The sequence below is a fragment of the Nocardia sp. NPDC058666 genome, from assembly GCF_042714895.1.
In the GTDB taxonomy this organism is placed as follows: Bacteria; Actinomycetota; Actinomycetes; order Mycobacteriales; family Mycobacteriaceae; genus Nocardia.
Window position 1 is genome coordinate 823592 of sequence record NZ_JBHXRY010000001.1, and the last position, 112780, is coordinate 936371.

The window sequence follows — 112780 nt, forward strand, 5'->3', positions numbered from 1 at the left end:
GGCCTCGGTGGGGTACTCGAGATAGCCCTCGACTGTCGACGTGGACGGCGGCGACATGGTCGGCGGCAACCACAGCAACAGACGCGGGTCGATGGCGAACCGGCTCATCACTTCCAGTGCGGCAGCGGAGTTTTCGGCGTCGACGATCACCGTGCCGTGGTCGGTGCGGATGTGCCTGCGCCCGGTGACATCGGCGAGGTCCAGGGTTTCGTTGTCGCGGGCGGATTCGGCGAGCAGTGGCTTGATCGGTTCGTAGTACACCTGTGCGGCCGGAACCGCGATGAACGTCTTCTCCGGGTACCGCATCGCTGTGAGCTCACCGCCGAACACCGCGCCGGTGTCCAGGCACACGGTGTTGTTGATCCACTCGATCTTCGGCGTCGGCACGTGGCCGTAGACGACCGTCGCCGCACCGCGGTAGTCGCGCGCCCACGGGTAACGCACCGGCAGACCGTATTCGTCTGTCTCACCGGTGGATTCGCCGTAGAGGCAGAAGTCGCGGACCCGCCCGGACGCTCGACCGTGGTACTCCTGCTTGAGTCCGGCGTGCGCGACGACGAGTCGTCCGTCATCCAATCGCAAGTGGCTGACCAGCTTGTCGATCCACTGCAGGGCGGCAGCGACGAATTCCGGTGTCTCACTGTCCAATTGCTCGAGCGTCTCGGCCAAACCGTGCGACACCGTGACGTTCTTGCCGCGCAACTTCCGCAGCAGCTTCTGCTCGTGATTGCCCGGCACACACAAAGCATTGCCACTGCCGGTCATCCCCATCACCAACCGCAGCACGCCCGGCGAATCGGGTCCACGGTCGACGAGATCGCCGACGAACACCGCCTGACGACCTTCCGGGTGCGTGGCATCGACGGGCCGACCCTGCTCGTCGCGAACCAGCGTCCAGCCGAGTTCGCCCAGCAGCGTTTCCAGCTCGGCTCGACAGCCGTGCACGTCGCCGATGATGTCGAACGGGCCGGCGAGTTCGCGACGGTCGTTCCAGGCCTTCTCGTAGGTGATCGTCACGTCGGACGGATCGCTGACGACGTGCACCTTCCGAAAGCCTTCACGGCTGAGTTCGCGCAGCGATCGCCGCAGGTCCTGACTCTGCCGCTTGAGAACATTGCGCCCGAACGTGCGGTCGGTGCGGCCCTGAGTTCGTTCCCACGCAACAGCTTCGGGCGTATCGATGACGATCGCGACCGGCAGCACATCGAAAGACCGTGCCAGCGCGACCAATTCGGCGCGAGCGTGCTTCTGCACATTGGTGGCGTCGACAACGACCCGTCGCCCGGCGCGCAGCCGGATCCCGGCGATGTGACCGAGCGCGTCGAAGGCGTCCTTGGTCGCGGATTGGTCGTTCTCGTCGTCGGCTACCAGGCCACGGAAGGCGTCGGACGACAGCACCTCGGTGGGCTTGAAGTGCTCGGCGGCGAAGGTGGATTTGCCGGAGCCGGAGATGCCGATCAGAGCGATGAGTGACAGTTCGGGGAGGTCGATGTTCATCTACGCGGCCTTCCTGAAGAGTGCGAGCTGAGTGGGGGAGCCGGACTGCGGATCGTGGTCGCCTACCGGGCGGATTTCGACTGTGTAGCCGAAGGTTTCGGCCACGCGAGCACACCACGCGGCGAATTCCGCACGGCTCCACTCGAATCGGTGATCGTCGTGGCGGTGGCCGTGCAGGGTCTCGTAGTTGACGTTGTATTCCACGTTCGGCGTCGTCACGATCGCCGAACCCGGTGCGGCATGGCCGAATACGGCGCGTTCGAGCGCGGGCAGTCGGGACTCGTCGACGTGTTCGATCACCTCCATGAGCACCGCCGCGTCGAAGCCTTGCAGGCGGTTGTCGTGGTAGGTCAGCGCCGACTGGATGAGCTTGATCCTGGCGCGCTGCCGGTCCGACATCCGGTCGAACTTCAAGCGGCGCTCCGCCATCGACAGCGCGGCGCTGGACACATCGGCACCGACGATCTCGGTGAACCTCGCCTCGGCTTGCAGTGCGAGCAGCAAAGCGCCTGGGCCGCAACCGAGATCGAGCACGCGGGTGGCACCGGTCTCGGCCAAAGCGGCCAGCACGGCTTCCTTGCGCAGCTTCACCAGCGGCTGCTTCCGCTCGGCCGTTTCGACGCGTTCGACTGCGTCACCGGGGATTTCGGCATCATCGATCACTTCATCGCGGGATCGCAACTGTTCCAGCGCCGACAGCGTCAACGTCCGCCGCCCGGCCAGATACCGTCGCGCGATCATCTCGCGGTCGGGGTGCGCACCGAGCCACCCCTCGCCCGCGCGCAACAGCTTGGCGACCTCGTCGGCGTCCACCCAGTAGTGCTTGGCGTCATCGAGCACCGGCAGCAGGACATACAGGTGGTTGAGGGCTTCGGCCAGCCGCATCGTCCCGGTCAGGCGCAGGTGCGTGTACGGCGAGGGGCCCCACTCCGGGAACTCCGGATCCAGCAGCACCGATGTGGTCGATACCGTCCAGCCCAGCGGCGCGAACAGTCGCTCGACTATCTCCGTGCCACCTCGACACGGCACCGCGGGGACCTCGATCTCCAACGGAATCGCCGTGTCCGCCAGCTCGGCGCGGTCGCGACTGGTCCCGTTCAACGCCGACCGGAACACCTTCCCCAACGCCACCGACAGCAGACTCGACGCCACATACGGCCGATCGTTCACATAGCGCCCCAGCGCAGACCCGTTGTGCCCCTTGGCCGGTCGCGCCAACTCCACCGGATCGACTTCCAGCAGCAGCGCGACCGTGCACCGGTCGACATCGGCCTGTGGATAGAACACATGGGCCGTGCCGCCGGTGGTCGTGAACGACTGCACGCGATCGGGATGCTTGACCACGAGGTATCCGAGGTCGGTCGCCGGCGTGTGAGTCGTCGTGATTGTCAGGAGCACGTACCGATCCTGTCACGCCCCGCCAGCGATTTTCGCCCGGCGGCGACTCAGACGAAGCTGAACGTCGGCGGGATGACGATGATCACGCCCGCGGCCCACACGCCGTAAACCGGCAGGTAGTCGGTCTGCCAGCGTTCCAGATCGGCGAAGCCTTTCTTGCCGCGAAGGAATCCGAAGCTCAGGTGCGCCGACCACGCCAGGTTCACCAGCAACACCACGTTGAGCCCGAGGGCGACCACCTTGTTCGGGGTGGAGCCGAATTCGGCGATGCGGGTGAGCATGGCGGCCAGCATGAGCACGTCCACGGCCAGGGCAGTGACCACCAGCACCAGTTGCAGGCGGTCGAACGCGTCCGGTGGGGCCAGTGGGTCGCGGGCGGAGATCGTGTAGAGGAGCAGGCCGAGGACCAGAACGAGGATCAGGTCCATCATGATCAGCAGGTCGCGGTCGATGTTGGTCAGGCTGCGGGGCATCGTGAACGCGGCGAGTAGTGCGAACAGCATGACGGTGGTGAGCGGGGTGAAGACTCGGGTGAGCACCGGTGCGATGTTCTCCACGACGTTCTGTTTGGCCTCGACCAGCCAGGCGGCGACGATCACCGCACCGGCCACACCGAAGGGCATTATCCAGTCCTCGATGACCGGTTCGATGTCGAAATCGAGGGTCCCGAACGCGCCGATCGTCAACCCGAGCAGCACGCCACCGCCGAGTGCGAGCAGGGTCAGGTAGACGAACCATTCGCCGGTGAACCGGATGAAGTCCATGCGGCGTCGCGAGGACCGCCAGTCGCCGCCCGCGTAGGCCAGACCGACCACTAACCACAGTGCGATCGGTGCGTGGATCCCGGCGATGATCTCGGTCGCGCCTTCAGGCTCGAACGGGTAGAGGTTCAGGATCAGCGCGGCAAGCACGAACGGCACGACCAGCACGGCGGCCACCCGTGCGGAAACCTGCCTTTTCCACGCGAAATATCCTGCAAGGAAAGGCAACACGAGCAAGCTGATGTTGAGACCGAACGCTGCCCCTTCGAGCCAGGTGAACCCTGCCTTCAACGAGAGCGCCGCACCGGCGGCAAGCCCGAGCACAACCAATAGTTCCCGGTTGCCCGCACTGTTCTCGGACTCCTCGGGAACGAGAACGAGCTGCTTCCACAGTCTTTCGGAATGCTCCCGCGCGAACTCCCGCGAGATCGCATCCATACTGCCCATCCGTTTGACCGCGACGAGAAACGCCTCGTCGCCGGACAGTCCCGCATCCTCCAGCGTCGAAATCCGTTCGCGCAGATGGTCTTCCATCTCGTCCACATCGGCAACCGAGATCGCGCGATGCCGCTGGACATACCCACGCCACTGGTCGATGAGCACCTGCAACTCCATCACGCCCATCCTTTCGCCGCGAACGGCTGTGTTCCGCCGCGCCAGACCTGCTCCAATGCCTCGCCGACCACGCGCCACTGCGCCTGTCGTTCGGCGAGCGCGGCCAGGCCCGAATCGGTGATCAAGTAGTGCTTGCGCCGACGTCCACCCTCGGACACCCGCCAGGTCGAGGACACGTGCCCCTGCCGTTCCAGCCGGTGCAGCAGGGGATAGAGCATCCCGTCGGTCCACTGCATTTTCCCGTGTGACAGCTGGTTGACCTGCTCGAGGATGGCGTACCCGTACGACTCGCCGTCGGCCAGAATCCCGAGCACCAGCGGCGTCGCCGAGGCCGCCACCAGGTCTTTGTCTATGCGCATCGCACTCCTATACGTAGAACGTCTAGGTCATAACCTAGCACCTCTAGGTATCAGGGTGATGATGTCGCACCCTAGGGTGAGGATTTCGTTCAATGGCCTAACGGCCGTACCCGGCGCCTCGATGAAACCTGCATACACCGCGCAACCGCGGGTAGGGACACAGGAGGAACCATGAAGAACGCAGTTCGGATGAGCGCGCTGATCGCCGTTGCCGTGGCCATGGTCACCGGCTGCACCGACGGAACCGGTTCGGGCACAGGCACTTCGACGCCTCGCTCGACCGCTGCGTCGTCGGCGAAGCCGGCACCGGGCACCGGAGTTCCCGCACCGGGCACCGAAGTTCCGGCGGCCACCCCCGCGCCGCAGCCCGAGGAGACCACTGCTCCGGAGATCGAAACACCCCCGGCCACAGCGGATCCCACAGTTGCCCCCGTGCCCGAGACCACCACGTCGGCACCCGCTCCCGCGAACAACATCAGCGGGCCGGGTCGCTGCATCGACACCGGCTCGACCGGCGTACAGAACGCGCTGGCGAGCCTGGGCGGTGGCTGGGTCGCCGGTCAGGCCTCGGCCAACGAGCCGGGCATGTGCGGCGAGCTGCTGTGGGTGCGCGCCATCGGCGGAAACTCCGCGGGCGCCCCGATTCACGTGCTGTTCTTCCACGACGGAAAGTACTTGGGCACAGGAACTTCCGAGCCTTACGCGTTCACCACAGTGGTCGGTTCGAACCTCACGTCCGCGACCGTGCAATACCGCTGGCTCGCCGGTGACGAGCCCTTCGCGGCACCTCAGGGTGGTCCCGTCTCGATCACGTACTCGTGGAACGGTTCGAACGTGGTGATGGGCGGTTCGCTGCCGTCGGAAGTGACCCAGCCGCACCGCTGATCCCGCACTCAGCGAATCGCCCACTCATGTTGCATGAGCGGGCGATTCGCATGCTGTGGGGAGTTACCGGGCGCCTGCGGAGTCGTCGACTTCAGGCTTGTGGGTGCAGCACCAAGACCGTGATCTCGCCGGGCGCGAACACTCGCAACTGCGGACCCCAGAAGCCGGTGCCGCGGCTGGTGTAGAGCTGGGTGTTGTTCTCGTGGCGGCTCAAGCCCGCGACCACCGGTTGGTCGAGTCGGACGAGGTAGTGGAACGGCCAGATCTGGCCGCCGTGGGTGTGGCCCGAGATCTGCAGGGCAACGCCTGCGGCGGCGCTGTCGCGGATCTGTTTGGGCTGGTGGGCGAGCAGAACCACCGGCACGTCGGCGGGGGTATCGCGCAAGGCGGCGGGCAGATCGGGGCCGTGGCCGGGCAGGCTGGTGCCGGTCGGGTCGTCGATTCCGGCGATCACCAGTCGGTCGCCGTCGCGGGTGAGCACGCTGTGTTGGTTGTGCAGTGGCTGCCAACCCAGCGACGCCATGTAGTCGATCCAGCCCTGCGCGTCACCGAAATACTCGTGGTTGCCGGTGATGTAGAACCGGCCCAGCGGTGCTTCGACTTTGCCGAGCGGGTCGACCTGTGTCTGGCGTTTCGCGACCGAACCGTCGGCGAGATCGCCTGCGTGACAAGCGATATCGGGACGCTGCGCGTTGACCACCTCGACGACCCGCTCCGACCAGCGTCGCCGATTCAACGCCGCGTAATGGGTGTCGGTGACGACCACGACGCGCAACCCGTCCAACCCCTGCGCCAGCCCGCGGATCGCGACATCGACCGTGCGCACCCGCGGCACCCGACGCGCTTCGTACACACCCCACCCGACCAGCACCGTCGACGTGACCAGCACCCCGACCGCCACGACCCGCGCACCGTCGACCCCGACCACCGCCAACACACCCCGCGCGAACAGCCCGATCACCGACCACGAGAACACCACCCACAGCACGCCGAGCAGCGTGTCGCCGACGATCACCGCCGGGTCGGACTGCGCGGGCCCGTGCCCGAAGAACATCGCCACGGGCAGGCACAACGCGCCCGCCACGCAGATCGCCGTCCCGATCCAGAACAGTAGGCCGGTGCCGTCAGTGGGCGCGGAGACCAGCGTCCACCAGGGCAGGCCGAACAGCAGCGCTGGGACCAGAAGGAACATCATCAGGCGTACGGCGAGCTTCACGGCGGTCCCGTTCTGGGCAGGGCGGCCGGGCGCGGCCACTGATCGACTTCCCAGGGTAGCGGCGGAACCTGCGGGCCTGCGTCGATGGTGGGCGGTAGGCGTGAAGAAGACTGTGTCACTGCACAATTCGATGCACCCGCAAGATCTGTAGCCCGCTATGCTGCCCGGTAGGGCCCTGTTCGTATTGCGGCGGGTCGAGTGGGGACGCGGCATGGCCGCACAAAGCGAAAGGTTCGACCGATCATGCGTGGCGTAATTGTGGGAGGGGCGCAACGGCGCCGACACGGATCCGGCCTGTTGCGGCTGGTCATGACGGGCGCGGTGGTGGCAGTGCTGCCGTTCGGTGCGGCCCCCGCGGCCGCCGACGCCGACCCGTCCGCGATCGATTTCCGGGTCGACACCTCGATGGGCGAGATCAACACCAGGATCATCCGCGCGGCCGACGGCAACACCGACCGGGTGGTCTACCTGCTCGACGGCGAACGCGCCGAGGACGACCTCAACGGCTGGGAAAAGCACACCGACATCCCCGCGAAAATGGCGAAATTCAACATCAACGTGGTGATGCCGGTCGGCGGCCAATCCAGTTTCTACGCCGACTGGGACCAGCCCAGTAGCTTCAACGGCGTCAACCCCGACGGCTCGATGCTGCCCAGCGCGGATTCCGGCTCGGCCATCGGCGGCTGGGAGGACACCCAGGGCAAAACCACCCTCTACCAGTGGGAAACCTTCATCACCGAGACCCTGCCCGACGCCATGAAGTCCCGTCTCGGGTTCAGCTCGACCCGCAACGGCGTGGTCGGCCTGTCCAGCGGCGGCAGCGCGGCAATGCTGATGGCGGCCTACCACCCCGACCAGTTCACCTACGCCGGATCCCTGTCGGGCTACCTGCACATGTCGATGCCCGGCATGCGCGAGGCACTCGCCGGCGCGATGATCGCCAGCGGCGGATACAACATCGAAGCGATGGCCCCCGCGGGCAGCGAAAAATGGCAGCGCATGGACCCCTACGGCTTCGTCGAAAAACTGATCGCCAACAACACCCGCCTCTACATCTCCGCCGGCAGCGCCAAGCCCGCCGACCAAGACCTGACCTCGATCGACGCGATCACCCAGGGCATGCCCCTCGAGGCCATCGCCCTGGCCAACACCCGCTCATTCGAAAAGCGTGTCACCGCACTGGGTTACGGCAACGTCAGCTACGACTTCCCGTCGATCGGCATCCACAACTGGGGCACCTGGGAACAGGTAGCCATCCGCCTGATGCCGGACATGGCCCGCAACATCGGCAAGCCGCTGCCCGCCGGTGCAACGCCTCCCGGCGGTGGCGCCCCGCCCGCCGGTGGGCCTCCGGGAGATGGCCCCCCTGCCGGTGGCGAGCCGCCGAAATAATCTGCGCCACAAACGATCCGCCACTGTCCTGTTGGGCCGGGGCGGATATGCGCTGACGAAGGCATGCTTACCGGCCGTAGCTTCCAACGTGAGTCCCCGACATGGAACGTCCATGCCGAGTCCAGGTTGTCTTTTGCGTTCGTCCGGGCCCTACCTCACGCATCCTTGTGGCAGACCGCTTCGAGCATCACGCCGTCGTATCCGATCCAGAAAGTGGCATAGTAGGGCGGCGGGTACTGTGGAAATTCCTTTGGCGCGTGGATGATTTCGTCACCACGCGAGAGCGCCCAGGCGTGCGCCTTGTCGATGTCGGCGCGGGTGCGCACCATGAACGCGAGGTGTTGCAGCCCGACGCAGCCAGGCGCGTAACCGGGTTCGGATGCCGGATAGAAGAACACGTATGTTCCGATCTTCCCACCCGCTGGCCGGTACGCGAACTGCGTGCTGTCGGCCAGTAAGGGCTCGTACTCGAGCAGTGGCATGAGTTCGTCGTAATACACGCGGGCCGCAACGAGATCGGTGACGTTGACGCCGAGGTGTCCGAGGGCCATCTCAGAAAACCTACTGATCGGCTGCCGTCGAGCCAAGACCCCGTCCGAAACCGTCGCACTGTAATGCCGTCACCCGCGCGTTCGGGAGTGTCAGCAATCGCGATTTCAGGGCATCGACCGGCTTCCGGATCGCGCGGGAATTGGTACGCTGCCGCAGCCACTTCAACGAGTGGCTTCGACAGTGAGAGCGAACTTTCAGCATGAACAAATCGGTTATTGCGCGTGCGTGCGTTGGTGTCGCCGCAGTCGCGTCGGTGGGGGTGGCCACCATCGTGACGGCTGCGAATGCGTCTGCACAGCTGAGTATTTCGGCGTCGCCGAGCTACTGCATCGGTAGCACCTACGCGATCACGCTGCCCGCCGCCGACGCGGCGGCCTTGATCGCGGGCTACCCCAACGCCGATGCGATCGTGTTCTCCGCGAAGCCGACCGCGGGCGGCTACACCCATCATGTCGGCGAGGCGGCCTACGTCGCAGGTCAGGACGTGACCGCTCAGTGGACCCCCATGTCGGCGCAGACCTGGAATATTTACGCACGTCCGGCCGGCGCCCCCGCCGATGCCGGCAGCCAGGGGCCCATGCCGGTCGTCGTTGTTGAAAGCGCTCCCGCGGGGTCGAGCTGCACCCCGACCACCGGCGGCAACCCTCCGCCCGCTAACTCGGGTAGCGCCGGCTTGTAGTCCTGCCAACGGGAGCACCCCCTGCTGTCATGGCCGCAACCGACTGGCGCAGAACCGCATCGAGTCGTTCGCTTGCGCTGTGGGCGCCATATCCTGTCCCATCGTCATTCCCAAGTGACTGCGCGCACGACCCGACCCGCTCGGTAGGGATCAGCGATCCAGATCAGCTCTGTCCAGGGGCCACCTCGCGTGGAATCCGGTGAATCCATCATGGCTCCATCGCATGGTCGAGTAGTATTATTCGAACGAATCGAAACTGATTGCGAAGCGTTCGATTGGCTGAGGAGGTGTCATGACCACGCAACCGCTGGAAGAGCGCACATTCCTGCCCGATGACGGTGGACTGCTGGCCCCCGTGATGAGCTTTCTCGAAGCGCACGAGCGGCGTTGGGGTGCCGCCGCGAAGCCGAGTTACGCGTTGGTCGGAACCGATGAGGGTGACCGAATCGAGCTACCGGCCGATGTTCATCAAGCGTTGAAGCAGGTCGTCGCGGCACTGCTCGCAGGTCGGGCGGTCACTATCGCACCGCACAGCATGACCTTGACGTCTCAGCAGGCAGCCGACCTGCTCGGGGTGAGTCGGCCGACGGTGAAGCGGCTCATCGAGAAGAACGAACTGCCTGCCGAGCGTATCGGCACCCGCCACCGCCTGAAGTTGGATGACGTTCTGGACTACCGCGAGGCCCGTCGTCGTCGTCAGTACGACGCACTAGCGGAAACTGCGGTGGATGTCTCGATCGAGGAAGATCCCGCCGACGTGGACCGCCACTTGCGCGAGGCGCGACGACTGGCCGCAGAACGGTACCGGGGTAAGCGCAATAGCTGAGGGGGATCGGTGTTCGCGGTACTGCTCGACACGTGTGTTCTCTGGCCCAGCCTGCAACGCGACTTTTTGCTGTCGCTCGCGGTCGAAGGCTTGTACCGGCCGCTGTGGTCGGAGCGGATCCTGTTGGAGTTGGAGATGAGTGAACAGGCCAAGCTCGTCGGGCGGGGTGACGATGAACTATCGGCGGCCTCGCGCGCCCGCAGGTTGATCAATGTTCTCGAATCGAGGTTCGACGACGCTCTGGTCATGAACTGGGAGCCCTACGAGGGATCATTCGGGCTTCCCGACCTGAATGACGAGCATGTCGTGGCCGCAGCTGTCGTCGGTGGTGCTGGTGCGATCGTGACCGACAACCTGCGCGATTTTCCCAAAGACCTTCTGCCGGATGGACTTTGTGTGCGGTCGGCGGCGCAATTCGCCGCGGACACGGTTGCGGTATCACCGGAAACCGCCTTGATGGCGCTGCAGACAATGCTTCGTCGATACCGAAACCCCTTTGTCACAGCGGATGAGGCGCTGAAGATTCTCGCATCGCGGTATCGGATGGATGAAGCTGTCGAGCTCCTGAGCGCAGTTCGCTGACCGCTGTTGGGCCGGAGTGGGCTATCGAGTGGGCTGCGGCGCTGGTCCGGCCGACCCCCGGTTAGAGACAATCGGGGTCGGCCGACTACCGGCCGGTGCTCGGTGTGAGGGGCGTCAGTTGGTCTTGATCGGGCTTTCGTTCGTTAGGCCCCAGCGGGTTTCGGTGTGAAGGGCGATTTCCGCCGGGGGAGCGGTGATGGTGCGGGTCAGGCGTTGGAGTTCGCCCCAGTCTCGGGTCCAGTCGTTGGACAGGTAGGTGGGGATGGTGTGGGATCGGGTGAGCATGGTGGTCCAGCCGAGGGGGCCGCCGCCGGTGGCGTTCTGCCAGGTTTCGGACACCTGGGCGTTGAGTTTGTCGGGTTGGATTCGCCAGATGGGGAGCTCGGCTACGCCGTTGCGGTGGTTGAGGGGGCGTTGGCAGGGGAAGGCGTGTCCTACATGCCAATCCGCGAGGATCGGGTCGGAGTTGCCTACTACGGTGTTCAGGGGTGACAGTTTCGGTAGGCGGGGTGGGGTTATCGCGAGCCATTGCATGGGGTCGGGGTCGCTTGCGTCGGCGATGAGCCGAACTGCCGTGGTGCCTGCGGGGATTCGGTCGAGTCCGATTGGCAGGTTTCGCCAGCCTGGGGCTCCGCCGACCATCGGCGGTGTCAATTCGCCTAGGACGGTAGAGGTTCCGTCCTCGGAGGGACGAGCGAACTCCACCCGTAGCCGCTGGCCGGGTAGGCGTGAGCCGTCGGGGGCGGTCGACTCTATCCGTCCGGCCACAGTCAAGATCAGCACCCGATGCGCTGGATTGCGCTGTGCGGCAGCGAGATCCATTCGGTACCACTGGGTGGTGAGCTGGGTGCGCTGCGGCTCGCCGCTCGAATGGCTTCCGAGGACCGGTGTTCGCTCGGGGGCGAGACCGAATGGCAACGCCACGGTGCTTCCGTTCACGCCGGCGACTGCGGGTCCGGGCGAGTCGGGTCCTCCCGGTGGACCCCCGTTCGGGCCGGTCGGTGGTGCCCCGTTGGAACCAATTGGTGTGGAGCCGTTCGCGCCGGCCGTCGAGATGCCTCCGGCTGGGGGCGGGCCGCCGGGTGCGCCTCCGCCGGGGCCTGAGCTGCCAGGTCCGCCTCCGCGCGGGTCTGAGCCGCCGGGTCCGCCAGGTGCTGGCCCTGAACCTGAAGGTGGCGCGGAGGATTGGCCGGGTCCGGGATCGGGAGCGAGGCTTCCGACACCATTCGGGGTGAAGCCGGTGTTCTCGTCCGCCAACCCTTCGGCGACGGGTCCGCTGACCGGGGTGAGCAGCGAGTCCGCAGTGTTGGTCTCGACGAGAACGTCATCAGCCATGGCGCACTTGTCGCCGGCGAGCGCGCGCAGATTTGACAGGCCAACTGAGTAAGCCGGGTACTGCGAAATAGCCGCGGAGGCAAGGGAACCCACCTCGAACAACACCATGGCTGCTGCAGCGACGGTGAGTGGCGCGACCGCAGGCGTCCGGCGATTTCGCCGACTGCCGCCTCGACTGGCAACAGCGCCCTTGCGACCACGATCTATAACGCGGCCGCTGTCAGCACCTGTACCCGCGGCCCGGTCGGCACTCTGTGCGCCCTTGCCGTGGGAATGGTCGCCGTCGCCGTCGCCGTCGCCGTCGCCGTTGGCAGTGGCGGTGGCGGTGGCGGTGACTAACGGCGAACGGTAGTACTGGCACAACGCAGCGACGAGGGCTACGCCTGTTGCGGCGAGGAAGAAGGTCGATACTTCGACGCCGCCGATCGAGGGAGCGCGGTCGGGCCAGGGGACTCCGTAACCCGAGACGTACCACCAGCCGTTGGATCCGGTGAAGCTCACGGCGAGCACGAACAGTACGGCGGCAGCGAACAGGGTTCGGAGGTAGTTGGGGGTTCGGATCAGAGCCACGGCGGTGATCGCGGCGAGGGCGGCGGCCAGGCCTGCGTAGACGCCGAAGTGGTGGGTCCATTTGGTGGGGGTGAACATCATCAGCAGCAGCGCCATGAACACGACGGCGAGAATGCGGGTGACCGGGCCACGGGCGGTTGCGGGGATGCGGCGCAGGGTTGCGACGATGCCCACGGCCAGGCACAGCAGCATGGCGAGAATGCCGAAGCGGCGGGCCAGGGATCCGTCGGGGTTGACCGAGAGCAAGGAATCCCAGCGGGTGCGTTCTTCGAACCAGGACATGTCGGGGCCGACGAGTTGGCGCACGCGGGTGGCTTCGAGGACGGTCGAGAGGGTTTGGTCGGCGAAGACGACGACCAGCACGAGGGTGCCCGCTGCGAGCATGGGGGCCACGAGTGCGGCGTACCGCAGGAACGTGGGTTTGCCGCCCGAAGCGGGTGTGGCGCGGGCGATGATGGTGCGTAGTACCGGTCGTGAACCGGCCAATAGTGCTGCCACGCAGATCAATCCGGTCGGACCGGCCGCGAGGGAGAACGCGGCGATCAGTACCGCGACGGCGGCAGGGAGTAAGCGTCGGGTGGCGATCGCTCGTTCCATCGAGCACCAGGTGAGCAGTACTCCCACGGCGATCAACGGTTCGGGGCGCAGGCCGTTGTTGTAGGGCAGCCAGATCGACAGGAACACCAATGCGGCGGTCCAGCGCGCCACCGTCGATCCAGAACCTAGGCGCGGCAACACTTCCCGACTGATCACCAGCCAGCACACGAACCCGGCGAGCAGCGCGGGCAATCGCATCCACAGCCCGATCTCGCTGACGCGGGTCATCTGCGCGAGCACCTCATACGGCCACCCGAAAGGTGCCTCGGCGACCTGGAACCAGCGGTAGTAATTGGCGGTGTAGCCCGCTTCTTTCGAAGCGCGCGCCATCGTGAGGATGTAGCCGTCGTCAGAACTGTTGGCGCCCACCACATGCCAGACCGTCAACGTTCCCGCGACCACCGCGTCGAGGCCGGTGAACCGCCACCAGCGTGCGGGCAGCACGCGACGCGAACGACGTCCATCGCGAGTGTCGTTGCGGTGCAAGCAGATCATCGCGAGCAGCGCGCACAGCACCGCCCCGATGATCGCTGCCAGCTTCCATCCACTCGGACTCGATGAGAACCGCGTATCGATCTCGGCGTGTAACCGAGCATCCCCTATCCGCCCGCGATCCAACTCGGTATAGACCCCGACCACCTGCGGCCGCACGTCAGCGTTCACCGTTGTCTTCATCGGCGACCCGTCTGGCCGCTTCAAACCGGTGAGTTCCGCGGTCGTGCTCGACGCAGTCGAAACCACCGTCAAAGCACCGCATGCCGCCACAAGACCAGGCATCGCTGCGCCCGATTCGTCGGGCCTGCCTCTCGGTGCAGTCGGCGGGTTGGTGGTGGACGGCGGCGCACCCATGGCTCCACTAGGGGGAGCGGCGCCGGTGGGCGGAGCGCTCCCGGGAGGAGGCGACCCCGGCGGTGGCCCGCCGCCTGGCGTACCGGAGGCAGGCGCGGCACCGCCAGGAGGTGCACTCCCGGCCGGAGGACCACCGTGCGGCGGCGCGCTTCCCTCCCCGGGTGCGGGGCCGGCACTCGGTGGTGGGCCAGATCCTGCGGGCTGACCCTCAGCGCCGGAACCGGGGACTTGCGAAGGACCCCCTGCGATATCCGCGATAGGCGCACTCAACAACAGCTTGTCCCGCAACACAACCGACAACGTCCGCCCAACCCCGGGCCGATCCTCGATCCGCGCGACCAACCCCTTCGACCCGGCTCGCGGCGCCTGCGCGGGAACCGTGGAAAGCACTGTCCCACCCGACAAATCGAGCAACGCCGTGCACGGAATGCTCACATCGAGCGACAACGGCACATAACCCACCAGCGGCGCGCTCAGCTGCATCGACTGCGGCTGCGGCCAATCCAGGCTCGCGCGTTGCTGCTGCACCGGCAGCAACGGAGTCGCCACCGCCAGCACCACACCCAGCGCCCCCGCCGCGATCCCGATTTTCTGCACTCGGCCGATGCCGGAAGAATCTCCACCCACGAAGGACGATGCTAGCCATGGTGAGTGGATCAGTGTGGACGGCGTAGCTCGGTGACGGCGATGCGCGCGGCTTCACCGATGGCGGCGTCGACCGCAGGCAGCATCGGATCGGCGCGGGCGGCGCGCGTGAAAACCGCTACAGCGACCGGTGTTTCGCCAGGAAACTCGATTACGGCGACCTCGTTGCGGATCACGCCGATGGTGCCGGTCTTTCCCGCGACGATGACTCCGCGATGCGGAAACGCGGACGCGATGCGGTGCAACCAGACCTGCTTGCTCATTACCGAACGCGCGAATTCGGTACTGGCGGCGGACAATACGTCGCCGGACCACAACGTCGACAGGAAGCGGGTCATCTCTTCGGGGGTGGTCGCGCTGGCGTAGGAAGGGTCGTAGGCGGAGACCGTCCACGCTTCGTCGTTGTCGGCCAGAGTCGCGAAAGCTTCTGCGGTGCTGTGGGTATCGGTATCGAGGACCAGGCTGCGGTACTGGTCCACGGTCCCGCCGAGGATACGAGTGTCGGCGAGGCCGAGTTCATCGATGAGGTCGCTCACCGCGGCGAGACCGACCTCGCCCAGAAGTACGTCGGCGGCGGCATTGTCGGACACCGTCATCATCGAAGTCGCCAGGTCGCGGCGGCTGATCTCTACCGGATCATGCAGTGCGGCAAGGCCAGTCGGGCCGGGCGTGCAGTCGGCGGGGTCGATGGTGAGCCGTTCGGCAGGGTCGATCCGCCCCCGGTCGACCTGTCGTAGGAACGTCACGAACAGCACGAGCTTGTACACCGACGCGAACACCACCCGGTCGCGCCCACCGACCGAAACCTCGTCGGGTGAGCCGTCGCAGCGCCGTGCGTGCAACCAGCCGACGCAGCCCGCGTCCGCGAACACCGCACGAATTCGAGTCGCCGCAGCATCGAGCCGATCGCCTGTGAGGGAAAGGCTTTGACCTGTGTCGAACTGGTCCGAACGCCGACCATCCGAACGGCTCATCGCAACCGCTCCCGATACAGCACCCGATCCAGTACATCGGCCTGATCAGCGGCATCCGCGCGCCGAATCACCCTCACCCGCACCGCAATCGACTGCGGCGCCAACGTCAACCACGCCACTCCCGGTGTCGGCGTGGGAGGTGCGGCGGTCACCCCGAAGCTGGTACCCGCGGCGACAGCGGCCAGCACCGCCCGATCGTCGGCGGCGGCCAGCGGCGGTGCGTCCAGTCCGCGTTCGCGCAGCAGGTCGACAATGCTGTCGAAGGCGGGCGGGTTGGCTGCGCGTGGCGGATGCGCGAAGTTCAGCCCGGCGAGCATCGGAAACGTCGGCCGCTCGGCGGTGGTGGTGCGGTGCTCGGCAGGCACCACCAGCCAGCGCGGCAACTTCAACACCGGCCCGGCCTCGACGCCGTCCACCAGCGCCGGATGCTCGATCACCGCCACATCGCACACCCCCGACCGCACCTGCGCGACCAGATCGACGGTCGTGCCCAGCGTGGTCGCCACATTCCCACCCGCGGCACGCAGGCCCGTCACACACGCGGCGACCAAACGGTCGGGCAGCGCACTGGTCGCCGCGAACCGCACGGTGCCGCTGAGCTGCGCGATCCGCTGTGACTCGGCGAGCAGCCGGTCGGCGTCGTCGACGAGCAATCGGGCGCGCGGCAGCAGATGCCTGCCCTCGGTGGTGAGCAACGCGCCCTGATTGGTGCGGCGGATCAATTCGACGTCGAGGTGCTGTTCGAGGCGGCGCAAACCCTGCGACAGGGGTGGTTGGGTCATGTCCAGCGCCGCTGCCGCCTTCCCGAAATGGCCCTCGTCCGCGACAGCGACGAAGAACCGGAGGTGGCGGATCAGATCCATCAAGCCATTGAACCAGCGCGCTTGCCGCGACTTGGTCGAACGGCCATGACGAGCAGGTAGTGCGCGACGTTCGGAAGAGATTTAGCGGTGTCTACCTGCGGTGATATCGAGTTCGACTCGTCCAGGGCACTGTCCGATATTGGCATGGAAGCGGCCGATGATGATGTTGTGCACCGGTGACTACCTCCGCACTGAAGCGACCCCTTTTGCGAACTCGGTTGGCTGCCGTCGCCCTGGCGGCATCGGCGGTGACTTTCACCGCCTGCGCGAGCAGTGAGGTCGAGCATGCCCCCAGCGTGTCACCGTCTGTACCAACAGAATTCGCGGCTTTGGAAGCGAAATATGGTGCCCGACTGGGGCTGTCGGTGGTCGATACCGGCAGCGGCGCGAGGGTGAACTATCGCGAAAACGAACGCTTCGCAATGGGTTCGACCTTCAAGGGTTTGGCGTGTGGCGCTCTGCTGCAGGCACATCCGTTGTCCACCGGCTACTTCGACCAGGTCATCCACTACACGTCCGCCGACATCGTGGTGAATTCTCCCGAGACCGAGAAGCACGTCGACACCGGCATGACCGTGTCCGCGATCTGTCACGCGGCAATCACCGTCTCCGACAACACCGCTGGAAACATTGTCCTTCGAATGCTGGGTGGCCCAGCAGGATTCACCGCATTCCTACGCACACTCGGCGACACCGTCACGCGCCTGGACCGCTGGGAACCCGAACTCAACGCCGCCATTCCCGGCGACGAACGCGACACCACCACCGCCGCCGCCCTGGCCGCCGACTACCGCGCTCTGGTCCTCGGCACCGCCCTCGCCGACCCTGAACGCGCCCAGCTCGCCGACTGGCTCCTGGCCTCGACCACCGGCGCGAAACGCATCAAAGCAGGCCTGCCCGCCGACTGGAAAGTAGGCGACAAGACCGGCAGCCCGTCCTACGGCTCAGCCCTCGACGTCGCCGTCGCATGGCCGCCCGGCCGCCCACCCCTGGTGCTCGCGGTGCTCACCACCAAGCCCGACCGCGACGCCGCACCGTCCAACGAGCTCGTAGCGGAGGTAACGAAGATCGCCGTCGGGCAGATATGAACCCAGTCACCTCTTGTCACCCGTTGCGCCGTCTCGGCCCCACTGACCAGGAGATATCCATCATGACGCGAACCCACACCGCGACCGCACGCAAAGCCCTCGGCGCCACGGCGATCATCGCCGGCCTCGCCGCAGTGGTCGCCCCGCCCGCGACCGCCTCCGTCACCACCATCTCGATCGCCCCCTCGGCCACCTTCGGCCTACACCCCTACGGCACCGGCTGCTCCTACACCGTCAACGTCACCGTGGACGACAACACGAAAACGGTCTACTTCTACGAAGAAGGCCAGGGCCCCAGCGGCTTCTCCGAAGCAGTCCCCGTCAACGGCGTAGCCAGCACCACCTGGGTCCCCTCCCGCACCGACATCACCTACATCTACGCCTTCCAACCGGGAGCCACGTCCCAGACCCGCTTTCCCGTCAGCGTCGGCACCGGCATAGACACCGGCTCCGCCTGCATCGCCTTCTGAACCAACCCCGACGTACACGCCAGATCATCTAGGCTGACTCGCACAGACATTCGAGTGGTGGGAGTTGGCATGACTGTGGAACTGATGAATCCGGACGGGCTGCCCAAGCCGGAGGTATACCGACAGCTCTCGATCGCGACCGGTTCGCGGCTGGTCTTCCTCGCCGGGCAGGTCGCGCGTGATGCCGACGGAAACCCGGTTGGCGCAGATGATTTCGCGGCGCAGGTCGAGCAGGCTTACCTCAATGTCGGTACCGCGCTCGCGGCCGTCGGGGGTTCGTTCGACGATGTCGCGAAGCTGACGATCTACGTCGTGGACTGGGGTCCGGAGAAGTTCCCGCTGCTCGGTGAGGGTGTGGCGCGGGCGGCGGCGAAGTTGGGGGTGGATCCGGTCAAGCCGATCACGTTGATCGGGGTTGCCGCGCTGGGGGAGCCGGATCTGCTCGTCGAGGTCGAGGCGACAGCTGTGCTCGACTGAGGATTATGCACTCCGGACATCAGCACCTCGGCTGCCGCCGAGCGGTAATGGCTTGGCGCCAAGCCGAATTCGCATTGCTATCACGGGCGGGCATTGTCCTGGCCTGTTGCGCACTGCTGGCTAGCTGCGCCGAGCAGACTGCGCCTGAGTCACTCGCCGGCGGAGCGGCGATTCCGGCGGGGGTGACATTCGCCGCGGAAGTGGCGGTTACTGACGCCGCGGCGAAGGTCACGTGGCGTTTGGACAATCGCAATGATCGAGAAGTGCTTGTGCCGATTCGGATCGAGCGCATGGGATCCATACCGCCTGGGGAAGCGTACGTGGTCCCGGCAGGTGACTATGTGGAACTCGCGCAACGCTTCTTCGAATGGCCCGCCGATGTCGGGGAGTTGTACGTGTCGCCGTCAGTCGATGTACTCCGGGTACGTCCGGGCACGACAGAGTCACGAACTATTGACGTGCCTCGCCCGTTCCTTCTCAACCACCCGTTCTACGTCGGTAGCGAGCCGAAGCTGCCGAGACGGCCCGCGGGTGTGGTGTTCTGTCTCGGGGTAATCGCGGAGCCGTACCCGCCGCCGTTGGCACTGCGCTCATACGACGGTAGGGAATTGGGGAGCCATGGGTCGGCAGTCTTCGCGCTTCAGCATCGCTTCTGCGCGGACCCGATAGCGATCGATTGAAGGGAGTCTTCTACAGCTAACCTGTTCTCATCCTGATCGATCGGAACCCCTTGCGCCTTCGTTGGATTGTCGCGCCTATCGCTGCCGCGTCCGCGCTGGCTCTGGTGGCGTTCGGTGTTCGCGATACCGAGACCGAGTGGTCCAGTGCGTGGGCGACGTCGGTGCAGTATCCGATTTATCAGAACTGGTCGGCGATGGGGTTCTCGGATCAGACTGTGCGGCAGGTGATTCGGTTGTCGCAGGAGGGTTCGCAGGTTCGGGTTCGGTTGTCCAATCGCTATGGCGAGTACCCGCTGCCGGTGAAGGCGGCTACGGTTGCGCGCAGTGTTGGGGGCGCGGCTGTGGCTCCGGAGTCGGTGCGGCCGTTGATGGTTGGTGGAAACTCCGACTTTGTTGTCGCGCCCGGGGGAGAAGTTGTCAGCGATGCGGTGGAAACGGTGGGGGCGTCGATGGCGGTGACGTTGTATCTGGCCCAGCCCACCGGTCCGGCCACGCAGCACGGGCAGGCGATGACCACCACCTACCGGGCCGCGGGGGATCACAGTACGGACCCGGCGGCGGTGGCGTTCACCGAGAGTTCTCAGTCCTGGTACTACCTGTCGGGCGTCGATACAGTGCGGCCGAAAGACTCTAAAATCACTGTGGCATTCGGTGATTCGCTCACCGATGGTTATCGCTCCACCGTGAACGCGGATCAGCGTTACCCCGATCAGCTGGCTGCGGTCGGTCACCACGGGCCGGTGGTCAACGCCGGGATCAGTGGCAACAAACTGCTGACCGACTCGAATGTGTTGGGCGACAACGCCATCGCCCGGTTCCGGCGCGATGCGCTCGATCAGCCGGGAGTCGGCACCGTCGTGGTGCTGATCGGTATCAACGACATCGGTCTATCCGGTAGCGCGGGCCCGGACGGTATCGTCTATCCGCTCGTTTCCACCGATCAGCTCATCAACGGATACCGCGACCTGATCACCCAGGCGCGCAACAGGGGCGTGCGCATCGTCGGCGCGACCATCCCGCCGTTCGCCGGGTCGACGTATTACGCGGTGGAGAAGGAGCGAATGCGCACCGACGTGAATACGTGGATACGCGAGTCGGGTGCCTTCGACGAGGTGGTCGACGTCGACCGCGCGCTGGCCCAACCCGGTGATCGCGCGCACCTGGCGGCGCAGTTCGACTCCGGTGATCACTTGCACCCCAACGACTCCGGCTACCGGACGATCGCCGCCACCATCGCGCCGGCTCTGCACAGCTGACCAGCGCCGATACTGACCCGTAACCCAACAGCCGGTGAACCCTGGTCTGCCGAGTGGCAGCCGGGGCGGGGCCTCGATATGCTCGACCCGATTCCGAAACAGGCTGCCTTGCTGCGTGTTTGATGACCACCTATGGCCGGGGGCTTGTGAGTACTGCGGACGTACTGCCGATGACACAGACGGTTTCTGCACCGGAGAAGTCCGGTGGCAGTGCCGGATCCGTGGTGCTGGGGGCCGCGGTCGCGGTGGTGGCGATCGCCGCGGTGACCGCGCTGTTCGCACCGTCGAACATCGGCATCCCGATCCTGACCGCCGCCGTGACCGCGGCGCTGATCGGGGCCCCGGCGATCGCGTTCGCGCTGCGCCAACGCGCACAGGCGCGCGCGAACCTGGCCGCCGCGCAGCGAGCCGAACAGCAACTGACCGCCGCGACCGCCGAAGCCGCCGCGCGGTTGACGCAGGCCGAGGAGCACACGGCCGGATATGCCTGGGAGGCACAGGAAAACGCGCGTCGCGGTGCCGCCGCCCTTGCCGCGTTCTCCGGTGCCGCCGGCCGCATCCAGGCGATGACCACCTCCATGCTGGCGGAGTTGCGCGAGATGGAGCACCGTCACGCCGACCCGCGCGTGCTCACCGACCTGCTGCACATCGACCACCGCACCGCTCAGGCCGGCCGCCTCGCCGACAGTATCGCGGTGCTCAGTGGCGCTCGCACCGGGCGCCGCTGGGCCAAACCCATTGCGATGGAGTCGATTCTGCGCGGCGCGATGGGTCGTGTGGCCGGATACCAGCGCGTGCGTTTGCGAGCGATCGCCGACATCGGTATCGCCGGGCACGCCGCCGAGGGCGTGATGCATACCCTGGCCGAACTGCTGGACAACGCCTGCAACTTCTCCCCACCCACCACCGAGGTGCACGTCTACGCCGCGGAAGTGCCTGCGGGAGTGGTGATCACGATCGAGGACAGCGGTCTGATCATGAGCGATTCCGCGTTGCGTCGTGCCGAAGCCGCGGTCACCGGGCGTGATCACAAGGGCAAGGGCGCCGACCTGGCGACGCTGTCGGGCACCCGCCTCGGGCTGGCCGTGGTCGGGCACCTGGCGCGCAAACACGAACTCACCGTGTCGTATCGACCCTCGGCCATCGGTGGCACCGCCGTGGTGGTCGTGGTCCCGCGCGAACTCACCGCACGCGCGGAACGTCGCAGCCGCAACACCGCGCCGCGCGTCGCCGAGCCTGCGACATTGAGTCAGTTCGACAACCCGATTCCGCGTCAAAGTGCTACTGGCACAATGTCACTGGGCGATACCGGCCCGATCAACATCATCGATCCGGCCGATCAACACACACCATCCAACGGCACACTGCCGAAGCGCCGCAGAGGCGACACCCTGGCCCAAGTCCACCCCGAAGGAATCACCACCACACCTGCCACTCCTGCCCCACCGGCCAAGCCCACCGCACTGGGCGCCTTCCAGCGTTCCGCGCCGGGCCGCACCGCTTCCGACCCACTGGAGGACCGATGACCACCACCGCCCCGGCCGACCTCGGCTGGCTGCTCGAGAAACTGCTCGCCCGCACCCCACGCGCCAAACATGCGCTGCTGCTGTCGGGTGACGGGTTGAAGATCTGCCACACCCCCGAACTCGATGTCGATCGCGCCGACCAGCTCGCCGCGATCGCCGCCGGGTTCCAGAGTCTGGCGCACGGGGCCTCCGTCGAGTTCGGTGACGGGCGTGGCGGAGTTCGCCAGTCGATGACCGAGTTCTACGGCGGCATTTTATTCGTGGTCGAGGCGGGGCGCGGCGCGCATTTAGCGGTGATCGCCGCCGAGGACGCCGACGCGGGCCTGGTCGGGCACACGATGCACGAGCTGGTCGAACAGCTCGGCGAGCACATGGCCGCGCAGCCCCGACGGGGTGTGACCGATTGACCAGGGCGGCACGCGACGACGATCCCGACCGCTTCTACACCTTGACCGGCGGTCGAGCGCCCGCCACCGACGACTTCGACCTGGTCACGCTGGTGGTCGCGGAGTCGGGGCCCAGCGCCGGGATGTCCTCGGAGCAGGCCGCGATCCTGGACATGTGCGCGGCGCCGACCGCGGTGGTGGAGATCGCCGCCGAGCTGCGGCTGCCCGTCGGCGTGGCCACCGTGCTGCTGTCGGATCTGCTCGCCGAAGGCAAGATCACGATCCGACCCCCGTTGTCGGCGGCGATGTCGCTGGACCTTTCCACCCTCGAGAAGGTGCTCGTTGGACTTCGCAAGCTCTGAGAACGTGCCGACGCGGGCGCGAGCACCGCTGCACAGCACGGCGAAACACGGGCTGAAAATCGTGGTCATCGGCGGATTCGGTGTCGGCAAAACGACATTGGTGCGTTCGGTGAGCGAGATCCGGCCCTTGGACACCGAGGCCACCATGACCGACGTGAGCGCGGCCGTGGACGACACCACCGGCGTGCCCGGCAAGTCGACCACCACGGTCGCCTTCGACTTCGGACGCATCACCCTCGACGAAGAGCACGTGCTCTATTTGTTCGGAGCGCCTGGGCAGCAACGGTTCTGGTTCCTATGGGACCGGCTGTTCACCGGTGCGTTGGGCGCGATCGTGCTGGTCGACCAACGTCGGATCAGCGATTCCTGGTACGCGATCGACCGGCTCGAACACCAGAAGACGCCGTTTGTGGTGGCCTGCAACGACTTCGGCGAGACACATGCTCCAGACGAGGTGCGCGAAGCGCTGGACCTGGATCCCGCGGTGCCGCTGGTGATGTGTGACGCGCGCTCGCGCGAATCGAGCAAGCAGGTGCTGATCAGCCTGATCGAGTACCTGTATTCCGCTGTCCCCCAGGGAGAACCCGTCACATGAGCACACCGACCGGCTGCCCGATCACCGGCGCGGTGCCGTTGAGCGGTCCTGAATTCCACATCGAACCGCACGAGGTCTACCGGCGGATGCGCCGCGATCACGGGCCCGTCGTCGAGGTGGATCTGGGCGGATTCCCGGCGTGGCTGATCATCGGCTATCGCGAACTGCACCAGGTGACCAGCGATCCGCTGCTGTTCCCGCGCGATGTGTCGCTGTGGAATCAGTGGGGCAACGTGCCCGCGGACTGGCCGTTGCTGCCGATGGTCGGGCAGCCCATGCCCTCGATCTACTTCACCGCGGGTGCCGAACATCGCAGGCACCTGGCGATGGTCGAACCCGCCCTGGACGCGGTCGACCACTTCGAATTGCGCCGCGCCTGTGAGGAAATCGCGGACCGGCTGGTCGACGGGTTCTGCGGTCGCGGCACCGCCGACCTCATCGCGGAATTCGCCATGAAGCTGCCCGTGCTGGCGCTGGCCCGCATTCTCGGCCTGCCCGACACCGATGCCGACGACCTCGCCCTGGTGATCAAGATGCTCGCCGACGGCGGCGCCGACGCCCAAGCCGGACACGCCCGCTTCGCCGAACACATGGCGCGACTGGTCGCGACCAAGAAGGCCCGTCCCGCAGGGGATTTGGTGTCGCTGATGTTGGCCGACCCGGAGCCGTTCACCGACGAGGAATACATGATGGACCTGATGGCGATCACCGCCGCGGGTCACCTGCCCACCGCCGACTGGCTGGGCATCTCGATGCGCCTGATGCTCACCGACGACCGATTCGCGAACTCGCTGGGCGGCGGCCGACGCAGCGTCGGCGAGGCCATGAGCGAAGTCCTCTGGGAAGAGGGCCCCACCTCGATTCTGGCTGGACGCTGGGCCGCGCGTGATACGCGCCTGGGGGACAAGACAATTCGCGCCGGAGACATGCTGTTGCTCGGTTTGGCCGCGGCGAACCTCGATCCCCATGTGCGACAGTCGTTTTCCGAGGGCGGATCCGTGCCCACAGGCAACAACGCACACTTCGCCTTCAGTTACGGCGAATACCGCTGCCCTTTCCCCGCCCAGCAGATCGCGGAGATCATCGCCAGGACCGGCATCGAGGTGCTGCTGGACCGGCTGCCCGACATGGACCTGGCAGTGCCCGCCGACCAGCTCACCCGGCGACCCTCAGCTTTTCTTCGTGGCATGACCGCACTGCCCGTTCGTTTCACACCAGTTCGACCCGTCGGAGGTTTTTCGTGAGTTCCACCTGTCCCTTTGCCATCGATCCCATGGTCGGTGACCTCAACGGGGAGACCGCCCGACTTCGCGAGCTCGGCCCGATCACCAAGATCGACCTGCTCGGCGTGCCCGCCTGGACCGTCACCGATCACGCGATCGCACGCCAGCTGACCACCGACTCCCGGCTGGTCAAGGACATCAACGCCTGGAAGCTGTACACCGACGGCGTGGTGACCACCCAGTGGCCGCTGATCGGCATGGTGCTGGTCGACCGGTCGATGTTCAGCGTCGACGGGGCCGAGCACCGCAGGCTGCGCCTGAAGACCGCGCAGGCGCTGGCCCCGCGCCGACTCGAGGAACTGCGTCCGGTAATCGAGCAGCTCACCGCCGACTTACTCGACGACCTAGAGGCCGCGGGCGCCGACGGTGCGCCGGTCGACCTCAAGGAGATCTTCGCCTACCCGCTGCCGATGCGCGTGGTCGGTGACCTGATGGGCGTCGCGCGCGAAGACCACGCGCAGCTGCTGGACTGGTACAAGAAGTTCTTCTCGGTGATGACCCCGCAGGACGAGCGGCTGGCGATCATCGGCGGCCTGGACGTGTACTTCACCGACCTGGTCCGGGCGAAGATCGCGAACCCGGGCGACGACCTGACCTCGGCGTTCATCACCGCCGACGAGGGTGGTGAGCCGCTCACCGAGGAAGAGGCGATCGGCAACATCAAGGCACTGGTCGCCGCCGGGCACGAGACCACCGTCAGCCTGATCATCAACACCGTGCGCGCGCTGCTGGGTCACCCCGAGCAGTTGGCGAAAGTCCTTGCGGGCGAGGTGGAATGGAAGCAGGTCATCGAGGAGTCGCTGCGCTTCGATGGTCCGGTATCGCACCTGCTGATGCGGTTCGCCGCCGAGGACATCCAGGTCGGTGACACCCTGATCGCGAAGGGTGACGGGGTGGTGATGTCGTATCGGGCCGTCGGCCGCGACACTGCCGTGCACGGGGACACCGCCGACGAGTTCGACGTGAACCGGTCAACTGCCAACCGGCACTTGGCATTCGGCTATGGCCCGCACATCTGCCCCGGCGCGGCACTGTCGCGTCTGGAAGCCGCGATCGCGCTGCCCGCGCTGTTCGCACGCTTCCCGGATCTGCGACTTGCGGTGCCCGACAGTGAGATCGGCAACCTGCCGGTGCTCACGCAGAACGATCTGGCCGCGTTGCCGATCATCTTGAAGTGATCGATTGTCGCGCCCGGCGAACTGTCGCCGGGCGCGACGTGTTGCCTACAGGCCCAGATCGCGGCCGATCAGTTCCTTCATGATCTCGTTGGAACCCGCCCAGATCTTGGTGACCCTGGCATCCATCCACGCACGCGCGACACGGTATTCGCGCATGTAGCCGTAGCCGCCGTGCAGCTGCACGCACGCGTCGAGCACATCGTTCTGCACCTGCGCCGACCACCACTTCGCCTTCGCGGCGTCGACAGCGGACAGCTCACCGTCAGCGTGCGCGGCGATGCCCTGATCGACGAACGCCTGTGTCACTTCGATTTTGGTGACCAATTCGGCGAAAAGGAACTTGTTGTACTGGAAGCTGCCGATCTGCTGACCGAAAGCCTTGCGCTCCTTGGCATACTGCAGCGTCTCGTCCAGAATCGCCGCGGCGTGCGCGAGATTGGAGACCGCGGCACCGATGCGTTCCTGCGGCAGGCGCTCCATCATCGCGATGAAGCCGCGGTCGACCTCGCCGATCCGGTTGGCGTCGGGCACGCGCACATTGTCGAAAAACAGTTCGGCGGTGTCGGATTCGGGCTGGCCGACCTTGTCGAGCTTGCGCCCGCGAGTGAAGCCGTCCATCCCGTTCTCGATCGCGAACAGGGTGATGCCCTTGGCCTTCTTCTCCGGGCTGGTGCGCGCGGCCACGATCACCAGGTCGGCGTTGAAACCGTTGGTGATGAACGTCTTCGAGCCGTTGACGATCCAGTCGTCACCGTCGCGCACGGCGGTGGTCTTCAGCGCGGCCAGGTCCGAACCACCCGAAGGTTCGGTCATGCCGATGGCGGTGATGATCTCGCCGGTGCAGAACTTCGGCAGCCAGCGCTGCTTCTGTTCCTGGGTGGTCAGCTCCACCAGGTATGGCGCGCACACGTCGTAGTGGATGCCGAACGAAGATGCCACCGCCGCACCGGATTTGGACAGCTCCTCGGCGAACACCGCGTTGAACCGGTAGTCGCCGGCGTCGCTGCCACCGAACTCCTCCGGCACACCGAGGCCGAGGTAGCCCAGTTCGCCTGCCGCAAGCCAGGTTTCGCGATCGATGGCCCGCTGCTCGGTGAACCGTTCGGCGTTGGGCTCGATCGAACGCTTGACGAACTCGGCAACCGACGCGCGAAACGCATCGTGATCCTCGGTGAACAGCGAACGCTTCATGATGTCCTCATCGTTGGCTAACGGCTTGTCGCCACCATGATTCCTACACTGTACGAATCCCGCAACCACGGGCAACGGATTGTGCTCCGAACACAAAAAACTCCCCGGTCACAATGACCGAGGAGTTCTCGCTGTAGCCCCGACGGGATTCGAACCCGCGCTACCGCCTTGAGAGGGCGGCGTCCTAGGCCGCTAGACGACGGGGCCAGAACAACAGCTCACCAGGGTGAACCGCGCGGACCTACCATAGTCGACGACCGGGCGTTCGACCAAAACGGCTGGTCGGCCGACCGGCCCCGTGCTACCCGGCGATGACGGAGGGTTCTTCCGGGGAACGGGTAGCCGCCGCTTCCAGGGCGGCGCGGATGACCGGGGCGCCGTGCTCGACGAACTCGGCGATCGGTGCGGCGAGCGCTGCGGGCAGGACGTCGGTGTGCCAGACGAACCGGGTTCTGCCGTCGGCGGTGGCCACGGCCTGCATCGAGGCGTTGTGGTGGGAGGGGTGCAGGTCGCCACCGACCGCGCAGTAGGCGACGCGTTTGGTGGTCGGGTCGAGGTCGACCAGGCGTTCGGCCACCACGGTGCCGTTGGCGAAAGTGACTGTGCGGGTGTCGCTGTCGACCCGGGTGTCGGTGACGAAACCGGGGGCCAGGCGTTCGTGCACCGCGCCGAAGTCCTTCAACACGTCCCATACCTGATCCGGTGTGGCATCGACGAGGAATTCTTTGTGCACGGATGCCATGGTTGTCTCCTTTTTTTGGGGTCCTGCTCCCAGCATCCCCGCCCCGATGGTCCCGGTCTTGAACATTTTTGCGGCCGACTTGTCACACCCTGGGCGTACGGTCGATTCATGTTGTGCGCAGTGCCGATCGCCGCCCGACCGGACTTCACCGTGACCGCGGTGAACTGCCACGCCGACCACACCCGCTGGTCGGCGCCGCAGGCACGCCACGACCACCGGATCGTGCTCGTGCGGCGCGGCCGGTTCCGGCGGCAAGCCGACGGGGTGGCGGCCGACCTGGATCCCACCGTCGGATATGTGGGCGTGCCCGGCGAGGAAGAACGCTTCGCGCATCCCGCGGGCGGCGATATCTGCACCTCGATCAGCGTCTCGCCTGAGTTCTGGGAGGGTTCCGCGGTCGCGCGCGCACTGTACGTCGACGCCCGTGTCGCGTTGGCGCACCATCGGCTGCTCGAAGCCGGCACCCGCGGTGACATCGACTACGCGGTGACCGAGGAACTGCTCGGACTCGTCGCAGCGGCCACCCGGCAGCCGATGCCGAGTCGCCGTCGCGACGACGAAGCGACCGTCACCGCAGCTAGACAGGCCATTCTCGCCGGTGCACCGGAAGCCGCGGGGCTACGGTCGCTGGCCGGACTGCTCGACGTCTCGCCGTATCGACTGAGCCGGGTGTTCTCCCAGCACATGGGCGTCTCACTCACCCGCTACCGCAACCGAGTCCGCGTCGGCCACGCCATGAACCGACTCACCGACGGCGAAACCAGCCTCGCAGTGCTCGCCGCAGACCTCGGCTTCGCCGACCAAGCCCACCTGACCCGCACGATCGGCGAGCACCTCGGCCACACCCCCACCACCCTGCGCCGATTACTCAGCGGGCAAGTGGACCCGGCGATCCAGGAAAGGGTGGGCCGATGACCGGCACAGTGTCTTGTGGTCGGCACCGGTGCGTCCCATAATTGGCTGGTCGGTGCACCTATCCTCGCGAGAGAGTGGCCATGACAGCAGCATCTCGACGGGTCAGGATCAGGACCGGGGTGGTCGATCCGAGCCTGCATTGCCGGTTCGTGCCCGATTTCACCCAACGCAACACGCGGTTTCTCGCCGCGACGACCGGCGCCGATTCGCTGTGGACCATCGACCATCTGATCGGTTTGTGGCCTTCGTCGTTGTGGAAGACGGCCCACACCGGCGGAGCCAGGGTCGTGCCGCACTCGGATGCGTACTACGACCCATGGACCCTGCTCGGGTACGCCGCCGCGCGCAACCGGTTCAGCAGGCTGCGGCTCGGCGTCGGTGTCACCGACGCGGGTCGGCGAAATCCTGCTGTCACCGCGCAGGCCGCCGCGACCCTGCACCTGCTCAGCGGCGGTCGAGCGATTCTCGGGATCGGGCCGGGGGAGCGCGAGAACAACGAGCCCTACGGCGTCGACTGGCAGCGGCCCGTCGCTCGCTTCGAAGAAGCCGTGGCGACGATCCGGGCGCTGTGGGAATCCAACGGCGAAGCCATCTCTCGCGATTCGGAGTTCTTTCCGCTGCGCGACGCGGTCTTCGCGCTGCCACCGCACCGCGGCACCCGCCCCGAACTCTGGATGGGCGCACACGGGCCACGAATGCTGCGCGCCGCGGGCCGATACGCCGACGCCTGGCTGCCCGCTTTCCCGAGCAGCCCGGCCGAATACCGTGACAAGCTGGCGGTGATCCGGTCCGCGGCCTCCGATGCCGGTCGCGACCCCGCATCGGTCCAGGCGGCAGGCTGGATGTTCGTCATCACGGCCCGCTCGGCGGCGATCGTCGAGGAGATCCTGCACTCACCACTGTGTCGCGTCTTCGCGCTCAGTGCATCGGCGCAAGCCTGGGCCCGACACGGTGTCGACCATCCACTGGGGCCCACGTTCACCGGCGCGCAGGACATCCTCCCGCAGACCATCGATGAACCCACCGCACTGGCCTACGCCGAGCTGGTCCCCGACTCGCTGTTGCGCGACTGGCTGGTCGTCGGCACACCCGACGAGGTCCTCGACCAGATCGCCGAACGCCGCGACCACGGCCTGACCTACGCGGTGATGGCCGATCTCGCGATCCTCCACCCGAGCCTGCGCACCGGTATGCGCGCGTCGACCTCCTTCGCGAAAGTTTTGCGTGGTGTCCGACGACTGTGAAAGGAGGTTGAGACTGCTGGCGAAAGAAGTGGCCGAGGTCGGCGCGGCCGAAGAGATCCGGGCCTTCTACGGCGATGGCCGAGTGCCGCTGCCTGAAGGTGTTGTCGAGCCCAGCGAATCCGAGCTGGCGGCAGTGGATGATATGCAGTGGTGAGCGAGGATGGGGCGATGTCCGGCAAAGAGTTGCGGGGTGGGGTGGAGATGAGCAATCTCGATCAGCTGCTGTTCGACGGGGCCGACGCGACCAAGCGGGACCTGGTCGACTACCTCGAGTTCGTGGGGGAGCGCCTAGTTCGGGTGTTGCGGGGGCGGGCGTTGTCGGTGGTGCGGGTGCGGCCGGGACAGGAGCCGTTCATGCAGAAGAACCTGCCGAAATACACGCCGGAGTGGGTGCCGCGGGCGACGGTGTGGGCGGAGAGTTCGCATCGGGAGGTCACCTACGCGCTGGGTGATGATGTGCGGACGTTGCTGTGGTTCGGGAATCAGCGGGCGGTGGAGTACCACCCGTTGCTGTTGCCGGTCGATCACAGTGCGGGGCCAACGCATCTGGTGTTGGATCTGGACCCGTCGCCGGGGCAGACCTTTCGTGATGCCGCCGCGGGAGCGCATTTGATTCGGCGGGCGTTGGAGGCCGATGGGCTGGCTGGTGCGGTGAAAACCAGTGGGGCCAAGGGGTTACACGTGTTCGTGCCGATCCAGCCGGGTGTCGCTATCGAAGATGCTGCGGCCGCTACGCGTGCCATCGCCGCACGGGCCGAGCGCATCGACCCCGCTGTCGGAACCACCGCGTTCATTCGCGAGGACCGGGAGGGGAAGGTGTTCCTCGACTCGACGCGAGCAGGTGGTGCCACGGTGATCGCGGCCTACAGTCCGCGCATCCGTCCGGGGGTTCCGGTGTCATTTCCGTTGTGTTGGAACGACATCGACTCGGTGACGCCCGCCGACTTCACCCTGCGCACCGCGCCTGAACTGCTCGGCGACTCCGACCCCTGGGCAGCGGAAATGCCGGAACCGCAAGCACTTCCAGCCGATCTGATCGCCGAAGGGCACACGATTCCCATCGCCCGCGTCCAGGCTATGCACGAGGGCAAACGCCGCGCCCGAGCCCGCCGCACCGAATCCTGAAGACCTCCGCTACGAAGTTATCCGCTGACACAGCAACGGGCACCGTCGAATTCGACAGTGCCCGTTTGCTATTCAGTATGTTCAGCTACCCAGCGAGGCCACGCCCGCCTGAGCGAACTTCTCGTCCAGGTCGCCGCTCGGGGCACCCGCGACACCGATGCCCGCGATCGGGGCATTGTTGGACTTCACCGGTGCACCGCCACCGAGGAACAGGGTGCCGTCGATGTCGGCCAGGTGGGGGGCGGACTCGAGGCGCTTGGCCAGTTCGGTGGTGGGGGCGTTCCAGGACACGGCGGTGAAGGCCTTCTGCTGGGCGGCGTCGTAGGACTGCGGGCCCGCGCCGTCGCCGCGCAGGGTGACGATGACATTGCCGTTGCGGTCGACCACGGCCACGCTCACGCGCTGGTTCTCCTTGGCGGCGGCGTCGAGGGCGGTCTGGGCGGCCTTGGTGGCGGCGGCGATCGACAGGTGGGTGGACTGGTTCAGGTTGGCGTCGGCGGCGTTGGCGACCACGGGGGTGCGGGTCGAGGCGTCCTGGTCCTGCGCCTGGACGGTGACGACACCGAAGATGCCCGCGCCCACGACCGCGGCGGTGGCGCCGGCGACGATGAGACGGTTGCGGGTGCTGAACTTGGTCGACATTGCTGCTCCTGCGGTGTTCTCGGCCGACCGGCGGTGTGCCGTGGCCTGTTGATATCCATCCTGTTCGCGGCGCGGCTCTACCGAATCGTCGTAGTGGCTGCATTTCCACGGCCGGATCGGTCGACACCGGGGTCAACCGATCGGATGACCCGCTGGGGGCGACGTCCAGGGAGAATCGGTGTTTGCCCACGCCCAGTCGCTTTCTCGGCGGCCTCGACCGAGGCAGGATCGAGGTCGACAGGGCGAACCCGCGGCGCTGGCCGCTGACGACACAGGTGGATGACATGACCCAGTTGCACGGCGCCCAGCGCGACGACACGCGACTGCTCGCCGTCATCGTGCACAGCGCGTTCTATGTCCTGCTGGCCGCCTCGCTGTTGCGATTCCTGTTGCGCCACAGCGAAAGTCCGCGCACACCGTGGGTGATCGGCCTCGCGGTGGCCCTGGCTGTCCTCTACGCACTGAGCGAGCTGCGACATTCGAGTCGACTGCTGTGGTTCGTTCTGTTGGTCGTCGCGTGGGCGGTGCTGGTGGTGCTCGCGCCGAGTTTCGCCTGGTGCGCGGTGCCGCTGGTGTACACGGGGCTGCGCATTCTGTCCGAGCGGGTCGCGGTGTCGCTGGTGGTGGTGCTCACCGGGTTGGTGGTGGTCACGCAGGTGCGCCTGGCGGGTTGGGCGGACCCGAATCTGCTGTTGGCGCCGATCGCGGTCGCCGCGGTGACGACGGCGTTGTTCGTCGGGATGCGGCGGCAGGCGCAACGGCAGGCCGACCTGATCGACGACCTCGTGCGGACCAGGCAGGAACTGGCGGCCACCGAACGCCGGGAGGGCACGCTGGCCGAACGCGAACGCCTCGCGCGGGAAATCCACGACACCCTCGCACAGGGCCTGTCCAGCCAACGCATGTTGCTGCAAGCCGCCGACCTGGTGTGGGACACCGATCCCGAACTCGCGCACGCCCACCTTCGTACCGCCGCCGAGATCGCCGAACGTGACCTCACCGAGGCTCGCCGCTTCGTGCACGACCTGGCCCCCGCCGACCTCGCCGCGGGCGGATCACTGCCCGCGGCCCTGGCCGCCGTCGCCGCACGCGAGACCACCGACACGCTGACCGTGCGCTGCCATATAGAAGGCACGCCGGGCCCGTTGCCCCAGCGGATGGAAGCGACCCTGCTGCGCATCGCCCAGGGCGCACTGGCCAATATCCGCGAACACGCTGACGCGAGCACTGCCACGATCACCCTGACCTGCCTCGACGACCAGATCGTGCTCGACATCGCCGACGACGGGCGCGGCTTCGACCCCGAGGATCTGGCCCTCCCGGCCGAACATCGTGGACACGGGCTGCCCGCGATCCGCGCGCGAGTACGTCAACTAGGCGGAACGTGCACCATCGAAAGCGCGCCGGGCGACGGCACAGTGCTCTCGGCGGCGATTCCGTTGGGGACAGCCGTCCAGTGAGACAGGTGCCCGCACGATCAGAACCCCAGCACGGTCCCGGTGCAGTGCCTACTGCCGCGTGGACCGGGCAACATCGCGGGGTCGGCGCACTACCATCGGATGGCGTGACCACCACCGTGCGCTTGCTGATCTGCGACGATCACGCGGTCGTGCGCGCCGGTCTGCACGCGTTGTTGTCCAGCGCTCCCGATATCGAAGTCATCGGGCAGGCCGCCGACGGTCCCGCCGCGGTCGCGCTGGCCGCGAGCTTGCACCCCGATGTGGTCCTGATGGACCTGCAACTGGGCGGCGACATGGACGGCATCGAGGCGACCCGCCGCATCACCGCTCAGACCCCCGCACCCCACGTGCTGGTCCTGACCACCTACGACACCGACGCCGACATCACCCGCGCGATCGAGGCGGGTGCCACCGGCTACCTGCTCAAGGCCGAGCGACCCGAAGAGCTGTTCGCCGCCATCCACGCCGCCGCCAGCGGTCACACCACGCTGTCGGCGCCGGTCGCCGCGCGCGTGATGGCCCGGATGCGCAACCCCGGCCCCACGCTGACCGCCCGCGAACGCGACATCCTCGGCCAGCTCGCCCAGGGTCTGGGCAACCGGGAGATCGCCCGCGCGCTACATATCAGCGAGGCCACGGTGAAAACCCATCTGGGCCGCATCTACGACAAGCTCGGCGTCGACACGCGCGCCGCGGCCGTCGCGGTGGCGACCGAGCGGCGTCTGCTCGCCTGAGCGTGCGTGACCGGGCCGCGACTAAGCGGGCGTAAGGGTCGCGGCGCCGAAGGACACGCTGAACCGTTCACACCAGATGCTGACCGACTTCACCGTCGACAGGTCGGTCCCGGCGGGCAGCTCATAGTTCTGATTCCCCTCGTTGCCCTTCAACGACCCGAGGTCCACGTGATCACCGTCGTCGAAGTTGTGCCAGTCGTCGGCGATCACCGGCTGATCGGACAACCACACGTGCAGCGCGGGCCCGTCGGAGGTGCGCAGGTCGAGGATGCGCAGCACGATTGTGCCCTCTGACGTGCGCTGCAGCTGCGCGGTGCCCGACGTGCCGTGCTCGTGCGACACGAATGTCCCCTGCGCGATCACCGGCGGCGGCGCACCGCCGACCGCGGTGATCGGCGCCTCGTTCACGGTCACGGTGGTGAACAACCGCCAAGGCTGGAACAGGTATAGGCCCACCGCGAGGGCGGCGACCAGGCCGACTGCGAGGACGGTGAACAGGGTCCGGCGAACGCTCATGACGCCTCCTTTTCACCATCATCCCCCGACGCGGCAGGCACAGGGTGCCCGAATTGCCGGGCCGGAAACGTGACCGGCGTCACTAATTCTGCGTGAGCCCAGTCACATTAGGGCCCTTTAAAAACAGGTATGTCATTACGGATTTGTCACGGACGACCAGCGGTGAACACTGTTCCTTTGGACAATATCCGCTACAAAGGCCCTCGTGATCGGTACGTGATCTCAGCGCACATTCCGGCTACATTCGATCACGGCTTGAACAACAAATCCGAGCCGAATTGAATCGCAGAACACCGGAAAGCTTGCCCCGCGATTCGAGGATCCCCGACATTACCTGAGGGGCAGGGACGCGGTAGTTTCCATCACCGAGCCGGTGGGCGCAGGAAGGAATTCAACCTATGTCTTTCAATCGCAAATTCACCACTCGTGCACTCGGACTTGCCGCTGTTGCCGGCGCGATGATCGCCGTTCCGGCCGGTCTGACCACCGCAACCGCCTCGGCGAACAACTGGGATGCCGTGGCGCAGTGCGAGAGCACAGGCAACTGGAACATCAACACCGGAAACGGCTACTACGGCGGCCTGCAGTTCTCGCAGAGCACCTGGGAAGCCTACGGCGGCACCGGCACGGCCGACAACGCCAGCCGTGAAGAGCAGATCCGCGTGGCCGAGAACGTGCTGGCCAGCCAGGGCCCCGGCGCGTGGCCCGTGTGCAGCGCCTACCTGTAAGCAGCGCGCACACGTAAGACTTTCCTTGTCGGGAAACGAACTACCCGCTATTCGATGCACACGTCGAATAGCGGGTTTTTTCGTTGTCGGTGCTGTCGAGTCGATAAACCGTCAAAGACGCGGCGAGCATGCGGGAATCAGTGGGATCGGCCGGGTCCAGGCCGGTGAGTTCGGCAATGCGGCGCAGTCGATACGTAAATGTATTGGGGTGCACGTGAATCAGCCGCGACGCGGTTTTGCGGTCGGCGCCGTGGACCAGATGCGCTTCCAACGCGTCGATCAGATGCGGGCTGCCCAGTAGTGGAATAACCCGCTGCGCCAGTCGTTCTCGGGCGGGACCAGGCCGGGTGAGTTGATATTCCAGCAGCAGGTCGTCGAGTCGGTAGCAGCCGCCGGGCTTGCCGCGAAGTCGCGCCAGTTCGGTCAGTTCGGTCGCGTCTTTTGCCGCGGCCGGAATCGCGTCGCGGCTGATGCCGGAGAATTCCGCGAGATAGACCGTGACGCCGAATTGCGCGCTCAATCGATCGGCGAGCGCGTCGAACTTCGCCGCGTCCAGGACGTCGGTGTCGGAACTGTTGCCCAGCAGCGCGATACCGCGCGCACCGTCGAAGGTGGCCGGGGTGGTGGTGCCGGTGAGCTGATCCAGTGCCCGCTGCAGCACGCGGATGCGACGCCGAGTCACCAGGTTCGCGGCGGTGCCGGTGCGCGCGGGTTCGCTGAGATGGATCGCCAGCACCGTGTACTGGTCGGCCAGGATCGTGTCCGCGCGCGCGGCCAGTTCCTCGGCGGGCAGCCCGCGCACCAGCGCCGAGCACAGTTCGCGCCGGGCCTCGCGTTCGGCATGGTAGATCGACTGTTCGACCTCGGTGTAGGTCTCGACCACGGTCATGTTGATGTGGCGCAGCAGGTCGAGCAGTCGGCCGAAGACCCGGGTGAACTCCGCCATTTCCGTGGGCAGCGTGACCGCGGCCGCTTCGGACAGCACCGCCTGCGCCGAGCCGTGGATGGCGCTGATCAGCATCGGCAGCGGGAGCCGGTCCTCGGCGTGCCGCTCCGCGACCGGTGCGACGAACGCGGTGACCTCCGCGCGGGTGAACTCCCGGTCGGCGGCGATCGCCTCGAGCACGGCGCGCCCGCACGCGTAGATGGTGGGCAGTACTTCCGCGGTGAAGTGGCCGTCGGGCAGTTCGGCGGGCGTGGTGGCGCCCAGGCCGTCGACGAGCATGCGCTCGGAGATCTGGGGCCAGCGCGTGAGCAGACGAGCGGTCAGAGCGGGGACTGTGGAAACGGGGTATTCGGCGAGCATGACCCGATTGTGTCCGACGACAGAGCGCAGGGGGGCGATGCGGTCGAAAATGAACAGAACTTGGCTCCCGCGACAATCCCGTCCGGACTTTCTCGGTCCGCAGTGCAGTGACATCACTGTGGCGTGGGTCATAGATTCGCAGAGCGCGTTCGAGCTACCTGTTCGTCGACGCGGATCTACGGAAGTGAAACCCAATGATTGCAACGACGCATCCTCTTCGCCGCGCGCTGTGCGGCATCGGCATCGCCGCGGGCCTGACCGCCGCCTCGGCGTTCGGCCCGGCCGCCGCCGCGCCCACCCTGGAACCCACGATCGGCTCGCTGGCCCAGTACCTGGACGCGGGCATGGTCGCCGCCGCAGACGGCCGCACTCCCACCGCCATCGCCGACATCGGCAGCGGTTCCGGTTCGGCTTCGGGCAGCAGTTCGGGTTCGGCGGGCAGCCGCGCCTCCGACGCGGTGGGCGAGGGCCCCGAAATGTCTTCGTACCTAGCCGCTTTCGCCTACGGCCTGCTCAATCCCGATGCCGCGCCGCCCGGCGCCAACCGCTGGGATTGCAAGCCCACCGCACAGAACCCGCGCCCGGTGATCCTGCTGCACGGCACCTGGCTCAACGCCTACGACACCTTCTCCTACCTGTCACCGCGGCTGGCCGCCGCCGGGCACTGCGTGTTCACCCTGAACTTCGGCAAATCCGGGCTGCTCGAGGCCGGCGGTCTCGGCGCGGTGCTGCCGGGGCGCTACGGGGTGGGTCCGATGGCCGACTCCTCGCGTCAGGTCGCCGCGTTCATCGAGCGGGTGCGGGCGGCGACGGGCGCGGACCAGGTCGACCTCGTCGGACATTCGCAGGGCGGCACGATCGCCAACCACTATCTGAAGTTCGAAGGCGGCCAGGGCAAGGTCGGCAAGGTGGTCAGTTTCGGCGGCACCCACCACGGCACCTCGCTGCTGGGCATCGCCACCCTCGGCCGCATGATCAACAACGCCGGCATCGACATTCTCGGCTTCTACCGGCCGATCATCGGCGCGTCCAATGTCGAACAGGCCGTCGGCTCGCCGTTCTACGCCACGCTCAACGCCAACGGTGACACCGTGCCCGGCGTGGATTACACCGTGGTCGGCTCCCGGTACGACGAGGTGATGAACCCCCTCGAGCTGGGCTTCCTGCGGGCGGGTCCGGGCGCGACGGTCGACAACGTCACCCTCCAAAATGGTTGCGAGCAAGACGTTTCCGATCATCTGACGATGATGTACTCGCCGCGCGCCGCCTCGATCGCACTGCGAGCGCTGGACTCGACCGGCAACCACGCGTTGGCGTGCACGTTCAACCCCTGGTTCTTCGGTGGCGGCGGCAGCTTGTGACCGTTGTAGCCCCCGACGTCGTCTGGAGCGACGCACCGCTGCTACCGCCGCACGACCCGTTCTACGCCACCCCGCCCGGCATCGACCTGCTCGCGCCGGGCGCGGTGGTGCGGTCGCGGCCGGTGGAGGTGGCGTTGTTCGGGGTGGTGCGGCAGCGGATCTCGGCGTGGCAATTGCTGTATCGCACCTGCGATCTCGATGGTGTGCCGGAAGTCGCGGTGACCACGGTGCTGTTGCCGTGGGGTTCCAGTGCGCGGTCCCGGCCGCTGGTGTCGTTCCAGTGCGCGATCGATGCTGTTGCGCCGCAGTGTTTTCCGTCGTATGCCCTGCGGCGGGGTGCGCAGACCATCGGTTCCATCGCGCCGTTGGAACTGCCGATCATTGCCATGGCGTTGGCGCAGGGGTGGGCGGTGTCGGTGCCCGATCACGAGGGAATCGGTGGTCGGTTCGGTGCGGCTCGGGAGCCCGGATACCGTGCGCTGGACGGGATTCGGGCCGCGCAACAGTTCACGGAGGTGGGCACTGCTGTTGCCCTGTGGGGATATTCGGGCGGTGGCCTGGCAACTGCGTGGGCCGCTGAGCTTGCCGCGGACTACGCACCGGAGCTGAATATCGTTGGCGCAGCGATGGGGTCACCGGTCGGTGACCCCGCCGCCGCGTTCGTGCGCCTCAACGGCGGCTGGTTCGCAGGCTTCCCTGCGGCCTTCGTGGCCGGGCTCCGACAGGCCTACCCCGAACTCGGGGCGATGCTCGATGATCGCCTCGACGCGCGATACCGCGACCTGCTCCGTGAAGCCGAACAGCGCAGCACCTTCGCGCTGCTGCTGCGCTTTGCCCGCCGCGACATCGGCGCGCATCTGCCTGCCGGAATGGGGGAGTTGCTCGCCGAACCCGTCCTGCGCCGCATCCTCGCCGACATCGAGCCGGGCACCCGCGCACCCGCCGCGCCGCTGCTCGTCGTCCAAGGCGTGCACGACGAGGTGATCGCCGTCGCCGACATCGACGCCCACGTGCGGCGCTACCAACAGGCCGGGGCGACGGTGCGCTACCTGCGCGTGCGCCGAGGCGCGCATCTTCCCCTCGAATTCCTCATCGTCCCAGCCGTTCTCGACTGGCTGTCCGACAGATTCGCGGGGCTGCCCGCACCCACCGGCACGTGCACCGTCGCGTCGGTGGCCCGTTCGCCGCGCGCCCTGCGCACGCACTTCGCCTTCCTGCGACTGGCGGTGCGGATGCTGGTCGGCCAACCGATCAGCGGGCCGCGCGAGGATCCCTGAGATACGCGTCGACGCGCCGCCGCAAGTCGTGCACCGCCAACTCCAACGCGGCCACCAACTCGTCGACGGTCACCCCGCCGGCGGAGTCCACCGTCGGCCGGTACGCGCACAGATCGCCACGCCCCGCCTCGATCAACATCTGCTGCGCGGACCGCTCGAACCGATCGATCGCCGCGCGATGATGGCGGGCACGGGTGTCCTCGTCGAGCCGGTGACGGGCGATGGCCGCGATCAACGACTGCCGCCGCCGATCCGCTTCGAGAATCTCGTTGTCGCGGTGGGTGACCGCCGCCGCGAGCTCGTCCGCGGCGGCCGACTCGACCCGCGCGCCCGCGGCAGCCACCCTGGCACGGTGCGTGGACTCCCCATCGGCGAGCAACAACCGTGCCTGCGCTTCGAAACACTGTGCGGCCGTGCGCAGCCCGGCGCGAGCATGTGCGCTCACCTGGAACACCATCGCCGCCGCGACAGTGAGCCGAACCGCATCGTCCCCCGAAGGTGCCATCCCCGTGTCCCCCAACCACCGGCCGCATTCGCCACCGTCACGATACAGATGCGTCGCGCCCCCGCACCGGTTCGCGCGAACCGCTCGACCCCGCAACGGCATCAGTAGTGGGAAGAGGTTCTCCACGGCCCAGCGCCGCTCGAGTACTTCTGCCCGGGGCAGTGACGGCCGCGTCGCGCACCCAGTGGAGCCGCAGGGGGGTTCCACTGCGGTCCGCGCCGCGCCCTCCCCGGGCACTGCCGAATCCGGCTGCCGAACAAACACTTTCGGCAGCCGGATTCTGTTCAACTCAACCCGGCGACGATGGCATCGCGCACCGGATCACCGACCGGCCGACTCTTCGCGACCCGACGCCAGGCATTGCGCCCCGCGGTAAGTGAACACCGCACTGCCTCGGTGACCGCGCACGCGTGGGTGCTGCCCAGTGTTGCGCTCGGCAGCAGCGAGATCTCGAGATCCTCCGACATCGACAGTGCCCGGCTCACGATCTGGCCCGTGAGCGCGCCGTCGTCCTCGGTGTACAGCACCACGAGCAGTTCGGTGCCCGCACCCGCCGCGACCCGCACGATGTCGCCCGCCACCGCGTGAGTACCGAACGAGCGCACCGAGATCCGCGTCTGCTGCGCACCGGCGGGGGTTCGAGTGAACTCGATCCCCAACTCCGAGTCGGTGCGCTGCTGCACCGCGCGGGTGGCGGTTTCGCCTTCCGACGACGCGGCCAACGGTTGCACGGTCCAGCCGGGCACCCGCATCACCCGGCGACGCGCACCGAGGTCGGTCACCGTGCCGCGCAACAGTCTTTCCGCGATCCGCGCGCCCACGCGGGCTGCTTCGGCATCGACCGGCGAGTCGGCCTCGGCGAACGCGATCAGCACCTCCACGTCCACGGGCAGGCCAAGACGATCCGGCGCCATCACGATCCCTCCTCGTCGCGGCCATCGAGCTGAGCGAGCACGGCAGCACGGAGCAATTTCGCACCGGCCGCGCGTAATCGCTTCACCTTCTCCTGGCTGAACTGCAGGTCACGGGCCACTTCGCCCGTGGTCTGCACATCGGTGTAGCTCCCGTCGGGCGCGATCACGAACGTCGCGCGCAGCACCGCCGCGGTCTCCTCGTGCGCGATCGAGGCCAACGCGTCGCGCAGGATGGCCCGGTCGGCGAGCCGGTTCTCCGCGTCACCGCAGGTGGGGTCCTCTAACACCAGCACGGCCGATTCGTAGTCGACCCGATGGCCGGGATGGCGCTTCTCCGCCGTGCGACTGCGCCGAGCCTGCAGCACCTGCCACTGAAGTTTCTTGAGCACCAACGCTTTCCAGTGCCGGATGTGTTCAGTGGGCAGCGTCGCGGTGAGCTCGACCATCGTGTCCTGCGCGATGTCTTCGAAATCGCAGCGCATATCCGGATCGAGTCGATCCAGCACATACCGCGCCTTGGCCGCCGCGTAGCTGGACATGGTCACCAGATCGGCGCCGAAGATGTGGACGACCACCGCCGGGCGCAGGTGTTGCGGCACCTGACCCCACGGGGCACCCAGCCACTGGTCCAAGGGATCGGAACTCAACAGGTACCCCCACTCGACCGTCGATGGGCAAACCATGGCTCGCGCTATGGACGCCGTCGATCCTACCCGCGCGGGTAGGGCCGACATGAGACCGTGTCGCATCGCGAGCCTCCTCTGCGGTCGATGGGCTCCTACCTAGATGCGGTTGTCGGCCCTAGTGGTTCGTCACTTCGCACACTCGCACAACTGGCGAACCGGAACCGTCTGGCAGCGCGTCATTGTCGGCAGATCCCTTCCGGGACCGAAACGGCACAAGGAGGCCATCGTGAAATGTAGGCAGTCGTGGTGCGACAAACCCCTGCTCACCTGCCGTCGCTGCAACGGCAGCGGGGGCGTGACCAGCACCTGTTCCGGGTGCGGGGGCAACGGCATGGTGTGCCCGGTCCACGGGAAGAGCGGCGCGTGAACTAGCTGGGGCAGGCCGGGGACGAGACCATGAACGAGAACGCGATCTGGCAGTACCAGGCCTTCTCGACCTTCCACTTCCCGTCCTCGGCAACGAAATTCACGATGACCGGCTGCGGCGGGATGTTGTTGATCGTGACGATGCCGTCGGCGAGCATGCCGGGTGCGGCGGCACGGGTGCCGGTGATGGTGATCGCGATGGTGGCGCCACCCTGGCGCGGGGCGTCGGCGACCCGATTGGGCAGTTCCGGGTCGGCGGCCAGGCCCTGGATGTACTCGAGTTTCTCGGCGTTGGACACCGTTGTGTCGAGCAGTCGCGCCATCAGCGCGCCGATCTCCTCGGCGCCGGCCAACGGCGGTGGGGCGGAAATCTGTTGTGCCACAACCTTTGTCGGCTCGGGCGCGGAGTCGGCGGTGGAACAGCCCGTCGAGAGGGCGATCGCGGACAGCAGTGCCGTCGCGATCAGGCTGCGTGCGGCGGTGTGGCGTCTGGACAACGGGCTCCCCCGGGCGATCGGTGATGTGTTGGAATTCAACCCTATCGGGGCATGCCCGGAAGGGTCGGGTGATGCCCGGTGGTGATCGGGGAAGATGTGATGGGCGAATCGACTGGCAACGCGGTGCCCGCGGAGGACGCCGTGCTGACTGGTGGCGCCGTGCTGACCGATGACGCCGTGCTGATCGAGTTGACCGGTGCGTCGCAACGGTGGCTGGCGCTGTGTCGAGCAGCCGTCGCCACCGGGCCCGATGCCACGCACCGCCTGCTCGAACACCGGCGAGAGACCGGGGTCCTGGCCCGGCAGTCGCTCGCACGGTGGAAGAACCTCACGGCTGACGACGATCCGCTCGAGGAAGAAGCCGAAGATCCCGACGCCCAGGGCCGCCGGATCACCGCTGACCTGTCCGCCGCCCGCGCGATGGCTGTGCTGGCGCAGGCGCTGACCGGGTCGGTCCCCACCGCGCAGGCGTGCGAGGTCTTCCTCGACCACGCCGAACGCGCCGGTCTGACATCAGTGGGCACCCAACTACTGCCCGCCGGCATCGCGATCACCAGCGAAAACGCCCCGCTGGGCGATATCGTGCGCCACCTGCTCGGTCAAGGCGGTCGCGCGGCCCGCGGTTACGGCATCGTGGCCGCGCTGGAACTGGCCGGACGCCGCCTCCCGGTGGTGCGCAGCAGCCGCATCAGCGTGCTGTTCGCCAGCTTCGGCGGTAGCGGGGAAGTGGGCGTACTGCGTCTGGACCAGGTCCGCGGTGGACCCAGCGGCCTGCATCCCGACCCGGCCCGCATGGGCTTCCTACAAGCCGATCGTGAGTTCACCGACAGCATCGAAAGAGCCTGGCGGATCAGCAGATTGGCGGGCACCGACGCGTGCGTGCTGTGGTCGGTCACCACGCACGGCAGCACACCGGCCAACGACATCAGCGGCGCGTCGATGGGTGCGGCGATCGCGGTCGCCCTCGACGACCTGGCGCCGCGACACCCGGTGCTGCGCAAGCTTCGACCACGGCGCCTTGACCCCGAATGTGCTGTGACAGCGGGACTTTCCGGTGCCAACCTGACGGCTGTCGGCGGCTACTCGGGCAAACTGACTGCGGCACAGCGGTCCTCGTTGCGCGTAGTGGTCGCTTCGGAGGCGTATCAGGAAGCCGCCGACGAGGCCCCACAGAACTACGCCGACCGAATCTCCGCCGCCCGCACGGTGACCGAGGCGATCGCCAGAACTCGAACCCGGGCCAACCTCGCGCTGTGGATGGTCTCCGTCGCGGCCGGGCTCGCCGTATTGCTCGCGGTGGTCTCGGTAACCAACCTCGTCCAACTCCGCATCGAAAATGCCGCTGCGCGAGCGGAATCGAACTCGCGACTGTTCGCAGGCGTCGCCCGCGGCGGTGGCAGTCTCAATCCCGGACTGTCCCAACAGATCGCCCTGGCCGCCTACCGCACCGCCCCGACCGAAGAGGCGCGGTCGGCACTGTTGGAGAACACCGCGACCAACGCCCCGATCCGAATCAGCCCGGGCGTAGTCCACGGCCGCGGCGTGGTTTTCGACCCCGACGCACCCCGCATCGCCACCACCGCGCAGGGCGAGATGATCGCGATCGGCGAAGCTGACGGCAGCGTGGAACTGGTGCGATCCACCGATACGGGCGTGCACCGGTGGCCGCGGTTCGCCACCGGCAGCGGTCACATCAGAGGGATCGCGATCAGCGCGAACAGCGAATTGCTCGCCGTGGCAGGCGATTTCGGGTCGGCGCTGTGGAACATCGCCGACCCCGGAGCACCACATCAGGTGGCGCCGCTGTCGTTGGGCGGCCGGTTGCCCACCTCGGTCGCGCTGAGTCCCGATCTCGAGTTCGTCGCCATCGGCACCCAGAGCGCGACGATTTCCACCTGGCGCCTCGGCGACGACCCCGCCCACCCGGTCGCGTTGCCGTCGCTGTCGATATCGGGACAGCGCGCGGAGGTCGCACTCAGCGATCGCACCCTGGTCGCGGCGGTGCCGTCGCTGTTCGGCGGCACCTGGACCACGACGGTGCGCGCCTGGAACACCGCGACGCTGCACCGCGATCAGCACCCGGTATTCGACCGTCGCGTCGAACGGCCCGGCGGCGCGGAGGCCAGATCGGTCGAATTCACCAGCGACGGCACGGTATTGGCCGTCGGGCTCAATCCAGGCGAAGTCGCGCGCTGGAAAGTAGGCCCCACCACCTTCGACCCGCTGCCTGCCGTGACGCGCGGCGCCAACGAATACATCGACGTATCGCTGACCACCGACGGTCGATCCGCCGCGATCGTCGGCGGCGACACCAAGGCACGCATCCGCGACCTGACCACCGGCGAAGAACTAGTCACTTTCCCGATCGACATGGTCGCCAGGGCACGCTTCCTACGCGGCGGAAAGTCATTGGTGACAACAAGTTTCGACCACTCGGTGCACGTGTTCGAACTGCCGGGGCCGGTCGTGTCGACCAGTTCGCTGACCCTGTTCCGTCTCCCGCTCGACCAGCCCGCGCTGCCCCACACTCTGTTCCCGCAGCTGCGGATGCTGGCCAGGGCGCCGTGGGCCCCGGATCGGACCCAGTTGGACGGCGACCCCGCCGGCCTGCTCGACGTCGTCGCGATCTCCCCGGATGGAACCCGCGCCGTCACCAGAACCGAAACCATCATCCAGGTATGGGACCTCACGGCGAATCCACGGCCGCTCGGCAACGCGATCAGTGCCAGCGGCGTCGACATCCGTGCCGTCACCTTCAGCCCCGACGGCGCCCTCGCCATCGGCCGCAGCATGACCGAAACCGTCGAAATCTGGGATGTCGCGACAGCACCCACGATGCGCACGAGTATCCGTTTCGGGCGCGGCTACCCGACCTCCCTGGCCTACAGCCCCGACGGCGGGCTGCTCGCTGTCGGGAGCCACCGCACCGGCAACGTGAGCGTGTTCTCCACCGCGCCGTCGGCGGCACCGATCGCGCAACTGTCGGGCCTGCACACCCCCGGTCAAACCATGTCGCTGGCGCTGAGTTCGCGCAACACGCTCGCCGTCGGCACGCTGACCGGCGCCTTCGTCTACGAGATCGGCACGCCCGATCTTCGGCAACTCGCGGTTCCCGCCGGAGGCAACGGTTCGGCGGGTTCGGTCGCGTTCGACCCCACGGGCACGCGCCTGGCCATCGACGACATCGTCAGCGGCACCATCGCGCTGTGGGACTACACCGACCCCACCCACCCCACCGTGTACGCCACCATCGGGCGCGGCCATCGCCACCGTCAGCCGATCATGCTGGCCTTCGCCGCGGGCGGCACCCTGCTCACCGAATCCGCCGCCGACGGCACCCTGCGCCGGTGGCGCACCGATGCCGCCGCCGAGGCCGACCGGATCTGCGCCAGCGGCACCACCCCGATCACCCGTGAGGAATGGGCGAAGGCCCTGCCCGGCCACCCCTATGTGAATACCTGCTAGCGAGATTTCGCCATTGTGTGTGACAGTCTGTAGCGGTGCCCCTATTTCCTAGGGCAATGGAAACGGGGCCTTATCAGATGTGTTAATCAGAATTCAACGAAGTTCTCAGTTTTATTTAAGTGGCATTGGGTATCGCGCGAGAACCCCAGGTGGGGATAGCATTGTGTCCGAACTGTTATCAGCGTCACTAAACTGCGAAAACAGTAACTCGCCGCGATTGGGCGTCGATATGCCCTTCGTAAGCCAGCCCCGGCTGGACCTGAAGCGAGAAACAGAGGACTTACTATGATCCCCGTTATCATCGACACCGGTAGTGCCGCTCTGAACGGCCTCTTCGACACCCTCGGCGCCGCACTGCACGGCCTGGTCGACACTCTGTGGACCGGCTCCTTCGGCGGCTGATCCAGCCCCATAGGTCGATGAAACGACCTGGTCCGCGTCAGTGCGTGACCGATGCGAGGGCCCCGCACCTGATGGTGTGGGGCCTTCCGTCGTCAGTGGGTGTGCGGCTCGTGCTTCGCGACGTGTTTCGGGCTGTGGCCGTCCCCGCAGGGGTGTGAGTCGCGCTTGCCGATGTCGAGCAGTTTCGGGCTGGCGTGGTCGACCTGCAGGGTGACGTGCTCGATGTGGTGGTCGTGGTCGAGCATGTGCGCGATGTCCTCCCGGACCGCGTGGCAGTCGTAGGAGGGTTCGACCAGCACGTGCGCCGACAGCGCGGGGGAGCCCGACGTGATCTCCCAGATGTGCAGGTCGTGCACCTCGGTGACGCCGTCGCGCGCGGCCATATCGCGGCCGATCTGCGCGGGGTCAAGGTGCTCGGGGGCGGCCTCGAGGAAGATCCGGCTCGAGGCTTTGATCAGCCCGATGCCCGCCTTGATCATCAACGCGACCACGATCAGCGTGGCCACGACGTCGGCCTGCACCCAGCCGGTCAGGATGATGATCAGACCCGCGACGGCGGTGGCGATGAACGCGAACAGGTCGTTGAGGATGTGCTGGTACGCGCCCTCGACGTTGAGGCTGGTGCGATCCGCGCGGCTGATCATCCAGGTGGCGAGCACGTTCACCACGACGCCGACCAGCGCGGTGATCAGCACCAGCCACCCGTGCACCTCCGGCGGCTCGAACAGCCTGCGAATCGCCTCGTATCCCAGCCACAACGCCAGCAGCAGCAACGTCAGGCCGTTGGCCTGCGCGGACAGGATCTCCGCGCGTTTCCAGCCGAACGTCATCCGTCCGGCGGCGGGCCGCGCCGCGAGCCGGATCGCCCACAGCGCCAGCGCGATCGAAGCGGCATCGGTGGTCATGTGCGCGGCATCGGACAGCAATGCCAGCGAATCGGCGATGATGCCGACGATCACCTCACCGATCAAGAACGTGACGATCACCGCCAGCGCCCCGGCCAGCCAGCGCCGATCGCTGTCGGCCGACACCCCGTGGTCGTGCCCGTGCCCTGCACCCATGTGCGTGCCCCTCTCCGTACGATTACCGCAATCGTATGCATACATCGCTATGTATGCAATTCGTTCTTGGTCGGTCGTGATCGGCGCTGGTCACCGGTGGTGGCAGTGTCGGACTCCAGCATAGGGAGCGAAGGCGTCAGGGGCGCCAGCCGGAGGTGGCCAGCCACGTCGGCAGATCCTGCAGGCCGGGGTGCTGGACGCGCAGGGCAGTGAGGTCCAGTGCCTCGTCGGGGCGCTCGTTGAAGAAGGTGAACATCTTGGCGACCTGCGCGTCGAAGGCGCGCACCGCCTCGATCGGTACCTGGAAACTGCGCGCGGGCCGCTCGGCCGCGAGACCGAATGTCCGCGCGATCTGCGGCGGGGTGAGTCGGTCGCCGGCGATGGACACGGTGCGGCCCAGGTATTCCTCGGGGTGGGTCAGAGCCAGCGCCGCGAACGCGCCGATATCGCGCACCGAGATCAACGACAGCGGAATATCTTCGCGCACAGCCAAATTCAGTACCAACGTGCCCGAGTCGTCGAGCACCGGGCGGTTGAAGGACGCGAAATTGTCCATGAAGAACACCGGCCGCAGGATGGTGGCGGGGACCTGCTGTGCGGTGAGGTAGGCCTCGAGATGTTCCTTGGCCGCGTAGTACTCTACGCCCGAGTTCTGGCCCGCGCCGCGCAAAGAGCTGTAGACCAGGTGCTCGATGCCGCTGTCGCGGGCCAGGTCGATCACCGTTTCGCCGCGGCGCTGTTCGGCGGCGATGCCGGCCTTGGTGATATTGACGCCCTCCATCATGGTCAGCATCAGGAACACGCTGCGGCTGCCGTCCATGGCGGCCTTGATACTGGCTTCGTCGTCGAGATCGCCGACCACCAGCTCCGCGCCCTGTGCCTGCAGCGCTTTCGCGGCAGCGGACTCCGGGTTGCGCACGAAAGCCCTTACCTGCTGGCCCTTTTCGAGCAGTGCCCGGGTTGTCGCGCGCCCTTGCTGACCTGTCGCACCGATGACCAGAACGGGTCCGTTGTTGTTACTCATCGTCGTACTCCCTTGTCGTGGATGACCTTTCGTGATCACCTCGTAAATACGACGGTAAAGCGATGCGGCGCGCTGGTCCTGGCACCGATACTGCTACCCAGAACATTGCTGTTCGTGACAGACGAACGGAGCATCATGAGCGAGAATCGCCGCGCGGAACTGGCCGCCTTCCTGCGCGCGCACCGCGCCAGACTTCGCCCCGCCGACGTCGGCCTGCCCGACGACCTCGAACCCGGCCGCCGCCGCACCCCCGGCCTGCGCCGCGAGGAGGTCGCCGAGCTGGCTGGGGTGAGCCTGACCTGGTACACCTGGCTTGAGCAGGGCCGCAAGATCAGCACGAGTTCGCAGGTAATCAACGCTCTCGCAAGGGCTTTGCGCCTCGACGAACCCCAACACCGACACCTGCGCCGACTCGCCGACCTCGCCGAACCCAAACCCGTGGCCATGCCCGCGAGCGGCACCGACCGGCTGCAACGACTGGTCGACGCGCTGTCGCCCTCGCCGGCAGTAATCCACGACGCGCGGTTGGACTTCGTCGTATGGAATCGCGCGTACGCGCTCGTGCGCACCGACCCGGCGCACCTGCCGCCCGGACAACGAAACCTGCTGTGGTGGATGCTGACCGACACCACCAATCGTGCGGCGATGCGCGACTGGGAACGCGCCGCCCGCGCCATTCTGGGGCAACTGCGCGGCATCGTCGGCAGTCGACCCGACGATGCCCGCCTGGCAGGCCTGGTCGCCGCGCTGTCGGTGCACAGTGCCGAGTTCCGCAGCTGGTGGGCCGACTACGAAATCGCCGAATTCCGGCCGACCACAGTGAGTCTCACGCATCCGTCAGCCGGTGAGATCGACCTCGAGCTGTTCCAACTGCGCCTGGTCGAGGACCCCGACCTGCTGCTGATCGTGCAACGCCCGGCTACCGATAACGACCTGCGCCGAGTGTGCGCGCTAGTCGATCACTGCTGATCAGGCCAATTTTCCGCCACGACCACCCGGTCCGCGTCGTACTTCTCGGCAACCACGCCACTGGGGTAGGTCGGCCAGAACGACACCGCGCCGGTCGCCTTGTCGATCACATACACCGAACCACCGATCGGCACCGGTCGATCCGCCGGCGCGTGCAACGGCGCAACCTCGAAAACTGTGAAACCACTGTCGAATTCGACGATCTCCCGGTCGTGTCCCGGCGATTCGGCAGGCAGATGTTGCGCCGCGACGCGGATGGCCTCGGCTCGGTCGACCGGGGTCTGCGCGTCGGTCGGATATGCATGGATGTCCACGCACTGATCGTGCCCGGTTTCGCCGGAAAAATGGGCGGGCCCGAGAAATGGACGGGCCCGGCGTCCCTGCTCCCCCCTCCTGGAGCAGGCCCGCCGGGCCTCGCTGTACCTACTGTCCGGTACGGGCCCAGCAGGATCCTGAACAGACGCTTAAGGCCGTCGTTATCCGGCCGGCGGGAGGACTCACCTCGGTTACTTCGAGATTTGCCAGAAGTTGCCTGATCCGGGCCCTGATCGCCCATTCGGTCATCCGATCAGCGGTTTCGGATACTTCCATCCAGTTACATTTCGGTAACTGTGCTTGCCCTGTGGTTATCAACGTTGCAAGAGTGAACTACTGGGTTTGGTGTTACCAGGTGTTACCAATGGGAAGGGAGGGGTGCTCCGTCCCCGGAGCGCCGACCGAACATGCAACCAAACATCATCAAGGCCGGAATCTGCTCGACCGTGTCCGCCGCGGTGGTGGTGTCGCTGTCGGGGTTGGTCCCCATGACCGCCAACGCCGCGCCGGAGCCGGCGGCCGGCACGCAGCTCGCAGGCAAAACGATCTTCCTCGACCCCGGTCACCAGGGGACCGCGCACACCGAGGACCTCAGCCGTCAGGTCGACAACGGTCGCGGCGGCACCAAGGACTGCCAGACCACCGGGATGACCTCGCTGAACGGCATCCCCGAGCACACCGTCAACTGGGACGTCAGCCAGCTGGTGAAGGCCTCGCTGCAGGCACTGGGTGCGCAGGTGGTGCTCAGCCGCGCCGACGACACCGGGTGGGGCGGTTGCGTCGACGATCGCGCCCGCGCCGCCAACCAGTCCGGTGCCGACGTGGCGGTGAGCATCCACGCCGACAGCGCGGGCCCCGACCAGCACGGATTCCACATGATCGTGCCCGAGCTGCCGATCCCCGACGCGATCGCCGACAAGGCGCAGTCCGGCGGTGGTCGACTCGCGTCCAGCGCTGTGCGCGACGCCTACCTGGCCGCGGGTTTCTCGCCCGCCAACTACGCGGGTGTCAAGGCGGGTCTGCAGACTCGCGGAGATGTCGCCGGTCCCGCGCTGACGCAGGTGCCGATGGTGTTCGTGGAGATGGGCAACGGTGCCAATGTCGATGACGCGGCTCGGCTGGAATCGCGCGAAGGGCAGCTCGAGCACGCGGTGGCCATTGCGACCGGTGTTGTCGGGTTCCTGCTGAACAAGCCGATTCCGGCGTTGGCCGGTGCACCTGCTCGGGTGCCGGTGGCGACGACGACGCAGGTGCCGAAGCGGGCGCCCGCGGGGGAATCGACGCAGGCTCCGGGTGGGAATCAGAACGGCGCCGCCGAGGAGCCCAGTGCGCCGCCCGCCGAGGATCCGTCCGTGCCCACGGAAGGGTCCACGACGCCACCGATCGACGCGCAGACCCCGCCTCCGCCGAACGGGAACTTGCCGTCCGAGGAAGCGTCCCCGCCCAACGCGCCCGTGGTGCCCGCGCAGATCCCCGCGCGTGCCCCGATCGCCGATCCGGTTCCGGTCGCCCCTGTGCGCACCGCGGCTCCCGGCGATCCGCCCCGTGCGGCGGCCCCGCAGGCACCGTCCGAACCGTCCGCGCCCACCCCGAAGAAGCGCGGAACCACTCCGAAAACCCAGTCGCCCTCCGAGGATTCCGAGTTCGATCTGAGCACCCTCGGCGCCCCGGTCACAGCCGTGATGACGTTGCTGATGCCACTCGCTGAGGCGTTGGGCATGGACGAATCGACCATTCCCGGTCAGCTGATCAACCTGGTCTACACGCTGGTAGGGATGGTTTTCGGCCCTAGCTGATAGTTCTGTCCGATCACACTGCCCACTCCTGATTCGGGAGTGGGCAGTGTGCGTTCGGCGTGCGGGTCGGTGGCCTGGTCGACTTCGGTCGCGCGCGAAGGTGGCAGCATGGTCCGGGTGATTCCTGTGGTGATCGTGGCGGGGTTTCTCGGCTCGGGGAAGACAACCCTGCTCAACTACCTGTTGCGCAACAATCGCGGCACCCGGATCGGGGTGGTCGTCAACGACTTCGGCGCGGTGAACATCGACGCGATGCTGGTGGCCGGGCAGGTCGACGCGATGGTGTCGCTGGGAAACGGCTGCGTGTGCTGCGCGGTGGACGTGTCCGAACTCGACGACCTGTTCGGCCAACTGGCCCAACCGCGCAGCGCGGTGGACGTGATCGTGGTCGAAGCCAGCGGCCTGGCCGAACCGCGCAACCTCATCCGCATGGTGATCGCCAACCCGAACCCCCGCATCGCCTACGGCGGCCTGGTCGAGGTGGTCGACGCCGAACAGTTCACCACCACCAGCGCCCAGCACCCAGAGCTGGTGACGCATCTGCGCATGGCGGATCTGGTGCTGGTGAACAAGGCCGACCGCGTCGAGCCCGAGGCACTCGCCGCGTTGCGCGAACAGATCACCGAATGGGTCGGCCAGGTGCCGGTCTACGCGACCACCCACGGCCGCATCGATCCAGGCCTACTGTTCGACGACCGAGCTCCGGAACAACCAAAAGTGGCCCAGCAGTTGAGCTTCGACAGCCTCCTGGACGACCACGATCACGACGACCCCGACCACCACCATCTCCACGACGACTACGTCTCACTGTCGTTCACCAGCGACCGTCCACTGAATCCCCGTGCGCTGGTGAGCTTCCTGGAAGACCCACCCCCAGGTCTGTTCCGCGCCAAGGGATGTGTCGAATTCGCCGTAGCGGGCGAACGCCGCAAGTTCGAACTCCACCTGGTCGGCCGACACATAGTCTTCACCTCGAGCACCTGGTCGCGCGGCGAACAACGCGTCTCGAACCTGGTGCTCATCGGGGCGGGTCTCGATGCCGACGCCGCACTGAAACGCCTGCACGACACCATCTTCGAGGGCGAGACCCAGATGGACGAGCAAGCGCTGCTGGGCGTGTGGCGTTACACACCGAGCGAGGTCTAACCGCAGGCGTTGACCCACTCGGAGAGGCCGTCTGCGAACAGTTGACGCTTCCAGATCGGCACTTCGTGCTTGATTCGGTCCACGAGTTCGGCGCACACGGTGAATGCCTCGGCCCGGTGCGGTGCGGCGACTGCCACCACGATCGCCAGTCCGCCGATGGTGAGCGAGCCGACGCGGTGCGTGGCCGCGACCGGAAGTCCGCTCTTTTCAGCGACTTCCGCGCAGATCGCGTGGAGGAAACGCTGGGCTTGCGGGTGGGCGGAGTACTCCAGCGAGGCCACTGCCTGCCCGCCGTCGTGGTTGCGCACCTTGCCGGTGAACACCACGACCGCGCCGAATTCCGGTCCGTCTACAGCGTTTTCGACCGCCTGCGGGTCGAGGTCCTGGTCGCTGATCGTTGCCAGGCGAACGTCACTCATGGTTGCCGCCTCCGGCTACTTGTGCGAGCAGATGATCCAACAGTGGTTCCAGCACGGCGATTCCGTCCTTCACCCCACCGGGTGAACCGGGCAGATTCACCACGACCGTGCGACCGGCCAGCCCGGCGACGCCACGGCTCAGGGCGGCCAGCGGGAACTTCGCGGTGCCGCGCTGCCGGATGGCTTCGGCGACACCGGGCAGTTCACGGTCGAGCACGGCGAGGGTGGCCTCGGGGGTGGCATCGGTGGGGGAGGCGCCGGTGCCGCCGGTGGTGACAACGAGAGCGGGCTGCTCGCTCAGGGCATCGGCCAGCCCGGCGGCGATTCCGGCGTCAGCGTAGACGAGCGGGCCGCGCACCGAGAAGCCTTGGGCGGTAAGCCATTCGGCGAGGACGGGACCGGTCGTGTCGGTGCGAGTTCCCGCCGCGGTGCCGGTCGACGCGACGACTACGACGGCTGTGCGTGAAACAGACTGCGCCTCAGTCGAATTCGGCGCAGGAATTTCATCTGAGCCCGCGGCGACATCAGCGGCCCGAGCTTCCGGCCGCACCCAATGCCCGTGCTTCCCACCCTCTTTGGTGATCAGCCGAATCCCGTTCATCACCGCACCGGGATCCACCGCCTTCACCATGTCGTGCAACGTCAACCCGGCAACCGCGACCGCCGTGAGAGCTTCCATCTCGACCCCGGTGGGCCCCTTGGTCTTCGCCGTCGCCTCGACCGTGATCGACGTTTCGGTGAATCCGAACTCCACCTTCACCGACGACAACGCCAGCTGATGACACAGCGGAATCAACTCGGAAGTCTTCTTCGCACCGGCGATTCCGGCCAACCGTGCCGTGGACAGCACGTCCGCCTTGGGCATCCCCTCGGCGCGCACCAGCGCGACAACTTCGGCCGTGGTGTGCAATTCGCCTGCGGCGACGGCGATCCGGGTGGTCTCGGCTTTCGCGCTGACATCGACCATGCGCGCGCGACCCTCACGGTCGACGTGGGACAACTCGCTCATAAGGACAAGATTCGCACAGGTACACCGGCGGCGAGCGAGGTGACCTCGGCAGGCACGTCGACCAGCACGTCGGCCCAGGCCATTCCGGCGATGAGATGCGAGCCGGGACCCGAGATCACTTCGACCCCGTCCTCGGTCAACAGGCCACGCAGATATTGGCGACGACCTGCGGGGGAGCGCACGGCCGTCAGCAGGGTCACCTCGCGGCTCACCACCTCCGGCAGACCGCCCAGCGCGCGCACCGCGGGTCGCGCGAACACGGCGTACGACACCATCGTGCTCACCGGATTGCCCGGAAAACTGAGCACGGGCACCTCGTCGACCACGGTGTATCCCTGCGGCCCGCCCGGCTGCACCGCGACGGACCCGAACGTCCCGCCCAGCGGGCCCAGCACATCCTTCACAACCTCGAAATCGCCCTTCGACACCCCGCCGGAGGTGAAAACCAGGTCGGCGACAGCGGTAGCGGCGTGCAGCACCGACGTGAACAGGGCGGGGTCATCGGTGCTGTGCGCGACCTCGACCACCTCCACACCGTCCGCCCGCAACGCGGCAGCCAGTGCGATGCCGTTCGAGTTGTAGATCTGGCCCGGCCTTAAAGCACTTCCCGCGGGCTGGAGTTCGTCACCGGTGGTGATGCACACCGCACGTAATCGAGTCAGCACCGGCACCGTCGGCAGCCCGACAGCCGCCAACGCCGCGATGTGCCGAGGCGCGAGCACCGTGCCCGCCCGCGCCACCAGCTCACCGGTTCGCACATCGGTCCCGGCCTCGCGCACGAATTCGCCACGCCCACGGCCACGTTCGACCACGATCTGACCGTCGCTGGCCCGCACGTCCTCGACCGGCACCACACAATCGGCACCGGGCGGCATCGGCGCACCGGTCATCACCTTCAACGCCGCACCGGTCGGCAACGCGTCGGTGCCCGGCTTGCCCGCAGCGACCACGCCGGCAACCGGCAACGTCACCGGCGTGACGGCGACATCCGCGGCGCGCACCGCGTACCCGTCCATCGCGGAGTTCCGGAACACCGGCAGGTCGATCGGCGACACCACATCGGCGGACAAGGTTCTGCCGAGCGCGTCGGGAACCGGCACCTGCTCGTCGGGCCGGGCGGACAGGTGGGCCAGTAGCGCGGCGACGGTGTCGCGGTACTCGTCGACGCTGCGTGCCGACGCGGTAGTGGGCCGGGGAGTCATACAGTCAGCCTAGTAGGCGCGAACGGGCCGCATGCCTCGGACTTTGGGGCACGAGCGCTGGTACTCCCGGCGCGGTTCGCGTCGCTCACGGTGGCGGGTCGCGCGCGGTGAGCTGACGAGTTCATGACCAATCGGCCCGGCTCCCGGAATTCATCCGACCTCACGGGTCATACTGGACAGATGACGCTGGTCCAGATGGGGATTCCCGCTGTGCGCTCGGAGCGGCCGTTGATGGACGGCAGACCCGACACGCCCTACCTCGTCGACCGCTTCGGCCGGACCGCCCGCGACCTGCGCGTGTCGATTACCGAGAAATGCTCGCTGCGCTGCACGTACTGCATGCCCGAAGAGGGCCTGCCGCCGATCCCGCGCGACGAACTGCTCACCGCCGACGAGATCGTGCGCCTGGTGTCACTGGCAGTGCGCGAGTTGGGTGTGAAGGAAGTGCGGTTCACCGGCGGCGAACCGCTGATGCGCCGCGAACTGGAACAGATCATCGCGGGCTGTCACGAAGCCGTCCCCGAAACGCCGCTGGCCATGACCACCAACGGCGTCGGCCTCGAACACCGCATCCACAAACTCGCCGCCGCCGGTCTGACCAGGGTCAACGTCTCCCTCGACACCGTCGACCGGGAAGACTTCACCCGCCTGACCCGCCGCGACCGCCTGGAATCGGTGCTCAACGGCATCCGGGCCGCGCGCGACGCGGGCATGGCACCGGTGAAGGTCAACGCCGTGCTGATGCGCCAGAACCTCGAAGGCGCGGCCGACCTGCTCGCCTGGTGCCTGGCCGAACAGGCCGAACTGCGCTTCATCGAGGAAATGCCCCTCGATGCCGACCACGAGTGGGCCCGCGACCACATGGTCACCGCCGCCGACCTGCTCGACGTGCTCGGCGAACGCTTCACCCTCACGCCCACCGCCCGCGTTGACCCGTCCGCCCCGGCCGAGAAATGGCTGGTCGACGGCGGCCCCGCGACCGTCGGCATCATCGCCTCGGTCACCCGCAAATTCTGTGACACCTGCGACCGCACCCGCCTGACCGCCGACGGAATGCTGCGCTCGTGCCTGTTCAGCGACCAGGAATTCGACGTGCGCACCGCGCTGCGTTCCGGCGCCGACGACGACGAGGTCGCGCAACTGTGGCGCGGCGCGATGTGGCAGAAATGGGCTGGTCACGGCATCGACGCCGCCGGCTTCGTCCCTCCGGAACGCACGATGGGAGCCATCGGTGGTTGAGGTCCGCTATTTCGCCGCCATCGCCGACGCGGTCGGCAAGAACACCGAATCCCTGGACCTCCCAGCAGGTTCCACCATCGCCGACCTGCGCACCACCCTCGCCGCCACCTACGGCTCCGACGTAGACGGCCTCGTAGCAGTCTGCGCCTTCCTCATCGGCGACGAACTCACCCGCGACCCCACCGCCATGCTCCGCGACCGAGTAGACGTCCTGCCCCCGTTCGCCGGCGGCTAGTCGTGGTCCAGAGCAAAGCCCCCGACGTCGCGACCTACCTGGCCGAACTCCCGGAAAACCGCCGCGAGCCCCTCACCAGGCTGCGCGACCTGTGCCGCACAGAACTGCCCGGCTTCACCGAGGCCATGTCCCACGGAATGCCGGTCTACGAACGCAACGGCATCCCCGAAGTAGCCTTCGCCAGCCAAAAGCACTACATCTCCCTCTACCTACTCAACACCACCATCCGCGAAGCCTTCACCACCCGCCTCGCCGCCCACGACATGGGCAAAGGCTGCCTCCGCTTCCGCAAAGACCCGGACTACGACCTAGTCCGAGACCTGTTGCGCGCCACGGCTTCCGGCAACAGCGCAGACATTTGTTGATCGGCCGATAGTCGGCATCTCCTCGATCGAGCCGCCACAATCAAAGGGCAGTGGGATGGACTACGACTGTTTCCACGAGGCAGACCAGGACATGGAGGTCCTGTTGGGCGCTGCCTTGGACGGAACATGGGTTCGGCTACGGAAACGAGCCGACCCCTGGGGCGAGGGCGGAATCTGTGCCTGTGTCCAGATCGGGGCTCCTGGGCTGTCGGCGGCTGTGCACAACGTGACTCTGTCCGTCATGGGCGAGGGTGATCTGGTCCCATTTTTCGATGCCCTGGCCGACAACTTCGCCGGCTGGGAAGGTGCCCTTGTCTGGGAGGGTATGAACCACGACCTCCGGGTCGAGGCAGTCTTCGGTTCTCGGGGCTATGTGGGTCTGACGTGGACTGTCAGGCCGTGGCGGCATGCGGACGGGAACTGGACGGCATCCACGACGGTGGTGGTGGAAGCGGGCGAACAGATGTCGCGACTCGCGGCGGACCTCAACCGGGTTCTCGGCGACCCTCCTGAGGATTTGAGCCCTGGACAGTCGCGTTGAAAGCTGTTCGACCACTGCACCTGAGGTAGCGGCATTCCATCGAGACCCGTTGCACGCCAGCCGTTCTGGTGAGTGGAGGTCTGGTCAGCCGACTCGCGCGATGTCGTGGACCTCGCTACGCTCGCCGACGTGCCGGGGCTCGGCGTGCGTTTCGAGAAAGTGTGTTTGCCGTGTCGCTGGGGATGGTCGTGGTCATGGTGGTGATGGGCCTGCTGGCCTATCAGCGCGGGTTCAACCCGTTTGCGTGGATTCTTGCCGCGGGGTGCTTGGGGGCGCTCGTGTTGTTCTTCTTGCCCTCGGCGAAGGAAGTTGGTCTGGACGCCGAGGCCAAGCGGGTGCGCACGCAGCGCGGCAACCTCGTCGGCGGTTGCTTGACCGCGCTGACGTTGCTCGCTGGTGTGGTCGGGTTCGTCGTCGGACTGACCGAGGCGATGTCGGCTTAGCGCCACCAGGTGTCGAGGGGGGTTACCGGGACGGTGCGTTTGTGGCGGGTGTTGGTGAAGATCGATTCCACGCGGGCTGCCACCTCGGGGGTGACGTCTTTGCCTTCGAGGTAGTCGTCGAGGTCGGCGTAGCGCAGGCCCAGGGCTTCCTCGTCGGGCAGGGCGGGGCGGTCGTCTTCGAGGTCGGCGGTGGGGACCTTCGACCAGATGCTCGCGGGGGCGCCCAGCTCTTGGAGTAGGGCGGCGCCTTGGCGCTTGGTGAGGCCGGTGAGGGGGGTCAGGTCGACGCCGCCGTCGCCGAACTTGGTGAAGAAGCCGGTGACCGCTTCGGCCGCGTGGTCGGTGCCGACCACCAGCAGACCTTCCTGACCTGCGAGGGCGTACTGGGCGACCATCCGCTCGCGTGCCTTGATGTTGCCGCGCACGAAGTCACGCAACCGCTCCTGGTCCAGCGCACCGGCGACCTCGAGACCGACCGCGTCCGCGCTGGCGCGAATGTTCACCACGACCGTGCGATCGGGGTCGATGAAGTTCAGGGCGACCTGTGCGTCGTGCTCGTCGGCCTGCACGCCGTAGGGCAACCGCACCGCGAGGAACTTCGCGTCGACACCGTCGGCACGTAATTCCTCGACGGCCAGCTGACACAGCCGCCCGGCCAGCGCGCTGTCCTGCCCGCCGCTGATCCCGAGGGCGAACCCCTTGGCCGGGGTGGTGGCCAGGTAGTCCTTCAGGAAGTCGACGCGCTGTCGCACCTCCTGCTTGGGTTCGATCTCGGGCCGCACACCCAATTCGGCAATGATCTGTTCACGCAGTGTCCCCATACCGCTCACTGTACTTGCGACACAGGCGAAACCACCCGGCGAACGAGCCATTCCCAGTTGTCGCCGATCTGTTCGCGCGAGTAGCCCAGCACCTCGACCTGGTGGATCACCAACGCCGCCGACAGGGTGGACAGCAGTGAGTCGGCGATCATGGGTATCTCACCGTCCACCCGGGCCGCGTTCAGCAGCAGCGCGACGTGCGCCTTGTGCAGGGCATACGGTCCGGCACCGAACCGCCCATCGGCCTCTGCGGCGCGGTGCAGATCCCCTTCGACCTCGATATCGAGCAGCCGGGTGCGGCCGAACGCGATCAGCCGGTCGACCGGACTCGCCCCCGGCCCCAGCGGCGCCGGTCCGAACATGAACGACGCCTGGAACTTCTGCTCGGAGTGATCGAGCAGGGCCAGCATCAGCCCGGTGCGGTTGCCGAATCGCCGGAACACCGTCCCCTTGCCGACGCCCGCGCGCTTGGCCAGCGCGTCCATGGTGAGGCTGTCCACGCCGTGCTCGCGCACCAACTGCTGGGCCGCGTCCAGCAGCAGGGCGCGGTTGCGGGCGGCGTCGGCGCGTTCGACCGGTTCGGCGCTGCCGGGCAGTGGTGACCCGATACCGAGCAGGGTCGGCTCGTCGGACCTGGCTGTGCTGGGGCTCACGCCGCTCACACGTCCTCCGCGGGAAGAAACCGGACTGAGGTCCGGTTAGTATCGGATGAAACTTGGAACCTCCCACTGAGTACACCAGGAGTCGCCATGAGCGAGACCCGCATCCTCACACTCGCCACCATCGGCGAGCGCTTCGGGCAGACCCATCCGGCGCAGGACGCGCAGGCGCTGACCCAACTCGGCGCGACCGTGCACGAGCTGGTCGCCGCCGCGAACGACGCGCTGATCTCGGCGTAAGCTGGGGGTTCGGCAGGGGCGTCGCATCCATCGTGGATGCGACGCCCCTTCGCTGTCTGCGAAGTTTGCTGAAGACTCGCCGGTAGATGAAATCGTGATCTGAACCACTGTTTTCCCTGCTCGCCGGTGGCACGTCCTGGGACTTACCGGATGGGAATTACATCCGTGCGACTCGCAACACCTTGTGTTGTTCCCATCTGTCGGCCACTAGGTGTAGTGTCTGTCGTACTGGAAGACGGTGTGGAGCCACCACTGATCGGGCCCAAGGGAAGGGGTTGCGAGCAGGGCTTTCTCCGCTGGATCCAGGAGTTTGCGCAGCATCACCGTTCGTGCATTGCATACGGATCACAGGCTGTGGATCAGGCAGAGGAGAGAGGGACACTCATGACCGTCACCGTGTACACCAAGCCCGCTTGCGTGCAGTGCAACGCCACCTACAAGGCGCTCGACAAGGTCGGGGTGGACTACAACGTCATCGACATCTCCGAGAACGACGAGGCGCGTGACTTCGTCATGGCGCTGGGCTACCTGCAGGCGCCGATCGTCGTCGCGGGTGACGATCACTGGTCGGGGTTCCGTCCCGACCGCATCAAGGCGCTCGCCGTCGCGGCTGCATAATAGTCACCGACGCGAAGCGTTCCTCAGATGCGCATGGCCGGAGCGCAGGCGGAGGTACGCGTAGTTCGCGCCGGTTCGCCGGTAAGGAGGCGCCATGCCCGAGCAGATGACTCCGGGCGGGCTGGTCTACTTCTCCAGCGCTTCGGAGAACACCCATCGCTTCGTCGAGAAGCTGGAACTTCCGGCAACTCGGCTACCACTGCACACTTCTGAAACGCTGCGGATCGACGAACCCTACGTGCTGATCACCCCCACTTACGGCGGTGGTCGGCACGTGATGGGTGGGCAACGTCCCGACAAGGACCTCGTTCCGCGGCAAGTCGCCAAGTTCCTCAACGACCCACACAACCGCGCGCTGCTGCGCGGAGTGATCGCGGCCGGCAACACGAACTTCGGCGATACCTATTGCGTTGCAGGAGACATCATCTCGCAAAAATGCGGGGTGCCGTATCTGTATCGCTTCGAACTCATGGGAAACGCTGAGGACGTCGCGCGCGTCCGAGAGGGATTGGGATTGTTTTGGCAACAGCAACCACAGCACCGGCAGGCAAGTCAGCACGCCTAGAGCAGTCGGCGGTGCGCGGCGAGACCAGCGAGGTCATGGACTACCACTCGCTCAACGCCATGCTGAACCTGTACGGGCCCAACGGCGAGATCCAGTTCGACAAGGATCGCGAAGCCGCGAACCAGTACTTCCTTCAGCACGTGAACCAGAACACGGTGTTCTTCCACAACCTGGACGAGAAGCTGGACTACCTGGTCAAGGAGAACTACTACGAGACCGAGGTGCTCGACCAGTACAGTCGCTCCTTCGTCAAGAAGCTGTTCCAGCAGGCCTACGCCAAGAAGTTCCGGTTCCCGACCTTCCTCGGCGCGTTCAAGTACTACACCTCGTACACGCTGAAGACGTTCGACGGCAAGCGCTACCTGGAGCGTTTCGAAGACCGCGTCTGCATGGTCGCGCTGACGCTGGCCGCGGGCGACGAGGTGCTGGCCGGCAACCTGGTCGACGAGATCATCGACGGCCGCTTCCAGCCCGCCACCCCGACCTTCCTCAACTCCGGCAAGAAGCAGCGCGGCGAGCCCGTGTCCTGCTTCCTGCTGCGCATCGAGGACAACATGGAGTCCATCGGGCGCTCCATCAACTCCGCGCTGCAGCTGTCCAAGCGCGGTGGCGGTGTCGCGTTGCTGCTGAGCAACATTCGTGAGCACGGTGCGCCGATCAAGAAGATCGAGAACCAGAGCTCGGGTGTCATCCCGATCATGAAACTGCTGGAAGACTCGTTCTCCTACGCGAACCAGCTGGGTGCGCGGCAGGGCGCGGGTGCGGTGTATCTGCACGCGCACCACCCCGACATCTACCGCTTCCTCGACACCAAGCGCGAGAACGCGGACGAGAAGATCCGTATCAAGACACTGTCTTTGGGTGTGGTGATCCCCGACATCACCTTCGAGCTGGCGAAGAAGAACGAGGACATGTACCTGTTCTCGCCCTACGACGTCGAGCGCATCTACGGTGTGCCGTTCGCCGATGTGAACGTCACCGAGAAGTACCACGAGATGGTCGACGACAAGCGCATCCGCAAGTCGAAGATCAAGGCGCGTGAGTTCTTTCAGACGCTGGCCGAGCTGCAGTTCGAGTCGGGCTACCCGTACATCATGTTCGAGGACACGGTGAACCGGGCCAACCCCATCGCGGGCAAGATCACCCACTCGAACCTGTGCTCGGAGATCCTGCAGGTCTCCACCCCGTCGGAATTCAACGACGATCTGTCGTATTCCACGGTGGGCAAGGACATTTCGTGCAACCTGGGTTCGCTCAATATCGCCAAGGCGATGGACTCGCCCGACTTCGGGCAGACCATCGAGACCTCGATCCGCGCGCTGACCGCGGTGTCGGACCAGACCCACATCTACTCGGTGCCGTCAATCGAGCAGGGTAACAACGAGTCTCACGCCATCGGCCTGGGTCAGATGAACCTGCACGGATACCTGGCGCGTGAACGGGTCCACTACGGGTCCGAAGAAGGCATCGACTTCACCAACATCTACTTCTATACCGTTGTCTACCACGCGATTCGGTCGTCGAACCTGATCGCCAAGGAACGCGGCACCGCTTTCGGTGGGTTCGCCGACTCGAAGTACGCCAGCGGCGAATACTTCGACAAATACACCGAGCGGGCCTGGGTTCCCAAGACCGACAAGGTGACCCAGATGTTCGCCGACGCCGGCGTGCGCATCCCCACCCAGGACGACTGGCGTCTGCTCAAAGCCTCGGTGCAGGAGTACGGCATCTACAACCAGAACCTGCAGGCGGTCCCGCCGACCGGTTCGATCTCCTACATCAATCACTCCACCAGCTCGATCCACCCGGTGGCGTCGAAGATCGAAATCCGCAAGGAAGGCAAGATCGGCCGCGTCTACTACCCGGCCCCTTACCTGACCAACGACAACCTCGAGTACTACGACGACGCCTACGAAATCGGCTACGAGAAGATCATCGACACCTACGCCGCGGCCACCCAGCACGTGGACCAGGGCCTGTCGCTGACGCTGTTCTTCAAGGACACCGCGACCACCCGCGACATCAACAAGGCCCAGATCTACGCCTGGCGCAAGGGAATCAAGACGCTGTACTACATCCGACTGCGTCAGATGGCCCTCGAGGGGACTGAGGTGGATGGCTGTGTCAGCTGCATGTTGTGAGCTAGGCTAACGATAAAGGGCGGTCTCCTCGGGAGACCGCCCTTTTCGCGTCAGCGGGCACTGTCGAACAGGTCGAAGCAGGACCAGCCGCCTCGGAACCACTGGCCGATCAGCTGCCAGGTCGTGGGGTAGGTGCCGTCGGCGTGGCGCAGTCGCAGACCGTAGGAGCACTTGCCGATCGTTGTGCCGGTGAGCCTTTGGATGATCGTGCGGTGCACGAAGGACGCGCCGAGCCAGGCGAGGATGCCGTACAGGACGGCTGTCGTGCCGGGTGCGAGGTACCAGGCGGTGGTGCCGATCGCGGCGTGCAGTGTCATGTCGATGAGGAAGGCGGGGATGACGCCGGTCTCTTCGCCGCCGGAAGTGCGTGCGGTGAGCGGGAATTCATCGTTGGGGCGCGTGGTCTCCCGTGTGCCGGACGCCGGTCGCGGGTCCGTGTCGCGCTCGTAGCCGCGGTAAGTCGGCGGTGCGGTGTTGCTCATGGGGTCAGCGTGGTCGATGACGCTTAACAAGCACCCGGTGTCGACCTTGCTGTGGTGGTTGCACCGCCGTGCTGGTCACAGTCGTGATGCGCGCCGGTGGTGATCGGCCCAAGTCTTGTCGAGCGAGGGGTCGGTGGCGTCGCGAATCTTGTTACCGTGGCCGCGTTTTGCGAGGCACGGTGAGAGGGAATGGATGAAGCGGGCGCTGATGGCACTGACTGTCGGGGGACTGGCGTCGGTGGCGTTGCTGGGGTGTTCGGGTGATGAGTCGGAGGCGGCGCGGCCGTTGTTCGAGCCGTGTGCCGGGGTGGCTGTGGAGGCGCTGCAGAAGGCTGGGGTCGATCCTGCGACGAAAGTGGCGGCTGGTGCGCCTGCGGCTGGGTGGCTGACTTGCGAATGGACCGCGGGGACTTCGCACCTGCGTATCTTCTCTACCTCGCGGACGATCGAGGAGTTCGAATCCGAGTCGGGGGCAGCGGCTTTCGCTGACTTCGCCGTCGCGGGGCGCACTGCCCGGCAGCTCATGAACGCCGCGCCTGCGTCTTGCGATGTCCTGTTCCCCGCGGAGCAGGGGGTGATCCGCATGGTCGTGGTGAACAGCCCGACCCATCAGGGCTCCGACGCATGCGCCACCCTGCGGCAGATGGGCGAGGTGCTCGTGCCGACCTTCCCGGCGTAAGCCGCCCACCATGTCGGAGGTCGACCATCGTTTCATCGTAGAGCCGGGATCACCTCGCGTTCGAACAGTTCGATGCCGGAGGTGTCGTAGGCGGATTCGGGGAAGTTGAGGATGGCGTAGTCGAGGCCGAGATCCCTCAGGGCCGTGAGGCGTTCGACGATCTGTTCGGGGGTGCCCGCGGCGGCGCTGGTCGCGAACTGTTCGTGCACATAGGTTTTCGCCTCGTCGGCGCCGAGGAACGGGGTGTAGCGGTCGATGATCGATGAGATGCGTTCTTGTACTTCGGTTTCGGTGGTGCCGACGACGGCGTTGAAGTTGGAACTGCGGGTGATCGCCGAGAAATCCGTGCCGACCTCGATGCAGTGTTGGTGCAGGATGTCGGACTTGCGGGTGAACTCTTCGGGTTGGCCGCTGAAGTTGGTGTAGTTCGCGTATTTCGCCGCGATGCGCAGTGTCTTCTTCTCGCCGCCGCCCGCGACCCAGATCGGAATCCCGTTCTCCTGCAACGGGCGTGGGTGCACGATGGCGTCGTCGACCTGGTAGTACTTGCCGTCCAGCGTCGCGCGGCCGGTCTGCCAGGCCTGGCGCAGGATCTGGACACCTTCGTCGAGACGGCCGAGGCGTTCGCCCGCGCTCGGGAACCCGTAACCGTATGCGCGCCATTCTTGTTCGTACCAACCGCCGCCGATCCCCATCTCCACCCGGCCGCCCGAGATCAGGTCGACGGTGGCCGCGACCTTGGCGAGGTAGGCGGGGTTGCGGTAGCTCATGGCGGTACACATCTGGCCCAGCCGCAGCCGCGACGTAGAGGCCGCGAACGCCGACATCAGCGTCCACGCCTCGTGGGTCGCCTCGTCGGTGGGCACGGGCACGGTGTGGAAGTGGTCGTAGACCCAGATCGACTCCCAGTCGGCGCCGGCGTCGTACCGCTGGGCCAGGTCGCGCATCACCGCCCACTGGTCGGCGGGTTCGATGCCGACCAGGTCGAGGCGCCAGCCCTGGGGAACGAAGATGCCGAATCGCACAGGTTTCTCCCGGAGTGTGTAGAACTCGCGCGGCGACACGCACCGCTGCTGTCGAGGTCCACTGTTCCACTTTCGTGCGCGCGGGCAACCATTGCGCGCGCGCCGCGCAGAATCCTGGACCGGCGGTTATGCGCGTCGGGGTGCGGCAGCGGAACGGCTGTGATCGAGGTCACTGTGACCAGTGGTACGTCGGCAAGGGGTGAAAATGACCGGCCCTCGCATGTAGTCTTCCGGGTTGAAGGGTGTACCCGTGTGGGTATTGCCAAGTGATCCGTGGAACCGATGACCCGCGGCGACTGTGAGGAGGTGGGGTTGCCATGCGCAACGAACCCCCCAGTCGAAGGCCGCGCGGCGTCGCCCCTTCGTCCTCGCACCACATTTCCTGACCTGTTCGGTCCGGCCGGTGCGTGATGGCTCCGGCGGTGGACGCCCCGCGGTGTGAACCACCGTCACCGTTCACTTTCTCGCACCCGGTCGCCGGGATGCGCGCCGTCACGCCAGAGGACTGCCTCATGTCGAACGTCGATCTGATCACCACCCGTCACGTTCCCACCGAAACCGTTGTGCCCGAGGCGATCACGCCCGAGCGCACGCCCATCGAAGACCATGCCGTCACCGAGGCGCTGGAAATCCTGTCCGAATCGGTGCGCGATATCGTCGAAACGCACCGGGTCTGCGGCGGTCTCGACTGGCTCGACAACCGCCCGCCGCACGTCATCGCCGATGTGCTGGCCCGCATGGACGCCGTGCAGGCCGGTGTGGTGTTCCGCCTGCTCGACAAGGATCGCGCGCTGAGCGTGTTCGAAGAGCTCGAGCCGATCGACCAGCAGCAGATCCTGCAGGGCTTGCGCGAGAAGAGCTTTCGCGACCTCGTCGAGGCGATGGACCCCGACGACCGTGCCCGCATGTTGCACGAGGCGCCCGCCAAGGTCGCCAAGAAGGTACTGGCCGGGCTGAGCCCGCGCGAGCGTCGGATGACCGCCACCCTGCTGGGCTACCCCGAGGGCTCGGTCGGGTTGTACATGACGCCGGAAGTTGTTGCGCTGCCGGACAATCTGACCGTCGCGCAGGCGCTGGGTTGTGTGCGGGCCAAGGGCGGAAACGCCGAAACCGTGTACACGCTGCCCGTGGTGGATCGCGGCCGTCGGCTCACCGGCATCGTCGAACTGCGCGAGCTGGTGCTGCACTCGCCCGACGCGATGGTGTCCGAGCTCGTGGTCACCGAACCGCCGTTCGTGCGCGCCACCGATTCCGCGGAGAAGGCCGCCCGGCTGATGAGTTCCACCAACCTCATCAACCTGGTGGTCGTCGACAGCGAGGACCGGGTGGTCGGGCTGCTCACCATCGACGACGCGATGGAGGTGCTGGAAGCCGCCGACAGCGAGGATGTGGCCAAGCAGGCCGGTTCGGCGCCGTGGGAAGGCCACTACATGGCCGCCAAGGTGTTCCAGCTGGCGCGCTACCGGGCGCTGTGGTTGATGCTGCTGCTGTTCGCGGCCACGCTGACCGTGAGTGTCACCGACATGTTCGCCACCACGCTCGAGCAGGCGGCGAGTCTGGCGCTGTTCATTCCGTTGCTGATCGGCGCGGGCGGCAACGCCGGCGCGCAGGCCGCGACCGCGTGCGTGCGCGCGCTGGCCGTGGGCGAGGTGCGGGCCTCTGATCTGTTCAAGGTGATCTGGCGCGAATGTCGGGTCGGGCTGGTGCTGGGCAGCATGTTGGCCGCGGCCGGTCTGCTGATCGGCACGGTGTTCGTCGGGCCGAAGATCGCGATCGTGGTGGCCATCACGCTGGTGGTCATCTGCGGCTGGGCGGCGACCATCGGCGGCACGATGCCGTTGCTGGCCAAGAAGTTTCGCATCGACCCCGCCGTCGTGTCGGCGCCGATGGTGACCACCCTGGTCGACGCGACCGGGCTGATCATCTACTTCACCACCGCCAAGGTGGTGTTGGGAATCTAGCGTTCGGGGAACAGCGTGAGTGCTTTGCCCATGACGTCCTTGGCGACGTCATCGGTTTTGGCGACCACCTCCACCACCGGGATGCGCCTGCCGAACGCGGTGGATTCGGCGGGCAATTCCGGGCCGACGGCCGCGGTGTAGATCGGGATCGAGCTGTCGTAGACCGAGACCGAGCGGTGCACCGTGCGGCCGTCGATGTGGTCTTCGGTGCTGTTGGCGGCCAGGTACTCGGGCACCCGATATTCGTAGCTGACGGTGATCTTCTCGCCGCGATAGCTGAACAGGCACTGGGTCAGGCGCTGCTCGTCGTCGGGGACGGCGTCGGCCAGTTTCGTGCGGACCGTGCACGGGTCGGCGCCCAGCAGCACCGTCGGCGCGGTGTCGGGGGAGGTGCCCTGCTTGGGTGACTGGCGCCAGCGGTCCAGCATGCCCGGCAGCAGTTCGTCGGCGACCGTGCACGGATTCTTGCCGGGGGTGGACAGGCCGAGGTAGAACGCGGCGCTGGACGGGAACTGGGCGGTCGCGCCGCACGCGCGTGGTTCGCCGGTGTCGCGGTCGGGGATGGTGCGGGCGGTCACGTCGCCGATCTGGCGCACGAAGCCCTTGGTGCTGGTGGACGCCGAACTCAACAGGGTGGCGTGCCAGGTCAGCGTGGAGCCCTCGCCGGGCTTGTCGCTGCCGAGAACGGCCCGGCACGAATCCAAACCGACGGTCACGCTCTTCACCTCGCCGACCTTGGCGAGGGTTTCGCGGGGCAGCAGCGCGCACACGTCGACCTGACGGGTGGCCTGGGCGACCTCGTCGCGTTGCTGCTGATTCTGTGGGACCTGCGACCAGAACTCCGGTGGCTGGGCGGGAATCACCGGCGGGGGCGGCGGGGGCAACTTCGCGTAATCGGGTGGTTTGCCCGCGTCGTCGCTGCCGCACGCTGCGCACAGCAGCAACGCGGCAGCCAGCATCATCCTGCGATACATCCGCACCCCTGTCCTCGACAGAACCGGGCCAGGACTCGCGCCCGACCACCGAGTCTGCCCGGCGCGGCAACTCCCGCGCAAACATCGCGGCAGGTCGTTCCCAGAACGTTGTCTCAGGGGGTCGGCGATGTGGTCTCAGCGCGCTGGCGACGTGGTCTCAGAGCATCAGAGACGTTGTTCTCAGGGGATCAGCGGCAGGGTTTCGCGCATGACTTTCTCCGCGACGGCGGCATCGGCGATGACCGAGACGGTCGGCACGCGTCGACCCAGCAGCGCGTCGGTGGGCCCTGGCGCCAGGCCGGGCCCGACCACCGCCGACAACGACGCCAAGTCCGACTGGGCCGTATCGAACCGGTACACCTGTCGCGCACCCACGGTGAAGGCGGGAGTGTCGTCGATGATCGATCGTTCCTCGTTGTAGTCGACCGTCACGATCGCGGCCTGCCCACCCACAGCCAACTTGCACGTGGTGACACCCTGATCGGCCACCGGCACCTCGACACCGAGAAGCGGCGCGACCGCGCACGGATCAGCCCCGGTGATCACCGTCCGATCCGAATCCGGCGACGACCCCTGTGCCGGTTCCTTACGCCACTGGTTCAACGCGATCCGCACCAGCGCCTTCGCCGACGTGCAGGCATCCTGCGGCGCACGCACACTCAACGACAGATCGGCCCCCGCCTCGAACCGTGCCCACGCCTGACAAGCCCCCCGGACTTGCGGATCAGCGGATGCGGGGAGCTCGGCATTGAACAGCACCCGCACATCGCCCATGGTCTCCTCGTCCACCGGACCGTCCATGCTCGGCTCACCCTCGAACATCACCCCGGTACTCCAGGTCGCGTCGATCCCGGTGAGATGCCCGTCGACAGCGATGCTGAGCCGGCACTGATTCGGATGCACGTTCTCGACATCGCGCACGGTCCCCAGCGTCCCCAACGCCGCACGAGGCAGCAACGCGCACACATCGATCGCCCTGACCTTGCGCACCACCGCGAGCTTGTCCGGATCGGAAACCGGTGCGGTGGACCAGAATCCGCCTCGAGGCATGGAGTCCGGTGCGGGTTCGCTTCCGCAGGCGGCCAACAGCACTGCCGCAGCAAGCAGAATGAGCTGTCGCACAGGGGTTCTCCTTGTCTGGATCAGGTGGCGGGGAAGAGCGTTCCGCATCATGTCCTCGGGAGTACGACCACCGGTCGACGCATTCGCATCGACAACCCCCTCGCGCGGGACAGCTCCCGCTCCTACAGACCCGCTTCGGTCCCCAGTGTGCCGGAACGGCGCCCCGCTACCGCACCGGGCCCGGGCGTGCCGGGCAGTGGTGACGCTCACCAGGCGAAGCGGGTTCGGCAGTGGTGACGCTCACCGGGTGAGGCGGGTGTTGGTTCGCATGTGGCGAATCACTGGCGGTGCGATGGTGGTGTGTCGGGGATCGTGCCGCACAATGGGGGCCGCGTGTGTGGTGCGGGTGTTCGGCCGGTCAGGTCGGGTTCTGCGTGCCGCAACACAAGCTGTAGTGCTCCCTGAGACTGTCACCCACTACGAGTAGTGTTCTGGGTGAACAGGCTCGTGCGCGGGGCAGGTGCGGGTCATCAGGTCTGGCGGAAAGGTGTGGAGGCGGAATGAAGCTCATCGATCGGGCGTCGGCCATCAATTGGAATCGGGTGCCCGATGAGAAGGATGCCGAGGTCTGGGATCGGCTGACCGGCAACTTCTGGTTGCCCGAGAAGGTCCCGGTGTCCAACGACATCCCGTCCTGGAACACCCTCACCCCCGACGAGAAGCAGCTCACCATGCGGGTGTTCACCGGCCTGACGCTGCTGGACACCATCCAGGGCACCGTCGGCGCGGTCTCGCTGATCCCCGACGCGATCACCCCGCACGAGCAGGCGGTGTACACCAACATCGCGTTCATGGAGTCGGTGCACGCCAAGAGCTACAGCTCGATCTTCTCCACCCTGTGCTCCACCAAGGAGATCGACGAGGCGTTCCGCTGGTCGGAGGAGAATCGCAACCTGCAGCGCAAGGCCGAGATCGTCCTGGGCTACTACAACGGTGACGACCCGCTCAAGCGCAAGGTGGCCTCCACGTTGCTGGAGAGTTTCCTGTTCTACTCCGGCTTCTACCTGCCGATGCACTGGTCCTCGCGGGCCAAGCTCACCAACACCGCCGACATGATCCGCCTGATCATTCGCGACGAGGCCGTGCACGGCTACTACATCGGCTACAAGTACCAGAAGGGCCTCGAGCAGGTCACCCAGGCCGAGCGCGACGAGCTGAAGAACTACACCTTCGAGCTGCTGTTCGAGCTCTACGACAACGAGGTCGACTACACCCAGGACCTGTACGACGAGGTCGGCCTCACCGAGGACGTCAAGAAGTTCCTGCGCTACAACGCCAACAAGGCGCTGATGAACCTCGGCTACGAGGGCCTGTTCCCCAAGGACGAGTGCGAGGTGAACCCGGCGATCCTGTCGGCGCTGTCACCCAACGCCGACGAGAACCACGACTTCTTCTCGGGCTCGGGTTCGAGCTACGTCATCGGCAAGGCGATCAACACCGAAGACGAGGACTGGGAGTTCTGAAAACCTGCCGTATTCGCACACTTCTCGCCGCCGGTCGAAATACCGACAGCAAGTGTGCGAATACGGCAACTCGTGCGCAGCGACGGGTCAGCGGTCCCAGGGCGCACGCAGCGACGGCTCGCCGAAAGCCTCGCCGGCCTGCCGGTAGAGCTCGCCGATTCGGTGCTTGACCCGCTGGCGATCGGCTTCGGAGATGTCGGCCTCGTCCAGGCGTGAGGCCGCATTGGTGACCGCGTGGAACACCAGCGTTGGCTTGCCGTCGATGATGTCGGCGACCGGGAACTTGTAGTCGGCCTCGGTCGCGGGATTGCCGCCGGGCTTGCGGTACAGATAGATGCTGGCCATCTTCAGCGCGTCGCCATCAGCCCATTTCAGGGCGTCGTGTTCGGCCTTGGGCCCGCTCCACTTGTGATCGCGGGGCGCCCACGGCAGATCGAGCTCGGCGGCGTTGTCGGACGCGGGCGGGACGTCGGAATGCTGAGCCACGTTTCCTCCTCGAGCACTGGGCAGCGGAGCGGGATCACTGCTGGCCATGATAGCAATCGGGCGGCTACCAGCGGTTTCACCACGATCGACGGCGGCGACCCCTCGTCGCCGCCGTCGGTGGTGGTCACCGCAGCGCGGCCAGTCCGCGGCGGTCGATCTTGCCGGTCGGGGTGCGGGGGAGTTCTTCGACGAACAGCACGTCGCGGGGGGCTTTGAAACGGGCGAGGTGGGTTTTCACGTAGGCGCGGACGGTGTCGGCGTCGAGTTCGGTTGCCGCGACGACGAACGCGGCGAGGCGCTGGCCGAATTCCTCGTCGGGGACACCGATTACGGCCGCTTCGGTGATCGCAGGGTGTTTATAGAGCAGGTCTTCGATTTCGCCCGGGAAGACGTTCTCGCCACCGGAGACGATCATGTCGTCATCGCGGCCGTCGATGAAAAGCCTTCCCCCCGTATCGAAATGGCCGAGATCGCCGGTGCTCATCAAGCCGCCGCGAATCTGTTTGCCGCCCCCGCCCGAGTAGCCGGCGATCGCGATGGCGTTGCCGACGTGGACGGTGCCGACCGCGCCGGGTTCGGTGACGAGCGTGTCGCCGTCGTAGAGGGCGACGGTGATGCCGACCGGCGCCTTACCGACGGTTCCGGGTGCGGCGATCCAGTCCTGCGGGGTGGCGATGGTGGCGGTGCCGGTTTCGGTGCAACCGTAGAAGTTGTAGATCACCGGGCCGAACGCCTCGATGGCCCTGGTGCCCAGTGACGACGGCAGGGCCGCGCCGGCGGTGAAGATGATGCGCAACGAGGTGGTGTCGTTGGCGGACAACACCTCTGGGCCGAGATCGAGAATGCGGCGCAGCATCGTGGGGACCAGCACCACCATGTCGGCGCGGTGTTCGGCGATCTGGGACAGTGCGCGGGCGGCGTCGAACCGGCCGTGCAGCACGATCGTCGACCCCAGATTCAGGGACACGATGAACTGCGACAGGGCGGTGCCGTGGAACAAAGGCGCACACAGCAAGACGGTCTGGCCACGCCGCAACGGCACGCGATCTACGAATTGCGCTGCGGCCAGGGGTGATTCGACGCGACGTGGCGCACCCTTCGGCGTGCCGGTCGTGCCACCGGTGAGCAGGACGAAACCCGCTTGCTCAGCCGGCGCGGGTAGGGGTTCGGCGCCGGGCGAGGCGTCTGCTTCGAGCAGGGTGACGTCGCCGGGCAGATCGTCGGCCAGTGCGGCCAGGCTCGGGTCAAGTACCAGGGCGCGGACCTGCTCCCTGGCCAGCACGTCGCGTAACTGCGCCGCACCGAATCCGGTATTGAGCAGCACCAGTCGAGCGCCGAGTTTCGCTGCGGCGGCCATGGTTTCGACCAGGCGTGCACCGTCGGGGCACAGCACGCCGATGGTGTGTGTCCGGTCGAGTCCCGCGGCGTGCCAGTGGGCGGCGATCGCGTCGGTGCGGGCGTCGAGTTCGCGGTAGGAGATTCTGCGGTCGCCGTCGATGAGCGCGATCCGGTCGGGGGTTCGTCGCGCGGAGGTGCGGATGCCGCCCGCGATGGGGCCGTAGGCGCGCATGGTGGCGGCGGTGCGCACGACCTGGGGTGGGTTGCGCAGGTCGATGATGCCGGCCCGCTGCATGACGCGGATCTGGCGCAGGGAGGTTCGCGCGGTGTGCGCGAGCGTGGAGATGTTCATGATTTCTCCTGGTCAGCAGGTGCGGGGGAGGATGGGGCCGCCGCGCACCTGCAGGCTCAGCCAGCCCATCGCGGCGGGGATGCCGGTGACGGCGGCGAGGAAGTGCTCCGACAGCGGGATCGGCAGGTAGCGCAGGTCGGCGCCGGTGCGGCAGTAGCGGTCGACCAAGGGGCCGACGGTGGATTCGTAGGGCAGGATCTCGTCGGTGGTGGAGTGCCACATCAGCAGCGGCATGCGCGGTGGGGTGCCGTCGCGTCCGGGTGTCGTCTCGTCGAGCAGGGCTATCAGCCGTGGATCTTGCAGTGCTGCTGGATCTTTCAGGTAGTTGACGACCTGCTTCAGTGTTCCGGTGGCGCCGATCGTGTACACGCATCGGTCTTCCAGATCGCGAAGGATCTCGAGGCCCTCGTCGTTGACCAGCTCGTTCAGGTTCACCACATCGGGGAATTCGCGGGACAGCGCGAGCAGCATGGTCCACACACCCCAACTGGTGAGGTTGAGCTCTCGGCGGACCCCCACCTCGACGATCGCCCGTTTCTCCGACGGAACCCCACCCGCCGCGACACCGAGGATCGGCAGTTCGGGCGCGTAGGTGGCGTGCAGTTCCGCGGCCCAGGTGCTCGCGCTGCCACCGCCGGAATATCCGTAGAGGCCGATACCTGAATCAGCCAGTCCCAGTGTGGGATCCGACCTTGCCGCACGAAGCCCGTCGAGCACCATGTGGCCTTCGGCCGGGGTGAGCCAGAAATTGTGCTGGCCGTCGAAGTCGGGGATGGACACCGCCATGCCCTGTTCCAGGAAGTACTGGATGACAGCGATCTCTTTGAACGTGCCCGCCCGCAGGGTGTAGGACGGATTGCACACGGGGGCAAGCGAATCGATCGCCTCTTGGAACGAGACCAGCGGTCGGGGGCTGCCCACCCAGGGGATACCCGGAATGAGCACGGTGGTCGCGGTGACCAGGGGTCTACCGCGAGAGTCGCTGCTGCGGTACAGGATCTGGCGTGCGGCGACCGGGATCGGGATACCGAGGGCGTAGGACTGGATGTCCCTGGTGCGCACGATCTGGCCGTTGGACAGTTCACCGAGGTTGTCCGGTGCCGAGTACCACGCGTCATCGCGCGGATTCTGCAGTGGCAGAAGGTCATACACCTGCTGCTCGCTGGGGAGTGGCTGTGCGAACGCGGGTGTGACCGTGACGGCGAACACTGCGGCAACGATCAGTGCCCCGCGGCGCACCGCGCTCAACATACTCGCGGCCCGGGATCGGCACCGGCGGTCACGGCCAGCAACCACGCGACAGTGCCCAGCTCGGGAATGATCTCGGCGCTGATGTGTTCGGTCGCAGGGACTTTGAACATCCGCATGTTCACGCCGCGTTCGCAGTAGACACGGGCGATGTCGTCGATCGCCAGCTCGGCGGGCAGCAGTTGATCGGTGGTGGAGTGCCACATCAGCAGCGGGATGTCCGGGGTGTTCTCCGGTCGACCGAAGCTCGCCTCGGTCAACGCCGCGCGCACCGCCGGATGATCCAGTGCCGCTTGGGGATCGGTGAGATAGTCGGCTACCGGACGCAGCAGTGTCGACACGAACGTCGTGTAGAGGCAGCGGCCGTTCAGCTCCGCGGCCACCTGCTTGCCTTCGGGCGTGAGGTACTGCTGCAGAGCCTGATCGAACTCGGGGTACTCGCGAGCGAGGCCGAGAATCGCCAGCCACCCGGTGAAGTTGGCCTGCGGCTGCTGGCCCGACATCGCGAACGGTGCGATCGCGACCTTGTTGCCAGGGATACCGCCCTGCGCACTGCCGCGAAGATCGAGCTCAGGGGCGTAGGAACGTCGCTGTTCCGCCGCCGAGGCCGACGAATTGCCGCCACCGGAATAGCCCCACAGACCGACCGGCGACGCCTCGAGCCCCAGGCCGGCCCGCTGGGCGGCGCGGATGCCATCCAGCACCATCCGCCCCTCCGACGGCGACATGATCGTGTTCTTCTTGCCGTCGAAATCGGTCACGGCCACCGCCGCGCCCGCCGCCAGGAACTGGCCGAGCAGGCTGATCTCCTTCTGGAGCCCGGCGCGCAAGGTGTAAGAGGGGTTGCACTGTTGGCCGAGGCTGTCGATCGCCTCCTGATACGAAATCAGCGGGCGCGGGCCGGGGCCCAGCCACGGGATGCCGGGGGTGAGCACGGTGGTCGCGGTCGCGATCGGATTGTCGCGGGCGTCGGTGCTGCGGAACAGCAGTTGCGTGGTGTGCACGGGGACCGGAACGGCCAGCGCGTAGGTCTGCACGACGCGGGAGCGGATCACGTCACCGTTGGCGAAGCCGCCGAAATCGGCTGGATCCGCATACCAGGGGTCGTTGTCCGGGGTCGGGATCGGGACCACGGCCGGATACACCTGTGACTCGCTGGGCAGTTCGTCGGCGGTGGCCGGGCCCGCGAAGGCGGCGACGGCGATCAGCGGTAGGGCGATCGCGCCCCACCGTCGGGGGCGGGTGGTTGTTGCCGTGCGGCGCTGCATGGCGACTCCTTCAGTAGGTGATCCCGATTACAGCACGCGGTCTTATTCAAAACAAGAGCGCTTGTTCGAATTGGGTGATCGGTAAGCTGAGCAGCGTGACGTCGACCGACAACAGCACCAAGCCCCGCAGCGAAGGCGGGCGACGCATCCAGGGGTTGGACGCCGAACAGCGCAGAGCGCGCCGACGTGACCAGATCCTGTCCGCCGCGTTCGAGCTGATCGCCGCCGACGGCTACGTCAACACCGCGATCGAGCAGATCTGCCAGACCGCCTTCGTCGGCAACAAGGCCTTCTACGAACTGTTCGACAGCAAAGAGGCCTGCTACCTAGCCCTGCTCCAACAACTCAGCGACCGCTCCCAACAGGCGGTCGCGGCCGCGCTGATGGAATCCTCGGGCGAGCGCGACGAAGTGATCTCGGTCGTGATCGCCACCTTCGCCCACTCGCTGGTGGACGATCCGCGCGTGGCGAAGGTGACTTTCGGTGAGGCCAGCGGCATTTCGGCCAAAGTCGAAAAGCAACGTCGCACCAACCGTCGGTGGGCGGCACAATTTCTCGAAACCCTCTGGCGCGAATACGGTTTCGTGCCCGAGGGTGGGATCGACATCGACTTGCACGCGCTCGCGGTATCGACCATCGGCGGCCTGTTCGACACCGTCGCCGACTGGCTCCATCACACCGACGCGGGAACCTCGGGCGAAATCGACACGCTCATCAGAGATCTCATGTCGTTCGCCGACATCGTGCACTTGGGGTTGGCGGCCGCTGGGGCTCGTTCAACTAAGTGAACACTCGGCCCGACTTCCGGGCGGGCGGGTCAAGCCGACGCCCGTGATTGTTCGGCGGTGTACAGGCTGTGCAGGAACGACAGGGTGCAGTGGGCGACGGCTTCGGGGTGGGTCCACCACACGCCGTGGCCTGCGGTCGGGCCTGCGATCACCGTGGAGATGCCTGCTGCGCCGGTGAGGCGTTCGGCCAGCGATGACGCGTCGTCGGCGGTGCCGCCTGCCTGGTCGGCGTGACCGCGCAAAACCAGTGCTGGGCAATTGATTTCGTGCAGACGATGGGTGATCTCGTCACGGGTTGCCAGGGTTTCCCAGGCTGCGGTGGTGCGGGTGCGGCGCGGGTCGCCCAGCCAGCGGTTGATCCAGTGGTCCTGGTCCTGCGCGGTGCCGCCGATGAGTAGGGGAGCCAGGGCGCGGGCCTGTGGTTCCAGCAGGGCGCGTGGGTCGGTCCAGGTGGCGGCCATGGAGCGGTACTGCGCGGTTTCGTCGGCGGTGTTCGCGCGCGCTGTTGTCGAGGCCAGGATCAGCGCGCGGGTGCGGTCGGGATAGCGCAGGGCGAATCGCAGCGCGGTGTAACCACCCTGGCTCATGCCACCGACAGTGACGGGTCCTGCAATAGCGAGGTGGTCCAGCACGGCCGCGATGTCATCCGCGAGATCCCAATAGGTGAAGGACGCGGCGGGGTCGGCTTCGGTGCGCCCGAAACCCCGGGCATCAACAGCGATGACCCGAAAACCGCTCCGCACGAACATGTCCCGCGTGCGATCGAACATCGTCGCATCCATGAGAAACCCATGAGACAGCACGACCGGCCTGCCCACACCGGTATCGGTGAAGTGGATGTCGGCGTGGTTGTGGTGCACAGGCATGGTGAGACTCCCCCGGAGAGATGATGATCGATTCCAGGGTAGGGGGCGCGACGTTGCCGAGAATCGGTTTTGCGCAACGCCGGGTTCCACCCCGCACTCTTGTCGTCGTATGGCGACAAATGTTAATGTCTTCAAATGGCGACAATCGAGGTATCCAGACCAGACGACCTCGGTCCTGCCCTGCGCGAGGCAAGAATCGCCGAAGACGTGACTCAGCAGGCCCTGGCCTCGATGGCAGGCGTCGGCCGACAGTGGCTCAACGCGTTCGAGGCCGGCCAGAAGAGCTCCGCGCCACTGGACATGGTCATGCGCGTGATCTCCACCCTCGGCGTCTCCGTGAAACTCTCTGGCCGACCAACCACGCCGGTTCCCCTCGATGACGAGGATCCCGTCGACCTCGACGATCTTCTCGACGACACATAACAGACCCGACGATCAGGTCGGTAGGCGTCCCGAATCTCGTAGCCGTGAGCCAGGATTCAGGCGTTGAATCATAATCGCGGTCATCTCCTCGTGAGTGGTGAGGTTTCCGGCAGCGTCGTCGGCGGCGGTTTGCGTCAACTCTTCACGGAGGCGTTGGTTGGCGAATACGGACATCGTTTCCTGGATCGACTCCCATTCGCTGATGCCGACCAGGATCGCTCGCTCTCTACCGTTGTGGGTGAGAATGAAGTGGTCGTGCTCGCGGTCGGCTTTGTCGACCAGCTCGTCGAGTCGTGCCTCGGCTTCGCTGACGGGGATGGTGTCCATGTCCCGATCAGTCGGTGACGTAACCGTTGAGGCTGTTGCGGAGGTCGGTGAGGATGGCTCGGGCGGCGGTGAGACCTGTTGTGTGCCAGATCTTGTCGTCGACGGCGAAGACGCGTTTGTCGGTGGCGGCGCCGAGTTCTTCGAACTGGGTCGAGCGCAGGATCTTTTTGCCGTTGGCTTCGCCTTCGGGGCCTTCGAACATCACGTAGATGATGTCGCCTTCGGCCTTGGTGGCCAGGTCGGACTCGGTGATGTCGAAGGACGGGCCGCGTTGGGCGGTGGGGCGTTGGACGCCGACGTCGGAAAGGACTTGGGCGGCAAAGGTTTCGGTGCCTTGCACGGCGATGGTGTCGGGGGTGAAGCGCAGGACCGAGGCTTGGGATTGGGCTGCGTTGAGGGCGGGGCCCAGGTCGTGGGCCTCGGTGAGGTAGGACTGCATGGCGGTGTCGGCGGCGTCGCTGCGGTTCATGCCCGCGGCATAGGCGGCGAAGTCGGATTGCCAGCTGCCGCCCGCGCCGATCAGCACGGTGGGCGCGATCTTGCTCAGTGCGTCGTAACCGCCTGCGGCAGGGGCGATGTCGCCGAGGATGAGATCGGGTTTCAGTTCGGCGATACGGGCGGGATCGGGTGCGCCGAGCGGGCCGACACTGGGCACCTTCACCACGCCGTACCCCAGGTACATCGGTTGCGTGCGGTCGCCGTCGAGGGTGACCGCGCCCGCGACCCGCTCCCACAGACCCAACGCGCACGCCGCGTCCAACGCGGAGGTGGTGAGCACGACGATGCGCAGCGGGTCGGCGGGGACCTGCGAGACACCGGCGGTATGGGTGACCGTGCGGGTCGAACTCTGATCCGGCGCGCTGGGCAACGCGCACGCGGTCGCGGTATCGCGATCAGCACCCACCACACCCGCACCCGCGATATTGGTGGTGGTGCGAATGATCGTGCTCGCGTCGTCGTGCTTGTCCGCGCAACCCGCAGCGAGCGCCGCCGTGCACAGCAGGGCGACGGCGGCGATCGTGCGATGGAATCGGGTGCTCACCGGCATGCGGACGAGGGTACTGGGCGCAATCCGCGCTGCTGCGGTGGGCCGGTGGATCGCGGTCAACCCAGGCCGACGATTTCGACGGTGCCGGTGTCGCGGTGGGACATGACCACCAACAGCGCACCGGGCGCCCGAAGCAGCTGTCGATCGCTGAGGTCGGTCAGTGGCCCCACGGGCACGGTCGAGTCGATGGCGGCGGTGGCTGGGTCCCACGTCTGGACCACGTGCTGATCTGGGATGGCGCCGAGGCCGACGATCCGATCGGCGGCGAATATCGGATTCAGCATAGGGGAGACACCGCTGAGCGGGAGCGGAGCAGCGGGGCCGTCGAGGTCGACGATGTCGAGAGTCGCGCCACGCCCCTCGACGAGGATCAGGCCGCCCGCACCGCCGGTCGCGACGACATCGTCATCGGACTCGATGATCTCGGTGACGTCGATGTCGACGGCAGGCCGCAGCCACAGCTGACGTTGGCCGCCCTTCTGGAGCCACTGGACCGAGACGAATCCGTCCTCGAACGCGACCGCGTCACTGGAGATCACATACCGGGCGCCGGGTGCCGCGATCGTGCGGCGACCAGTCATCGAGCCGGAAGCCGGATCCCACGTTGTGACCGCGATGGTCGCAGAACCTCCCGAGCACACGAATATTCGATAGATGCGTGTGGCGGTGACCGCTTCGGTACTGGATTTCGATCGGCAGTCCTGCGGTGCGGCAGGCCCAGTCCACAACCGACGCCCGGTGCGGGCATCGAATCGCGACAACTCGTTCGCCTCGCTGCTGGTGATCAACAAGGCACCAGGAATCAGCTCGGACCGGGCTGCGGAGGGACGCCGGGTGAAATCGCTGTCGCTCCACAGCAATTCGCCCGTGAGCGAGTCGAAGGCAATCCAACCGCCGTTGTCCCACAGGGTGAGCACGACGCGCTCGGACTCCAATGATCGAGTGTCCAGCGGCGAATTTCGCACGGTGCCCGAGACCCGCCGATAGTGCCAGCGTTCGGCACCTGTCGCGCCGTCGTAGGCGGTGATCCCGTGCATGGACGAGACGACGAACCCCGCTCCGGCCGTGATGACGGAGTTGACCAGGGGGTCGGCCGCCACCGAGATCCGGAACTTCGCGGTGGCGATCCTGGCGGGTCCGGCAGGCACGGTGGTGTCGCGCGCTCGCACGTGGTCGATATTTCGACCGTCATCGCCCGCGTGCAGCGCGAAACCCGTCACGCCTGTACACAGGACCGCACCCAGCGACAACCCGACGGCGATCACCGGACGGGAGATCGCCAGCGCGCGCGGCTTCGACACCAGGGCGAACATCGCGATAGCCCCGCCGATGACCAGGATCAGTCCGGCGATCGCGAACGGGATACGGGTAGTGGCCACGGAGTTCGAGGTGAGCCGTTCATACGTCGACGGAATGTGCGCCGTGATGACGAACATGCCCGCACCGGCCAGTGCCAACAGCAGCGCGAGCACGCCGGCCGCCGTGGCACTGTCGGCGCCGGCATCCGGTTTGCGGCCGCGTACGACGACATAACCACTGATCGCGGCCACGACGACCCCGATGGCGAGGGTGCCCCAGACGATTCGGGCGGGAAATCGGCTGCTGTCGGGCTCATCTGACGGCAGGGTTATCGGCGCGAAGTATTGGCTGTAGAACGCTGCCGCGATACCGCCCAGCAGCAATACCGCACCGGTCAGGGCGGCCACCGTGATCAGTCGGCTCGGCGTGGACACGGCGCGTTCGATTGACGGCTCGTCAGACATCTTTCCCCCCGGATCGGTCACACGCCGCACCCCAGAACAGGTTCTCGGAAGACTCTGTCCGCAGCGTGCACCGAGCCTATCCGACGGTGCCGACATCTCGCCTCGCGTCAGCACCGTCGCCGATCATCGGCTCAGCGCGCGTTGCCGCCGATGCTGAAGTGCGCGCCCATCGGGTCCACGAGTCCGGCCAGGCGGCCGTAGGGGGTGTTCATCGGTTCGAAGGCGATGGTGCCGCCCAGGGCCACGGTCTGTTCGGCGGTTTTGTCGACGTCGTCGGCGCCGAAGTAGACCGTCCACGAGCCGGGGACACCTTCGGCGAGGTGGCCGGTGGCGTCGATGATGCCGCCGCCCATGGGGGGTACGGCGTGGATGGTGGTGTAGCGGAAGTCGTCGGTGTCGGCGACGGTGAGCAGGTCGCGCCAGCCGAAGACGTTTTGGTAGAACAGCAGCGACTGGTCGTAGGCGCGGGTCATCAGTTCGAACCAGGACGGGACGCCGATGTGGTCGTTCCATTCGCCGTCGGCCACGATGCCCACCGATTCGAAACCGGCGAACGTGTCGGGTTGCCAGACACCGACGCCGATTCCGCCCACGTCGGCGATCACCGCCATCGCGCCCAGGTCGCCGATCGCCATCGGTTCCACGATCACATTGCCGCCGGCTTCGCTGGCCTTGGCCGTGGTCGACAGCGCGTCGGGGGAGTTCAGGTAGACCGTCCACCGGTCGGGGTACGGGTCGCCGGGATCGTCGTGCCGACCCATCGCGCCCGCGACCGCACGGCCGTCTTTGCGCAAGGTGGTGTAGCCACCGAACTCCTCGCCGCCGCGTTCGGCGGTCCAGCCGAACAGGTCGCCGTAGAAGGCGATCGCGCGGTCGAGATCGGTGGTGTAGAGGTCGACCCAGGTGGGATCGCCGGGTTTCGGACTGAACGACATGACTCTCCTCGGCTGAAGGGGTAGCGCATTCAGACGCTGACACGTGCGGGCGTCGTCATCGATCATGACGCGCCGGGCGCCGAAAAGTCATCGCCGACAACCATTGCACCCACGCGACCTGCGGAGGAAGATCGGGAACGCGAACTACGGCGCGCCGAATACGACACAGAGTAGGACCCGCGCGGAATGCTGCGGCAGCACGGTTTACGATTCACTCCAACGCATGTCTGCTGCTGTTCGTTCCCGAAACGTGGCCGACGCTTGCGAGTGACGTACAGGCATCTTCAGGAGGATCAGTGACTGCGGTAGAGCCCAGGCCAGTCCCTCAGTTGGAAGCGACTCGACCGTATCCGGCTCGGACCGGGCCCAAGGGTTCGTTCCTCTACAAGGCGGTCACCACCACCGACCCCAAGGTCCTCGGTGTGATGTACCTGGTGACGGCGATCAGCTTCTTCCTGGTCGGCGGACTCATGGCGCTGCTGATGCGCGCCGAGTTGGCCCGACCGGGTCTGCAGTTCCTTTCGCCGGAACAGTTCAACCAGCTGTTCACCATGCACGGCACGATCATGCTGCTGTTCTACGCCACGGCGATCGTGTTCGGCTTCGCCAACATCATCTTGCCGCTGCAGATCGGCGCCCCCGACGTCGCCTTCCCGCGACTGAACGCGTTCAGCTACTGGCTGTACCTGTTCGGCGGCACCATGGCGACCGCGGGCTTCGTGACCCCCGGCGGCGCGGCGGACTTCGGCTGGACGGCGTACGTGCCGCTCACCGACATCCTGCACTCGCCCGGCGTCGGCACCGACCTGTGGATCCTTGGCCTGGCCGTGTCGGGTCTGGGCACCATCCTCGGTGGCGTCAACATGCTCACCACCGTGGTCTGCCTGCGCGCACCCGGCATGACCATGTTCCGCATGCCGATCTTCACCTGGAACATCGCGGTCACCAGCGTTCTGGTGCTGCTGGCGTTCCCGCTGCTCACCGCGGCGCTGTTCGGTCTGGCCTACGACCGCCACCTGGGCGGTCACATCTACGACCCGGCCACCGGCGGCATCCTGCTCTACCAGCACCTGTTCTGGTTCTTCGGCCACCCCGAGGTCTACATCATCGCGCTGCCGTTCTTCGGCATCGTGTCGGAGATCTTCCCGGTGTTCAGCCGTAAGCCGATCTTCGGTTACACCACGCTGGTCTACGCGACGCTGGGTATCGCGGCGCTGTCGATCGCGGTGTGGGCGCACCACATGTACGCCACTGGCGCGGTGCTGCTGCCGTACTTCTCCTTCATGACCTTCCTCATCGCGGTTCCGACCGGTGTGAAGTTCTTCAACTGGATCGGCACCATGTGGAAGGGGCAGTTGACCTTCGAGACACCGATGCTGTGGTCGATCGGCTTCCTGGTCACGTTCCTCTTCGGTGGTCTGTCGGGTGTCATCCTGGCCTCGCCGCCGCTGGACTTCCACGTCACCGACTCGTACTTCGTCGTGGCGCACTTCCACTACGTGCTGTTCGGCACCATCGTGTTCGCGACCTTCGCCGGTATCTACTTCTGGTTCCCGAAGATCACCGGCCGCATGATGGACGAGCGTCTGGGCAAGTGGCACTTCTGGACCACCTTCGTGGGCTTCCACACCACGTTCCTGGTCCAGCACTGGCTGGGCGCCGAGGGCATGCCGCGTCGCTACGCCGACTACCTGCCCTCGGACGGTTTCACCACGCTGAACACGATCTCCACGATCGGCGCGTTCATCCTCGGTTCGTCGATGCTGCCGTTCATCTGGAACGTGTTCAAGAGCTACCGCTACGGCGAGGTCGTCACGGTCGACGACCCGTGGGGTTACGGCAACTCGCTCGAGTGGGCCACCACCTGCCCGCCGCCGCGCCACAACTTCTACGAACTGCCGCGGATCCGGTCCGAGCGCCCCGCGTTCGAGCTGCACTACCCGCACATGGTCGAGCGGATGAAGGCCGAAGCGCACGTGGGCTGGGGCTCGAGCAAGCACACGCACGTCTCGGAAAGCGCGCTCGCGAAGAAGTAAGACACCACCGAAAGACCAGGGTGTGCACCTGCTGGGTCACCAGTAGGTGCACACTCTTTTTGTGGGTAATCGAACGGAGCAGATCGACTTGGCCAGCACCACAGTTCTCGTGACCGTCACCGGACCGGACCGACCCGGCGTCACATCGGTGCTGCTGGCGACGTTGTCCCGGCACCAGGTGAGCCTGCTGGACGTGGAGCAGGTGGTCATCAGGGGTCGACTCACCCTCGGCGTGCTGGTGTCGTGTCCCAACGACCCGGAGGCGTTGCAGGACGAGCTCGAAGAGGCCATGAACACCGTCGGCATGCAGGTCGACGTGTCGGTCGACGCGCAGATCGGCAAGCCGCCGATGTCCACCCACGCCATCGTGGTGTTGGGCGCACCGGTCACCGCGCGGGCGTTCAGCGCGATCTCGCGCGAACTGGCCACCCGCGGCGCCAACATCGACTCCATCCGCGGCATCGCCGACTACCCGGTGGTCGGCATGGAACTCATGGTCACCGCCACCGACACCACCCCCGAGGGCGACGCGCGCCTGCGCACCGCCCTGGCCGAGGTGGCCGTAGCCGAGCGGGTCGACATCGCCGTCGAACGGGCCGGACTGGCACGACGTGCCAAGCGCCTGATCGTGTTCGATGTGGACTCCACCCTGATCACCGGTGAAGTGATCGAGATGCTGGCCGCGCACGCCGGCGTCGAGGAGCAGGTCCGCGAGGTCACCGAGGCGGCCATGCGCGGCGAGATCGACTTCGCCGAATCGCTGCGTCAGCGAGTGGCCACCCTCGAGGGTCTGGACGAGTCGGTGATCGACGAGGTCGCCGACCGGATCGAACTGACGCCCGGCGCGCGCACCACGATTCGCACGTTGCGCAGGCTCGGCTTCCACTGCGGTGTGGTGTCCGGCGGTTTCCGCCAGGTGATCGAACCCCTCGCGCACGAGCTGGAACTGGATTTCGTGCAGGCGAACACCCTGGAGATCATCGACGGCAAGCTCACCGGACGGGTGGTCGGCGAGATCGTCGACCGGGCGTTCAAGGCGACCGCGCTGCGCAAGTTCGCCGCCGAGGCGGGCGTGCCGATGGAGCAGACCGTGGCGGTCGGCGACGGCGCCAACGACATCGACATGCTGAACGCGGCCGGACTCGGCGTGGCATTCAATGCCAAGCCCGCGCTGCGTGAAGTGGCCGACACGGCGCTGTCGCATCCGTACCTGGACGCGGTGCTGTTCATCCTCGGCGTCACGCGCGACGAGGTCGAGGCCGCGGACGCGCGCGACGGTGGCGTGCGACGGGTGCCACTTCTCGGGAGATAGGTCCTACGCGACGTAGAGTGACCACACAGGCACGTCACCGCTGGTCACGGGAGGTTGTTGTGCGTAGGACATTGCTGGTTGTTGCCGCGCTGACTGCGCTGGTCGGGTGTGGTGACGACAAGGCGCAGCCCTACGACGTCACCCAGCCGGCCACCGTCGCGCCCCAAGCCGGGCTTGCCCCGTTGACGATCGAGCAGTCGGCCAACGGCACGACTGTCGAAGCGACTGCGGGTCAGCGGGTGCTGGTTCGCTTGCCGCAGGACCCCGCCTCGATCCAGCAGTGGGAGCAGATCAACGACGAGCCGGGCGCGGTGGTCGCCGACGGCGGGCCGACCAGCGAGGGCGGCACCGTGGTGTGGCCGTTCCGCACGGTCGAGCGTGGTGTGACCATGCTCGAGTTCACCTACGGGCCCGGCGGTCAGCTGTCGGTCGACCCCGACCCCACGTTCGTCGTCGAGGTTCGAGTGAGTTAGTGCGGCGGGTCGCCGAGCAGGTGCGGCGGTGTGGCATTGGGTCGCTCGCGATGCACGAATGCGGTTCGCAGCCCGTGGTATTCGCTGTTGTCGGCGAAGAAGTTCTCGAGCATGTGGGCCATTTCCTCGGCGCGGTAGGTCGCCAGTGGTTTGACCGCTTCGTCGGCTGCGAGCCTGCGCTTCTTCTCGACCAGGCGGGTGGTCAAGTCGGGATCGCGGGCGAGCAGGCCCGCGTCGCGACATACTCGCGCACGGAAACCCTCGGGGTCGCCGGCGATCACTCGGTCGATCAAGCCGAGCGCAGCGGCTGAGCGAGCGCCCAGCGGTAGTGGTTCGCTGGTCAGTCGGGTTGCGGTGGCCGCGCCGACTCGACGGGGCAGCGAATAGGTCCAGTACTCCGAACCGTAGAGCCCCATCAGCTCGTAATGCGGGTTGAGCACCGACGCCTCCCGGCACCACACTTCGTCCGCGGCCAGCGCGAGCATCACCCCGCCTGCTGCGGCATTGCCCGCCAACGCCGCGATCACGAAGGTGTCGGTGGTGGTGAGGATGGCTTCGACGAGGTTGTTCATCGCGCTGATATTGCGCAGCGATTCCAGGGCGGGATCGGGTGCGGATTCGATGACGTCGAGGTGGATGCCGTTGGAGAAGAAGTCGCGCGGGGAACCCAGCACCAGCACGCTCACCGAGCGCGCGCACGCGTCGCGGTAGGCGGCCAGCAGTTGTTCGCACTGCTGGGTGCTCATGGCGCCGCCTGCGAAGCTGAACTCGAGGAAGCCGACGCCGTCACGTTCGCGGTATCGCACTTGCGACCAGGTGTCGCGGGAGGCGGCCGCGGAAGGGGTGATCGGCACTTCGGGCACGTCGATCATGTTGTCGCGCAGCACTTCTGCTGCAGCCTGTTTGAATGGCCTTGGGCCGCCAGCGGTTCGGCGTGCGCGCAGGTGTGTGAGCCAGACGGCGCCGTCGACGGTAGCGCGGCAGATCGCGCCCTCCCTGGTGGCGATCACCGCGCCCGGATCGCCGCGCAGCTGGTCCTCGTTGTGGCCGCCGTGCAGGAAGTACTGCGTGCCGAACAGCTCGTCGAGCACGCCGGGTTGGGAGTCCGCGGCTCGCAGGGTGCGCAGGATGTCGGCGGTGGTGTCGGCGGACCAGTCGATTCGGCGGCGGTCCTGGCTGTAATAGGGGCGCAGGCAGCCGCGCACGTCGGGTCGGGTGTAGTCCAGGGACTCGGGTTCGTAAGTGCCACTGGCGAATCGCTCTACCGACAGCAGCACCGCCTCTACGGCCGCATCGGACACCTCGTTGCGGTACAGCTCGCTCTTGCCGCAGGCAGTGACCGGGAACGGCACGGATGCCCAGATCGGACCCGCGTCCATTTCCGCCTCGGCCTGCAGCACGGTCACGCCCCATTCGCGGGCGCCGGTACTGATCGCCCAGTCCAGCGAGGACGGGCCACGGTCGCCCTTCGGTCCGGGATGCACGATCAGTACCGGGTGGGTGGTCCAGATGTCGCTGGGTATGGCGGTGGTGAGCATCGGGGCGATGATCAGATCCGGCGCGAATCGGGTTACCCCCGCGCGGAGCTGGTCGTCGTCCAGGGCGAGTTCGACGCCGAGGTGGTGGCCGCGGGCGCGTAGTTCCGCGTGGATGCGTTGGGATAGGCTGTTGAATGCGCTGGTTATCAAGAGAATTCGCATGATCTCCCCTTTTCGATCGCAGATCTAGGCGTATGAACCGGTCGGTATCCGGGGTTCATATTCCGCTGATTACGGTATCCGAAGTGGGCTTCTCCGCGCCCGGGATTGCGGCAAAAGGGCTTGACTGGAATATTTACATTCGCAGGTCAGGGCGCTATAAGGCCAATTAATCTCTAATTCTGATAACGAATTGATTGCGCAATTCCGAGCGTCGAGCCCGGATCGAAATAGAATGACGACCGGTCTGGAAGTGTAATTCGCAACGAATTCGATCTTCATATCGGTTCGAGGCGTCGGCTATCGACCGGCATCGTCGCATCTCGGCTATTGATCATGCGAATTCCGCGATGAGGCCCACGGCCTGCGGGGCCACACGAACCTGTCGCCCGGCTCAATTAGGCTGATTCATCGACATGAGCGACGAACCAGACAGCACCGAGCAGATCACCGACGACCCCGCCGCGTTCGCCCAGCGCCACGCCGAACTCGCGCGCGGCTACGGCGGCGCGGGTGACCCCGACGACCCGGCGATGGTGCAGGCCATGCAGATGGTGCTGCACATCCCCAAAGCCGAACCGCCGGTGCGTAGTTCGCTACTGGAAGCCGCGGCGGCCGCCGCGGTGGCGGTGTGTATGGACCCGCGCTCGGGGCCGGGCGGGGAGTGGGAGCCGCGGTATCTGGCGTGGAAACGGTCGCGGATCAGGAAGGTCGCGCGACGGGCGCGCGGGGCGCAGTGGCTGGCGGCAGGTGAGGTCGACGGGGTGACGGTCGAGGTCGACGGCGCGCAGGCGCGGGCATTCGTGCCGGGCCCGGTCGGCGACATCGACACGCGCATCCGCAAGCTCCAAATCGGCGGCACCGACCTCGAACACGACGAACCGGGTCCGGTGGATCCCACCCTGCCGGTGCTGTGGGTCAACGCCGCGTTGGAGATGTCGGTGGGCAAGGCTGCCGCGCAAGTCGGTCACGCGAGCATGTTGTTGGCGGGTGCGCTGCCCCTTGACGCGGTCGCGGAATGGGCGCGGCACGGGTTCGGTTGCGCTGTGCGCGACGCCGATCCGACACAGTGGGCCGAGCTGGTCGCCCAGGTGACCGCGGGCCGCGCGGTCGCGGTGCGCGACGCCGGGTTCACCGAGGTGGCGCCCGGTTCGATGACGGTGATCGCGGTCCCCGCACAGGCCTGAGGTTCGACACGCGCGGGCGAATCCGACGGTTGGATTGCGGTTTTCGCGACTCGCCGCAACAGCCGCGTGTGACATCGCCGCCACGCGGGTATACGTAACGCACAGCGCATCGAGGCACAGGGAGGTTCCGCGATGATGACGACGATTGTGGTGATCCTGATCGTGTGGGTTGTGCTGTCGGTGCCCGTGTCGTTCGTCGCCGCGCGGATGTTGCGCACCGAAGTTCGCAGTCCGCGTGAACCGGTGACATCGAGAACCGACGAAACCCACACGGGGTGGTCGCTGCGCTGAGCGCTCGCGTGGGCCAAGATGGAGCGCGTGTCGCAACCCGATCCCGATCTGCTCATCGACTTCTCCGACGTGACCATCCGCCGCTCGGGCCGAACCCTGGTCGGCCCCGTCTCCTGGCAAGTCGAGCTCGACGAACGCTGGGTGGTGCTCGGCCCCAACGGGGCGGGCAAGACCTCGCTGCTGAGAATGGCTGCCGCCGAACTACATCCGACCTCCGGTGTGGCGAACCTGTTGGGGGAGACCCTGGGTCGCGTCGACATCAGCGAACTCAAACCCCGCATCGGGTTGTCCTCCGCGGCGGTGGCCAGCCGGATCCCGGTCGACGAGAAGGTCAGTGACCTGGTGGTCTCGGCCGGCTACGCGGTGCTGGGCCGCTGGCGCGAACGGTACGAGGACATCGACACCGAACGCGCCGTGGACATGCTGGAAACCCTGGGCGCGGAACATCTTTCCGATCGCACCTACGGCACGCTGTCCGAAGGCGAACGCAAGCGAGTGCTGATCGCGCGCGCGTTGATGACCGATCCCGAACTGCTGCTGCTGGACGAACCGGCCGCGGGTCTGGACCTGGGCGGTCGGGAGGAACTGGTCGAACGGCTCGGTGATCTGGCCGCCGATCCCGACGCCCCCGCGATGGTCTTGGTGACCCACCACGTCGAGGAGATTCCGCCCGGCTTCACCCACGCGCTGTTGCTCAAGGAGGGGGAGGTCGTCGGGCAGGGGTTGTTGGACGACGTGCTCACCGCCGAGAATCTGAGCAACGCGTTCAGCCAGTCGATCGCTTTGGACCGGGTCGACGGGCGTTGGTTCGCGCGGCGGGCTCGTCGTTCGGGCGGGCATCGACGGCGCAGCTGAGCCGCGTGCCGACCTGATCGCGCGCCGTCGAGGAAGCGTGGGCCGGTCGGCGCTACGAGCGGACCCGGAAGGCACTGATCCGAACACGCCCACGACCAAGCGGGCGTTAGGGTGCTGAACGGCTGCGTTCGCGACAGGCAGCCTGCTGGTCCGGTCGACAGGCCGGTGCTCGCCGGACAGTCGGTTCGGTGGTGGAGAGGAACGGTATGAGTGAGTCCGGGGTCCCCGCGCGGGACGCGTCGACGGTGATGCTGGTGCGCGACGGCGACGCGGGCATCGAGGTGTTCCTGCAGCGCCGGGTCAGCGGGATGGCGTTCGCCGCGGGAATGACCGTGTTCCCCGGCGGCGGTGTCGACGCGGCCGACGGGACCGCTGACATCGCGTGGGCCGGCTCCGAACCTGCTTGGTGGGCAGCACGTTTCGCCACCGACGAACCGACCGCGCAAGCCCTGGTGGCCGCAGCCGTGCGCGAAACCTTCGAGGAATGCGGTGTGCTGCTGGCCGGGCCGACCGCGGATTCGGTCGTCGACGATTCGACGGTCTATCGCGAGGCCCGCGGTCGGCTCGAGCGGCGCGAACTGTCGCTGGCCCAGTTCCTCGCCGCCGAGGGGCTGGTGTTGCGCGCGGACCTGCTGCGCCCGTGGTCGAACTGGATCACCCCCGAAACCCAACCGCGCCGCTACGACACCCGGTTCTTCGTCGCGGTGCTGCCGCAGGGCCAGATCGCGGACGGGGCGACCTCCGAGGCCTCCGACGTGGTCTGGCAGACGCCGCAGGCCGCGCTGGACAGTTGGCGGGCGGGGGAGTCCGTGTTGATGCCTCCGACCTGGTCGCAGTTGGACGCGCTGTGCGGATTCGCCGACACCGCCGCGGTGTTGGCCGCCGAACCTGTCATCGAGCCGATCATGCCCAAGCACTCGCCGGGCACGCCGGGTCGTCCGCTGTCGGACTTCCCCGACAACGAACGGTATTTCGCGCAGCTGCCGCAGATGGGTGCACTGGGCGGCCGGTAGGTTGACGTCCATGGCCGAATTCGTGACCCTCGAGCTGCCCGCCGAGCCGACCACCCGTGGCGTGGCGCTGCTGCGCATCGACCGCCCGCCGCTGAACCTCGTCGACGCGCAACTGGCCCGTGAGGTGGCGGCCGCGGCGGCCACGGTGGCCGATCATCCGGGGGTCGCCGCGTTGATCGTGTACGGCGACGAGCGGGTGTTCAGCGCGGGCGACGAAATGTCGGAGCTGGCCGCGCTGGACGCGGGCCAGGCCGCCGCGATGGCCGCCGATCTGCAGGCCGCGCTGGGCTGTCTGACGCGGGTGCCCCAGCCGACCGTCGCCGCGATCACCGGCTACTGCCTTGGTGCGGGCCTGGAACTGGCACTGGGCGCGGACCACCGAATCATCGGCGACAACGTGAAACTCGGTCTGCCGCAGATCAAAGCGGGCCTGATCCCGCTGTCGGGTATCCGTCGACTCTCGCTGCTCATCGGTGCCAGCCGCGCCAAGGACCTCGTCTACACCGGTCGATTCGTGGACGCCGAGGAGGCTTTCAAGCTCGGTTTGGTCGACGAGGTCGTCGCCCCGGACAACGTCCTGGCCGCCGCCCGCGCCTGGGCCGCCCAGTTCGTCACCGCGGCCCCCCGCGCGCTGGCCGCCGCGAAGGCGGTGTTCGAATCCGGCCCACACGGTCACTCGACGGCTGTCACCGAGTGGTCGGCGCTGTTCGATACCGATGACGCCCGCACCGGCACCCGCACCTTCGCAGCCGAGGGCCCGAACGCCGCGGAGTTCACGGGAAGGTAGAAATCGGGGCAGAACCTGCATTAACTTCGCGCCCGGTGTGGTGCTGCCCGCGCCCACAGGACGCAGCCGAGACCTCGGCAGACGCCGACCGTCGTCCCACGGTCAGCGTGCCCCGGCGCACATATTAGGCTGGCCTCTATGACGGTCCATCCCGACGACCCGGCGCCGAATCCCCACGCCACCGCGGCCCAGGTCGAAGCAGCGCGCAAAGACACCAAACTCGCCCAGGTCCTGTACCACGACTGGGAAGCGGAGACCTACGACGACAAGTGGTCGATCTCCTACGACGAGCGCTGTATCGCCTATGCCCGCGGCCGGTTCGACCTGGCTGTCGGCCCGGCTCCGCTGCCCTACGAGCGCGCGCTCGAACTGGGCTGTGGCACGGGATTCTTCCTACTCAACCTGATGCAGGGTGGCGTGGCCAAGTCCGGTTCGGTCACCGACCTGTCGCCCGGCATGGTCAAGGTCGCGCTGCGCAACGCCGAGCACCTGGGCCTTGACGTCGACGGTCGCGTCGCCGACGCCGAGACCATCCCGTACGACGACGACACCTTCGATCTGGTCTGCGGCCACGCCGTGCTGCACCACATCCCCGACGTGGAACTCGCGCTCAAGGAGTGCCTGCGCGTGCTCAAGCCGGGCGGCCGTTTCGTGTTCGCCGGCGAGCCCACCACCATCGGCAACATCTACGCCCGACGCCTGGGCCAGGCCACCTGGAAGGTGACCACCGAGATCACCAAGCTGCCGTTCCTGTCGGACTGGCGTCGTCCGCAGACCGAACTGGACGAGTCCTCGCGCGCGGCCGCCCTCGAAGCCGTGGTCGACCTGCACACCTTCGACCCCAGCGATCTCGAGAAGATGGCGAAGTCCGCGGGTGCCGTCGACGTGAAGGCCACCACCGAGGAACTGGCCGCCGCCCTGTGGGGCTGGCCGGTGCGTACCTTCGAGGCCGCGGTGCCCGACGAGAAGCTGACCATGCCGTACCGCCTGGCGCAGTACCGCGCGTGGCTGGGCCTGAGCTGGCTGGACGAGAACGTGCTGCGCAAGGTCGTGCCGCGCGAGTTCTTCTACAACGCGATGATCACCGGCGTGAAGCCGGGCGCGGCGCAGAAGTAAGTGGGCTACCGCTTCGGCCGCGACGACGTCGCCTACCTCGGCAGCGCGGCGGGTTCCGCTGCCCTGGCCGACGTCGACCGGCTGGAGCTGACCACCGCGACGCACCTGCGCGATATCGAGCAGGTGCGTCGCGCGCACGGTGAGCGTGCCGCGTCGCTGATCGAGACGGTGCGGTTGCGTCGCAAAGCCGTGGTGAAGTTGCCCGCGGCCCGCGAATGGTTGTTCACCGACGACGCGCTGCAGCAGGCCACGCCCGCCCTTGTCGCGCGGCATCGGGCTGCTCGGTTGGCCGGTCGCGCGGTGCACGACGTGACCTGTTCGATCGGTGCGGAGTTGGCCGAGTTGGCGGCGGTGTGTCCGGCGGTGATCGGTAGCGATCTCGACGATGTGCGGTTGGCGATGGCGGCACACAACCTCGGCGTCACTGCAGCGTCTGATCCCGAGCGGAATGGGTTGCCCGACAACGATATCGGCGCACGCATCTCCGTCCCCGGCCGAAACATCGTGCTGGCCAAGGCAGATGCCCTCACCCCCACCACCCGTGACACGGTGATCATCGCCGATCCCGCCCGCCGAGCAGACGGCCGCCGCACCTACGATCCCGCGAAACTGCAACCCCCACTCCCGGACCTGCTCGCCGCCTACGCAGGCCGCGACATCGCCGTAAAATCCGCTCCCGGACTGGATTTCGACCGCCTGGCCTGGGACGGCGAAGTAGAAATAGTCTCCCTCGACGGCGCAGTCCGAGAAGCCTGCCTGTGGTCTCCGGGCCTGACCACCCCCGGCATCACCCGCCGAGCCACCGTCCTCGACTCCCGCGGCACCACAACAACTCTCACCGACGCCGCCCCCGACGACATCCCCGACCTCCCCCCGGGCGACTGGATCATCGACCCCGACGGAGCCGTAGTCCGAGCAGGTCTGGTCCGCCACTACGCCGCGAAACACGGCCTCTGGCAACTGGACCCCCGCATCGCCTACCTCACCGGCAACACCGTCCCCGCCGGCACCCGCGGCTTCCACATCGAAGACCGCTTCGAACTCCGAGAAAAGACCCTGCGCCAAGAACTCACCCGCCGCGACTGCGGTGCCCTGGAGATCCTCATCCGCGGCGTCGACATAGACCCCGACGCCCTACGCAAAAAACTCAAGCCACGCGGCACCCGCCCCTACAGCATGGTCATCACCCGAATCGGCCGCACCGCAACAGTTTTCCTGTGCACCGCCCACGCGGCCCAACCGACGATCCGGCACTGACTACTGCCGCACGCCACTGCCGGATCGCGATAGTCTCGCTGTGGGCCGTTGCGTCGACGGTCGCGATCGTCGGGAGGTTGTGGATGGTGCCACGTGGAGTTCCTGCGGGGCCTGAGGTATTCATCAACCGGCAGCCGGATTTCGACTGGATGGATAGCTTCTGGGCGCGGCAAACGACGGCGAGGGTCGGTGTCTGCACCGGACTACCCGGCGTCGGAAAGTCGGCGTTCATCCGGCGTTGCGTCGAAAAGGTCAGAGCAGCAGGAATGTTCGTCGACGGCGAGCTCTACGTCGACTTCGGACGGATCGACGGCGAAGAGATGTCCGTCGCAGACGCCATGGCGATGTGCTTGCAGGAAATGGGGGTCAGCCCGGACCTGCTTCGCCTGCGCTTGCCCGGGCTCAGCAATCTTCTGCGGGGCCTTACCGCGCGCTATTCGGTGTTGATCGTGCTGGAGAACGTCACCGACCCGGCTCAGGTGACGCCTTTCATCCCCAATAGCGCGTCGAGCGCGGTGTTGGTCGTGAGCAATCGGCTGCTGACCGAACTGGAAACCGACGGTGCGTCGGTACGGCGGTTGGCACTGATGGACGGTGACGCCGGTGCGCATCTGCTGAGCGAGTGGATCGGCCCACGTGCGCAGGCGGAGCAGGCGGCTGTCGCCGACCTCGTTCGGCTGTGTGGCGGTCTCCCGGTGGCGATGCGGGTGGTGGCGAACCGGCTGAAGGCCCGCCCCACACTGCGGATCGAATCGGTGGTTGCCGGAATCGACACCGACGAGATCGGGCTCGCGCCCTTCGTAGTGGCAGGGCAGGCGAATCTGTTCGCCGTTTTCTCGGAAGCGTATGCGGCGCTGGCAAAGAAGCACACAGGCCAGGACACGGCGAACGACGAGGTCCGCGCGGCCGAGGACGCCGCGCGGTTGTATCGGCTCCTCGGTTGCTATCCGGGCCATGACCTCACGGCGGAGTGTGCCGCCGTCCTGATGGCGTGCGACACCGCGCGAACCGATGCAGCCATCGGCGTCTTGATCGCCGCCGGTCTGCTCGAGGAAGACTCCGCCGAGCGGCTGTCCCTGCATCCGGTGCTGCGACGGCACGCCGCCACTCTGTCGGAGAAGCTCGATTCCGACGATGAGCGGTCCGAGGCAGTGCTCCGTGTCACCCGGTACATGCTGATCCGCGCAGCCTTCGCCGATCGGGTGATTCTCGGCGACAAGCGATACCGGTGCACACCGGAGTCGGTGACGCAGGGTTTTCCCGCACCCTTCACCGGTCCGCACGCCTACCTCGCGGCGCTGGGCTGGCTCGACGGTGAACGAATGAACCTGCTGGCCATTCAGCGCGCCGCCGCCCGCACCGGGTGGCACGAGCTGTCCTGGCAGCTGGCCGAAGCGCTGTCCGCTGTCTACGTGACCAAGCGCTACTACGTCGATTGGACGGTCTCCGGTGCGATCGGCGCCGACTCGGCGAAGGCTGCCCACAACGTACGCGCCGAGGCGCGACTGAGCAGTTTCAGCTCCAGGGCCTGGAACGAGATGGGCGATCACGAGCGGGCCGAGACCGAGCTGGTTGTGCGGGCACTGCCGCTGGCGGAGTCCGCAGGTGACGTGCGCCTGCTCGCTTCGGTCTGGGAGCTGATCGGACGCCACCGCGAGCCGGTCGATGCCGTGGCGTCAGCGACGGCCTTTCAGCGCTCACTGGCCCTGTTCGCCGCGGAGAACGACGAGCGCGGAACGGCTTTCGTCATGTTCTTCGCGGGCTCGGCCGTCGACCGGGCCGGTGATCGGGAACAGGCCGAGTCGATGCTGCGTGCCGCCTTGCCGCTCGTGCGCACGGTCGGCAACCCACGAATGCTCGGACGTTGCCTTACTGAACTCGGTCGGATCTGCGCTGAGCGGGGACAAGCGGAAGGTGCGATGTTTCTCGCCGAAGCTGTCGAGGTGCTGGCGGCCTGCGGTGGCACCTACTACGAGGCCCGCGCACAGGAACAGATCGTTCGCCTCGCGGCCTCGGCCGGTGACCTCGCGGCCGAGGTCGCAGCACTGGCCAGGCTGATCCAGCTGCACCGTGAACTGGGTTCGGACCGGGTCGAAGAACTCACCGAGACGTTGCGTCACTTGCGGGAGCAACAGTGAACGAGACGTCCATCGCGTTCACACCCGCACGGACTGTGATGCGCTGATCGGACAGGCAACCGTCGAGTAGGCAGCAATACAGGGCCGAAGCGATCAACGCGGCGCGTTGCGGGTGTGGCGATGAGGTAGTGGCCATGACCGTCACGCCGCCGCGCATCGCCGCCACCGCGCCTCGCGGTGTCGCCGCCACCACGAAGCGCGCACCCGGGTAGTCGGTCAATGCCGAACGCGCCCACTGTGTCCCGGTCGCCGCGTCGAGTTCTCGATCGTGCGTGATCGCGGCGGCGCGTTCGATGATCTTCGGATCGGATTCGGTTTCTCCGGCCACGAGATGCGTTTCCGGTAGCCCACCCGCATGATGCTGGTGCTGCCACGCCGCCGCGGGAATTCGCACGAGATCCAGCATCGCATCGGCCACCCGGCCGGTGCGGACGACGAAGGAACGGACCGGGCGTGAACCGCAGTCCGGGACCGGGATTCGTGGCGCTGGTGTCGTGTAGGCGGGCAGCGGCACGTCGAGTTCGCGGTAGATCAGCGCCTGTACATTGCGCGCCGCTGTGCCGACATCGGCGAACACCCGGTCGGTGATGTGCTGGTATCGGCCCGGTTGATAGCTGTTTGTGGCGGCATCGAGCTGGTGTCGTAGATCGCGGTCGGGGTACAGAGTCGGTGCCGACGCGGCCAGTGTTTCCACCGGCGTGCCCGACACGGTTTCGGCCGCCCGTCCCACCATCAGCAGCGGTCTGTCCAAGGCCGCGGTGAACAGTCCCAGCGATCCCTGATCGGAAACGACGACATCGGCTGCGATGAGCGCGGATTGCCAGCCGGATTCGGGCGGCATGAGGACCATTCCGGCATCGAGAGCGGACGCGAACCACAACTCGATCTGAAACCTGCCGTAGCGGGCCCACACATTCGGGTGCAGTACCACGACCACCTGGTAGGAATCTATGGGCAGATCGGCGAGAAGTTGATGGGGCAGCCTGGATCTGCGGCCGATCAGCGATTCCGAGCCCCAGGTGGAGGCAAGGGTGACCAACCTGCGATCGCCGGCGCCGAGTGCCTCTCGGTAGCGGGCACGCAGACCGAGGCTGGCGCGGAGCCGGTCGTAGGTCGGGTCACCCACGATCATGGTGCACTGCTCCGCGTGCGCGCTCACCGCGGCGAGTTGGGCCCGCTGGTCGGGATGGGACAGGGTCACCGTCACCTGACCCGCGCGCAGTGCCTGCTCTGGCGGGAGTCCGGCCAGTCGAAGCGTCCCGTCGTGCCCGTCGGTGAGCAGTTTGTTGAAACCGAGGCCGTGAGGTAACAGGATAGTGTGCGTCGCCATCGCCGTGAAATCTATATTCTCACTGGCCGACAATGCCAGGTGATAATGGAATGTGCGATCGACAATATGCTCCCACGGTACGATGAATACATCCTTGCTACGCAAGAATTCATGGACTCCGCTGCTGAATGCGGAGGTGTCGTCGACGGTGAAGGCGACTCGTATTCGGATGTCGTCTCTGAGCCACGCGGTGGCTTCCAATAGTCGATATGTCGAGGTGAGCGTCCTGGCTACGAAGAGGACGGTGTACTCGACGGTGGGAAAGGTGTCCCATGCCGGGTTGCTGTCGAACGGTCGCTCAGTGGTGGAACGGCGGTCCATCAGCGAAAACCCCGCCGAACTCGCCCGAAGTAGAAGCTAGTTTCCGGTTTCCGGTTTCCGGTTTCCGGTTTCCGGTTTCCGGTTTCCGGTTTCCGGTTTCCGGTTTCCGGTTTCCGGTTTCCGGTTTCCGGTTTCCGGTGCGATTCTAGCAATTCAGCTGTGTGCCCGCGGTGAATTCTGGAAAATTTGTAGGCGTGATATTCCGGTCTGCGGGTCGTGACGACGACTGCGGACTGGATGAGCACGGAACTCCCTACGGTGACAACTGGATCGGTGATGCCGGACTACCCTAGCCGATCCGCGGTGAGTGGTGGGCCTCAGAGCTACGGCTCGAGATTGGGGTGGCCGATGTTCGGCGGTAGTGCGGTGGTGGAGTCCACGATGGCAGCGCGCACCATCGACTCGGTCAGGCCGATGACCGTGCGCAGGTCAGTTCCGGCGAGGTTCGCCGCGGTCAGATCCGCATCCGTGAGGTCGGTCGATTCCATGATTGCGCCGCGAAATCGAACTCCGCGGAGATTCGCGGCGGTCAGGTCGGCTCGGGTGAGGTCGGCGGTGAACAGCACCGCGTTCGGCAGTTGGATGCCGGCACAGGAAGCCTCGGTCAGGTTGGCACCGGTCAGGTCGGCGTTGTCCAGGTGCGCACTGGTGAGCCGGGCACGGTGCAGGACCGCTCGGGCCAGCTGTGCGTGTGGCCATTTCGCTGCGGTGAGGTCGGCCTCGGTGAGATCGGCTCCAGCCAGGTCAGCCGTGCGGTGTTCGGCACGACCGAGTTGCGCCCCGCGCAGCCGAACGCCGCGCAGGTCGACATCGCGCAGCCAGACGCCGGTCAGGTCCAGTGGTGTTTCGTCGCGATCGGGTCGGTCGCGCAGTGCGGCGGCAGCTGCGGTGACATCGAGCGAATGTTCGATCGGTGTCTGCGTGGGGTCGGCCGGTGCCACCGCGTACCGCCGCAGAATGTCGCAGATCGATTCGAGCGCCAACATGTGGTCACGAGCCGAATCGAGCATGAGCTTGAACAGTGTGCGGACCCCGGCTGCCCGGCCGTTCGGTTCCTCGGCCGCGAGACGTCCGGCGGCGGAGTCGAACCAGCCGATGAGATGTTTGTCCTCGTCGAGCCGTTGCTTGGCCTTGTCCAACCAGTATCGGTAGAGCCCGAGCCCGGTGAGGATCAGCGCACCCATCGCGGTCACGAACTTGATCATCTGATCGCGGACGGTCGCGATGGCGGCGAGCCGCTCAGCCGCCGACAGACCGGCGGTTTCCCCCGAGGTGAGCCGCTGCGGTGCCGCGAGGACCAGCCAACCGGCAACTGTCACCAGAATGATCGAAAGACATACTGCCGCAACGATCCCCACCCGTTGAGTTCTCATCGACCATGCCTACACCCACCCGCGTTCGCTCGGCAATACCTGGCGCGCCTCGCGCTGTCAGAACGCCAGTTCTGTCCAGGGAATGTCGATCGGGAAGGGATGCGCGGTCTGCACGCCGGGGTGTTCGTCGGCGAGCCATTCACCGGTCAGGATGTAGTTCGCCTTCCGTAACGGCGTAACCCCTTGGGGGAGATGGACTTCGTCGGTCGACAGGGCGTAGGCGCGGACAACGGCGACGCGGCGTGGGTTCGGTGCGAGTTCGGCTTCCCAGTACCAGGGGATGCCACCTTCGGCGTAGCGGCGCTTCTTCGCTTCGATCGCTTTGGGTGTGTTCGCGGGGGACAGGACCTCGCCGGCGAGCAGTACATCATCGGCGTGGACCCAGTCGAATTCGTCGCGTAGGCAGCGGAAGATCATGAAATCCGGCGTGAGAAAGCTGGACCGGTCCGGCCGGAAGAAGACGTTCGTCTCCAGATCGACCTGCCAACAGACCTCGGGATCGGCGGCCATGTGCTCGCGGGCCCGCCGCTCCAGCGCATTGGTGAATCGGCGACTGTACCGCTGATGCTCCGCCGGCCCGTGCCGCAACATCACCTCGTCGGCGATCCATACCGGCACGCCGTCGCGGAGCTCGATCCGTTCGGCGATCTCCGCGGGCAGCTGCTCGAGCTCGTCCCACGTCATGGTCGCGGGAAGCTCGGGGCGCTGAACACGCGGCGTCGACATGATCCAATGCTAGCCAGCCGAGGTGACAGGAAAGGTGTGCGATGACGGAATCGTCGGCGGCCTAACCTTCCATCTTCTTCACCACGCGCTGCACCGTGAGCCAGGTGCGGGTGGTGATGTCCTTGCCGTAGGTCTTTTCCAGGCGTGCCATGAAGTCGGGGGTTTTGCCGGTGCTGTTGTCGATGACGGTGAGGAAGGCGCGGACTTCGCGGTCGTAGCCGATGACTCGGGTGAAGGGGTCGTCGGCGAAGGCTTTCGTATCCGCTTCGCGCATAGCATTTTTGAAGAAGGTGACGGTGAGGTACGAGCCGCGTTCGTGGGGTAGGCCTTCGAAAGGGTCGCGGTCGAGCAGGGCGCGCAGTTCGGGGTGGCTGCGGATGATGGTGCCGCCGGGGATGCCGAGTTCGGTGTTGAGCGCGGTTTGGATGCGGTCTTCCAGGTCGGCGGGGTTGTCGGCGGTACGGAACACGACATTGCCGCTGGACAGCACCGACGCGACCGTCTCGAAGCCGAGCCCTTCGAACACCCCGCGCAACTTCTCGTTACGCATGTTCGGGTTGGACGGCATGATCCCGCGCAGCAGCGCCGCATAGCTCTCCACGCCGCTGACGCTACCGGCCGCCCCCGACAGAAACCATCGCATCCGTTCGCCACGTCAGCCCCATGCAACGCCGACCGAGGTGGCTGTCAGCTCTGTGCCGCGGCGTTCTTCTTCCGTTCGATGTCGGCCAGCGCCGCCATGTACGCCTCGCGCTCCTGCGCGCTCGCATCCCACGCCACCTTGCGGTTCTTCACGACCTTGGCGGGCGCCCCGACGGCGATGCTGTAGTCGGGGACGTCCCCACGCACCACCGCGTGCGCGCCGAGCACACAGCCACGCCCCACACGGGTGTCGCGCAGGACTGTCACCTTGGCGGCGATCCAGGTGTCGGGGCCGATCCGGACGGGGCTCTTGACGATGCCCTGGTCTTTGATCGGCATGTTGATGTCGTCCATGCGGTGGTCGAAGTCGCAGATGTAGCACCAGTCGGCGACCAGCGTGGATTCGCCGATCTCGATGTCGAGGTAGGTGTTGACGACGTTGTCCTTGCCGAACACCACCTTGTCGCCGATGCGCAGCGAGCCCTCGTGGCAGCGCAGGGCGTTGCCGTCGCCGATGTGGACCCAGCGGCCGATCTCCATGCGGGCGAATTCGGGGGTCGCGTGGATTTCCACATTGCGGCCGAGGAACACCATGCCGCGCAGCACGATGTGCGGGTTGGCCAGGCGGAACTTGGCCAGACGGTAGTAACGGACCAGGTACCAGGGGGTGTAGGCGCGGTTGGCGAGCACCCACCGCAGCGAATCCCTGGTCAGGAATCGGGCCTGCTGCGGATCGCGGCGGCGTGATCCACGCCAGCGCGCGCTCAACGGTGCGCCCCACATGCTCGTCACGAACTAGTCTCCCGTCATGATCCGCCGGGCCTGCCCCGAGGATTCGGTCATCGGGTACACAGAGTACTTTCGCAGGGCACACTTACCTTCCATACCCCGATCAAACAGGGAGATCAGCAGGTGCGAACACGGACTCGCGTCGTCGCCTCGCTCGCTGCCGCCGGTGTGGTGGCGCTGGCAGGGTGCGGCACCGATGTGGACGACATCACCGTCGGGGCCGGAAAGGGTTGGCCCGCAGCGCATCACGACAGCGGCAATGCCGGCACCAGCCCGGTGTCGGGCGCGGATTCGATGTCGCTGAGCTGGTCGCGTCCGGTGGGCGGCCCGATCGCCCAGCCGTTGACGATCGGCGCCGACGGTCAGATGTTCGTCACCACCAGCACCGGCAACTGCGCGATCTTCTCCTTCCAGATGCGCACCGGCCGCAAACGCTTCTGCAACCAACTGGGACCGTCGACGATCGAAGCGCCGACCGTGCTCGACGGGGTCAGCAACGTGTACGTCGGCGACGACGGCGCGGTGAACTCGTTCAACTACCTCGGTCAGCCGCGCTGGCGCACTCCCGTGGCGGGCGTGCCGGTGGCGATCCAGTTCACCGGCGACGGCAACGTGCTCACGGTGACCCAATCCGGCCAGGTCGACGTGCTCAGCAGGCAGACCGGCGGTCGCGAAGTGCCGACGGTGCAGTTGCTGGGCGAACCCGATTTTTTGAAGTACCCCGGTCTGACCCGGCCCGCGTCCGGTGACGGTCTCGACGACTGCCAGACCGGCGGGCCGCGCTGCGCGGTGGCCAACACGACCGCTGTGGACCCGTCGACCGGCCGGTTCTTCGTCACCGTGTGGGAGCCGGGCAAGCAGGCCGCCGCCCTGCGCGCGATGCGTTATGCAGATGGGGCGGTGACGCAGGAGTGGAATGCCGAGGTTCTCACCGGCGGCAGCGCGACCAGTCCGTCGCTGTCGGCCGACGGTGACACCGTCTATATCGGCGACAACAGCAAGCGACTGATCGCGCTGAACGCCGCCGATGGCGCTACCCGCTGGGTTCAGTCGCTGCCGTGGGCTCCGCGCGGTGGGATCTCGGTGGCGGGCGATCTGATCATTCCGGCGGGCGATGACGGCTATCTGACCGCTCTGCGCGATAGTGATGACAAGGCTGAAATCGTCTGGGAGCGTAAGGATCTCGCTCTGCGTGGCAGTCCCGCTCAGGCCGCGGGCGACATCGGTTACACCGTGGCCGCGATCGGCGCGGGTCTGAATCTGATCACCTTCGACACGACCAACGGCAACACCATCGACTCCGATCCGCTCCCGGCTGCCACCGGCACGACCACGGGCACTTCGATCGGGCCCCAGGGTGAAGTGGTCGTAGCTACCCGGCTCGGCGAAATCTTCGCCTTCACGCCGGACGCCTGACGTCAGTACGGGTTGGCCCGGTCCTGCCAGCGTGCGGCAAGTTCCGTCGCGTGCTGCGCGGTGAAGGAGATGCGTGCCGGGTCGCCGTCGGCGGTGTAGCGCTGGTCGGGGTTGGCGGCCAGCCAGTCCAGCCAGTGGGCCGAATCGAACGGGACCGTGCCACGGCCCGATCGAATGCGCGGTACACCGCCGGGGTCCACCGCACCGAACGGTGACGGGGCCGGGTTGGAGCCCACCAGCATCACGGCGTCGAAGCGGTACGCGAAACCGTCCCAATTGCCAGCCGTGGCCAGCGCGTGATCGCGGGGGTAGATGCCCAGCGGCAATGCCATGGTGCGCACGGGTACGGCTTGGGCCACCGCGCGCACGTTCTGCACCAGTTCGCGTTGCACACCCTCGGCGTCCAGGCTCGCGAGATTCGCGTGATCGGCTGTGTGCGCGCCTATTTCGTGTCCGTTCGCTGTCAGCCATGGCAACGCTCGTGGGTCGCCGCCGAAGGGTTCGTTGTTGACGTAGAACGTGGCCACGGGCCGGAAGTCCGGGTGGCGGGTGCCGAATTCGGCGAGGATGCCCGTGGCGCTGTCCGGGGTGACGGTGCCGGTGTCGGTGAAGCTGAGTTGGCTGCTGGTCGAATCGTCGAAGGTGAGCACGACCGGGTGGGTGCCCGCGGGGAGGTTCACGTCGCCTGCGATGTACTGGGCGGCGGTCACCGGGCGGTAGCCCTCGCGGTAGAGGCGTTCCAGTTCGTCGCGGAATTCCGTTGGGGTCTGGTCGTATTCGCCGGCGGGGTTCGGGGTGATCTGGTGGTACATCAGCACCGGGACCAGACCCAGTTCATTGGCACCGATGTCGGCCGGGTTCGGCGGCGTCGGTGTGGATGTTGTTGGGGGAGAGGCTGGTTGAGGGCTCGGTTCGTCTGCCGGTGTGCAAGCCGTGAGCGTTATCAGCGCCACCGCCGAAACGAGTCGCGACATCGTCTTCGAACCGCCCATCATCGCGCCGATATTACGGTGCGACAACCGTTTTCAGTTGATCTTGTCGATAACCCAGCAGGCCCGGCTCTGCCTGCGCGATAGTGGGCGGGACAACGGTGTGGAAGTTGGTGTGGGCGTTGGTATTGCGACTGCGGTCGTTCGGTTGGCAGCGAGTGGTGGGGATCGCCGTCGGTGCGTTGCTGATTGTCGGACTACTGGCCGGATTCGCGTTGAACGGCTCCGATGAACCGCCGGTGGCCGACACGATGCCGCCGACATTGCAGGTGTCACCCATCGATCCTGTGACCTCCTACCGCAAGCCAGTTCTGGTGCGCGGCAAAGCTGTTGACGCTGTCAAGGTGTCGATCGGTTCGGACACGGTGACTCCCGCTGCGGACGGAACCTTCGAGCTGTTGGTGCGGTGGGGCCCCGCCTATGAGGTCGTCGCGGTGGATGCCGCCGGCAATCAGACCAGCACCATCGCAGTCACGGCGATCACCCTGCCTCGTATGCGCACCGTGCACGTCACCGCACACGCCTGGTCGCACGACGGGCTGCGCGAATCGATCTTGGACCTCGCCCGCGAAAAGCGCATCGACACTGTCCAACTCGACATCAAGGACGAGGACGGTGTCGTCGGCTACGACTCGCAGGTGCCCCTCGCACGTGAATCCGGCGCTGCCACCGCGATTTACGATGCGCGCACGGCGCTGACCCAATTGCACGACATGGGCCTGCAGGTAGTAGGCCGCATCGTCGCCTTCCGCGACCCCACCCTGGCCACCTGGGCCTGGCACAACGGCCGACCCGACTGGGTTGTTCAAAACCCTTCGGGCCAGCCCTATTCCAGCCACTACGGACCCGTCGCCTTCACCAACTTCGCCAACGCTGAAGTGCGCCAATACAATATCGACCTCGCCGTCGAAGCCGCACACCTCGGGTTCGACGGCGTCATGTACGACTACGTCCGCCGCCCCGACGGCAGCCTGTCCAGCATGCATTTCGCCGGCCTCACCGGCACCCCCACCGAAGCCGTCGCCGCCTTCCTCGCCCAGAGCCGCTACCCGCTGCACGAAGCAGGCGCGCACCTCAGCGCCGCGGTCTACGGCATCGCGTCCACCCGCCCCGACGAGATCGCCCAGAACATCACCCTCATCGCCGGCAGCGTCGACTTCGTAGCCCCCATGATCTACCCCTCCCACTGGAACCCCGGCGAATACGGCGTCCCCAACCCCAACGCCCAGCCCTACGACATCGTCTACCGCTCCCTCCAAGACTTCCTCGCCGCCACCGCAGGCACCGGCGCCACCGTCATCCCCTGGCTACAAGACTTCAGCCTCGGCGTCCCCTACGGCGACGCCGAAATCCGAGCCCAAATCGACGCCACCCGAGACGCGGGCATCCCCAGCTTCTTCCTCTGGAACGCCGCCACCCGCTACCACACCGGCGGCATCCACCCCGCCTGACCTCCCGCGATTCGTCGCAATCCCGCAGTAGCGTTCGGCTATGGCCAATTCCGAAACCTCGCTGCTGCGCCCGGCGATCCAAGGCGCGGTCGTCTCCTTGCTGGCGTCGGCGGTGAAGGCGAAAAGTGAACCGCCGCTGCAGCATTTCTTCGAGGACCTTTTCCCGCCGACTCCCGCCCAAAAAGAGCTCGTCGGTGCCGATCCCGCCGGTCATCCCGATAACATGCCCCCGGCGGTGATCGCCGAGAAGTTCGCCGAAACCGCGCTGGGCACCACCCTCGACAAACACCAAAAACTTGAAGCCCAGCAGGTCATCCACTACACCTTCGGCATGGCACTGGGCGCCGCGTACGGCATAGCCACCGCCCGCCACCCCGCCCTGACCAAAGGCCTCGGCATCCCCGCAGGCCTAACCCTCTACGCCTGCACCCACGCGTCAACTCTCCCGCTGCTGGGCATCCAAAAACCCTTCTGGCGCCTACCGTTATCTGCAGTCTGCTGGGAAGCAACCAGTCACGTCATCTTCGGCGCAACCATGACCCTGGGTCTACGCCTGCTCAGACGTTGAGCACAGGTCGAACTGACTACTTCGGATCCCGTTCCGGCAGTGGACGTTCCACGATGTCGGGGCGGCCCAGTGATGTGCGGACTCGGCGTTTGGCTGCCGAGTAGACCTGGGCGGTTTCGGCGGCTACTACGTCCCAGGCGAAGTCGGCGGTGAGGCGGGCTCGGGCGGTGTGGGCTCGGGATTGGGCGGTGGTGGGGTCGTCCAGGACTGCTCGGGTGGCGTCGACGAGGCCGTCGATGTCGGCGGGGGCGAAGGAGGCGCCGGTGACGCCGTCGATGACGGCTTCGCCCAAACCACCTGCGGTGGAAGCGATCAGAGGCACACCGGCGGCGGCGGCTTCCAGGGCGACGATGCCGAAGGGCTCGTACCGGCTGGGCAGGACGATGGCGTCGGCGCCATGCAGCCAGCCCAAAAGTTCGGCGTGGCCGAGGCTGCCGACGAAGTTCACCGCGCGGGCCACACGGTGCACGCGGGCGCGTTCGCGCAACCATTCGAATTGGGTGCCAACGCCCGCGACGGTGAGAGTGGTGCCGGGGTGGGCGCGGCGGATACGGGGCAGCGCGGCGATCGCGTCCTGCACGCCCTTCTCGTATTCGAGGCGGCCGACATACAGCAGACGCGGGGGACCGGTGCGGGGTGCGCGGGGCCGGAAGGTCCAGGAGCCGACGTCAATACCGTTGCGTATCACGGTGATCGGGGCAAGCTCGGGTCCGTAGAGCCGTTCGACTTCGTCCTGCATGGAGGTCGAGCAGGTGATGAGCTGATCGGATTCGTTGGTCAGCCACCACTCCACCGAGTGGACCTGTTTGTTGACCCGGCCCGACACCCAGCCGCTGTGTCGCCCGGCCTCGGTGGCGTGGATGGTCGACACCAGCGGCACGTCGTAGAACTCCGCGAGCATGATCGACGGGTGCGCCACGAGCCAGTCGTGCGCGTGCACCACATCGGGCGTCCAGCCTTCGCCGACGCCGGGCTTGCCGAGCGCGACGCCGGCCCGCGCCATCGCGTGTCCCATAGCGAGGGTCCAGGCGAGCATGTCCTCGCCGAAGTCGAAGCACGGCGGATCTTCGGCCACCGCGACGACGAGCACGCCGTCGGCGATGTAGGAGTGGGTGGGGTGGGTGACCGAATCGGTCCCCGTCGGGCGGCGGGCCAGCACGACGACCTCGTGACCGGCCGCGGCCAGTTCCACGGCCAGGTGATGCACATGCCGACCGAGCCCACCGACCACGACCGGCGGGTACTCCCACGACACCATCAAAATCTTCATCGAAATCCTTCAGCACCGGCCGACGGGACAGCGGTCGGCAACCGCCGTGCGTCCAGACCAGGGAAGAATCCGTCGGCCGCGTTCCATCCTGCCGCGAGACGGGTCGCTTTGGCGAACTGTCCGGCCCCGATGGCCTCGGCTAGTTCGCGCACGGCGTGCGCGTGTTCGTGGGCGCGATCGCGGGCGTATCCGGCGGCGGAGTCCTTGCTGACCATGAACGCCCAGTCGCTGGAGACGGTGAGAATCGCCTCACGCAGCAACTGGTCGGCGACCGGGTCACGCAGGGAGCCGTCGCGCCGCGACTTGTCGAGGGTGTCCAGGGCCAGCCGCACGATGTCGGCATTGAGCTCGACGAGGTCGGCCACCTGGTCGCCCGCCCACACCCGCCAGTCCTTGCCCGAACCCCACGACGAGTCGTTGAGCTGCACGGGTTCGCCGACATAGCCGTTGTCGCGGGCGTCGGCGAGGGTGCCGACGTTCACGCCCGCCTCGGGCAGCGCGCGCAGAACTTGTTCGAGCCACTGCGGACCCTCGTGCCACCAATGGCCGAAAAGTTCGGTGTCGAACGCGGCCACCACCAGCGCGGGCCTGCCGATCCGCTCGGACTCCTCGATCAACCGTGCGCGGACCGTTTCGACGAAGTCCGCGACGTCGCGGGTGACCGCTTCGGCCGCCAAATCCGGATCGTAAGGGGCCTTGTCAGGACCGTCGACGGTCTTGCCGGTCACGCGGGAGGGCTTGAGCCCGGTGGCGTGGTCGTAATGGTGGAAATCGCGGTAGGCGCTCTGACCGGGGTAGCCCTGTTTCGGCGACCAGACCCGGTAGCTCACCGCGAGGTCGCGACCGAACGCGACCACGTCGGATTCGCGCACCGGCCTGCCCAGCGAGGTGTCACCGCGCAACGACGGACCGTCGACCATGAAGTGGGTGACGCCCGCGGCGTCGTAGCCGCGTTCCATGCCGGGCGTGTAGCCGCATTCGGGCGCCCAGATGCCCGTGGGCGTGCTGCCCCAGCGCAGGCGCGCGTCGGCCAGACCCTCGGTGAGCTGGAACTGGCGCATCCGCGGATCCAGCAGCGGTTGGAAGGGGTGCGCGAGCGGTCCGCCGAGCAGTTCGATGGCGTCGGCGTCGATCAGCGAACGCCATACCGGCGAACCGCCGTGCTGCCAGTTCTGTTCGAAATCGGCCAAAGCTGTTGCGGCCAGCCGATGTTCGTGACGGCCCAGCGCGACATTGCCCGACATCGACGCCTCGTCGGCGCGCAACTGCCAGTTCCCCAGCCAGTGGTGCATGCCCGCCAGGCAGTGCGGATCGTCGAGCTGCGCGGCGAGTACCGGCGTGATGCCGAGGCTCAACAGGTGCGAACGCCCTTCGGCGGCAAGAGTTTTCAGCACCCGAACCAGCGGCAGATACGACGCGGCCCAGGACTGGTAGAGCCATTCCTCGCCGACCGGCCAACGCCCGTGATGGGCCAGCCACGGCAGGTGGGAGTGCAGGACCAGGGTGAACTGGCCCGGCACGGCGGAGCGGGAAACGGTCAACGACTTGCCTTTTCAGCGATCGCGACCAGGTCCAGGCTCGCGTCGATATCGCCTTCGCGCAGGTCGAAATCGTCGATGGTGACCGCGGCGACGTCGGCCGTGAGGTCGGCAGGCCACGGTTCCCCGGCCAGTGCCCGTTCGATCTGCGCGTCGATGAACGACCCACCGTGCTTGGCGTCCAACGCTTTCAAGGTCTCACCGTGATGTACACCCAGCATCTCCGACACGGTGAAACCGGCGTCGACCAGCAGTTCGGTCAGTTCCGCGGCATTGAGCTCGCGCGTGTGGAAGGGGTTGAGGGGAGTGTCGCGACCGGGGGAGAAGGTGATCCGGTTCGGGGTGCTGATCAGCAGTTGACCGCCGGGGCGCAGCACGCGCAGGCATTCGCGCAGGAACTGGCCCTGGTCCCAAAGATGTTCGATCACTTGGAAATTCACCACGACATCGACGGATTCGTCATCCAGCGGCAGTGCTGCGAGGTTGCCCTGGATCATCTCCACCCGCGGGTAACGCGCCCGCACATGCGCGACGGCGCCCTCGTCGTAATCCAGCCCGGTGACACTGCGTGCCACACCCGCGATCATGTCGGCGCCGTAGCCCTCGCCCGAGCCCGCTTCGAGCACGACCTTGTCGGCGCAGCGGTGCAGTAGCCGGGCATAGGCGATCTCGTGCCGACGGAACCAGTAGTTCTCCTCGGCGATGCCGGGCACGGTCCGCTCGCCGGTCAACGGCAGTGGTTCATGTGTGGCGGCCACCGGTGCGGCAGGGATCACAGCCTCGCTCATTGCTCCGAGGTTACTGGTACCGCCGGTCCGCGCAGGAGTCAGGGACCTCTTGCGCAAGTAGGTTACCCACGGGTAACTTAGCGTAGGGTAGTGTTCCGAACTGAGCTAGATATCTCACCTGGACGTACGGCGCCAGCTCGTGCGGCCCCACCACACACGTGTCCCCAGAAGGAGGTCGACGAAGACCGATGCCGAACATCGTCGTACTCATCAAGCAGGTCCCCGACACCTGGTCCGAGCGCAAGCTGACCGATGGTGACTACACCCTCGACCGGGAAGCCGCCGACGCGGTGCTCGACGAGATCAACGAGCGCGCCGTCGAGGAAGCGCTGCTGATCAAGGAGGCACAGGGCGGTGAGGTCACCGTGCTGGCCGCCGGTCCCGACCGCGCCAACGAGGCCATCCGCAAGGCGCTGTCCATGGGCGCCGACAAGGCCATCCACATCAACGACCCGGCCATCCACGGCTCCGACGCCGTGCAGACCGCCTACGTGCTGGCCGCCGCTCTCGGCCAGGTCGAGGGCGTCGAGCTGGTCATCGCCGGTAACGAGGCCACCGACGGCCGCGCCGGTGCCGTGCCCGCGATCATCGCGGAGTACATCGGCATCCCGCAGCTGACGCACCTGCGCAAGCTCACCGTCGACGGCGACAAGATCACCGGCGAGCGCGAGACCGACGAGGGTGTCTTCAAGCTGGAGGCGTCGCTGCCCGCGATCGTCTCGGTCAACGAGAAGATCAACGAGCCGCGCTTCCCCTCCTTCAAGGGCATCATGGCCGCGAAGAAGAAGGAAGTCCTGGTCTTCACCCTGGCCGATCTGGGCGTCGACCCGGCGACCGTGGGTGTGGCCAACGCCGGCACCCAGGTCACCAGTGCCACCCCGAAGCCGGCTCGCACCGCGGGCGAGAAGATCGCGGACGAGGGCGAGGGCGGCAACCAGATCGCGTCCTACCTCATCGGTCAGAAGATCATCTGATCCGGCACCGTCCGAGACTTCGAAGGAGAAAGAACTAATGGCTGAAGTACTTGTGCTCGTTGAGCACGCCGACGGTGCTGTCAAGAAGGTCACCACCGAACTGCTCACCGCCGCCCGCGCACTGGGCGAGCCCGCCGCCGTCGTCACCGGCCCGGCCGGTACCGCCGACAAGCTGGCCGCCGCGCTGGCCGCCGCGGGCGCCGAGAAGATCTATGTCGCCGAGTCCGACGACATCGAAGGCTTCCTGGTCACCCCGAAGGTCGACGTGCTCGCCGGTCTGGCCGAGTCCGCCGCACCCGCCGCCGTGATCGTCGCCGCCACCGCCGAGGGCAAGGAGGTGTCGGGCCGCCTTGCCGCGCGCATCGGCTCCGGTCTGCTCGTCGACGTCATCGGCGTCAACGCCGACGGCTCCGCTGTGCACTCCATCTTCGGTGGCGCGTTCACCGTCGAGGCCAAGGCCACCGGCGACCTGCCGGTGATCTCGGTCCGTCCCGGCGCCATCGAGTCCGCTCCGCAGGCCGGTGCCGGCGAGCAGGTCGTCGTCGAGGTTCCGGCGCAGGAAGACGGCGTCGTGAAGGTCATCTCGCGTGACCCGATCGTCGGTGGCGACCGCCCCGATCTCGCCGAGGCGAGCATCGTTGTCTCCGGTGGTCGCGGTGTCGGTTCCGCCGACAACTTCGCGGTCGTCGAGGCGCTGGCCGACTCGCTGGGTGCCGCTGTCGGCGCCTCGCGTGCCGCCGTCGACTCGGGCTACTACCCGGGCCAGTTCCAGGTGGGCCAGACCGGCAAGACCGTCTCCCCGCAGCTCTACATCGCCCTCGGCATCTCCGGCGCCATCCAGCACCGCGCCGGCATGCAGACCTCGAAGACCATCGTCGCTGTCAACAAGGACGAGGAAGCACCCATCTTCGAGATCGCCGACTACGGCATCGTGGGCGACCTGTTCAACGTCTCCCCCCAGCTGACCGAAGCGGTGAAGGCCCACAAGGGCTGATCTCCTCGCGGTTGAGTTGACCTCGGCCCGCGAAACCTGTTCCTGCGCACGCGCAGCCAGGTTTCGTGGGCCGTTGGCATTCGTGCCTCGATCGTGCGCCTGAATCGTGGCCTTGCGACGTTTGACCTGCACCGTCGGTGTCGGCAGGCTGGGCTGATGTCGTTGGGACGAGTTGTATTGCCGGTCGAGGTCGAGGGAACGGTCCGGGCGAATTTCGGGCAGGCCGGAGCGCGGTGGATCGATGAATTGCCCGGTGTGGTGGCGGGTCTGGCGGCGCGTTGGGGGTTGGTGGAGTTGTCCGCGCCGTTTCGGGGCGGGACGCATGCGTATGTTGCTGCCGCGCGGCGCACGGATGGGTCGTGGGTGGTGTTGAAGGTGCCGGTGGTGGACGAGGAGAATGTCGCCGAGGCGACCGCGCTGCATGTGTACGCAGGTGACGGCGCTGTCCGGTTGCTCGACTTCGATGCCGCCAGCGGTGCCTTATTGCTCGAATGGGCGCGTCCTGGGACGGAATTGCTGAACCAGCCGGGGTTTCCGAGTCTCGAGGGGCTGCCGGAGAACGCGGCGAAGGTCGCCTTCGCGTGCGGGCTGTATCGCCGACTGCGGCGGCCCGCCGACACGATCCCCGCAGGCTTGCCGCCGTTTCCCCTCGCTACCGAGATCGTCACCGGTCTTCGCGAGCGGCTCGCCGTGCCCAATTCTGCACTGTCCGAACTACTTTCGGACCAGCTGCGTGATGCTGTCGACAGCTGGTGCGGTGAACTGTCCGCGCCCGACGGTCCCTTGCTGATCGTCAACCGTGACACCCACCTCGGCAATATCGTTGCCGCCGAACGGGAACCGTGGCTGCTGATCGACCCCAAACCCTGCCTCGGCGAGGCGGCCTTCGACGCGGGCTTCCTGCTGATGATCCAGATCCAGTCGAACCCGACGCGAGAACACGCGGATACCGTCATCGCGGCCACCGCAGCGGCTCTGGACGTCGACCCCGAACGTGCCCGTGGCTGGGCTCTGGTCCGAGTCGTGGCAGAGCTGGGGTGGGCGATCGAGGACGAGGACCACGACATGCTCACGTTGCACAGCTCTGTGGCGAATGCGCTGGTAGGAGCGCCGCTGCACCGGTCCGCTGGGTCCTGACCGGGTCCCGGCTCGGGCGTCGACGGTTCGATCGCCGGTCGACTACCGTTCGGTGGCATCAGCCGTATGGTCCAAAGCTGTGCACACGGGTAGCGTGCGAGGCTGCTAACGGGACAGTGAGGAGTGGTCGTGCTGCAGGCGGGGGTGGATTTCGCTGGGTACCAGGTGGAAGGTGTGCTGGGGCAGGGCGGGATGGGAACGGTCTACCTCGCCAGGCATCCTCGGCTGCCGCGCAGCGTCGCGTTGAAGCTGTTGAATCGGGAGTTCTCGGCTGATCAGGAGTTGCAGCGGCGGTTCGAGCGGGAAGCCGATGTTGTTGCGCAGCTGGATCATCCGGGCATTGTGGGGGTGTACGACCGCGGTAGCGATGACGGGTATTTGTGGATCGCGATGCAGTTTGTTCGTGGAACCGATGCTGCCGCTTGGGATTCGCGGGCACACGAGCCTGGAGTTACCGCTCGGCTGATCGGTGAGACCGCTTCCGCGCTCGACTACGCGAACCAGCACGGGGTGCTGCATCGTGACGTCAAGCCGGGCAATATTTTGATCGCCGATGCCGAGCATGGACGCGAAATCCGTGCGGTACTCACTGATTTCGGGATCGCCCGGGTCGCCAGCGCCAACACTCAGCTCACTGCCACCGGTACGTTCACCGCCACGCTCGCCTACGCCTCGCCTGAGCAGCTCTCCGGTGAGGTAGTCGACCATCGCAGCGACCAGTATTCGCTGGCCTGCACGCTTTTCGCGATGTACGCCGGGCATCCGCCCTACACCGCGACCAATCCAGGCCAGGTCGTCGCGGGGCACTTGTCGCAGCCGGTGCCGCGGCTCACGAGCATCAGACCTGACTTGCCCCCAGCGGTCGACAGTGTGATCGCGCGGGCGATGGCCAAGCGGCGCGGTGAGAGATTCGGTAGTGCAACGGAATTCGCTGATGCGATGCGGGGGGCGCTCGAGGGCAGGCACGTCGCCGAGCCGACCGTG

108 protein-coding genes, 1 tRNA gene and 2 pseudogenes (2 of these 111 cut by a window edge) are annotated in these 112780 nt (G+C 66.7%); 60 read left to right on the forward strand and 51 right to left on the reverse strand.

Annotated elements, in window-relative coordinates:
- The 4 genes in view from ACFWVD_RS03750 to ACFWVD_RS03765 are tightly spaced (at most 47 nt apart) and all read right to left on the reverse strand, a layout consistent with a single transcriptional unit that may run on beyond the window.
- On the reverse strand, positions 1-1497 hold the 5' portion of the coding sequence (locus ACFWVD_RS03750; RefSeq protein ID WP_379240390.1) for a polynucleotide kinase-phosphatase. 1020 nt of this gene lie to the left of the window's left edge; the window shows 1497 of its 2517 coding nt (coding positions 1-1497); the start codon lies at positions 1495-1497; the stop codon falls past the left edge of the window.
- A complete protein-coding gene (locus ACFWVD_RS03755) occupies positions 1498-2895 on the reverse strand; it encodes a 3' terminal RNA ribose 2'-O-methyltransferase Hen1 (RefSeq protein ID WP_379240392.1) in 1398 nt (465 codons plus the stop codon). It lies immediately after the preceding gene.
- Between the two features lie 47 nt (positions 2896-2942).
- The gene (locus ACFWVD_RS03760; RefSeq protein ID WP_379240393.1) at positions 2943-4280 is read right to left on the reverse strand and encodes a permease prefix domain 1-containing protein; all 1338 of its coding nucleotides are present in this window, start codon (positions 4278-4280) and stop codon (positions 2943-2945) included.
- Positions 4271-4630 (reverse strand): PadR family transcriptional regulator, encoded by a 360-nt coding sequence (locus ACFWVD_RS03765; RefSeq protein WP_379240394.1) that lies wholly within the window; start codon positions 4628-4630, stop codon positions 4271-4273. Before ACFWVD_RS03765 ends, ACFWVD_RS03760 begins: the two co-directional genes overlap by 10 nt.
- Positions 4631-4801: 171 nt before the next feature.
- Between ACFWVD_RS03765 and ACFWVD_RS03770 the strand changes: the two genes are divergently transcribed.
- On the forward strand, positions 4802-5515 hold the full coding sequence (locus ACFWVD_RS03770; protein WP_379240395.1) for an LppP/LprE family lipoprotein: 714 nt from the start codon (positions 4802-4804) through the stop codon (positions 5513-5515).
- Positions 5516-5606: 91 nt separating this feature from the next.
- Here the strand turns inward: ACFWVD_RS03770 and ACFWVD_RS03775 are convergent, their stop codons facing one another.
- On the reverse strand, positions 5607-6710 hold the full coding sequence (locus ACFWVD_RS03775; protein WP_379240966.1) for a metallophosphoesterase: 1104 nt from the start codon (positions 6708-6710) through the stop codon (positions 5607-5609).
- 264 nt (positions 6711-6974) lie between these two features.
- On the opposite strand from ACFWVD_RS03775, the gene ACFWVD_RS03780 reads away from it, so the two are divergent.
- A complete protein-coding gene (locus ACFWVD_RS03780) occupies positions 6975-8123 on the forward strand; it encodes an alpha/beta hydrolase (protein ID WP_379240396.1) in 1149 nt (382 codons plus the stop codon).
- Positions 8124-8278: 155 nt separating this feature from the next.
- Here the strand turns inward: ACFWVD_RS03780 and ACFWVD_RS03785 are convergent, their stop codons facing one another.
- Positions 8279-8674 (reverse strand): VOC family protein, encoded by a 396-nt coding sequence (locus ACFWVD_RS03785; RefSeq protein ID WP_379240397.1) that lies wholly within the window; start codon positions 8672-8674, stop codon positions 8279-8281.
- Positions 8675-8874: 200 nt separating this feature from the next.
- Between ACFWVD_RS03785 and ACFWVD_RS03790 the strand changes: the two genes are divergently transcribed.
- From ACFWVD_RS03790 to ACFWVD_RS03800, 3 genes are all read left to right on the forward strand, one after another.
- Complete coding sequence (locus tag ACFWVD_RS03790) at positions 8875-9354, forward strand: hypothetical protein (RefSeq protein ID WP_379240398.1); 480 nt, start codon at positions 8875-8877, stop codon at positions 9352-9354.
- A 292-nt stretch (positions 9355-9646) separates the two neighbouring features.
- On the forward strand, positions 9647-10180 hold the full coding sequence (locus ACFWVD_RS03795) for a helix-turn-helix domain-containing protein (RefSeq protein WP_379240399.1): 534 nt from the start codon (positions 9647-9649) through the stop codon (positions 10178-10180).
- Between the two features lie 9 nt (positions 10181-10189).
- Positions 10190-10762, forward strand: coding sequence for a PIN domain-containing protein (locus tag ACFWVD_RS03800; protein ID WP_379240400.1), 573 nt, complete (start codon positions 10190-10192; stop codon positions 10760-10762).
- Positions 10763-10876: 114 nt separating this feature from the next.
- Here ACFWVD_RS03800 and ACFWVD_RS03805 read toward each other — a convergent pair whose 3' ends face one another.
- From ACFWVD_RS03805 to ACFWVD_RS03820, 4 genes and pseudogenes are all read right to left on the reverse strand, one after another.
- The gene (locus ACFWVD_RS03805) at positions 10877-14041 is read right to left on the reverse strand and encodes an arabinosyltransferase domain-containing protein (protein WP_379240967.1); all 3165 of its coding nucleotides are present in this window, start codon (positions 14039-14041) and stop codon (positions 10877-10879) included.
- 321 nt (positions 14042-14362) lie between these two features.
- Positions 14363-14740: pseudogene (locus tag ACFWVD_RS03810) on the reverse strand (arabinosyltransferase); the annotation flags it as partial.
- A gap of 29 nt (positions 14741-14769) precedes the next feature.
- On the reverse strand, positions 14770-15630 hold the full coding sequence (locus ACFWVD_RS03815; RefSeq protein ID WP_379240401.1) for a serine hydrolase: 861 nt from the start codon (positions 15628-15630) through the stop codon (positions 14770-14772).
- Positions 15631-15728: 98 nt separating this feature from the next.
- The gene (locus ACFWVD_RS03820) at positions 15729-16595 is read right to left on the reverse strand and encodes a LysR family transcriptional regulator (protein ID WP_379240402.1); all 867 of its coding nucleotides are present in this window, start codon (positions 16593-16595) and stop codon (positions 15729-15731) included.
- Between the two features lie 206 nt (positions 16596-16801).
- Here ACFWVD_RS03820 and bla point away from each other — a divergent pair, with 206 nt between their 5' ends.
- The 10 genes from bla to ACFWVD_RS03870 all read left to right on the forward strand — a co-directional run bounded on the left by bla (position 16802) and on the right by ACFWVD_RS03870 (position 25896).
- Positions 16802-17683 carry a class A beta-lactamase gene (bla, locus tag ACFWVD_RS03825; RefSeq protein ID WP_379240968.1) on the forward strand — a complete coding sequence of 294 codons (882 nt, stop codon included), beginning with the start codon at positions 16802-16804 and terminating at the stop codon, positions 17681-17683.
- A 62-nt stretch (positions 17684-17745) separates the two neighbouring features.
- Positions 17746-18153, forward strand: a complete 408-nt coding sequence (locus tag ACFWVD_RS03830) for a hypothetical protein (RefSeq protein WP_379240403.1) — start codon at positions 17746-17748, stop codon at positions 18151-18153.
- Between the two features lie 69 nt (positions 18154-18222).
- Complete coding sequence (locus ACFWVD_RS03835; RefSeq protein WP_379240404.1) at positions 18223-18630, forward strand: RidA family protein; 408 nt, start codon at positions 18223-18225, stop codon at positions 18628-18630.
- 784 nt (positions 18631-19414) lie between these two features.
- On the forward strand, positions 19415-20566 hold the full coding sequence (locus ACFWVD_RS03840) for an SGNH/GDSL hydrolase family protein (RefSeq protein ID WP_379240405.1): 1152 nt from the start codon (positions 19415-19417) through the stop codon (positions 20564-20566).
- Between the two features lie 170 nt (positions 20567-20736).
- Positions 20737-22092 carry a sensor histidine kinase gene (locus ACFWVD_RS03845; protein WP_379240406.1) on the forward strand — a complete coding sequence of 452 codons (1356 nt, stop codon included), beginning with the start codon at positions 20737-20739 and terminating at the stop codon, positions 22090-22092.
- The gene (locus tag ACFWVD_RS03850; protein WP_379240407.1) at positions 22089-22499 is read left to right on the forward strand and encodes a roadblock/LC7 domain-containing protein; all 411 of its coding nucleotides are present in this window, start codon (positions 22089-22091) and stop codon (positions 22497-22499) included. Before ACFWVD_RS03845 ends, ACFWVD_RS03850 begins: the two co-directional genes overlap by 4 nt.
- The gene (locus ACFWVD_RS03855; protein WP_379240408.1) at positions 22496-22840 is read left to right on the forward strand and encodes a DUF742 domain-containing protein; all 345 of its coding nucleotides are present in this window, start codon (positions 22496-22498) and stop codon (positions 22838-22840) included. The genes ACFWVD_RS03850 and ACFWVD_RS03855 overlap by 4 nt, the downstream gene beginning before the upstream one ends.
- A gap of 4 nt (positions 22841-22844) precedes the next feature.
- On the forward strand, positions 22845-23435 hold the full coding sequence (locus tag ACFWVD_RS03860; protein WP_379240409.1) for an ATP/GTP-binding protein: 591 nt from the start codon (positions 22845-22847) through the stop codon (positions 23433-23435).
- Positions 23432-24679 (forward strand): cytochrome P450, encoded by a 1248-nt coding sequence (locus ACFWVD_RS03865; protein WP_379240410.1) that lies wholly within the window; start codon positions 23432-23434, stop codon positions 24677-24679. Before ACFWVD_RS03860 ends, ACFWVD_RS03865 begins: the two co-directional genes overlap by 4 nt.
- Positions 24676-25896, forward strand: coding sequence for a cytochrome P450 (locus ACFWVD_RS03870; RefSeq protein ID WP_379240411.1), 1221 nt, complete (start codon positions 24676-24678; stop codon positions 25894-25896). The genes ACFWVD_RS03865 and ACFWVD_RS03870 overlap by 4 nt, the downstream gene beginning before the upstream one ends.
- Before the next feature lie 45 nt (positions 25897-25941).
- On the opposite strand, the gene ACFWVD_RS03875 is transcribed toward ACFWVD_RS03870, so the two are convergent.
- From ACFWVD_RS03875 to ACFWVD_RS03885, 3 genes are all read right to left on the reverse strand, one after another.
- On the reverse strand, positions 25942-27087 hold the full coding sequence (locus tag ACFWVD_RS03875) for an acyl-CoA dehydrogenase family protein (protein ID WP_379240412.1): 1146 nt from the start codon (positions 27085-27087) through the stop codon (positions 25942-25944).
- Between the two features lie 134 nt (positions 27088-27221).
- Positions 27222-27294 (reverse strand) — tRNA-Glu (locus tag ACFWVD_RS03880).
- Positions 27295-27388: 94 nt separating this feature from the next.
- Positions 27389-27829 (reverse strand): SRPBCC family protein, encoded by a 441-nt coding sequence (locus ACFWVD_RS03885; RefSeq protein ID WP_379240413.1) that lies wholly within the window; start codon positions 27827-27829, stop codon positions 27389-27391.
- A gap of 108 nt (positions 27830-27937) precedes the next feature.
- Here ACFWVD_RS03885 and ACFWVD_RS03890 point away from each other — a divergent pair, with 108 nt between their 5' ends.
- The 4 genes from ACFWVD_RS03890 to ACFWVD_RS03905 all read left to right on the forward strand — a co-directional run bounded on the left by ACFWVD_RS03890 (position 27938) and on the right by ACFWVD_RS03905 (position 31113).
- Positions 27938-28744, forward strand: a complete 807-nt coding sequence (locus ACFWVD_RS03890) for a helix-turn-helix transcriptional regulator (RefSeq protein WP_379240414.1) — start codon at positions 27938-27940, stop codon at positions 28742-28744.
- 80 nt (positions 28745-28824) lie between these two features.
- The gene (locus ACFWVD_RS03895) at positions 28825-29988 is read left to right on the forward strand and encodes an LLM class flavin-dependent oxidoreductase (protein WP_379240415.1); all 1164 of its coding nucleotides are present in this window, start codon (positions 28825-28827) and stop codon (positions 29986-29988) included.
- A 7-nt stretch (positions 29989-29995) separates the two neighbouring features.
- Positions 29996-30142: a hypothetical protein gene (locus ACFWVD_RS03900; protein ID WP_379240416.1), complete on the forward strand. Its 147-nt coding sequence runs from the start codon at positions 29996-29998 to the stop codon at positions 30140-30142.
- 14 nt (positions 30143-30156) lie between these two features.
- The gene (locus ACFWVD_RS03905; RefSeq protein ID WP_379240417.1) at positions 30157-31113 is read left to right on the forward strand and encodes a DNA polymerase domain-containing protein; all 957 of its coding nucleotides are present in this window, start codon (positions 30157-30159) and stop codon (positions 31111-31113) included.
- An 81-nt stretch (positions 31114-31194) separates the two neighbouring features.
- Here the strand turns inward: ACFWVD_RS03905 and ACFWVD_RS03910 are convergent, their stop codons facing one another.
- Positions 31195-31755 (reverse strand): heme-binding protein, encoded by a 561-nt coding sequence (locus ACFWVD_RS03910; RefSeq protein WP_379240418.1) that lies wholly within the window; start codon positions 31753-31755, stop codon positions 31195-31197.
- A 284-nt stretch (positions 31756-32039) separates the two neighbouring features.
- On the opposite strand from ACFWVD_RS03910, the gene ACFWVD_RS03915 reads away from it, so the two are divergent.
- The gene (locus ACFWVD_RS03915; protein ID WP_379240419.1) at positions 32040-33215 is read left to right on the forward strand and encodes a sensor histidine kinase; all 1176 of its coding nucleotides are present in this window, start codon (positions 32040-32042) and stop codon (positions 33213-33215) included.
- Between the two features lie 104 nt (positions 33216-33319).
- The gene (locus ACFWVD_RS03920; RefSeq protein ID WP_379240420.1) at positions 33320-33949 is read left to right on the forward strand and encodes a response regulator; all 630 of its coding nucleotides are present in this window, start codon (positions 33320-33322) and stop codon (positions 33947-33949) included.
- 21 nt (positions 33950-33970) lie between these two features.
- Here the strand turns inward: ACFWVD_RS03920 and ACFWVD_RS03925 are convergent, their stop codons facing one another.
- Positions 33971-34465 (reverse strand): DM13 domain-containing protein, encoded by a 495-nt coding sequence (locus tag ACFWVD_RS03925; protein WP_379240421.1) that lies wholly within the window; start codon positions 34463-34465, stop codon positions 33971-33973.
- 398 nt (positions 34466-34863) lie between these two features.
- On the opposite strand from ACFWVD_RS03925, the pseudogene ACFWVD_RS03930 reads away from it, so the two are divergent.
- A pseudogene (locus ACFWVD_RS03930) lies at positions 34864-35190 on the forward strand (transglycosylase family protein); the annotation flags it as partial.
- A gap of 43 nt (positions 35191-35233) precedes the next feature.
- On the opposite strand, the gene ACFWVD_RS03935 reads toward ACFWVD_RS03930, so the two are convergent.
- Positions 35234-36499 carry a PucR family transcriptional regulator gene (locus ACFWVD_RS03935; protein ID WP_379240422.1) on the reverse strand — a complete coding sequence of 422 codons (1266 nt, stop codon included), beginning with the start codon at positions 36497-36499 and terminating at the stop codon, positions 35234-35236.
- Between the two features lie 194 nt (positions 36500-36693).
- Here ACFWVD_RS03935 and ACFWVD_RS03940 point away from each other — a divergent pair, with 194 nt between their 5' ends.
- Both ACFWVD_RS03940 and ACFWVD_RS03945 read left to right on the forward strand, forming a co-directional pair.
- Positions 36694-37860, forward strand: coding sequence for an esterase/lipase family protein (locus ACFWVD_RS03940; RefSeq protein ID WP_379240423.1), 1167 nt, complete (start codon positions 36694-36696; stop codon positions 37858-37860).
- The gene (locus ACFWVD_RS03945) at positions 37857-39137 is read left to right on the forward strand and encodes a lipase family protein (protein WP_379240424.1); all 1281 of its coding nucleotides are present in this window, start codon (positions 37857-37859) and stop codon (positions 39135-39137) included. The genes ACFWVD_RS03940 and ACFWVD_RS03945 overlap by 4 nt, the downstream gene beginning before the upstream one ends.
- Here ACFWVD_RS03945 and ACFWVD_RS03950 read toward each other — a convergent pair.
- The 4 genes from ACFWVD_RS03950 to ACFWVD_RS03965 all read right to left on the reverse strand — a co-directional run bounded on the left by ACFWVD_RS03950 (position 39112) and on the right by ACFWVD_RS03965 (position 42105).
- Positions 39112-39642: a hypothetical protein gene (locus tag ACFWVD_RS03950; RefSeq protein ID WP_379240425.1), complete on the reverse strand. Its 531-nt coding sequence runs from the start codon at positions 39640-39642 to the stop codon at positions 39112-39114. The two genes, ACFWVD_RS03945 and ACFWVD_RS03950, sit on opposite strands and share 26 nt — an antisense overlap.
- Before the next feature lie 284 nt (positions 39643-39926).
- Positions 39927-40559, reverse strand: a complete 633-nt coding sequence (locus ACFWVD_RS03955; protein ID WP_379240426.1) for a hypothetical protein — start codon at positions 40557-40559, stop codon at positions 39927-39929.
- A complete protein-coding gene (locus tag ACFWVD_RS03960) occupies positions 40556-41203 on the reverse strand; it encodes a hypothetical protein (protein WP_379240427.1) in 648 nt (215 codons plus the stop codon). The genes ACFWVD_RS03955 and ACFWVD_RS03960 overlap by 4 nt, the downstream gene beginning before the upstream one ends.
- 407 nt (positions 41204-41610) lie before the next feature.
- On the reverse strand, positions 41611-42105 hold the full coding sequence (locus ACFWVD_RS03965; protein ID WP_379240428.1) for a hypothetical protein: 495 nt from the start codon (positions 42103-42105) through the stop codon (positions 41611-41613).
- Between the two features lie 99 nt (positions 42106-42204).
- Here ACFWVD_RS03965 and ACFWVD_RS03970 point away from each other — a divergent pair, with 99 nt between their 5' ends.
- Entirely contained in the window at positions 42205-45570 is a 3366-nt protein-coding gene (locus ACFWVD_RS03970; RefSeq protein ID WP_379240429.1) for a WD40 repeat domain-containing protein, read from the forward strand.
- Between the two features lie 494 nt (positions 45571-46064).
- On the opposite strand, the gene ACFWVD_RS03975 is transcribed toward ACFWVD_RS03970, so the two are convergent.
- Both ACFWVD_RS03975 and ACFWVD_RS03980 read right to left on the reverse strand, forming a co-directional pair.
- Positions 46065-47033 carry a cation diffusion facilitator family transporter gene (locus ACFWVD_RS03975; RefSeq protein WP_379240430.1) on the reverse strand — a complete coding sequence of 323 codons (969 nt, stop codon included), beginning with the start codon at positions 47031-47033 and terminating at the stop codon, positions 46065-46067.
- A 136-nt stretch (positions 47034-47169) separates the two neighbouring features.
- Positions 47170-48057, reverse strand: coding sequence for an NmrA/HSCARG family protein (locus ACFWVD_RS03980; protein ID WP_379240431.1), 888 nt, complete (start codon positions 48055-48057; stop codon positions 47170-47172).
- 135 nt (positions 48058-48192) lie between these two features.
- Between ACFWVD_RS03980 and ACFWVD_RS03985 the strand changes: the two genes are divergently transcribed.
- The gene (locus ACFWVD_RS03985; RefSeq protein WP_379240432.1) at positions 48193-49026 is read left to right on the forward strand and encodes a helix-turn-helix transcriptional regulator; all 834 of its coding nucleotides are present in this window, start codon (positions 48193-48195) and stop codon (positions 49024-49026) included.
- On the opposite strand, the gene ACFWVD_RS03990 is transcribed toward ACFWVD_RS03985, so the two are convergent.
- Positions 49017-49340: a hypothetical protein gene (locus ACFWVD_RS03990; RefSeq protein ID WP_379240433.1), complete on the reverse strand. Its 324-nt coding sequence runs from the start codon at positions 49338-49340 to the stop codon at positions 49017-49019. The two genes, ACFWVD_RS03985 and ACFWVD_RS03990, sit on opposite strands and share 10 nt — an antisense overlap.
- Positions 49341-49748: 408 nt before the next feature.
- Here ACFWVD_RS03990 and ACFWVD_RS03995 point away from each other — a divergent pair, with 408 nt between their 5' ends.
- The gene (locus tag ACFWVD_RS03995; RefSeq protein WP_379240434.1) at positions 49749-51137 is read left to right on the forward strand and encodes an N-acetylmuramoyl-L-alanine amidase; all 1389 of its coding nucleotides are present in this window, start codon (positions 49749-49751) and stop codon (positions 51135-51137) included.
- Positions 51138-51245: 108 nt separating this feature from the next.
- Positions 51246-52283 carry a CobW family GTP-binding protein gene (locus ACFWVD_RS04000; protein ID WP_379240435.1) on the forward strand — a complete coding sequence of 346 codons (1038 nt, stop codon included), beginning with the start codon at positions 51246-51248 and terminating at the stop codon, positions 52281-52283.
- On the opposite strand, the gene ACFWVD_RS04005 is transcribed toward ACFWVD_RS04000, so the two are convergent.
- From ACFWVD_RS04005 to glp, 3 genes are read right to left on the reverse strand one after another with little or no spacing between them, the layout of a single operon-like run.
- Positions 52280-52702, reverse strand: coding sequence for a molybdenum cofactor biosynthesis protein MoaE (locus ACFWVD_RS04005; protein ID WP_379240436.1), 423 nt, complete (start codon positions 52700-52702; stop codon positions 52280-52282). The genes ACFWVD_RS04000 and ACFWVD_RS04005 overlap by 4 nt on opposite strands.
- Positions 52695-53711 carry a bifunctional molybdenum cofactor biosynthesis protein MoaC/MoaB gene (moaCB, locus tag ACFWVD_RS04010; RefSeq protein WP_379240438.1) on the reverse strand — a complete coding sequence of 339 codons (1017 nt, stop codon included), beginning with the start codon at positions 53709-53711 and terminating at the stop codon, positions 52695-52697. The genes ACFWVD_RS04005 and moaCB overlap by 8 nt, the downstream gene beginning before the upstream one ends.
- Positions 53708-54913 carry a gephyrin-like molybdotransferase Glp gene (glp, locus tag ACFWVD_RS04015; RefSeq protein WP_379240439.1) on the reverse strand — a complete coding sequence of 402 codons (1206 nt, stop codon included), beginning with the start codon at positions 54911-54913 and terminating at the stop codon, positions 53708-53710. The genes moaCB and glp overlap by 4 nt, the downstream gene beginning before the upstream one ends.
- Positions 54914-55093: 180 nt before the next feature.
- Between glp and moaA the strand changes: the two genes are divergently transcribed.
- The 5 genes from moaA to ACFWVD_RS04040 all read left to right on the forward strand — a co-directional run bounded on the left by moaA (position 55094) and on the right by ACFWVD_RS04040 (position 57736).
- The gene (moaA, locus tag ACFWVD_RS04020; protein ID WP_379240441.1) at positions 55094-56152 is read left to right on the forward strand and encodes a GTP 3',8-cyclase MoaA; all 1059 of its coding nucleotides are present in this window, start codon (positions 55094-55096) and stop codon (positions 56150-56152) included.
- Entirely contained in the window at positions 56145-56387 is a 243-nt protein-coding gene (locus ACFWVD_RS04025) for a MoaD/ThiS family protein (RefSeq protein ID WP_379240442.1), read from the forward strand. The genes moaA and ACFWVD_RS04025 overlap by 8 nt, the downstream gene beginning before the upstream one ends.
- 2 nt (positions 56388-56389) lie before the next feature.
- Entirely contained in the window at positions 56390-56752 is a 363-nt protein-coding gene (locus ACFWVD_RS04030) for an iron chaperone (protein WP_379240443.1), read from the forward strand.
- A 55-nt stretch (positions 56753-56807) separates the two neighbouring features.
- The gene (locus tag ACFWVD_RS04035; RefSeq protein ID WP_379240445.1) at positions 56808-57293 is read left to right on the forward strand and encodes a DUF6228 family protein; all 486 of its coding nucleotides are present in this window, start codon (positions 56808-56810) and stop codon (positions 57291-57293) included.
- 170 nt (positions 57294-57463) lie between these two features.
- Positions 57464-57736 carry a hypothetical protein gene (locus ACFWVD_RS04040; protein WP_379240446.1) on the forward strand — a complete coding sequence of 91 codons (273 nt, stop codon included), beginning with the start codon at positions 57464-57466 and terminating at the stop codon, positions 57734-57736.
- On the opposite strand, the gene nadE is transcribed toward ACFWVD_RS04040, so the two are convergent.
- Both nadE and ACFWVD_RS04050 read right to left on the reverse strand, forming a co-directional pair.
- Positions 57733-58557 (reverse strand): ammonia-dependent NAD(+) synthetase, encoded by an 825-nt coding sequence (nadE, locus tag ACFWVD_RS04045; protein ID WP_379240447.1) that lies wholly within the window; start codon positions 58555-58557, stop codon positions 57733-57735. The genes ACFWVD_RS04040 and nadE overlap by 4 nt on opposite strands.
- A gap of 5 nt (positions 58558-58562) precedes the next feature.
- The gene (locus tag ACFWVD_RS04050; RefSeq protein ID WP_379240448.1) at positions 58563-59210 is read right to left on the reverse strand and encodes a TetR/AcrR family transcriptional regulator; all 648 of its coding nucleotides are present in this window, start codon (positions 59208-59210) and stop codon (positions 58563-58565) included.
- 96 nt (positions 59211-59306) lie between these two features.
- On the opposite strand from ACFWVD_RS04050, the gene ACFWVD_RS04055 reads away from it, so the two are divergent.
- The 4 genes from ACFWVD_RS04055 to nrdE all read left to right on the forward strand — a co-directional run bounded on the left by ACFWVD_RS04055 (position 59307) and on the right by nrdE (position 62780).
- Positions 59307-59456 carry a hypothetical protein gene (locus ACFWVD_RS04055; RefSeq protein WP_379240449.1) on the forward strand — a complete coding sequence of 50 codons (150 nt, stop codon included), beginning with the start codon at positions 59307-59309 and terminating at the stop codon, positions 59454-59456.
- A gap of 384 nt (positions 59457-59840) precedes the next feature.
- Positions 59841-60074, forward strand: coding sequence for a glutaredoxin-like protein NrdH (gene nrdH / locus ACFWVD_RS04060; RefSeq protein WP_379240450.1), 234 nt, complete (start codon positions 59841-59843; stop codon positions 60072-60074).
- Positions 60075-60168: 94 nt separating this feature from the next.
- Complete coding sequence (gene nrdI, locus ACFWVD_RS04065; protein WP_379240451.1) at positions 60169-60639, forward strand: class Ib ribonucleoside-diphosphate reductase assembly flavoprotein NrdI; 471 nt, start codon at positions 60169-60171, stop codon at positions 60637-60639.
- A gap of 35 nt (positions 60640-60674) precedes the next feature.
- The gene (gene nrdE / locus ACFWVD_RS04070; protein ID WP_379240969.1) at positions 60675-62780 is read left to right on the forward strand and encodes a class 1b ribonucleoside-diphosphate reductase subunit alpha; all 2106 of its coding nucleotides are present in this window, start codon (positions 60675-60677) and stop codon (positions 62778-62780) included.
- 50 nt (positions 62781-62830) lie between these two features.
- Here the strand turns inward: nrdE and ACFWVD_RS04075 are convergent, their stop codons facing one another.
- Positions 62831-63262, reverse strand: coding sequence for an RDD family protein (locus ACFWVD_RS04075; RefSeq protein WP_379240452.1), 432 nt, complete (start codon positions 63260-63262; stop codon positions 62831-62833).
- Between the two features lie 208 nt (positions 63263-63470).
- Here ACFWVD_RS04075 and ACFWVD_RS04080 point away from each other — a divergent pair, with 208 nt between their 5' ends.
- Positions 63471-63941, forward strand: a complete 471-nt coding sequence (locus ACFWVD_RS04080; RefSeq protein ID WP_379240453.1) for a DUF3558 family protein — start codon at positions 63471-63473, stop codon at positions 63939-63941.
- A gap of 32 nt (positions 63942-63973) precedes the next feature.
- Here ACFWVD_RS04080 and ACFWVD_RS04085 read toward each other — a convergent pair whose 3' ends face one another.
- On the reverse strand, positions 63974-64966 hold the full coding sequence (locus ACFWVD_RS04085) for an LLM class F420-dependent oxidoreductase (protein WP_379240454.1): 993 nt from the start codon (positions 64964-64966) through the stop codon (positions 63974-63976).
- A gap of 512 nt (positions 64967-65478) precedes the next feature.
- Between ACFWVD_RS04085 and mgtE the strand changes: the two genes are divergently transcribed.
- Positions 65479-66927, forward strand: a complete 1449-nt coding sequence (mgtE, locus tag ACFWVD_RS04090) for a magnesium transporter (RefSeq protein WP_379240455.1) — start codon at positions 65479-65481, stop codon at positions 66925-66927.
- Here the strand turns inward: mgtE and ACFWVD_RS04095 are convergent.
- Both ACFWVD_RS04095 and ACFWVD_RS04100 read right to left on the reverse strand, forming a co-directional pair.
- Positions 66924-67901: a peptidase gene (locus ACFWVD_RS04095; protein WP_379240456.1), complete on the reverse strand. Its 978-nt coding sequence runs from the start codon at positions 67899-67901 to the stop codon at positions 66924-66926. The two genes, mgtE and ACFWVD_RS04095, sit on opposite strands and share 4 nt — an antisense overlap.
- Positions 67902-68081: 180 nt before the next feature.
- Positions 68082-69023, reverse strand: coding sequence for a hypothetical protein (locus ACFWVD_RS04100; protein ID WP_379240457.1), 942 nt, complete (start codon positions 69021-69023; stop codon positions 68082-68084).
- A gap of 500 nt (positions 69024-69523) precedes the next feature.
- On the opposite strand from ACFWVD_RS04100, the gene nrdF reads away from it, so the two are divergent.
- A complete protein-coding gene (gene nrdF / locus ACFWVD_RS04105) occupies positions 69524-70486 on the forward strand; it encodes a class 1b ribonucleoside-diphosphate reductase subunit beta (protein ID WP_379233549.1) in 963 nt (320 codons plus the stop codon).
- A gap of 87 nt (positions 70487-70573) precedes the next feature.
- Here the strand turns inward: nrdF and ACFWVD_RS04110 are convergent, their stop codons facing one another.
- From ACFWVD_RS04110 to ACFWVD_RS04125, 4 genes are all read right to left on the reverse strand, one after another.
- Positions 70574-70972, reverse strand: coding sequence for a hypothetical protein (locus ACFWVD_RS04110; RefSeq protein ID WP_379240458.1), 399 nt, complete (start codon positions 70970-70972; stop codon positions 70574-70576).
- Between the two features lie 124 nt (positions 70973-71096).
- A complete protein-coding gene (locus tag ACFWVD_RS04115) occupies positions 71097-72662 on the reverse strand; it encodes an AMP-binding protein (protein ID WP_379240459.1) in 1566 nt (521 codons plus the stop codon).
- A 12-nt stretch (positions 72663-72674) separates the two neighbouring features.
- Positions 72675-73901, reverse strand: coding sequence for a lipase family protein (locus ACFWVD_RS04120; protein WP_379240460.1), 1227 nt, complete (start codon positions 73899-73901; stop codon positions 72675-72677).
- Between the two features lie 5 nt (positions 73902-73906).
- Positions 73907-75178: a lipase family protein gene (locus ACFWVD_RS04125; RefSeq protein ID WP_379240461.1), complete on the reverse strand. Its 1272-nt coding sequence runs from the start codon at positions 75176-75178 to the stop codon at positions 73907-73909.
- Between the two features lie 95 nt (positions 75179-75273).
- Here ACFWVD_RS04125 and ACFWVD_RS04130 point away from each other — a divergent pair, with 95 nt between their 5' ends.
- Positions 75274-75966 carry a TetR/AcrR family transcriptional regulator gene (locus ACFWVD_RS04130; RefSeq protein ID WP_379240462.1) on the forward strand — a complete coding sequence of 231 codons (693 nt, stop codon included), beginning with the start codon at positions 75274-75276 and terminating at the stop codon, positions 75964-75966.
- Between the two features lie 29 nt (positions 75967-75995).
- Here the strand turns inward: ACFWVD_RS04130 and ACFWVD_RS04135 are convergent, their stop codons facing one another.
- Complete coding sequence (locus tag ACFWVD_RS04135; RefSeq protein WP_379240463.1) at positions 75996-76832, reverse strand: alpha/beta fold hydrolase; 837 nt, start codon at positions 76830-76832, stop codon at positions 75996-75998.
- 135 nt (positions 76833-76967) lie between these two features.
- On the opposite strand from ACFWVD_RS04135, the gene ACFWVD_RS04140 reads away from it, so the two are divergent.
- A complete protein-coding gene (locus ACFWVD_RS04140; protein WP_379240464.1) occupies positions 76968-77255 on the forward strand; it encodes a helix-turn-helix domain-containing protein in 288 nt (95 codons plus the stop codon).
- A gap of 12 nt (positions 77256-77267) precedes the next feature.
- Here ACFWVD_RS04140 and ACFWVD_RS04145 read toward each other — a convergent pair whose 3' ends face one another.
- The 4 genes from ACFWVD_RS04145 to ACFWVD_RS04160 all read right to left on the reverse strand — a co-directional run bounded on the left by ACFWVD_RS04145 (position 77268) and on the right by ACFWVD_RS04160 (position 81328).
- A complete protein-coding gene (locus tag ACFWVD_RS04145) occupies positions 77268-77582 on the reverse strand; it encodes a type II toxin-antitoxin system Phd/YefM family antitoxin (protein ID WP_379240465.1) in 315 nt (104 codons plus the stop codon).
- A 7-nt stretch (positions 77583-77589) separates the two neighbouring features.
- Entirely contained in the window at positions 77590-78630 is a 1041-nt protein-coding gene (locus ACFWVD_RS04150; RefSeq protein ID WP_379240466.1) for an ABC transporter substrate-binding protein, read from the reverse strand.
- 56 nt (positions 78631-78686) lie between these two features.
- Complete coding sequence (locus ACFWVD_RS04155) at positions 78687-80363, reverse strand: PQQ-binding-like beta-propeller repeat protein (RefSeq protein WP_379240467.1); 1677 nt, start codon at positions 80361-80363, stop codon at positions 78687-78689.
- Positions 80364-80524: 161 nt separating this feature from the next.
- On the reverse strand, positions 80525-81328 hold the full coding sequence (locus ACFWVD_RS04160; RefSeq protein WP_379240468.1) for a VOC family protein: 804 nt from the start codon (positions 81326-81328) through the stop codon (positions 80525-80527).
- Positions 81329-81624: 296 nt separating this feature from the next.
- Between ACFWVD_RS04160 and ctaD the strand changes: the two genes are divergently transcribed.
- The 3 genes from ctaD (at position 81625) to ACFWVD_RS04175 (ending at position 85149) form a co-directional block, all read left to right on the forward strand.
- Positions 81625-83364 carry a cytochrome c oxidase subunit I gene (gene ctaD / locus ACFWVD_RS04165; RefSeq protein ID WP_379240469.1) on the forward strand — a complete coding sequence of 580 codons (1740 nt, stop codon included), beginning with the start codon at positions 81625-81627 and terminating at the stop codon, positions 83362-83364.
- Between the two features lie 82 nt (positions 83365-83446).
- Positions 83447-84676 (forward strand): phosphoserine phosphatase SerB, encoded by a 1230-nt coding sequence (gene serB / locus ACFWVD_RS04170; protein WP_379240970.1) that lies wholly within the window; start codon positions 83447-83449, stop codon positions 84674-84676.
- A gap of 59 nt (positions 84677-84735) precedes the next feature.
- Positions 84736-85149, forward strand: a complete 414-nt coding sequence (locus ACFWVD_RS04175; RefSeq protein ID WP_379240470.1) for a hypothetical protein — start codon at positions 84736-84738, stop codon at positions 85147-85149.
- Here the strand turns inward: ACFWVD_RS04175 and ACFWVD_RS04180 are convergent.
- Positions 85146-86849 carry an enoyl-CoA hydratase-related protein gene (locus ACFWVD_RS04180; protein WP_379240471.1) on the reverse strand — a complete coding sequence of 568 codons (1704 nt, stop codon included), beginning with the start codon at positions 86847-86849 and terminating at the stop codon, positions 85146-85148. The genes ACFWVD_RS04175 and ACFWVD_RS04180 overlap by 4 nt on opposite strands.
- A gap of 413 nt (positions 86850-87262) precedes the next feature.
- On the opposite strand from ACFWVD_RS04180, the gene ACFWVD_RS04185 reads away from it, so the two are divergent.
- From ACFWVD_RS04185 to ACFWVD_RS04220, 8 genes are all read left to right on the forward strand, one after another.
- On the forward strand, positions 87263-88033 hold the full coding sequence (locus ACFWVD_RS04185) for an aminoacyl-tRNA hydrolase (protein WP_379240472.1): 771 nt from the start codon (positions 87263-87265) through the stop codon (positions 88031-88033).
- A gap of 132 nt (positions 88034-88165) precedes the next feature.
- Entirely contained in the window at positions 88166-88324 is a 159-nt protein-coding gene (locus ACFWVD_RS04190; protein ID WP_379240473.1) for a hypothetical protein, read from the forward strand.
- 18 nt (positions 88325-88342) lie between these two features.
- Positions 88343-89179, forward strand: coding sequence for an ABC transporter ATP-binding protein (locus ACFWVD_RS04195; protein ID WP_379240474.1), 837 nt, complete (start codon positions 88343-88345; stop codon positions 89177-89179).
- 206 nt (positions 89180-89385) lie between these two features.
- The gene (locus ACFWVD_RS04200; protein ID WP_379240475.1) at positions 89386-90192 is read left to right on the forward strand and encodes an NUDIX hydrolase; all 807 of its coding nucleotides are present in this window, start codon (positions 89386-89388) and stop codon (positions 90190-90192) included.
- Positions 90193-90202: 10 nt separating this feature from the next.
- Positions 90203-90979, forward strand: coding sequence for an enoyl-CoA hydratase-related protein (locus ACFWVD_RS04205; protein WP_379240476.1), 777 nt, complete (start codon positions 90203-90205; stop codon positions 90977-90979).
- Between the two features lie 138 nt (positions 90980-91117).
- Positions 91118-92095 (forward strand): class I SAM-dependent methyltransferase, encoded by a 978-nt coding sequence (locus tag ACFWVD_RS04210; RefSeq protein ID WP_379240477.1) that lies wholly within the window; start codon positions 91118-91120, stop codon positions 92093-92095.
- Positions 92096-93352 carry a class I SAM-dependent methyltransferase gene (locus tag ACFWVD_RS04215; RefSeq protein WP_379240478.1) on the forward strand — a complete coding sequence of 419 codons (1257 nt, stop codon included), beginning with the start codon at positions 92096-92098 and terminating at the stop codon, positions 93350-93352.
- Positions 93353-93618: 266 nt separating this feature from the next.
- The gene (locus ACFWVD_RS04220; protein WP_379240479.1) at positions 93619-95490 is read left to right on the forward strand and encodes a hypothetical protein; all 1872 of its coding nucleotides are present in this window, start codon (positions 93619-93621) and stop codon (positions 95488-95490) included.
- Here the strand turns inward: ACFWVD_RS04220 and ACFWVD_RS04225 are convergent.
- The 5 genes from ACFWVD_RS04225 to ACFWVD_RS04245 all read right to left on the reverse strand — a co-directional run bounded on the left by ACFWVD_RS04225 (position 95453) and on the right by ACFWVD_RS04245 (position 100674).
- Positions 95453-96820, reverse strand: coding sequence for a hypothetical protein (locus ACFWVD_RS04225; RefSeq protein WP_379240480.1), 1368 nt, complete (start codon positions 96818-96820; stop codon positions 95453-95455). The genes ACFWVD_RS04220 and ACFWVD_RS04225 overlap by 38 nt on opposite strands.
- A gap of 644 nt (positions 96821-97464) precedes the next feature.
- Entirely contained in the window at positions 97465-98514 is a 1050-nt protein-coding gene (locus tag ACFWVD_RS04230; RefSeq protein WP_379240481.1) for a pentapeptide repeat-containing protein, read from the reverse strand.
- 57 nt (positions 98515-98571) lie between these two features.
- Entirely contained in the window at positions 98572-99240 is a 669-nt protein-coding gene (locus ACFWVD_RS04235; RefSeq protein ID WP_379240482.1) for a Uma2 family endonuclease, read from the reverse strand.
- Positions 99241-99301: 61 nt separating this feature from the next.
- Positions 99302-99841, reverse strand: a complete 540-nt coding sequence (locus ACFWVD_RS04240) for a DUF1697 domain-containing protein (RefSeq protein ID WP_379240483.1) — start codon at positions 99839-99841, stop codon at positions 99302-99304.
- 86 nt (positions 99842-99927) lie between these two features.
- On the reverse strand, positions 99928-100674 hold the full coding sequence (locus tag ACFWVD_RS04245; RefSeq protein ID WP_379240484.1) for an acyltransferase: 747 nt from the start codon (positions 100672-100674) through the stop codon (positions 99928-99930).
- Between the two features lie 120 nt (positions 100675-100794).
- Between ACFWVD_RS04245 and ACFWVD_RS04250 the strand changes: the two genes are divergently transcribed.
- Positions 100795-102087, forward strand: coding sequence for a PQQ-binding-like beta-propeller repeat protein (locus ACFWVD_RS04250; protein ID WP_379240485.1), 1293 nt, complete (start codon positions 100795-100797; stop codon positions 102085-102087).
- A 2-nt stretch (positions 102088-102089) separates the two neighbouring features.
- On the opposite strand, the gene ACFWVD_RS04255 is transcribed toward ACFWVD_RS04250, so the two are convergent.
- Entirely contained in the window at positions 102090-103082 is a 993-nt protein-coding gene (locus ACFWVD_RS04255) for a polysaccharide deacetylase family protein (protein WP_379240486.1), read from the reverse strand.
- Positions 103083-103162: 80 nt separating this feature from the next.
- Here ACFWVD_RS04255 and ACFWVD_RS04260 point away from each other — a divergent pair, with 80 nt between their 5' ends.
- Together ACFWVD_RS04260 and ACFWVD_RS04265 are read left to right on the forward strand one after the other, a co-directional pair.
- Entirely contained in the window at positions 103163-104527 is a 1365-nt protein-coding gene (locus ACFWVD_RS04260; RefSeq protein WP_379240487.1) for a putative glycoside hydrolase, read from the forward strand.
- Positions 104528-104567: 40 nt separating this feature from the next.
- Positions 104568-105095, forward strand: a complete 528-nt coding sequence (locus ACFWVD_RS04265) for a DUF1440 domain-containing protein (protein ID WP_379240489.1) — start codon at positions 104568-104570, stop codon at positions 105093-105095.
- A 16-nt stretch (positions 105096-105111) separates the two neighbouring features.
- Here the strand turns inward: ACFWVD_RS04265 and ACFWVD_RS04270 are convergent, their stop codons facing one another.
- The 3 genes from ACFWVD_RS04270 to ACFWVD_RS04280 are packed head-to-tail and all read right to left on the reverse strand — an operon-like array spanning position 105112 to position 108691.
- A complete protein-coding gene (locus ACFWVD_RS04270; protein WP_379240490.1) occupies positions 105112-106365 on the reverse strand; it encodes a glycosyltransferase family 4 protein in 1254 nt (417 codons plus the stop codon).
- On the reverse strand, positions 106362-107906 hold the full coding sequence (locus ACFWVD_RS04275; RefSeq protein ID WP_379240491.1) for a 1,4-alpha-glucan branching protein domain-containing protein: 1545 nt from the start codon (positions 107904-107906) through the stop codon (positions 106362-106364). The genes ACFWVD_RS04270 and ACFWVD_RS04275 overlap by 4 nt, the downstream gene beginning before the upstream one ends.
- Positions 107903-108691 (reverse strand): class I SAM-dependent methyltransferase, encoded by a 789-nt coding sequence (locus ACFWVD_RS04280; RefSeq protein ID WP_379240492.1) that lies wholly within the window; start codon positions 108689-108691, stop codon positions 107903-107905. The genes ACFWVD_RS04275 and ACFWVD_RS04280 overlap by 4 nt, the downstream gene beginning before the upstream one ends.
- A 188-nt stretch (positions 108692-108879) precedes the next feature.
- Here ACFWVD_RS04280 and ACFWVD_RS04285 point away from each other — a divergent pair, with 188 nt between their 5' ends.
- The 4 genes from ACFWVD_RS04285 to ACFWVD_RS04300 all read left to right on the forward strand — a co-directional run.
- Positions 108880-109665: an electron transfer flavoprotein subunit beta/FixA family protein gene (locus tag ACFWVD_RS04285; RefSeq protein WP_379233472.1), complete on the forward strand. Its 786-nt coding sequence runs from the start codon at positions 108880-108882 to the stop codon at positions 109663-109665.
- Between the two features lie 37 nt (positions 109666-109702).
- Entirely contained in the window at positions 109703-110659 is a 957-nt protein-coding gene (locus ACFWVD_RS04290; RefSeq protein ID WP_379240493.1) for an electron transfer flavoprotein subunit alpha/FixB family protein, read from the forward strand.
- A 156-nt stretch (positions 110660-110815) separates the two neighbouring features.
- Positions 110816-111796 (forward strand): aminoglycoside phosphotransferase family protein, encoded by a 981-nt coding sequence (locus ACFWVD_RS04295; protein ID WP_379240494.1) that lies wholly within the window; start codon positions 110816-110818, stop codon positions 111794-111796.
- Between the two features lie 192 nt (positions 111797-111988).
- Positions 111989-112780 carry the 5' portion of a serine/threonine-protein kinase gene (locus ACFWVD_RS04300; RefSeq protein WP_379240971.1) on the forward strand. 621 nt of this gene lie beyond the right edge of the window, so 792 of the gene's 1413 nt are visible here — the first part of the coding sequence; its start codon is at positions 111989-111991; its stop codon lies beyond the right edge, outside the window.

Excerpts from the sequence above, each read along its gene's own strand:
- ACFWVD_RS03760 (WP_379240393.1), bottom strand. The coding sequence starts at position 4,280 with ATGGGCGTGATGGAGTTGCAGGTGCTCATCGACCAGTGGCGTGGGTAT.
- ACFWVD_RS03765 (WP_379240394.1), bottom strand. The coding sequence starts at position 4,630 with ATGCGCATAGACAAAGACCTGGTGGCGGCCTCGGCGACGCCGCTGGTG.
- ACFWVD_RS03770 (WP_379240395.1), top strand. The coding sequence starts at position 4,802 with ATGAAGAACGCAGTTCGGATGAGCGCGCTGATCGCCGTTGCCGTGGCC.
- ACFWVD_RS03775 (WP_379240966.1), bottom strand. The coding sequence starts at position 6,710 with ATGATGTTCCTTCTGGTCCCAGCGCTGCTGTTCGGCCTGCCCTGGTGG.
- ACFWVD_RS03780 (WP_379240396.1), top strand. The coding sequence starts at position 6,975 with ATGCGTGGCGTAATTGTGGGAGGGGCGCAACGGCGCCGACACGGATCC.
- ACFWVD_RS03785 (WP_379240397.1), bottom strand. The coding sequence starts at position 8,674 with ATGGCCCTCGGACACCTCGGCGTCAACGTCACCGATCTCGTTGCGGCC.
- ACFWVD_RS03790 (WP_379240398.1), top strand. The coding sequence starts at position 8,875 with ATGAACAAATCGGTTATTGCGCGTGCGTGCGTTGGTGTCGCCGCAGTC.
- ACFWVD_RS03795 (WP_379240399.1), top strand. The coding sequence starts at position 9,647 with ATGACCACGCAACCGCTGGAAGAGCGCACATTCCTGCCCGATGACGGT.
- ACFWVD_RS03805 (WP_379240967.1), bottom strand. The coding sequence starts at position 14,041 with ATGCCTGGTCTTGTGGCGGCATGCGGTGCTTTGACGGTGGTTTCGACT.
- ACFWVD_RS03820 (WP_379240402.1), bottom strand. The coding sequence starts at position 16,595 with ATGGATCTGATCCGCCACCTCCGGTTCTTCGTCGCTGTCGCGGACGAG.
- ACFWVD_RS03830 (WP_379240403.1), top strand. The coding sequence starts at position 17,746 with ATGACGCGAACCCACACCGCGACCGCACGCAAAGCCCTCGGCGCCACG.
- ACFWVD_RS03835 (WP_379240404.1), top strand. The coding sequence starts at position 18,223 with ATGACTGTGGAACTGATGAATCCGGACGGGCTGCCCAAGCCGGAGGTA.
- ACFWVD_RS03845 (WP_379240406.1), top strand. The coding sequence starts at position 20,737 with ATGACACAGACGGTTTCTGCACCGGAGAAGTCCGGTGGCAGTGCCGGA.
- ACFWVD_RS03850 (WP_379240407.1), top strand. The coding sequence starts at position 22,089 with ATGACCACCACCGCCCCGGCCGACCTCGGCTGGCTGCTCGAGAAACTG.
- ACFWVD_RS03865 (WP_379240410.1), top strand. The coding sequence starts at position 23,432 with ATGAGCACACCGACCGGCTGCCCGATCACCGGCGCGGTGCCGTTGAGC.
- ACFWVD_RS03875 (WP_379240412.1), bottom strand. The coding sequence starts at position 27,087 with ATGAAGCGTTCGCTGTTCACCGAGGATCACGATGCGTTTCGCGCGTCG.
- ACFWVD_RS03885 (WP_379240413.1), bottom strand. The coding sequence starts at position 27,829 with ATGGCATCCGTGCACAAAGAATTCCTCGTCGATGCCACACCGGATCAG.
- ACFWVD_RS03890 (WP_379240414.1), top strand. The coding sequence starts at position 27,938 with ATGTTGTGCGCAGTGCCGATCGCCGCCCGACCGGACTTCACCGTGACC.
- ACFWVD_RS03895 (WP_379240415.1), top strand. The coding sequence starts at position 28,825 with ATGACAGCAGCATCTCGACGGGTCAGGATCAGGACCGGGGTGGTCGAT.
- ACFWVD_RS03905 (WP_379240417.1), top strand. The coding sequence starts at position 30,157 with ATGTCCGGCAAAGAGTTGCGGGGTGGGGTGGAGATGAGCAATCTCGAT.
- ACFWVD_RS03910 (WP_379240418.1), bottom strand. The coding sequence starts at position 31,755 with ATGTCGACCAAGTTCAGCACCCGCAACCGTCTCATCGTCGCCGGCGCC.
- ACFWVD_RS03915 (WP_379240419.1), top strand. The coding sequence starts at position 32,040 with ATGACCCAGTTGCACGGCGCCCAGCGCGACGACACGCGACTGCTCGCC.
- ACFWVD_RS03925 (WP_379240421.1), bottom strand. The coding sequence starts at position 34,465 with ATGAGCGTTCGCCGGACCCTGTTCACCGTCCTCGCAGTCGGCCTGGTC.
- ACFWVD_RS03935 (WP_379240422.1), bottom strand. The coding sequence starts at position 36,499 with ATGCTCGCCGAATACCCCGTTTCCACAGTCCCCGCTCTGACCGCTCGT.
- ACFWVD_RS03940 (WP_379240423.1), top strand. The coding sequence starts at position 36,694 with ATGATTGCAACGACGCATCCTCTTCGCCGCGCGCTGTGCGGCATCGGC.
- ACFWVD_RS03950 (WP_379240425.1), bottom strand. The coding sequence starts at position 39,642 with ATGGCACCTTCGGGGGACGATGCGGTTCGGCTCACTGTCGCGGCGGCG.
- ACFWVD_RS03970 (WP_379240429.1), top strand. The coding sequence starts at position 42,205 with ATGGGCGAATCGACTGGCAACGCGGTGCCCGCGGAGGACGCCGTGCTG.
- ACFWVD_RS03975 (WP_379240430.1), bottom strand. The coding sequence starts at position 47,033 with ATGGGTGCAGGGCACGGGCACGACCACGGGGTGTCGGCCGACAGCGAT.
- ACFWVD_RS03980 (WP_379240431.1), bottom strand. The coding sequence starts at position 48,057 with ATGAGTAACAACAACGGACCCGTTCTGGTCATCGGTGCGACAGGTCAG.
- ACFWVD_RS03985 (WP_379240432.1), top strand. The coding sequence starts at position 48,193 with ATGAGCGAGAATCGCCGCGCGGAACTGGCCGCCTTCCTGCGCGCGCAC.
- ACFWVD_RS03995 (WP_379240434.1), top strand. The coding sequence starts at position 49,749 with ATGCAACCAAACATCATCAAGGCCGGAATCTGCTCGACCGTGTCCGCC.
- ACFWVD_RS04000 (WP_379240435.1), top strand. The coding sequence starts at position 51,246 with ATGGTCCGGGTGATTCCTGTGGTGATCGTGGCGGGGTTTCTCGGCTCG.
- ACFWVD_RS04005 (WP_379240436.1), bottom strand. The coding sequence starts at position 52,702 with ATGAGTGACGTTCGCCTGGCAACGATCAGCGACCAGGACCTCGACCCG.
- moaCB (WP_379240438.1), bottom strand. The coding sequence starts at position 53,711 with ATGAGCGAGTTGTCCCACGTCGACCGTGAGGGTCGCGCGCGCATGGTC.
- glp (WP_379240439.1), bottom strand. The coding sequence starts at position 54,913 with ATGACTCCCCGGCCCACTACCGCGTCGGCACGCAGCGTCGACGAGTAC.
- moaA (WP_379240441.1), top strand. The coding sequence starts at position 55,094 with ATGACGCTGGTCCAGATGGGGATTCCCGCTGTGCGCTCGGAGCGGCCG.
- ACFWVD_RS04035 (WP_379240445.1), top strand. The coding sequence starts at position 56,808 with ATGGACTACGACTGTTTCCACGAGGCAGACCAGGACATGGAGGTCCTG.
- nadE (WP_379240447.1), bottom strand. The coding sequence starts at position 58,557 with ATGGGGACACTGCGTGAACAGATCATTGCCGAATTGGGTGTGCGGCCC.
- ACFWVD_RS04055 (WP_379240449.1), top strand. The coding sequence starts at position 59,307 with ATGAGCGAGACCCGCATCCTCACACTCGCCACCATCGGCGAGCGCTTC.
- nrdH (WP_379240450.1), top strand. The coding sequence starts at position 59,841 with ATGACCGTCACCGTGTACACCAAGCCCGCTTGCGTGCAGTGCAACGCC.
- nrdI (WP_379240451.1), top strand. The coding sequence starts at position 60,169 with ATGCCCGAGCAGATGACTCCGGGCGGGCTGGTCTACTTCTCCAGCGCT.
- nrdE (WP_379240969.1), top strand. The coding sequence starts at position 60,675 with ATGGACTACCACTCGCTCAACGCCATGCTGAACCTGTACGGGCCCAAC.
- ACFWVD_RS04075 (WP_379240452.1), bottom strand. The coding sequence starts at position 63,262 with ATGAGCAACACCGCACCGCCGACTTACCGCGGCTACGAGCGCGACACG.
- ACFWVD_RS04080 (WP_379240453.1), top strand. The coding sequence starts at position 63,471 with ATGGCACTGACTGTCGGGGGACTGGCGTCGGTGGCGTTGCTGGGGTGT.
- mgtE (WP_379240455.1), top strand. The coding sequence starts at position 65,479 with ATGTCGAACGTCGATCTGATCACCACCCGTCACGTTCCCACCGAAACC.
- ACFWVD_RS04095 (WP_379240456.1), bottom strand. The coding sequence starts at position 67,901 with ATGTATCGCAGGATGATGCTGGCTGCCGCGTTGCTGCTGTGCGCAGCG.
- nrdF (WP_379233549.1), top strand. The coding sequence starts at position 69,524 with ATGAAGCTCATCGATCGGGCGTCGGCCATCAATTGGAATCGGGTGCCC.
- ACFWVD_RS04115 (WP_379240459.1), bottom strand. The coding sequence starts at position 72,662 with ATGAACATCTCCACGCTCGCGCACACCGCGCGAACCTCCCTGCGCCAG.
- ACFWVD_RS04125 (WP_379240461.1), bottom strand. The coding sequence starts at position 75,178 with ATGCAGCGCCGCACGGCAACAACCACCCGCCCCCGACGGTGGGGCGCG.
- ACFWVD_RS04135 (WP_379240463.1), bottom strand. The coding sequence starts at position 76,832 with ATGCCTGTGCACCACAACCACGCCGACATCCACTTCACCGATACCGGT.
- ACFWVD_RS04140 (WP_379240464.1), top strand. The coding sequence starts at position 76,968 with ATGGCGACAATCGAGGTATCCAGACCAGACGACCTCGGTCCTGCCCTG.
- ACFWVD_RS04145 (WP_379240465.1), bottom strand. The coding sequence starts at position 77,582 with ATGGACACCATCCCCGTCAGCGAAGCCGAGGCACGACTCGACGAGCTG.
- ACFWVD_RS04150 (WP_379240466.1), bottom strand. The coding sequence starts at position 78,630 with ATGCCGGTGAGCACCCGATTCCATCGCACGATCGCCGCCGTCGCCCTG.
- ACFWVD_RS04160 (WP_379240468.1), bottom strand. The coding sequence starts at position 81,328 with ATGTCGTTCAGTCCGAAACCCGGCGATCCCACCTGGGTCGACCTCTAC.
- ACFWVD_RS04180 (WP_379240471.1), bottom strand. The coding sequence starts at position 86,849 with ATGCGAATTCTCTTGATAACCAGCGCATTCAACAGCCTATCCCAACGC.
- ACFWVD_RS04185 (WP_379240472.1), top strand. The coding sequence starts at position 87,263 with ATGAGCGACGAACCAGACAGCACCGAGCAGATCACCGACGACCCCGCC.
- ACFWVD_RS04190 (WP_379240473.1), top strand. The coding sequence starts at position 88,166 with ATGATGACGACGATTGTGGTGATCCTGATCGTGTGGGTTGTGCTGTCG.
- ACFWVD_RS04195 (WP_379240474.1), top strand. The coding sequence starts at position 88,343 with ATGGAGCGCGTGTCGCAACCCGATCCCGATCTGCTCATCGACTTCTCC.
- ACFWVD_RS04200 (WP_379240475.1), top strand. The coding sequence starts at position 89,386 with ATGAGTGAGTCCGGGGTCCCCGCGCGGGACGCGTCGACGGTGATGCTG.
- ACFWVD_RS04205 (WP_379240476.1), top strand. The coding sequence starts at position 90,203 with ATGGCCGAATTCGTGACCCTCGAGCTGCCCGCCGAGCCGACCACCCGT.
- ACFWVD_RS04210 (WP_379240477.1), top strand. The coding sequence starts at position 91,118 with ATGACGGTCCATCCCGACGACCCGGCGCCGAATCCCCACGCCACCGCG.
- ACFWVD_RS04220 (WP_379240479.1), top strand. The coding sequence starts at position 93,619 with ATGTTCGTCGACGGCGAGCTCTACGTCGACTTCGGACGGATCGACGGC.
- ACFWVD_RS04225 (WP_379240480.1), bottom strand. The coding sequence starts at position 96,820 with ATGGCGACGCACACTATCCTGTTACCTCACGGCCTCGGTTTCAACAAA.
- ACFWVD_RS04230 (WP_379240481.1), bottom strand. The coding sequence starts at position 98,514 with ATGAGAACTCAACGGGTGGGGATCGTTGCGGCAGTATGTCTTTCGATC.
- ACFWVD_RS04235 (WP_379240482.1), bottom strand. The coding sequence starts at position 99,240 with ATGTCGACGCCGCGTGTTCAGCGCCCCGAGCTTCCCGCGACCATGACG.
- ACFWVD_RS04255 (WP_379240486.1), bottom strand. The coding sequence starts at position 103,082 with ATGATGGGCGGTTCGAAGACGATGTCGCGACTCGTTTCGGCGGTGGCG.
- ACFWVD_RS04265 (WP_379240489.1), top strand. The coding sequence starts at position 104,568 with ATGGCCAATTCCGAAACCTCGCTGCTGCGCCCGGCGATCCAAGGCGCG.
- ACFWVD_RS04270 (WP_379240490.1), bottom strand. The coding sequence starts at position 106,365 with ATGAAGATTTTGATGGTGTCGTGGGAGTACCCGCCGGTCGTGGTCGGT.
- ACFWVD_RS04280 (WP_379240492.1), bottom strand. The coding sequence starts at position 108,691 with ATGAGCGAGGCTGTGATCCCTGCCGCACCGGTGGCCGCCACACATGAA.
- ACFWVD_RS04285 (WP_379233472.1), top strand. The coding sequence starts at position 108,880 with ATGCCGAACATCGTCGTACTCATCAAGCAGGTCCCCGACACCTGGTCC.
- ACFWVD_RS04290 (WP_379240493.1), top strand. The coding sequence starts at position 109,703 with ATGGCTGAAGTACTTGTGCTCGTTGAGCACGCCGACGGTGCTGTCAAG.
- ACFWVD_RS04295 (WP_379240494.1), top strand. The coding sequence starts at position 110,816 with ATGTCGTTGGGACGAGTTGTATTGCCGGTCGAGGTCGAGGGAACGGTC.